Consider the following 111,909-nt stretch of genomic DNA (forward strand, 5'->3'; position numbering starts at 1 on the left):
GCGCCACGCCCCTGGTGACGGTTCTCGACGGTCACCCGCACACGCTGTCGTTCCTGGCCACGGTCAACAAGGTCGCGACGAGTGCCCTCGGCGTCACGCGGTTCGGCCAGTCCGGCTCACTCACCGACGTCTACCGCCACCACGGGATCGACGCCGACAGCATCGTGTCCGCCGCCCTCGACCTCACCACCTGAACCGGTCCGTCGCCCCGGGGCGCGCTGGTCAGTCCGCTCCTCGGTCCACCGGCTTCCCGGCGGCTCCCCCGGGGTCGCTATGGTGCCGGTCGGCCAGGGCGCTGATCCCCGCCGCGGCGGCGGTGGCCAGGTCGCTGACCATCGCGTCGTCGACGGGCAGGTTCAGGACGTACAGGGCGGACGCCAGGGAGCCGAGCAGCAGCAGGTGGGCCATCGCGGGGTCGACGGGCCCGGCCAGCTCGCCGCGGGCCACGGCCTGGTCGACGATGTCGGCGAAGGCGGCCTGTTCGGCGGCCAGGAAGGTGTCCTGGAACCGGGTGTCCAGTTCGGGGTTGACGGCGATCTCGCTGATCAGGGCCGGTGCCAGCTGTCGGGCCGCCGGGGTGGCCATGCGGACGTGGAACGCGCGGACCAACGCCAGCAGGTCCCCGTGCAAGGAGCCGGTGCGCACCGGTGGAGGCAGCTGCTGCTCGTGCACGGTGGCGACGAACGCCATCTCGGCCTTGGAGGCGTACCGGCGGTAGATCGCCGCCTTGCCCACCCCGGCGCGCGCCGCGACCTGGTCGACGGTCAGGGCCAGGTAGCCGACTTCGTCGATCAACTCACGCGTGGTCTGCAGGATCTTGTGATCCACGCGACTGTCCCGGGGGCGTCCACCCCGTTGCTTTCCCGCTGTCATGGCCCGATTATACGGAACGAGAGTATCGAAACGGCAGTATCGGAACTGTGGTTGCACCGACCCGCGCCACGCAGCGGCAACCGCGGTGGAGCCGCACCACGCGGCTTCGCGACGAGACGGGAGAACTCGGATGATCAAGTGGGCAGGCTGGATCATCACGTTCTGCGGAACGGCACACACGCTCGGCGCCCTGACGGTCGAGAAGGCCGCACGCCACGCCGGGACCTGGTTCAGCGGCGGACTGTGGGACGAGGACCTGGCCGACATGAGCCCGGCGGGCAGCGCGTACTGGCTGAGCCTGGACAGCTTCGGCATACCGCTCCTCCTCATCGGAGTGACGGTGCTGTGGCTGGACCGGCGCGGCATCACCCCGCCGACGTTCCTCGCCTGGACGCTGGGGGCCTGGACTCTCGTCGACGCCGTGATCCTCCCGTTCACGCCCTGGCCGCTCTTCGTGCTCGCCTGCGCCCTGCTGCTGATCGGGGCCCGCCGCGCCCGCCGCGACGACCCCACGCCCCGGACCGGGCTCCACGAGACGTACGGAACTCCCCAGCAGTGAGCGGGACGTCACTCGGCCTGCGCGTGCCCGGGCCGGGCGGGGGAGGGGCGGCCGCGTCCGGGGCGACCCGATCCGGCGACGACGCGTGCCTGGCGCGCACGTTGCCGCAGCTCCGTGGTGAGGGCAAGGCCGGCGTACGGAGGGTCGGCGGCCCGCGGGCTCTCCCGGGGGTCGGCCGGGGCGGCGCGGTCGAGAGCCTCGGCCAGGTCGTCCAGGAACACGCCCATGTCGAGGAGCGTGTCACGCAGCATCCGCATCCTCGTGGTCTGGCTGCCGAGTTGTCTGCGGGTGGCGAGCAGGCTCTCGAGTTCCTTCTCGGACACGGCGATCATGGGTTGGCCGTCCACGACGACCCGCCGCGGTGTGCTGCGCACCGATCCCCCCTTCATGCCTTGGTCGTGTCAGTGCTGTCCGACGGGCCGGGGCGCTCCTCGCGCCCCGGCCCTCCAGGTGTTCGGCTCAGGACTTGGGCAGTTCGCCCCGGACCGTGCGGGCCGCCGCGACCAGGTTCTCCAGGGAGGCGCGGGTCTCGGGCCAGCCGCGGGTCTTCAGGCCGCAGTCGGGGTTGACCCAGAGGCGTTCGGCGGGGATGGCCTCAAGTCCCTTGCGCAGCAGGGCCGCGGCCTCGTCCGTGCTCGGCACGCGCGGGGAGTGGATGTCGTAGACGCCGGGGCCCGCCTCCCGCGGGTAGCCGTGCTCGGCGAGTTCGCGGGCGACCTGCATGTGGGAGCGGGCGGCCTCCAGGCTGATGACGTCGGCGTCGAGGTCGTCGATGGCCTGGACGATGTCGCCGAACTCCGCGTAGCACATGTGCGTGTGGATCTGGGTGTCCGGCCGTACGCCGCTGGTGGTGAGCCGGAAGGACTCCGTCGCCCACGCCAGATAGGCCGGTCGGTCGGCGGCGCGCAGCGGCAGGGTCTCGCGCAGCGCGGGCTCGTCGACCTGGATCACCGAAGTCCCGGCGGCCTCCAGGTCGTTGACCTCGTCGCGCAGGGCGAGGGCCACCTGGCGGGCGGTGTCGCGAAGCGGCTGGTCGTCGCGGACGAAGGACCAGGCGAGCATCGTGACGGGGCCCGTGAGCATGCCCTTGACCGGGCGCTCGGTCAGGGAGTTGGCGTACGAGGTCCAGCGCACCGTCATCGGCTCGGGCCGGGAGATGTCGCCGGCCAGGACCGGCGGGCGCACATAGCGGGTGCCGTAGGACTGGACCCAGCCGTGCTGGGTGGCGAGGTAGCCGGTGAGCTGCTCGGCGAAGTACTGCACCATGTCGTTGCGTTCGGGCTCGCCGTGCACCAGGACGTCGATGCCGGTCTTCTCCTGGAAGGAGATGACCTCGCGGATCTCGTTCTCGATGCGCTGCTCGTACCCGGCGGTGTCGATGCGCCCGGCGCGCAGGTCGGCGCGGGCGGTGCGCAGCTCGGCTGTCTGCGGGAACGACCCGATGGTGGTCGTGGGAAGCAGGGGAAGGCCGAGGTGGGCGCGCTGGGCGGTCGCCCGGGTCGCGTACGGCGCGGAGCGGCGGCCGTCGGTGTCGGTGACGGCCGCGGCCCTGGCTCGGACGCCCGGGTCGTGGGTGATCGCGGAACCGGCGCGGGAGGCCAGGTCGGCGCGGTTGGCAGCGAGTTCGGCGGCGATGGTGTCGGTGCCCTGGGCGATGCCCTTGGCCAGGGTGACGATCTCCGTCGTCTTCTGCTGGGCGAACGCGAGCCAGCGCAGGATCTGTGGGTCGATGTCCCGCTCGGCCGCGGCGTCGATCGGCACGTGCAGCAGCGAGCAGGAGGCGGCGACGTCGACCCGGTCGGCGAGGCCCAGCAGGGTGCCGAGCGTGGCGAGGGACTTCTCCAGGTCGTTGATCCAGATGTTGCGGCCGTTGACGACACCGGCGACGAGACGCTTGCCGGGCAGTCCGCCCACCGCGGCGAGCGCGTCGAGGTTGGCGGCGGCCGCGTCGGTGAAGTCCAGGGCGAGGCCGTCGACCGGGGCCTTGGCCAGGACCGGCAGGGCGTCGCCGAGCCGGTCGAAGTAGGAGGCGACGAGGAGCTTCGGCCGGTCGGGGAGGGCCCCGAGGTCGCGGTAGGCGCGCGCGGCGGCGTTGAGGTCGGCCGGGGTGCGGTCCTGGACCAGGGCGGGCTCGTCGAGCTGCACCCACGCGGCGCCGGCCGCGCGCAGGTCGGCGAGGACCTCGGCGTACACGGGAAGCAGCCGGTCCAGGAGCGTCAGCGGCTCGAAGTCCGCGGCGACGCCCGGGGCGGGCTTGGCGAGCAGCAGGTAGGTGACCGGGCCGACGAGGACGGGCCGGGCGGCGAGCCCGAGGGCAAGGGCCTCCTTCAGCTCGGCGACCTGCTTGGTGGAGTCGGCCGTGAACACCGTGTCCGGACCCAACTCGGGCACGAGGTAGTGGTAGTTGGTGTCGAACCACTTGGTCATTTCCAGCGGCGCCACGTCCTGGGTGCCGCGGGCCATCGCGAAGTAGCCGTCGAGGGCGTCGGTGTCGACGGCGGAGCGGTGCCGCGGGGGGACGGCGCCGACCATGACACTGGTGTCCAGGACGTGGTCGTAGTACGAGAAGTCGCCGGTCGGCACCTCGTGGACACCGGCCGCCGCCAGGCGCTGCCAGGTGGAGCGGCGCAGTTCTTGCGCGGTCTGCCGGAGGGCGTCGGCGGTGACGCGGCCCTTCCAGTAGCCCTCGATGGCCTTCTTCAGTTCGCGGTTCTGGCCCTGGCGGGGGTAGCCGTACACGGTGGCCCGTGCTGCCGCGGCTGCGGACTTGGTGGTCACGGAGATCTCCTTCGCGAGATGAATCCCTGAGATCCCGGCGACGGGACGAGAGCGCGAAGGCAACGACGAACCGGACGGCCACGACCACGCGCGGCAAAGGCACGGTCGCTGGTCGCTCTGTCCGGTATGTACGCCGACCCGCCCTCGAGGTCACCGAGATATCCGCACCCGAATGGTTCGCGTGCGGACAGCGGGCAGGTCTTCGGACTCGCGGGCACGTCTCGTCGTACGAGACACCTAGTGGCCGTCGCTTCCCGGAGCCGTACGTCGGATCCAGTGCGTATGACGGCGGTCGTTCCCGCTCACCGCTGCGGGGCAGTCCCGGATTCCCACCGGGTTCCCTCTTACGACGCGCCTGCCTGGCGGGCAGGGCGAACCAGCTGCACGCGCCAGGTTAGAGGGTGTACGCCCTTCTGGGCAGCGGTGTTCACATTCCGGAACGTGAGATGAGACACGGGTGGGAGCCGTTTGGCTGTGCGCGCGAGGGGGGCGGGGGACAACCGACCGGTTGTTCCCCGCCCCCCTCGCACCTGCGGCCGGGCTCTCGGCCCGGCCGCGCGCCCTAGTGGAACTGCTCTTCCTCGGTGGAGCCGGACAGCGCGGTGGTGGAGGACGCCGGGTTGACGGCCGTGGACACGAGGTCGAAGTAGCCGGTGCCGACCTCGCGCTGGTGCTTGACGGCGGTGAAGCCGTGCTCCTGCGCGGCGAACTCCTTCTCCTGCAGGTCCACGTACGCGGTCATGCCGTGCTCGGCGTAGCCGCGGGCGAGGTCGAACATGCCGTGGTTGAGGGAGTGGAATCCGGCCAGGGTGATGAACTGGAACTTGTAGCCCATGGCGCCCAGTTCGCGCTGGAACTTGGCGATCTGGTCGTCGTCGAGCGCGGCCTTCCAGTTGAAGGACGGCGAGCAGTTGTAGGCCAGCATCTGGTCGGGGTGCTCGGCGTGGATGGCCTCGGCGAACTCGCGGGCCTGGGCGAGGTCGGGGGTGCCGGTCTCGACCCAGATGAGGTCGGCGTACGGGGCGTAGGCGAGGCCGCGGGCGATCACGGGGGCCATGCCGTTCTGGACGCGGTAGAAGCCCTCGGCCGTGCGCTCACCGGTGACGAACTCGGCGTCGCGCTCGTCGACGTCGCTGGTGAGGAGGTTGGCGGCGAGCGCGTCGGTGCGGGCGACGATCAGGGTCGGCACATCGGCGATGTCGGCCGCGAGGCGGGCCGCGTTGAGGGTGCGCACGTGCTGCGCGGTGGGGACGAGGACCTTGCCGCCGAGGTGCCCGCACTTCTTCTCCGAGGCGAGCTGGTCCTCGTAGTGGATGCCGGCCGCGCCCGCCGCGATCATCGCCTTGGTCAGCTCGAAGGCGTTCAACGGGCCGCCGAACCCGGCCTCGGCATCGGCCACGATCGGGGCCAGCCAGTCCACGGCGGAGTCGCCCTCGCTGGTGGCGATCTGGTCGGCGCGCAGCAGCGCGTTGTTGATCCGGCGGACCACCTGCGGCACGGAGTTGGCCGGGTAGAGCGACTGGTCGGGGTAGGTGTGCCCGGCCTGGTTGGCGTCGGCGGCCACCTGCCAGCCGGACAGGTAGATCGCCTGCAGCCCCGCCTTGACCTGCTGCACGGCCTGGCCGCCGGTCAGCGCGCCGAGGGCGTGGACGTAGTCGAGTTCGTGCAGTTGGCGCCACAGCCGTTCGGCGCCGCGCCGGGCCAGGGTGTGCTCCTCACGGACGCTGCCGGAGAGCCGCACGACGTCCGCGGCGCTGTAGGTGCGCTCGATCCCCTGCCACCGCGGGTCGGTCGCCCACCGCCGCGCCAGTTCCTCGGCCGTCGCCGTCGTCGTCCCTGCCTGTGCCATGACCGTCTCCCGGAGATTCGTGAACTGTGCGAACATCTGGCACTGAGTGCCTGGATAATCTGGGGTGCGGCCCACCGGGTCCGTGTGTGGACAGGTGAGCAATGCTGCCGAGTCGGGCGGAAGGGCCGGGATCTCCGACGTCAGGGCATGAGTTCGCGCCCCGGTTCCGCTCCGCCCGACGGAGTCCGGCGGGCCGCGGTTCGACTGTGACATCGGCACTCAGTGCCAGCAAGCGAGGAGAGATGCCAACTTCTGCGAATCTTCCGCGGTGGTTTTGCCAACTCTGTTAAGGCCAGCGGGCGGGGCTGCGTGACTACGATCGCGGGCATGCCCGACGGCAGGGGGCCCACGAACGGCCGAAGGGACGGCCGTGGGGGACCGGTTCGGTGGTCGTGGATGCCCGAGGGGGCGGGAGTCACGGATGCCCGTGGGGACGGGAGTCAGGGATGTGTGAGTCGGACGGGAGCCACGAGTGAGCAAGACGTACGCGGGAGCGCGGCTGCGGCGGCTGCGCGAGGAGCGCCGGATGAGCCAGGCCGACCTGGCCAGGACCCTCGCCATCTCGCCGAGCTATCTGAACCAGATGGAGCACGACTCCCGCCCGCTCACCGTGCCCGTACTGCTGCGCCTGACCGAGGCGTTCGGCGTCGACCCGGGCTTCTTCTCCGAGCGCGACACCAGCAGGCTGGTCGCCGACCTGCGGGACGCCCTCACCGGTGAGGTCTCCACGGGCCAGGTGTCCGCGACCGACCTCTGCGACCTCGCCTCCCGCATGCCCGCCGTGGCCACGCTCCTGGTGGACCTCGGCCGCCGCAACCAGCGCCTCACCGAGCAACTCGCCGAAGCGGCGGAGGGGCGGGGACCGGGACCGGTGGTGCAGCCGCGCTCCGCCCACGAGGAGATCCGGGAGTTCTTCTACCGGCGCCAGAACTACCTGCACGACATCGACCTCGCCGCCGAACAGTTCGCCGCGGAGATAGGCATCCGTCCCGGCGAGGTCGTCCGCGCCCTGTCCGCGCGGCTTGCCGAGCGCCACGGCGTGCGCCTCGCCGCGGACTCCGACGAGCGCTTGCACCACTACGACCCCGCCGCCCGCGTCCTGCACATCTCCGGCCGCCTGCGCCCCGGCCAGCAGGCGTTCCGCATGGCCACCCAGCTCGCGCTCCTCGAACACACCGACCAGGTCTCCGCCCTCGCCTCGGAGGACTTCGCGCAGGACTCCGCGGCCTGGCCGCTGGCCCGCATCGGCATCGCCAACTACTTCGCCGCCGCACTGATCCTGCCCTACCGCCGCTTCCACACGGCCGCCGAGGAGTTCCGCTACGACATCGAGCGGCTCTGCGACCACTTCGGACTCGGCTACGAGACGATCTGCCACCGCCTCAGCACCCTGCAGCGGCCCCGGCTGCGCGGTGTCCCGTTCTCCTTCGTGCGGGTCGACCGGGCGGGCAACATGTCCAAGCGCCAGTCCGCGACCGCGTTCCACTTCTCCCGCGCGGGCGGCACCTGCCCGCTGTGGAACGTCTACGAGGCGTTCGCCGCCCCCGGCCGCATCCACGTCCAGGTCGCCGCCATGCCCGACGGGCAGCGCTACCTGTGGACCGCCCGCGCCCTCACCCGGCACCGCGGCGGCTGGGGCGAACCCGGCAAGACCTTCGCCATCGGCCTCGGCTGCGAGATCCGCCACGCCTCCCGCCTCGTGTACTCCGACGGCCTCGACCTCGACAACACCTCGGCCGCCGTCCCCATCGGCATGGGCTGCCGCCTCTGCGAACGCACCGACTGCCCGCAGCGGGCCGTTCCCCCGCTGGACCGCCGCCTGGCGATCGACGAGAACAGCAGCACCTTCGTGCCCTACCCCGTGGAAGGGGCACGGGGCGACGCCGGCTGACGCCGGGGCGTCGCCGGACGTCTCGACCGAATACGGCACGTACGTCCGCCGGCCGGGGCCGACCGCGAGCAGGCCGCCCGCCGGGGCCGGGCCGCAGGGCTGCCGGACCCGGCCGGCGGACCGTGCCGACCAGCTCGGAACGCCGCTGCCCACGGGCCCGGTCACCACCGCGCTCGGCCCGCCGCCCCCTTGGCTAATCTGCACGGATGAGCACCGACCTGACCCTGCTGTCGCGGGTCGCCCACCACGGGCGGGAGGTCACCGCGCCCCGCGTCCGCGGCCTCCTCGCGCTCCTCGCGGGCGACCTGCGCACCGGCCGCAGCACCGAAGGTCTGGTGGCCGGGCTGTGGCCGGACGAGCTGCCGGAGCGGCCCGGGAAGGCGGTGCAGGTCCTCGTGTCCAGGGCGCGGGCCCAGCTCGGCGCCGACACCATCGCGAGCACGGCGACCGGCTACCGCCTCACGCTCACCGAGGACCAGGTCGATAGCTCCGCCCTGCTGCGGCACGCCACCACGAGCGCCGACCGGGCCAGGGCCGGGGACCACGCCGGATCCCTCGCCGCCGCCGACGCCGGGCTCGCGCTCTGGCCGGGCACCCCCGACACCGCGGGCGCCGTCGACGACACCAGCGACCCCGTGGCCGCGCTGCGCGCCGAGCGCGCCCCCGTCCGCGACGCGCTCGTCCGCGCCCGCGCCCTCGCGCTCGCCCGCCTCGGACGGCACACGGAGGCGGCCGGTCCGCTGGCCGCGGTCACCGCCGCCCAGCCGCGCGACGAGGAGGTGCTCGCCGAACTGCTGCGCGGCACGGCGGCGACCGCGGGCCCCGCCGCCGCGCTGACGCGCTACGAGGCCTACCGCCGCGACCTGCGCGACGACCTCGGCACGGAGCCCGGCGCCGGACTCAAGGCGGTGCAGCGGGAGTTGCTGCGCGGCGAGGCGCCGGTGGCCAGGCACGGCGTACCGCACGAGCCGAACCGACTCCTCGGCAGGGACGAGGACATCGCGGAGACCGAGCGGCTGTTGCGCACCTCCCGGGCCGTGACCGTCGTCGGCCCCGGCGGCCTCGGCAAGACCCGGCTCGCCCACGCGGTCAGCCGCCGCGCCGAACAGCGCGTGGTGTACTTCGTGCCGCTCACCGGCGTCACCGCGGACCACGACGTCGCCGCCGAGGTGGCCGCCGCGCTCGGCGCGGGCGAGGGGCGGCACGGCGCCGTCACCGGCCACGCCCACGTCGACCCCGTGCCCGGCATCCTCGGCGTGCTCGGCGGCGGGCCCGCCCTGCTGGTCCTCGACAACTGCGAACACGTCATCCGCGGTGCGGCCGACCTCGTGCGCGCCGACCCGCAGGTCACCGGCGTCGGCGGTGACGAGAGTGGAGAGGATCTTGACGGCGGTGGTCTTGCCCGCGCCGTTCGGGCCGAGCAGGGCGAAGACGGTGCCGCCCGGCACTGCGAGGTCGATGCCGTCGAGGACCGTCTTGTCCCCGTAGGTCTTGCGCAGCCCCTCGGCCGCGATGGCGAGGGAGCGCGATGTCGTGGTCGTCATGGAGCAGAGGCTGCGGCAGGCCGCATTCAGCGCGGTTTCAGAAGGGTTTCAGCGCCCTGGAACCGGGCCCGCGGACAGGCACCCGCACTCGCTGACAGCCCTACGCCAGGTCGGCCGGGCGCACCCGCAGCTTCTCGGCGATCCGGGCGAGCGCCTGCTGGTCGGCGGCGGTGAGCTGGTCGAGCACGAGCTGCCGCACCGAGCGGACGTGCACGGGGGCGGCGTCGACGACCACGTCGTACCCGGCGTCCGTCAAGGCGGCGATGGTGTAGCGGCCGTCGTCGGGGTCGGGCCACCGCTCCATCCAGCCACGCTTCTCGAACCGCTTGACGACGTTGGACAGCCGTGACAGGGAGCCGTTGGCGAGATAGGCCAGCTCGCTCATCCGCAGGCGGCGCTCGGGGGCCTCGGAGACATGGCTGAGCGTCAGGTACTCGAACAGGGTCAGGCCCGACTGTTGCTGCAACGGCGACTCGAGGCGCCCCGGAAGCAGGAGCACCAGCGAGACGAGGCCGGTCCAGGCCTCCTTCTCGGGGGCGGACAGCCAGAGCGCGTCGTCGGCGGCGACTTCGACGGCGTCCTTGCCGGGGTCCGGGTTCGCGCGGGTGGTCATGCCCGCACGATACCGAACGGTATTCACTTCAAGCGTGAAGTGAAAGTGTGATACTTTCACTTCACGCTTGAAGTGAATGGGAGGATCATCATGAGCAAGCCCGAGTTCTTCGCGACCCCCGGATACGGTGAGGCGATGCGCGCCGCCAGGCGCTACAGCCAGGCGGTCCGCGTCGGTGAGCGGGTCGAGATCTCAGGTCAGGGCGGCTGGGACGACGACCTGAACTTCCCGGAGGCCCTCGAGGACGAGATCGTCCAGGCCTTCGAGAACGTCGAGCGCACCCTCAATACGGCCGGGGCCACCTGGCGGGACGTCATCGCCGTGAACTCGTACCACATCCCCGAGTCGGCCGAGGAGGTCGGCGAGGCCACCACGCGCATCATGGTCGAGCAGTTCCGCAAGCGCATGGGCGACCGTGCGCCGATCTGGACCGAGCTGGGGGTCGCGGCGCTCGGGGCGCCGAAGATGCGGGTCGAGATCCAGGTCACCGCGATGGTCGGAGGCGCGACTGAGTAAAGAAGGCGCAAGATCGGACAGAAGTTACTTTTAGGTATGCCGTGACTTCCCGCGTGGTCAGCAGTAGAACTCGTTCTGATTCAGCCAAGAGTGAGGAAGGTCACATGAGTGATGCATCCTTGCGTGGCACGGCATCTGATGGTCTGTCACGTCGAAGATTCATTGTTGGAACGAGTTCTATTCTTGGTACTGCGGCGTTGGCCGCGCAGGCCCCTGCGGCGCGGGCGGTCGACGGCGCCGACGTCCCGGCCCTGGTGATCGGCACCGGGTACGGAGGCTCCGTCGCCGCCCTGCGGCTCGCCGAGGCGGGCGTCGACGTGCACATGCTGGAGATGGGTATGGCCTGGGACACCCCGGGGTCCGACGGCAAGATCTTCGCCAACACCACGAACCCGGACGTCCGTTCCTACTGGCTGCGCACCAAGACCAAGCAGCCGCTGAGCAACTTCCTCGGCTTCCCCATCGACCGGAACGTCCCGCGACACACCGGCATCCTGGACGCCGAGGAGTTCGGCGGCATCATCGTCTACCAGGGCCGCGGCGTGGGCGGCGGTTCGCTGGTCAACGGCGGCATGGCGGTCACGCCCCGGCGCGAGAACTTCGCCGCGGTCCTGCCCTCGGTCGACGCGGGGGAGATGTACGGCACGTACTACCCGCGCGCCAACGAGGGACTCGGCGTGAGCGTCATCGACCCGGCCTGGTTCGAGACGGCCGAGTGCTACACGTACGCCCGCGTCGGCCGCAAGCACGCGCAGCGCTCCGGCTTCCCGTTCGTGTTCGTTCCCGATGTGTACGACTGGGACTACATGAAGCGGGAGGCCGCGGGCACCGCCCCCAAGTCGGCGCTCGCGGGGGAGATCCTCTACGGCAACAACCACGGCAAGAAGTCCCTGCAGCAGACCTATCTCGCCCGGGCGCGGGCGACCGGACGCGTCACCATCTCCCCGCTGCACAAGGTCACTTCGGTGACCCCGGCGGCCGGGGGCGGCTACACGGTGACGGTCGACCAGATCAACACCACCGGAGACACCGTCACCACCAAGGCCATGACGGCCGGCAAGGTGTTCTTCGCCGCGGGCAGCGTCGGAACCAGCAAGCTCCTGGTGAAACTACGGGCCACCGGCGCGCTGGCGCACCTCAACGGCGAGGTCGGCAAGGGCTGGGGCGACAACGGCAACGTCATGTGCGGGCGCGCCAACCATCTGTGGGACCCCACCGGCAGCCTCCAGTCGGCCATTCCCACGGCGGGCATCGACAACTGGGCCGCGGGCGGGGCGTTCGCCGAGGTGGCGCCGCTGCCGACCGGGATCGAGACGTACGCCTCGTTCTACCTGTCGATCACCAGGAACCCCCATCGCGCCCAATTCACCTGGAACGCGGCGGCGGGCCGGGCGGAGCTCAACTGGCAGACCGCCTGGAAGCAGCCGTCCATCGACGCCGCCAGGACCATCTTCGACAAGATCAACGCCAAGGAGGGGACGATCTACCGCACTGACCTCTTCGGCGCGTACAAGATCTGGGGAGACCACCTCACGTACCACCCGCTCGGCGGCGCGGTCCTCGACAGGGCCACCGACAACTACGGCCGCCTGCGCGGCCATCCGGGTCTCTACGTCATCGACGGCGCCCTGATCCCCGGCAACACGAGCGTCAACCCGTTCGTCACCATCACGGCGCTCGCCGAACGCAACATCGAGAAGATCATCAGCGCTGATCTGTGAGCCGGGCTTGCGCGGCACCGACCGGCGCGGACGCGCTAGCGCCGCGCCACCGTGCAGTGCTTCTGCGCGTCCAGGCGCACTTTGCGGCCGGTGAACTCCTCCAGGACGGCGATGTTCTCCGGGGCGTAGTTCGTCGCGGTGATCTTGTCGGCGTCCTTGCTGCCCAGCTTGCCGGTGTACGGTGCGGACTTCTCCAGCCAGTAGGCCGTCCGCAGGAACTGGGTCAGGACCAGGTCGCGGAGGATCGGCTCGGCTTTGATCCTGGCCCAGTAGTCGGGGTGCTTGTCCTTGGCGACGCGCAGGTAGAGCAGCAGATACCGCAGGTTGGTGGCGGCGATGTCCCGGGCGTTGCCGGCGCCGACGCCCTTGATGAACTCCTGGAGCACCGTCACCGCGGGCAGCCCCGTGAGCCCGGCGTTCAGCTCCGCGAGCACTCCCTGGAGGCGGTAGGACCCCTGTTGCCTGTCCCGCAGGTAGATGTCGTCCATGGACGAGCTGAGCGAGTCCTTGATCAGCGGCAGGATCTCCTTGCGCGGGAAGCCGCCGTGCAGAGGCACCGTCAGCACCTGCTGGCCGGCGTTGATCCACGCCGCGCTGTGGACGTCCCACCGTGTCCGGGACGGGTCGAGGTCCCACATGTGGGTCTCCTCGTGGATCGCCACCATCATCGACTCGGCGAACCCGTCGAAGCTCCGCTTGTCGACGAACTGGTCCCAGTACTTGTCGTTGGCCTGGGCGATCGCCAGGGCCTCGCCGCTCGGCCAGCGCCGCTTGTACATGGCCTGGAGGGTCCGCATCCAGTTCGAGGAGGTGAAGGACGCCTTGAGGTCGCTCAGGTCGGCGTTCGGCTGCGACGGCTCGTCGTAGCAGTAGGGATCGGGGGAGCGGTGCTGCCCGGCCTCCCCGGAGGGGCCGGCCGGCGCCGGTCCTGAGGCGGCGACGGTGCCCGCGCTCAGGGCCAGGACGACGCAGGCCGTCAGCAGGCGGGCGGAGACTCTGCGGCTCACGAGAACCTCTTCTCCAAGCGAGCGTGTGTGGGGGGTGCCGCAAGCGACGGGAGCCGAGCTGCCCGTCGCCGCCCGTCGCTTGCGTCCGGACAGGACCGTAGGGCCGCGCGCGCCGCGCGCATACTGTCATGTACCCATAACATTCGCGTGGGGGTCCGGGATGGAGGGCCCCGACGTGGGCGTGTCCCGACGTGGTCGTCCCGCCGTGGGGATCGCGGTACGCGCCCATCGCCGTCCGTCGGCGGTCAGGTCCCGTCGGCCGCCCCGGACACGGTCACGCTGACCGGCGTGCCCGCCTCGACGGTGCGGCTGACCGTGCAGAGCCGGTCGTGCGAGGTCTTCACGGCGCGGGGGAGGATCGCGCGGGCCCGGTCTCCTGAAGGACCGTCCGGGAACGTGACGGTGAAGGCGACGTCGAGGTCCGACATCCGGTTGCCGCTCTCGTCCTCGACCTTGTTGCCGGTCACGGTGACGGTGAAGACGGTCGGATCCGTGTGGCGGCTCGTGGCGACCTCCACGTCCGCGGCGGTGCAGCCGCCGATCGCGGCGAGGAACAGCTCGACCGGCGTGAAGTCGGTGCCGGAGCCGGTGCCGAAGGTGATCGTGCCGCCGCGGGCGTTGGTCGCGGTGAACCGGCCGGGGCCGGACCGCTCGAGGGAGATGGAGCGCAGTGATGTGTCGGTCATGGCGACGACCGTAGCGTCACGCCCCACGAAACGGCCCACTTGCCGCGCCTCCTCGGCCCGCCCCGCGTCTCGTCGCCCCGCCCCGCGCCGTCGCCCCGCCCCGCGTCTCCGTCGGCCCGCCCGCCCCGCCTGGCCCCGCCTCCCTCCGCGGCTTGCTGCTCCTTCCGCATCGGCGTGCCGCGCCCTATCGGTGTGCCGGGCCCTTCTCAGCCCACGTGCAGCACCCGACAGCGATCGGGGCGCGCCGGGTCCCGGTCGACGACCTGGACCGGCGGCCAGGCCCACTGCCACACGCCGATGCCCGGCGTGCGCGAGAACCGGATCCGCCCGCGGGTGCCCTCGACCGCGACGAGCGGCCACGCCTCGGCGATCCGTGCCCGGTCCGGCCCGTGCGTGCGCAGCGCTTCGGCGAGGACGGCGATCGTGTCGTACCCCTCGAAGGCCACGAACGACGGCGCCTCGGCGAGGCGCTCACGAAGCACCGCCTCGACCCGGGCGCCGAGCGGGGGCAGGTGCTCGGGAAGGTAGCGCAGGAACGGCACCGCGGCGCCGTCGTCGCCCAGCGACGCCGCCCAGTCGGCGAGTTCCGGCTGCCCGGCCGGAGCCCCGATCAACAGGTCGGTGAGACGCGGGTCGTGGCGGACGGCCTTGACGATCGGCACGGCCGGATCGGGGTGGCCGACCAGCAGGAGCAGGGCTGTCGCGCCCGAGGCGGCGAGTGCGTCGCACAACTGCGGGGGCGTGAGCGCGCGCGAGTCGAGCTCGACCACGGCGCCGCCGCGCGGCGTGAGGTGGTCCCGCAGGATGCGGGTCCCCGACGCCCAGTACACGCTCGGATCCGCCGCCACGGCGATGCGGCTGTGGCCTGCGCCGAGCAGGAAGTCCCCGTAGATCCGCCACCCGTGCGACTGCGCCGGGGCCAGGCGCGCGACCCAGTCCGTCGGCTCCTCGGTGAGCGCGTCGAGAACCCCCGACGAGCAGAGGAAAGGCAGACCGACGGCGTCGGCCCGGGCGGCGGCGGTGCGTGCGACGACGCTGTGGTACTCGCCCGCCAACGCGGCCACGCCGAGGCGGGCCAGTTCGTCCACGGCCGCCTCGGCCCGCCCCGGATCGGCCGCGGTGTCCCGCACCACCAGCTCCAGCGGCCTACCGGCGATCCCGTCTGCCGCGTTGACCTCTTGTACGCCCAACTCGAGCCCGGCGAGCAGGTGCTGACCCGCCCCGACCCAGCCGGGCCGCGTCAGCGGGACGAGGGCGCCGATGCGGACGGCGGAGTCGTCGCCGCGCTGCGCTCCTTGCGGCGATGGTGGCGTTTCCGTACCTGGGTTCATACCTGGGCGTCTCCCGAGAGGCGATGCGGCCGGGGCGGCCGGACCACAGCGTGAACGTCATCGGCGCCGAGAGTAGTTGAGCACAGAACAGCCCATGTCGGCGGCCCGTCCCCCGGAGGGTTCACCGAGCCCGCGGACCGCCGACGCGGGCCCGGCTCAGCTCTGTTCCCGCTCCACCGGAAGCCACAGCTCCGCGTCGGCCTCGGACGTGTCCGGGGACATGCGGGTGCGCAGGATTTCCGGGCCGGGGCGGCTGCGGTAGGGGTTGGACGGGAACCACTGGGTGAACACGTCCCGCCACAGCTCCTGGATGGCCTCCGGAGCGGGTCCCCTGGTGGTGAACACCGCCCACGTGCCGGCGGGGACCGGCAGGACGGTGGTGCCGTCGGGGGCGGGCGCGGACGTGATGACCCCCTGGTAGTAGTCGAGTTCGGTGCCTTCGGCGCGGCTCGGGTCCAGGTCGTCGCAGACCGCGACGATGCCTTGCGGCTCCTGGTCCGAGAGCTTCTCCAGACGCTCCAGGGCCCCCGGGTCGATCCCGCGGACGAAGTCGATGATCGCCTGGTTCGGCCCCGAGTGCACGAGTGGCACCCGCGCCTTGAGGCCGACGACGCCGAACTCCGGCTTGTCCACGACGCGATAACGCATGCTGCTGCTCCCTTCGACGGTGAGACGGAAGGCCAACCGGGGCTGGGAGACGAGCGCCGCGCCGGTACGCCTGGCCTCGGCAGGGCCGACCCCGTGCATGGCGCGGAACGCCCGGGCGAACGCCTCGCCCGAGCCGTAGCCGTAGCGCACCGCGACGTCCAGCAGGGACTCACGTCCCGCCAGCACCTCGCCGCCGGCGACCGTGAGCCGACGCCGTCGTACGTACTCCGACAGCGGCATGCCCGCGAGCGCGGAGAACATCCGGCGCAGGTGGTACTCCGAGGTGGCCGCGATCCGCGCCAGCTCGGCCACGTCCACGTCCTGGTCGAGTCGCCCCTCGATGTGTTCCAGGCTCTGGTTGAGACGCTCCAGCACTTGCGGTCTCCTTCCTCTTTCGTGATCACCACGCTAGGCGGCGGACACCCGGCCCGACCCGACATCCTGTGCCCGATGGAGTCGGGTGCGCACACGGCTCGGCGCGGGTGCGGGGCGGCGGCCCGGGCGGGGTGCGCGGCCTCGGCGCCGCCGGTAGGTTCTCCGCGGTGACGTGGAAAGAGACGCAGGGCCTCGCATCGATGACCGACGCGGCACAGTTGTGCTGGACGGCGCTCGGGGACACGGATCGGAAGCCGGCCGTGGTCCTGCTCCACGGCGGTCCGGGGCTGCCGGACTATCTGGGCGACGTCGCTCCCCTGATCGCGGATCTCGCGCCCGTGTACCGGTACGACCAGCGCGGCGCGGGCCGGTCCCCGTGGCGGGGCGCCCACTCCCTCGCCCGGCACGTCGACGATCTGGCCGAGCTGCTCGACGCGTGGGACGTGCCGAGGGCCGTGCTCATCGGGCACTCCTACGGCGCCGATCTGGCGAGCCGGTTCTGTCTGAGGCATTCCGACCGGGTCGCCGCGGTCCTGCTGATGTGCGGGCCGTTCACCGGTGACTGGCGGACCGACTACCGAGCGGAGCGCCGCCGTCGCATGACCCTGGCCCAGCAGGAGCGGCGCCGCGCGTTGCAGGAGCTGCCGCACCGCACGGAGGAGCAGGAAGTCGAACTGCTGACGCTGTCCTGGTTCACCGACCACGCCGACCCCGTACGCGGATGGCAGTGGGCGGCCCAGGATGCCCGGCTGCGCCGCCCCGTCAACTGGTCCATGAACGACGAACTCGGCAGCGACGGACGCGCGGATCCCCTCGACGAGCACCTTGCCGATCTGCGTGCGTGCCTGCCCGAGCGGGCGGAACTCCTGGCCGGAGCCGGCGATCCCCGTCCGGTGTCGGCGCTGCAATCGCTCGCGCTCCGGCTCGACCTGCCCCTGACCCGGATCGAGGACGCCGGACACGAGCCCTGGCTGGAGCAGCCCGACGCCGTGCGCGCGCACCTTCGGCGATTCGTCCAGGGAGCCGTGGGCGCCTAGGTGCGCTCGGCCGTGCCGTTCCGGACGCTGACGTGGTCGACGCGCTACGCGACCAAGGGCCACGAGGACGGCCACGGCGGCCGCGTGGGCCGGCAGCCACAGCGTCGTGGTGAAGGACAGGCAGTCGGCGACGGCGGTGTGGCTGTGGACAGCCCGCGCGTCGGCCAGGGCGGCGGTGCCGCGGTCGGCGGGGGCCGCGAGGGCCGCTTCCGTCCGGGTGGTTCCGCGTGAACGCCGGGGGTGACGTCGTCGCCTCCGGCGGGCTGTGGCGGGTCGGCGTGCGCCACCCCGTACACGCCGACCGGCTGTGCGCGGTGGTGGACCTCAAGGGCGGCACGGTCGCCACGTCCGCCCGATACGAGCGCGGCGACCACATCATCGACGACCGCACCGGCCGCCCGGTCCGCGGCCTGCTCAGCCTGACCGTCGTGGCGCGTCGCTGACCGAAGCGGACGCCACCGCGACGGCGGCGTTCGCGATGGGAGTGGAGGACGCCGCCGAGCGCTGCGGCCTCGGCCGGTCCCGTGACGACGGGCAGCCAGCAGGCGTCGGCGGTGAGTTGGCACAGGAGCGCGTTGCGGGTGGCGCCGCCGACCAGGTGCGCGACGTCGACGGGATGGTCGGCGAGCCGCTGGGCCTCGGTGAGGGCACGGCGGTGGGCGAGGGCGCTGGTGGTGCGGCGCTCCAGCCTTCGCTGACGCTGCGACACCGCCCCCGCCTCGGCATCGCTGCCCACCCCGTCCCCGCACCCGCCTGGCGCCGAGGCACGGAGCTGGGGGTGAGGGAGGATCAGCACCGCATGGCCCTGCGGCCCCTTAGGCTGAATCGCTCTCGGATCCGGCCGGGTGCATCACGAGCAAAGGGGTGGGCATGGGGGAACTGGGCGGTGGGACCGCACTGGTGACGGGCGGCTCACGCGGGATCGGGCGCGCGGTGGCTCTGCGGCTCGCTGCCGAGGGGGCGCTGGTCGCGGTCCACTACGGCAGCAACGACGCGGCCGCTGCGAAGACCGTGGCGCGGATCGCCGAGGCCGGCGGCCGGGCGTTCGCGGTGCAGGCCCGCTTCGGCGAGAGCGGCGCAGTGGACCGGCTGTTCGACGGGCTCGCTGCCGGGTTCGCCGATCACGGTGCGGACGGCCTGGACATCCTGGTCAACAACGCGGGCATGCACTCGGTCAGTTCGATCGGACAGCTCACCGAGGAGGAGTTCGAGCGGCTGCTGGCAGTCAACGTGAGCACGCCCGTCTTCGTGGTCCAGCGGGCGCTGCCGCTGCTGCGGGACGGCGGGCGGATCGTCAACGTGGGCTCGGCGTCCACCCGGATCGCGGACCCCCACCAGATCGGTTACACCGTCACCAAGGCGGCGCTGGCTGCCCTCGGCCCGTCGCTCGCCAACGAACTCGGCCGCCGTGGGATCACCGTGAACACGGTCGAACCCGGAGTGGTACTGACCGACATGATCGCCCACTACGCCGAGGTTCCCGAGGCCGTGGCCGCACTCGAGTCCATCACCGCGCTCGGACGGATCGGCCGGCCGGAGGACGTCGCGGACGTGGTGGGCTTCCTCGCGGGACCGCAGGGGCGCTGGGTGACCGGCCAGACCATCGACGTGTCCGGCGGCACCTACCTCGGACCGATCACGCCCGGGTGACCCGCCGCGGGTCACCGGCCCTGGTCCTCATCCACGGCCGGGGGTGCGCCCGATCCGCGGCTGGGAGGGCGCCCGCCGCGACTTCGGCGTCCAGCCGCGCCAGCAGGCGTCCAGGAGTGGAGGCGTTCGGGGCGGCCCGGCTGAGCCCCAACCGGTGGTGCGCCTCAGGCGCCGCGCCGCCCGCGAAGCGGGCGGTCTGCGCAAGCGACCGCGCGCCACCGAGCACCGAGACCAGGCGCAGCCCCAGCAGTTCGCCGCGCCGGTAGCGGCGTCCTCGTACCCGGCGTGGATCGGGGAGACGGTCGAACACCTCGGCGGGCGTGCCCAGTTCAGAGGGGTCCGTGTGCGGACATGGCGCGGCGGCTGTGTCCTCGAAGGGGCGCGACAGGACGCTGATCAGGGAGGATTGCACGCGGACGCGGCTCCGGATCGATCTGCGGTCTCAGCAACTTTGATCACCTGGCGTCGCGCCCGTCGATCCACTCGGATGCGCCACCCCCTGGCCGACGGGCCCGTGTCGCCATGCGGCCCGTGGAGCAGTCCCGTGGGTGCGGTGTCCGCACCGGAAGAGCGGGGGAGGTCAGCTCTGGGCGGTGGGCCGTACGACGATCTCGTTCACGTCTACCGCGGCAGGCTGATCGATCGCGAAAGCGATGGCCCGGGCGATCGCGCCGGGCGGGATCGCGACGGGAACCCGAGGCACGCGGCCTGCTCGCCCGACTTCGGACGCTGGCCGCGCGCCATCCCGGCGACCCGCGGTACACCCGACTGATCGAGGAGCTGAACGAGGGCAGCCCGGAGGTGCGGGACTGGTGGCCCCGGTACGAGGTGCAGGCCCGGCAGAGCGGTCGGAAACGGCTACAGCATCCGCAACGGGGAGCGATCGTTTATGTGTACACCGCTTTTCACCTGGCCGAACAGCCGGAGCAGACGTTGGTGGTCTATCTCGACAGCAGTGAACTGCCCAACGGGGCTCAGCCGTGACCCGCCCCAGTTCGTCCCGGCCGGTGACCACGGCCGTCGTCGCCCTCGCCGACATGTGGAGCCGCTGAGGGATCGGCGTGAGGCCCCGACACGGGCCGGGCCCCACGATCACGCCGAAGACGAATCAGTTGAGCACCCGCAGCACAGTGCGCACCACTCCCGCCGCTCCCCGCGCCATCCACCCGACTATTCCTGTCTCCACCGCCAGTTCGGCGGCCGAAGGCGCGACCTCCGCGGCCGACTCCGAACGGCACCGCGAGCAGATACGGAGCCAACGGCGCTTGCGCGCGCCGCATGTGTTGCACATTGCCATGATCCCATTCTGCCCTGCCCTCCCGCATCGTCCCCAGGCGCCCATAGGCGCGCGAGGTGCAAGGTCGACACCCATGCTGTGAGGAATTCCCAAGACCCGCTGCTTTTCGAGCGGTTGGTCAGCATGCTGGTCGCACAGGCCCCAGGGTCCATTTCTGTTCGAACACCTCACCGGAAACGGCGATCGCCGCGCCGCGCCGCGCCGCTGGGCACCGCGGGTCTGCTGAAGGCGCAGGGACGGATCGGCACGTCTCCTGAAGGCGCAGACGGATCAGCCGGGGCGTGCGGGCCGCCGCGATTCGGAGCCCAGACCCCTCAGATGTAGCCCTCGCGCAGCGCGTACGCCACGGCGTGCGACCTGTTGCGCAGGTGGAGTCGCGTGGTCAGGCCGTGCATCACGTTCTTGACGGTGCGTTCGGAGTACGACAGCTTCGTCGCGATCTCGGAGGTGTCGAGGCCCTCGGCGACCAGGCGCACGACGTCCACCTCGCGGGGCGTGAGGCCGAGGGTGCTGCCGGACTGGGCGGCGCCGCCCCGGTGCAGCCGGCCCACCTGGCCTATGAGTCGGCCGAGGAGGTCCGGCGGCAGGTCGCCGCCGCCCTTGGCGGTGGTCAGGACGGCCTGCACCAGGCGGTGCGTGGTGGCTTCACGACGCCAGACGATGGCGCCCACACCGCACTCGATGACGTCGAGGAGCTCGTTCTCGCGGACCGTGCCGACGATGAGCACGGCACGCGTGCCCTCGGTGCGCACGGTCCGCCGCAGCCGGGCGAGCGCGGCCTCGTCGAGGACGTCCTCGACGAGTAACGCGACGGTGGCGGGGCCGGTGTCCTCGCACAGCTCGACCTCGGGGTGCCGCCGCAGCTGACTGAGGACTCCCTCGCGGCTGATCGGATCAGTGGCGGTGACGCTGACCCGGACCCGCGTCGACGTGGCCACGGAGGGCACGGCGGAAGCAGCGGGCGCGGAGGAAGCAGCGGGCGCGGAGGCCAAAGCGGGGGCGGGGGACGGCGGGGACACGGGCGGGACGGCGGACGTGGACGACACGGCGGACGCGGACGGGAGCGGCGCGGGCAAGGGACTTCCTCACTTCTACGACTACGACTGCGGCTTCGGCGGTGCGCCCGGGCGCCGCCGACACGGGGGATCGGCGGCGTCCGGAGTTCATGGGGTCAGGAGCAGGCCTTGTAGAAGTGCTTCCAGCCCTTGTCCGGCATGGACGGCGGCTCGGCCGGGGTTCCGACCTCGCCGTACTTCACCTGCTCCTCGTACCTGTACTTGCCCGGGCCGCTGCTGCGCTTCGACAGCCGCACCTGCCGGTCCCAGGACCCGTCACCGGAGTTGTTGAGGACCGCGATGTCCGGGTACGCGTCGTCGTTGTAGTTGGCGACCCGCAGCTGCTTGGCCTCGCCGTGGTCACCGATGTCGGAGTGCCGGGCCCGCGCGGAGCCCAGGTCGGTCCGCTTGAGTGGGCCGGGGCGGTACTGGGCGAGGCGCGCCTTCGCGGGGTCGTCGATGCCGGAAGGCTTGACGATGTTGACGACCATGTCCAGCTTGCCGTCCTTCTGGAAGTCGGCGACGGCGGCGGTCGCGACCTCGCCCGGCTTCGCGCCGAGCAGCTTGTTGACCGACTTCTTCGCGCCGAACGAGCCGCTCGCGGTGCCCCACTGGATCGTCATCCTGGTGCCGGTGTGACCGGGATTCGAGATCTTGTCCGGGCGGCCGTCACCGTCGAGGTCGCCCACCAGCGTCGTGGCACCCGCCAGACACGCGGCGGCCGCGGCCGCCTTGCCGGACTGTCCCGCACCGCCCGACGCCGACCCCGCGGCCGCACTGGCCTGGAAGCCGCCGACGGTCAGGGTGAGGGCGACGACCGCGACGGGCGCGGCGATCAAACGTGAGCACATACGCATCTACGAACTCCCATGTCGTCACTGCTGAGCCACGCCCACCCAGCCGGCTCCCAGGGCGCCGCACGCGGGGCCGGTCCCGGTGGGCGTGGTGAGCTCTTGGGCGAGCATGGAACGAGCCTGTCGGGTGATCCGCCCCAACCGCCAGGTAAATGGGGCAGTTCGGGACACTGGAACGGAGAAAGAGGCTCTGACCTGCGGGAACGTAAGGTGCCTGGAACGCGAGGGTGGGACGCCTGGGGCCCTCGGGGGCGGGGAGACGGGGTCCCGAGGGCCCTGCGGGCCGCGTCTAGTTGTGTGCGTAGGGCGTCTTCGCCGTCGCCTCGGATCCGGTCCCGGACTCGGTCTCGGAGTTGGCCCCGGACTCGGTCCCGGACCCGGTCTCGGACTCGGAGTTGGTCCCAGACCCAGACCCAGACCCGGCCCCGATCGCGGTCGACGGCGAGGGCACGGGCGCGGATGCGGGGCCTGCCTCGCTGAGGCCGTACCGCCCGTGGAACCTCCGCAGGAAGCCGGGCGCGTACCAGGCGGAGCGGCCGAGCAGCCGCATCGCGGCGGGGACGAGCACACCGCGTACGGCGACCGCGTCGATGAGGATGGCGAGGCCACTGCCCAGGCCGAACATCTGCATGAAGCTCAACTCGGCCGTGCCGAAGGCGAGGAAGCTCACGGCGAGCAGGCAGGCCGCCGCGCTGACGATGCGGCCGGTGTGCCCGAGGCCGTCCGTGACGGCGGTCTCGTTGTCGGCGCCCTGGTCGTGAAGCTCCTTGATGCGGCTGGTGACGAAGACCTCGTAGTCCATCGAGAGGCCGAAGGCGATGCAGAACATCAGCACGGTCATCGCCAGCTCCATGGGCTGGGCGGTGAAGCCGAGCAGACCGGAGAGGTTGCCGTCCTGGAAGATCCAGGTCATCACGCCGAGGGTCGCCCCCAGGCTGAGCGTGTTGAGGACCAGGGCCCGCAGCGGCTGCACGACGCTGCCGGTGAACAGGAACAGCAGGACGAAGGTGGTGAGCACGACCAGGCCGACGGCGACGGGGAGCAGGCCGCCGATGGAGTGCTTGGAGTCGACGAGTTCGGCGTCGACACCGCCCACGAGGGGGTCGGAACCGGCGGGCGGGGCGAGCGTCCGCACGTTCTTGACGAGGCTCTGGGCCGCGTCCGACTTCGGTTCCAGGTCGCTCACCACGTTGATCCGCTGGGCGTCGGCACGGCCGAGGGCCGCGTTGGCGGGGCTGTCGACCTCGGCCCGCCCGCCGGCGTACGTGCCCGTGCTGGTCTCGACGCGCGCGACACCGTCGAGAGCGGACAGCTCGGTCGCGTACGCCGCCAGCGGGGCCTTGGCCACGGGCCGGTCGATGACGATGTGCACGGCCGCGTCGTCGTTGCCGTCGAAGTTCGCCGCCAGGGCCGCGGAGACCTGGCGGCTCTTGGCGTCCTCGGGCAGCACCCGCTCGTCCGGCGTGCCGAAGGCGATGCCGAGCAGCGGGCTCGCCGCGAGCAGCAGGACCGCGAGGACGGGCAGCGCGGTGAGCGCGGGCCGGCGCATGACGGTGCGGGCAAGGCGCCCCCACAGCGGCGCCCGCCCGTCGGAGCGCCGCGCCTTCGGCCACGGCAGCTTCCCGCTGTTGACCCGGTGCCCCAGGGCCGCGAGCAGCGCGGGCATCACGAACAGGGAGCCGAGGGCCGCGATGGCGACGACACCGACCCCGGCGTAGCCGAACGAGCGCAGGAAGTACTGCGGGAACACCAGGAGCGCCGCGAGGGCGGCCGCCACGGTCGCGGCCGAGAACGCGACGGTGCGGCCCGCGGTGTGCACCGTCCTGCGGACGGCGTCGTCCACGCTGGCGCCCGCCGCGAGTTGCTCCCGGAAGCGGCTGATCATCAGCAGGGCGTAGTCGATGGCGAGGCCGAGGCCGAGGGCCGTGGTGAGGTTCGTGGCGGTGTTGGAGACGTCGGTGATGCCCCCGAGGATGCTGAGCTGGGCGAACGAGCCCGCGATGGCGAAGACGGCGATGGCGAGCGGCAGCAGGGCCGCGACCACACTGCCGAAGACGAACAGCAGCAGCACCAGGGTCAGCGGGATGGCGATGGCTTCGGCAAGCAGAAGATCGTCGACCACCTGGGTCGACATGTCGGCGCTGACCGCGGCGCCGCCCCCGGCGCGCACACTGAGCCCGTCCTTGTAAGGACCGCTGTAGTCGTCGATGACGCTCTTGGCGTTCTTCTCGAACTCTGTGGCATCACCCTTCACATGGGCGAGCACCATGGCCTCGCGACCGTCCTCGGACCGGAGCGTGGGGCTCTTGGTGTCCCAGTACGAGACCACGTTCTCCAGGTGCGCGTTCTTCCTGAGGTCGGCCACAAGGGCCCGGCCGTTGTCCCGGGCGGCCGGGGCGTCGATCCGGCCCTCGTCGGCGCGGACCAGCAGGAGCAGGTTCGTCTCGCCGCCGAACTTGTCCTCGATGACCTTCTCGGCCCGGGTGGACTCGGAAGCGGGGTCGTCGAAGCCGCCGCCCTTCAGTTTGGTGAACGCGCCGCTGCCGACGGCACCCATGAGGGCCACGGCCACGACGGCGATGACAAGGATCAGCCGGGAGCGGCGGATCGCCAGTTCGGCCAGGCGGTCAAACACGCGAGGTCTCCTTCGCATAGGTGCGGTGACGCCGACGAGAGTCGACAGAAGCCAACCAAAGAGCCCGAAGCGGGCCAGAGCTGAGAGGGAAGTGGGACGGGACGCCCCGCGCGGGCTCCCCGTCAGCGGCAGCGAGTGGCCTGATGTCCAACCCCTCGCGCCGCGAACGACGTTAGCGAGGACACAGAAAATTTGGCAGTGTTAGATTTTCCTCACACCTCGCACTGGTGTGCTACCCGCCGCGTGCCCCTCGTCGTACGGTCGCCCCATGTCCGCAGACACATCCCCGGTGGCCCCGCCCACGCTGCGCCAGCGACGCCGGGCCGCCGCCACCCAGGAGATCCTCGAAGCCGCCGAGCGCCACATCACCGAGCACGGTCCGCACGCCATGTCCCTGCGCGCGATAGCCCGCAGCCTCGGCATGACCGTGCAGGCGCTCTACCACTACTTCCCGAACCGGGACGCCCTCGTCACGGCGCTCATCGCCAAGGCTTACGACGACATGGCCGCCGCCGTGCAGGAAGCCGTCGACACCGCCGGTGACGACGCGGACCCGCCGCGCCTCGTCGTGGCGGCCGAGGGCTACCGCCGCTGGGCCATCGCCCACCCCGAGAGGTTCCAACTCCTCTACGGGGCACCCCTGCGCGACTACGCCGCACCCGCGGAGGGCCCCACCACCCAGGCCGTGCGCCGCATGAGCGCGATCTTCCAGGCCGCGATGTTCGACGGCTTCACCTGGGAGCAACTCGCTGCGGCCGACACCCCCGCGCTCTCGCCGTCACTCCAGGCCTTCCTGGGCCGCCTGCCTCCCGACGGCCTCGGCGACCTGCCGCCCCAGGCGGCCTCCCTCCTTCTGAGCGGCTGGGGGCACATGACCGGCCTCGTCCTTCTCGAAGTGTTCGGACACACGGCCTTCCTGGCCGACCACCAGGCAGAGGTCTTCCGGCTTTCCATGCGCAATCTGCTCGCCGACGTCCATCGCCGGATTCCGGCCGCGGGCGGGTCCAAGGGGCTTTCCGAGGGGAATTGACGGCCCGCTCCTCATGGTTCGCGCAACGCTCACTGGTATTCCTGCACGCATAAGGTCCGGTGATGGAATCGAGAAGTATGCGTGTGGGCGGTACGGATCGGTTCGGCGTCAGGGTTCTCGGACCGCATCGAGCTCTCTCGGCTGGGGATGAAGTGCGTTCCGCATTCAGAGTTCCGGCTATCGAGGGTGGCTGGGCCGACATCCGGCCCAGGAGCCTGCGCGGGGCGATGGCCGACCAGGGGGAGCGAATGCGGGCCTCGGCAGGTCACCTTGCCTGTATTTAACGGCACATGTCGCATCCTGGTGGCGGGCCAAGTCCTGCGTGCCTGGTCGCGCCCGACCTGCGGTCAGGCGGGCCGGGGCGCCGCGAAGGGGTAGGCGGCGAGGGCCGCGCGAACGGATGCGAGGGTGTCCCGGGCGTACTCCTGCGGGACCCGACGCGCAGGGCGTCGCGGGGCGTGGCGAAGCGGGCGACTGCCTCGTCATGGAGGGACAGCATCTTGCGCGCGTAGGCCGGCAACTCCTGGACCGCCGGGGCGAGTCCCAGATTCCGCCCGGTGGCGGCGAAGCCGCGATCGCGAGCCAGAGCCACGTCTACGCCAAGGTCTCGCACCGCCTGTGGCCGCGCCGGGGCCTCGGCCTCGTCGCCCTCGGCGCCTGGCTGACCCTCGCCCTCAGCCTGTGCCGGGCCTCGAGCGTTCCCCTGGCAGCCCTCTCGGTGGACCCGGACACGATGGAGCCCGTCACCCGGGTGCTCGGAGACATCGGCACACTCATCACCTGCATCACCTGCATCACCTGCATCGCCTGGCCCCTGCCGGGCTGGGGCCAGGCTCTGACCGCCCCGGGCCGTCGACTGCGCGCCCACCGCCAGCACCGACGGCTGCGCCCCCTGAACGACGCCCCGCACGCGTGCGCACCCACCATCGAACTCCCCTGCTGTGCGGACGGGTTCTGGCACGGTCTTGGCCGTCCTACATCGGGCGCAGCCCTCAGGTCGCAGCAGCCCTGGCCGCGAGCCGAGCGGCCGTCCAGTCCGGCGGACGGAGCGACGTCATGCGGTGGCGTCGAGCGGCGGGTGCTCGAGCACACGCGGCTTGTACTCGACCAGTTGGATGCGGCCGTCGAACGTGCGGTGCTCGGTCATCTCGAGGGCAACGTCCGGATAGCCGTCGTAGATGCGTTCCTCACCCGTGGCCCCGGTGATCACCGGGAACATGACGACCCGGAAACGGTCGACGAGTCCGGCCCTCAGCAGGGACCGGCACAGGGCGAGGCTGCCGATCGTGCTGAGGAGCCCCGAGCCGTTCGACTTCATCGCGCGGACCGCCTCGACGGCGTCTTCGCGGACGAGCGTGGAGTTCGCCCACGTCAGCGGCTCCTCGAGGGAGGAGGAGAACACCACCTTGGGAGCCTGCGTGAGCTCGTCGACGGACGCCTCTTCCTCGGGCCTGAACTCGTCCTGCCCGTCCGGGACCTCACCGCCGGCGAAGCCCGACATCAGGCGGTAGGTGTTCGCTCCCATCAGATAGGTGACCTCGGGCTGCTCACCGAGCCATGCGAGGTACTCCGGACCCTCGAGGCCCCAGAACCCGGGCCATCCCTTTCCCGACGCATGGCCGTCGAGGGAGGTGATGAAGTCGACGAGAAGCTCCGACATGGCGATGTCCTTTCCTAGGTGTCACAAGCTTGGACGGTCCGGGAGCCACGAACTCATCGGCCGCGCCGCGGCGCGCCGACGACTCACCGCCGTACGTGGTGTGCAGCGCCGCGGGCGGCTCGCTCTGGCTGATCGCCGTCGTCGTGGCGGTGTGGTGCGCGCTGATCGTGCTGCCCCGGCCACGGGGTGCCGGATCCCGTCGGGGGCAAGGCCGTCACGAACCTGCGGAACTGGAGCCTGACCCTGCTCGGTGTCGCGCTCACCGTCCAGGGCCGCGACGTGTACCTCGCTTCGATCGGCGCTTTCACCCTCGGCAACCGGAGCCTGGGGGAGGAACAGACGCCCCTCGCCGTCGCAGCGGCGTCCATGCTGCTCATCCTGACCCTGACCGGCGTCCGGATGGACGTGGGGACGTTCCGCAGCGAGCTTCTGCCCGGGCGCGGCAGGCTGCGCCTGCTGCCGGTGGTGTAGCAGACGCGCTACCTGTCCATCCAGGTCGCCCGGGTCCTCGCGCAGACCGCGGCCATCACGACGATCATGCAGTTCTTCGCGGACAACGGCGGTACGCCCTGGGTGTTCTCCGGCGTAAGCCCTTGAGCCCCGCATCTGCCCGGAGGCGATATGCGGCGACCGCGCGCGCCGGGCCCCGGGGCGCAGGAGGGGGTTTTAGGGCGGGCTCCTATGCTGGGCGCCCACAGGCGGTGGTGCTCGCGTCGACGGGCGGTGCCGGGCGGGCGTGGATGCCGGATGGGGGAGTGGCCGATGCCAGGGCCGAGCATGTCGCCGAGCGCGGCGTACAAGGGAGTTCCGGTGGGACGCCGTGCGGTGGTCCGCGGGGCGGCGCTCCTCGTGCCCGCCCTGGCAGGCGTCACCGCATGCGGGCCGCAGAAGGCGGAGCACCGCTCGGACAGCGAACTGCACGACCGGATCCACGACGTGGTCACCGCCGAGCTGCCGAAGGGGCCCGGCGTCACCGTCCTCGCCGCGAGCGGGTCCGGCATCGTGTACAGCGAGAGCTTCGGATTCGCCGACCGCGCGCGCGGCATCCGGTGCGGACGCGGCACGGTGTACGACATCGCCTCCAACACCAAGCAGTTCACCGCGGCTGCCGTCCTGAAGCTGGAGTCGGAAGGCCGCGTCCACGTACGCGACCACCTCGGCGACCTGCTGGCGGGACTTCCCCCGCACATACGGCCCCTGACGGTCCACCAGCTCCTCTCCCACACCTCGGGCCTGCCCGAGTTCCTTCCCGACCGCTACGGCGACGACTACGCACCCCTGTCCCGCGCGGAGATGCTCCAGGCCCTGAACCGCACGGAGCTGCGCTCCCGGCCGGGCCGCGCCTTCCACTACTCCAATCTGGGATACAGCCTGCTCACCGCGGTCATCGAGGAACGCTCGGGGCTGACGTACGAGCAGTTCCTCGCCGACCGCCTCTTCCGCCCTGCGGGCCTGGAGCACACCGGCTACGTCAGACCGAGGTGGGCGCGGCGCGACATCGCCGTCGAGTACGACGAGCGGGGCAAGCCCGCGGGCCGACCGAACGACCAGCCCTGGGCGCCCGACGGACCGCACTGGAACCTGCGGGGCAACGGCGGCATGCTCTCCACGGCGACAGACCTCTTGCGCTGGCACGTCGCCCTGAACGGCCACGAGGTCCTCTCCGCCGACGCGCGCCGCAAGATGTTCACCCCGCACGCGTCCGCGACCGAGGACGCCGAGGACGGACCCGCGTACGGCTACGGCTGGGCCCTGGAGCCCGGCACGGGCGAACACCGCATCGCCTGGCACACCGGGCAGAGCCAGGTCGGCGGCTCCTACTCGGAGATCGTCCGCTCCGTCGACGGGCGGGCCCTGGTGGTGATGGCCACCAACTACAGCACCAGAAAGGGGACATGGGGAATCGCCGATCTCGAACTGGCCCGCGGGATCGTCGACCTCGTCCTGGAGGACTGACCACAGCCACCAGGATCGTGAAGTCGGCTACGGAGCACGGGGGTTGGGGGAGGGCAGGTCAAGATCCACAGGGTTTCGGGTCTGTCCCGAAGAGCGGCACGTTCGAACTGGTGCCCAATGATGGTCGCAGCCGGGGCCCCGGTCCCTCGGCGGCATGCCCCGAGGTGCACGAGTCGCCGCGCGCGGGCCACCGTTTCCCTTGCCGGAGGGCGGAAGGGGAGCGTCCGGCATCGATGCCCGAAGGGGCAGGAGCGGACGGAGCGTGCCCGAGGCGGTGTGCCTCGTACCTCGCTGTGCGTGTAACAGGGATGTATTGGCGGGCGGTCGGGATGAACGCGGCTTCGAGTCGGGCGGCTCATGCAGGTCAGCAACGCCCGCTCGCACCGGCTCGTACGACTCGGAGCGAGCGGCCGACATCCCGACCGACACCGAGGAAGAAACGATGCGCGTTCACAAGCTCACCTTCGCCGCCCTGGCCGTTGCCGCGACCCTCTCGCTCTCGGCGTGCAACGACGGTGACGACTCGGCAGGGGACTCCCCGTCGGCCGAGTCCACCGCTTCGTCCTCGTCCGGCGGTTCGGGTTCGGGCGGCTCGGGCCAGGACGGCGGGAAGGACTCCGGCGGGAAGGGCTCGTCCGAGGAGGGCTCCGGCGGGCAGGGCGCGGCCACCGGCGGCGGCTCCGACACGAGCGCCAGGGTCGGCAAGTGCCGCACCGACGAGCTGGACATCTCCGCGTCGGACAGCACGGTCGACGGCGACACCGAGGGCACGGTCGCGGTGACGTTCAGGAACGGTGCCGGCAAGGACTGTTCCCTGACCGGATTCGCGGCGTCGACCTGAAGACCAGCGAGGGCGATCTCTCCGCGACCCGCACGGGCCGGTCAAGCCCGATGACGCTCAAGGACGGCGAGTCGGTGTCCTTCGGTGTCACCTACCCGGTCAACGACTCGGGCGGTTCCGGTGTCAGCGTCTCGGCGATCGTGGTGACGCCCCCCGGGGAGACGAAGTCGTTCTCGATGGAGTGGCCCGGCGCCTCGACCCTTCCGGTCACCGAGGGCGGCGGTTCCTCGGTGAAGGTCGGCCCGATGGGCGGCGCCGGTCAGGGCGGAGCGAACTGACCGGCTCGTCGAGCCGGGGGGGGCGTCAAGGCGGCGCGGGATGCCGGGAGGTGGGCGGGGCGCGGTGTATCGCGGGCGTATCGAAGAACGCGTACGCCGACGCACGGGTCTCCTGGCTGCCCTGAGGGCACGGACCGCGGTGGTCCGTGCCGAGGGCCTGGTGCCCCGGCTCCGGAAGGTGAGAGTGAAACGGAGCACGTCGTGCCGTATCGGAACGTTCGTCCGTCGCTGAGGGGGGCGGCCTTGCCGCCGGTGTCGCCCTGCTGATGGTGGCCCGGGCCGGGCCCGCCACCGCCGCCCCCGCGCGGGGCGGGAGCGTGCAGGCTCAAGGGGCCGCACGGCCACGGCTATCCCCCCCGACGCCGAGGGCGTGCCGCGTGACGTGGACCGTGCGACGCCAGCGTGACGGGCGGGGCCGGAGGGGCGGTCTCCACCAGCCCGGCGCCGTGGACCTCGACATCAGCAAGGCCATGGCGAGCGTCTTCTGCCCGACGTCCTCCTGGCTCCGCGAACCAGCTCGACGTGGCAACTCCACGACCGAGCCCTGCGAATCGACCCTGCGATCCGGCCCCGCGAACTCGGCACGTGGCGGTACCTCGTGGGCCCGACTGGCTGGTACCCGCATCCGCTTCCCGCTTCAATGGAGCAGGGGGCGGGCTCCGGGACCGCCAGTCGGGCAGTCGGCGGTCCGCCGCGGAGTGTGCCCCGCGCCATCCGCACCGCCCCGCGCACCACCGACGACCCGCAGCACCCGCCAAGGCCCCGCCGCACCCGCTCGCCTCGATCGGGGGAAACCACGTGAAGGCCATCGTGCAGGACGTCTACGGCTCGGCGGACACGCTCCACGTACGCGACGTCGAGCGTCCTTCCCCGGGCGAGGGCCAGGTGCTGGTACGCGTACACGCCGCGGGCGTCGGCCCGGACGTCCTGCACGTGATGACCGGACTGCCCCTGATGGCCCGCGCGTTCTTCGGGCTGCGCAGGCCGAGGAACCCCGTTCGGGGCTGGGACGGCGCCGGACGCGTCGAGTCGGTCGGCGCGAAGGTGACGGGCGTCGAACCCGGCGACGCGGTGTACGGGCACCTGGACGGCTCCTTCGCCGAGTACGCGCTCGCCAAGGCCGAGCGCATCGCGCCCAAGCCCGGGAACATCAACTTCGTGCAGGCCGCCGCCGTCCCGGTGTCGGCCGTCACCGCCTTGCAGGCGCTGCACGCCAAGGCGGGCCTGCGGGCCGGCCAGCGGGTCCTGGTCATCGGCGCCTCGGGCGGCGTCGGCAGCTTCGCCGTCCAGCTCGCCGTCGCCCACGGCGCGGAGGTCACCGGTGTCTGCGGGGGCCGCGCGGCCGCGTTCGTCCGCTCCCTCGGTGCCACGGCCGTCCTCGACCACACCCGCCAGGAGATCACCGAGACCCCGCACCGGTACGACGTCGTCGTCGACGCCGCAGGCAACCGCCCGCTGCCCCTGTTGCGCCGCGCCCTCACTCCCCACGGCACCCTCGTGCGCGTCGGCGGCGAGGGCGGAAGCCGCTGGTTCGGCGACACCGGGACCCAGCTGCGGATGGCCCTGCTGACCCGCTTCGCGCGGCACGACCTCCTCGGTCTGTGGACGGTCGTGCGCCGAGCGGACCTGGTGACCCTCACGTCGCTGATCGAGAGCGGCGCGATCACGCCGAGCGTCGACAGCGCCTACCCCCTGGCCGAGGCCCGGGCGGCCGTCCGCCGACTGGAGCGGGGCCATCCCCGGGGCAAGGTCGTCCTGACCGTGTCCCCCGGGGCCTGACCGGTGCGCCGGCCCTGACGCGGGCGGGAGCTCAGGCGAACGGGTCGCCCGCCACCCCGCTCAGACGGACCAGTCCGGGGCTGCCCTCGCCGCCGTTGTCGGTGACGCGCGCGTACAGCGTGTAGGCCGAGCCGGTCTCCTCGGCCCGGGCGCGCACCCACGTGAGGACTTCCTCCACGTCGGCGCCGGTCACCTCGTACTCGTCCGACGCCCCCGGCGACGCCTCCCAGAAGTACGCCCGGTAGGTCGCGTCGTCGTGCTCCCAGGTGGTGTCTCGCGGATCCACTGCTCGTACGTGCATGGGGCAACCGTATCGGCAGGGGCGCGCGGCCGGTCCGCCGACGTGGGACGGTCGCCCGCCGGCGGGGAGCCGAAGCCCTCGACGGCGGGCCGCTAGACCTTCGGATCCGCCTGCCTCTCCTCGGCGAGGAGCCCGAGCGGCACCTCGTCCAGGACTTCACCCCTCACCCAGGCCGAGGAGCGCAGCACGCCCTCGCGGACGAAGCCGTTGCGCTCGGCGGCGCGGAGCATCACGGCGTTGTCGGCCAGCGTCTCGATCCGCACCCGCCGCGGACCGCGCACGACGAAGCCGTAGTGGCAGAGGACCCTGACCGCGTCGGTGCCGTAGCCCTTGCCGCGCAGGGACGGCAGCAGGCCCACGCCGATGTGCGCGGAGCGGTTGTGGGTGTCGATGTCCCACAGCCACGCGCAGCCGGCCGGCGTGCCGCCGTCCAGCTCCACCACCGAGAACGCGGCGTACCGGTCCTGCTTGTCGTCCACGACGACCCTGGACTCCTTGGAGCCCGGCATGACCGGCCGCCACGGCCGGCCGTCGGACCGCGAGTGGTTCTCCACGTCGTCATGGAGCTCGGCCTGGAGAATCGGGATGTCGTCCTCATGGCGGGCCCTCAGCCCGACTTTGCCGCCCTTGAGCATGGGAGCTTCCTGTCCGGACGCGCCGTCCAGCTGCAAACGAATCAGCGGTCCGTCGCGGCCGGTGCGGTGGGCGGCGGTGCCACTGCGCTACGGCCGTACCGCCACCGCGTCGATCTCGAAGAGCATGCCCGGGAGCGCGAGCGCGGCGACGCCGCTGAGGGTCTGGGCGGGCAGCCGGTCGCCGAAGCGCGCGTGCAGCGCCTTGCCGAGGGCCTCCAGCTTCTCCTGGTCGTGGTCGACGATGAAGCTGCCGAGCCGGACCACGTGCTCGTAGCCGAGACCGACTCCCTCCAGCGCCGACTGGAGCCGGTCGAGGGCGAGTTCCACCTGCGTGGCGAAATCGCCGGGGACGGGGGCGCCGGTGCTGTCGGATGCGTACTGCCCGGCGATGAAGACGAGTTCGCCGGGCGCCGACACGGCGTGGCTGTAGCCGAAGGGGGTCGGGTCGTGGAGGGCGGCCGGGTTGGTGATGGTGCGGTGATCGTTCGTCATGTCCGGTCGAACACCCGTGCAGGTCGCTTCATTCCGGCCGCGTGCCAGGAGTCCCGGCACGACAGCGCTGACACCCGATGGCGCTGACATCCGGCAGGGCTGTCCGTGGGGGCTGCCGGATCCGAAGTGGGCGTGAATGCGCCCCGCCCCATGGACCTCGCCCGGGGGCATGGTGCACGGTGACTGTACTTTGACAACCGCGGGGTCATGATGAGTGGTGTTGTGGAGCGAGTTGAGGTCGCCCGGACGTTCGAGCGGTGCGAGGAATCGCGCCTTGTGGTCCGACGGGCGTTCGACCGGGCCCGTCACATGCAGGCGAAGGCCACGGAGATGCGGTTGCGGACCGAGCAGATGCGCTGGGACGGGCCCCCTGGGGCGGGCCTGCGGGGTCGTGTCACGGGGGAGCGGCGTCGTCGGGGTGGTAGCGGGCCTTGATGGGGGCGCGTTCGCCCTCGCGGACCTGCCCGAACCAGCCTGCTGGCCCTACGCCTTCCCGGCTGAGCCGCGCCCCGGCAGCCGCTCCGTGACCCGGTCGAACAGCTCGGTCAGCGGCTCCGCGACGTACCGGCCGAACTCGGTGAGGCCGTAGGTGACGTGTGGCGGAGTGGTCGGCTCGACCTCCCGCCGGAGCAGTCCGTCCTGGACCAGCGCGCGCAGCGTCTGGGCGAGCATCTTCTCGCTGATGCCCTGGATGCCGTCGCGCAGCTCGTAAAACCGGAGGTCCTTGCCCCGCAGGGATATCAGCACCCAGACGCCCCACCTGCTGGTCACGTGGTCGACCACGTCGCGCGCGGGGCAGTCGGTGTGAAACACGTCATAGCGAGTGCCCGGCTCGGCCTGTGTGGACTGCGCGCCTTCCTCCATGTCGGGAGCTTACCTCTGGGTATGTCCTTACGAAGAGTAAGCCCGGCTTCTAGCGTCAACTGCCGTACCGCACAACGGACTAGGAGCTCAACATGATCGTGGTGACCGGGGCTACCGGGAATGTGGGTCGGCCTTTGACGCAGGCGCTGGTGGAGGCGGGCGAGCAGGTGACGGCGGTGTCGCGGCACGCGACGGCGGTGGACGGCATCCGGCACGTGGTGGCCGACCTGGCCGAACCGGCGAGCCTCGCGCCCGTCCTTGACGGGGCGAAGGCGCTGTTCCTCCTCCTGTCCGGCAACCTGCACGCCCCCGACTCCCGCCCGGCCGACCTCGTCGACCTGGCCGTGGCCCGTGGGGTCCGCCGGGTCGTCCTGCTGTCCTCGCAGGGCGTGTCGACCAGGCCGCTCGGGCCCACCCGGGTCGCGATGCGCGCGCTGGAGGACGCGGTGCGCGCCTCCGGCCTTGACTGGGCCGTGGTGCGGCCGGGCGGCTTCGCCTCCAACGCCTTCGCCTGGGCGGAGTCCGTCCGCACGCGGGGCATGGTCGCCGCGCCCTTCGGTGACGTCGGGGTGCCGGTCGTCGACCCGGCGGACATCGGCGAGGTCGCGGCGGCCTGCCTCCTCGACGACCGGCACAACGGCGGGGTGTACGAGCTGACCGGGCCGGAGGTGATCTCGCCGCGTCGGCAGGCCGAGGCGATCGCCACCGCGCTCGGCTCGCCCGTGCGCTTCCACGAGCTGACCCGCGCCGAGGCGAAGGCTCAGATGACCCGGTTCGTACCGGCGGAACTCGCCGACGACACCCTCGACATCATCTCCGCCCCGAACCCGGACGAACTGCGGATCAGCCCGGACGTGCAGCGCGTCCTCGGCCGCGCCCCGCGCCCCTTCAGCGACTGGGTCGCCCGCAACGTCGCGGCTTTCCGCTGAGGGCGACGGCCGCCGGGGGGAAACTCCCCGGCCGCCGCTCCGGCCCGGCGTGCCGCTGGGCCGGAGCGGCGGGACCACCCGGCTCTGCCTCCCTCGGGGCGAGGCTCCGCTCAGATCTGCCCCCGGAACAACGCCGCACTCAGCACGTGGCCCGGTAGGACAGATCCGGCAGGTACGTCCGCCAGTCCCGCCGCGACAGGCCCGAACCCGCCCGCTCGCACACCGCGGCGACCAGAGATGCGGGGTCGAGCGAATACTTCTGCAAGGGCACGTGGGAACCGCCCGCATACAGCGTCCTGTCGTCGGCGCTGAAGGCCAGCGACGTGATCGTGTCGCCGGGCGTCGGCAGGGGCGAGCCGAGCGGCTGGCTGGAGGGGACGTCCCACAGCTGGAGGACGCCGGAGCGGGTGGCGACCGCGAGCGTGGCGTTGTCGTGGGAGAAGGCGAGCGCGGTGACCCCGTCGCCGTCGGCCGTGGGCGGAGCGTCGGAGTCCGCGGCGGTCAGGACGGCGCGGCGGGTGGTTCCGGTGCCGTTCCAGACGGTCACCCGGCCGTAGGCGTCGCCCGCGGCCAGGTACTGCCCGCCGGGGCTGAAGGCCAGTTCGCTGGTCAGGGTGCCGCTCAGTGACGTGCGCACGGTCCTGCCGGAGCGGGGGTCGGCGATGGCCTGCCAGGAGGCGACCCTCGCCGCGTCCCGTCGTACCGCGAGTGTCCCCGAGATGTCCTTGAGGGTCCTGACCTTCTCGGGACGGCCGCCGGAGCGCAGGTCCCACACCTCGGTGGTCTCCTGCATCGAGGTGCGGGCCAGGTACAGGCGGGAGCCGTCGGCGCTCAGCACGAGACCGTCCAGGCCGCTCCCGCCCATCTCGTCCGCTTCCAGTACGACCGACGCGTGCTCCCTGCCCTTTCGGACGTCCCAGACCGTGACACGCTCCCGCGTCGACGCACCGGGATCACCCAGCTGCCGTGCCCGCCCGTAGGCGAAGTACCGGCCGTCGGCGCTGAACGCCATGAGGTCGGAGCACTCCTCGGCCTGCTCGGGGTCGGTCATCTCGGCCGCACTCAGCTCCTGGGTTGCCACGTCATCAGGGTCCGCGGCCACGGGGCTGTCCTCGGAACCCCGCGGGCATGGCTCGACCTTCGGTTCGAAGACGGTCCGGCCGCTACGGGTGTCCACCAGCCGCAGCTCCTTGGCGCCCTTCGCGTGGCGGACGACGGCCTGAGTGCGGCCGTCCGCGGCCAACCGCCCCGGGGAGAAGTACTCCTTGCGCCAGGGCGCCTCGACCGCGGACCTGACGCTCAGCGAGTGCAGCACCGTCCTCGTCTCGTTGAAGTAGCGCACGGCTCCCGCGTCCAGGTCGAGTTCGAACCCCCAGAACGCGTCGCCGACGGTGGCCCGGCGCAACACCGGCGTGCCCGGCGCGGCCAGCCGCCACATCGCCACCCCGTCCGCCGTGGACGCCATCACGAACGTGTTGTCCTTGCTGAAACGGACGTCCTGCAGGCCTTTGCTCAGCACCCGTGGCGCCTCCCGGCCGCTGCGCAGATCCCAGCGGCGGATGTCACGGCCGGTGACACGTGCCAAGTGCCTGCTGTCCGGGGTGAAGACGAACGAGGCGCCGCGGCACTCGAACCGCTTCTTGTCCTTGGCCATCCAGGCTGGGCTGAGGCGGGAGCGCCGGGCGATGTCCCAGATCTCCAGCGGACCTTCCTCATCGCAGCGGGCCAGCAGGCGGTTGTCCGCGCTGAGCGCGAAGCTCTGCGACTTCTCAGAATGCCGCTGTCTCAAGGTCAGCACGGCACGGCCGGTGCGCACGTCGAAGACCTTGCTGGACGAGGCCTCGGGGCCCTCTGCTTCATCCGGACTGTCCCCGCTCTCCAGCTGATCCGCCCTCCCCGCGCCCGCCGGCGCATCCGCCCCGCCCGCGCCCCGAGGGCTGTCCGGCCCGCCCACGCCCCACGGCACCCCCATGTCATCGGGGCCGTCCGGCGGATCGGAGCCGTCCACGTCCCATACCGTCAGGGCCACACGCTTGCCGTCGGGGGAGAAGGTGACGTTCGGCCCGTTGGTCGCGGGCAGGCGGCTGCGCACACGTCCGGCGCGGACGTCCCACAGCACCGTGGACTCCAGCGTGCTCACGGCCAGCGTCCGGCCGTCCGGGCTCACCGTCACCTCCGGATCCTGCGCGGCCAGCTTGCCGAGCCCCGGATACGAGCGCGCTCTCGGCCGCAGCTCCCGCATGTCCCAGGTGCGCACACGCTTCGCGCCCACCCCCACCAGCGTCCGCCCGTCGGCGGTCAGCTCCGTCGCCACCGCTTCCGATTCGGCGCCGGGCCGGGAGAAGGACGACTCCTCCTTCTGCGCCATGGCGCCGAGGAGCGCCGCACGGGTCTCGGTGGACTCCGCGAGCCGCCAGGCGGCGACGCTCAGCCGCATCGCGGTGACCGGGTCGTGACCACGCATGGTGGCAGCGGCCGCGGCGATGCGGCGGGCCTCGGCCTCGACGTGCCGGCGCTCACTCGTACGGCTCTCCCGCCACGCCACCGCGCCCGCCACCACCGACAGCGCCACCAGCACGGCCAGCGCCCCCGACAGGACACGTCGACGCCGCCGCGCACGCGAACGGGCGCGGCGGCTCGCCGTGAGGAAGGACAGCTCCGGCCCGGTCAGGTCCGCGCACCCGTCCCCGTCGGCGGGGAAGTGCTCCGCCGCCGTGGTCAGCCGGGCGCCCCGGTACAACGCGCCCGGGTCGTGCGCCAGCTCCTCCCAGGTACGCGCCGCCTCCGTCAGGTGACGGTGGGCGCGCAGCCGGTCCCGGTGGGCGTCCACCCAGGCTCCCAGGCGGGGCCAGGATGTGATCAGCGCCTCGTGGGCGAGGTCGACGGTGTCGTCGTCGAGGGTGATGAGCCGGGCCCGGGCCAACAGGTCCACCACGGCGTCGACCTCGTCGCGGTCACCGAAGTCGAGTTCCGCGCGCGGGATCGGGCGCCGGGTGTCCTGCGCCCCCTCACCCGGGGCGATGAGGCGCAGCAGGATCAGCCGGGCCAGCTCCTTGCGGCCGTCCGAGAGCCGTGCGTGGACGTCCTCGGCGGTGCGGGCGATCGCGCCGTGCACGCCGCCCGTGTCCTCGTACCCCTGCAATGTCAGTGTCCGGCCGCGCCGTCGCCGCCAGGTCTCCCGCAGCGCGTGCGACAGCAGCGGCAGCGCCCCCGGCTCACTCCCGGCCTCCCGCACGAGGCGGGCGGTCAACTCACGTTCCACGATGAGCCCCGAGACCTGCGCGGGCTTCACGACCGCCTCCCGAAGCTCGGCGGCCGACATCGCCGTGACCAGCAGGCTCGCTTCCGACAACACGTCCGCCAGAGGCCGGTGTTCGGCGCAGCGGCCGTAGAAGTCGGCCCGCACACCGAGCACCACCCGCAGCCGGGTGCCAGGACTCCTCGCCGCCAGCAGCCCGTCGACGAACGCGGCCCGCTCCTGCGGATCCCGGCACAGCGTGAACACCTCCTCGAACTGATCCACGATCAGCCAGGTGTCACCGTCCCCCTCGGCGGGCGTGAGCACTGATGTGTGCGTACGCAAAGGATGCTGGCCCGGCGTGAGGATCCGCAGGGCCGCGGGACGCTCCGCCGCGTCGTCGACGCGCCGGAGCCGGGGTATCAGCCCCGCCCGCAGAAGCGACGACTTGCCGCTCCCGGAGGGGCCGAGGACGACGGTGAAACGGGACTCGCGCACACGCCGCACCAAGTCCTCGGTCAACCGCTCCCGCCCGAAGAACAGCCCCTCGTCACCGGGCTCGTAGCGCGTCAGACCCCGGTACGGCGACTGCCCGCCGCCGTCCTCGCCCTCGCCCAGCGACTCCTCGACCAGCTCCCGCGACACCTCGTGCCAGCGACGCTCCCACTCCTCGGAGTCGGCCCCGCAGGCTCGCGCGTACGCGACCACCACCGCCAGCGACGGCAGTCTGTCCCCCGCGGCCGCCTGCGAGAGCGCCGTCACCGAGTAGCCCACCTGCTGCGCCATCACCCGGTACGAGGGTGCCCCCGCCTCCTGCCGCACCTTGCGCAACCCCACCGCGAACCGGGCCACCGGCCCGTCCGCCGGATCGAGCGGCTTTTCCCGACGCCCCACCCACGCCCCCCGTATTCCGTTGATCAACCGTGCCAACCTACGAGCCGCCCGCCGCCTGCAGCAAGCAATGCGGCGGCTCCGCGCGGGTCGCGCGACGCCACCGGTCGGCCCCGCCGGGATTGTTCACCAGCACGGAAGCGGGGTGCTGAACAACGCCGCACCCTGTGAACTCTTCGTCATCAGCACGGCCAAGGCCCGCTTCGGCGCGGGGCCTGCCGCGCTGTCGATCCGCGGGTTCCGCAGGCCTCTGCGCGGAGGCCGGCCCGCGGCAGGGAGGGACGAGACATGACTGCATCGACGAAGGCCCGCACCCGCTGGCGCACGACGTTCACGAGCATCGGCGTCACCGGAGCGTTCGCGGGCCTCGTGCTCGGCGGCGCGTCGTCCGCCGGCGCGTCCGGCGCGGCATCGGACGACAAGACCGTCGGCGCGTCGGCCGCCGCCGCGCCGAGGGGCTTCCACGCCACCTCCAGCAGCACCAAGGCCAAGATCAGCGGGACGTACCAGTACTGGTACGCGGGCAAGGACGCAGGCGGCCGCGCCTTCTACGACGGCAAGTTCTCCGGTGCCACGGCCCAGGACCGCGCGCCGGGTGACGGCTACGAGGCCGTCCTGGCCCTCAAGTACGACGAGTTCAAGGGCGGCGGCTGGCGGACGGTCAAGAACCGTGTGGCCGTCGTCAACAGCACCAAGTCGTGGTCGTTCAAGGCCAAGGACAAGGTCACCGCGTACGCCTGCGACCGCAAGGTGGGCACGAAGAAGCTCCTGAACTGCAAGCCCTGGAGGTTCTGACCAGCGTCGCGCATGGGTCTTTGCTGTACAGGGGACAGCAAAGACCCATGCGCACCTCCGCCCCGAACGGGGACTGGCGCTGAGGCAGCACGATGAACGCCGTGCCCCGGGCCAGGTCGATGCTGGAGCGAGGCGGCGCCCCGTCGCTCTCGTCGTCCTGCACCAGCAGCTCCACCCGCCGCTGCTCCAACTCGACGGTCTTGTTTCCGTTCACGACTGCCGTGAACTCGTCGAAGGCCGTGTTCGACAGCGACCGCCCAGCGCGCCTGCGCAGCCACGGGATCAACCCCAGCCCCGTGAACCAGCGCCACACGCTCTCCACCAGGGCGAACAGGACGAGCTGACACACGAACGCCGGGAACGACAGAAGCCAGATCGTCACGGACGACCCCTGGCGTACGTCTTCCGGCAGGGATGCCTGCCTCCCTCGCGAGCAGCGCACCCGATCCGGAGCGTCCGTGACAGTGGCCGCCCGGCTTCCTCGACTGCCGTGACTGCCGTGACTGCTGTTTCGCCCGCCGCCGTTGGACTCGCCTCGCTGCTGGTCATGAGATCACTGTTCCGGATGTGCGGGGCGCAGGCATCGGACCAGCGAATGATCCGCTTCCCCCGCGCGGCGGAGGCTCCGCCGCAGACATCCCCCATGGCCGGATCCTGTCAGGACATGACCAGCACGCCACCACCGGTGACGCAGTTGACCAGCGAGTCTTACCCCGTGCCCCGGTCCGTGGGCACGAAGCCCGCATCACCTCGCACCGCACAAGGAATGTCGCCATGGCCCAGCGCGAGCCCCAGCCCGCCACCACCCCGCCACCATGCGGGCCGTGTCCCAGGGCCGGGCCGGAACCCCCGACGTCCTGTAGGTCGTCCGGACCGGGCGGCCGGAGCCGGGCCGGGGCGAGATCCTGGTCCGCGTACAAGCGGCGGGCGTGAACCCGGCCGACTGGAAGACCCGCGCGCGGGGGATGTTCGCCACCGGGGCGACGCCTCCCTTCACCCTCGGGTTCGACGTGGCAGGAGTCGTCGAGTCGGCGGGCCCGGGGGTGACGATCTTCCAGCCCGGCGACGAGGTGTTCGGGATGCCCCGCTTCCCGCACCCGGCGGGCGCCTACGCCGAGTACGTCACGGCACCCGCCCGGCACTTCGCGCCGCGCCCGCGCGGCCTGGACGCCGTTCAGGCGGGCGCCCTGCCGCTGGCCGCGCTCACCGCGTGGCAGGCCCTGGTCGACACCGCCCGGCTCCGGGCGGGACAGCGCGTACTGATCCATTCCGCGGCCGGTGGCGTCGGCCACCTGGCCGTACAGGTCGACACGGTGTTCCCGCTCGAACAGGCCGCCCAGGCGCACGCGTTGGGCGAGACGGGCCGCAGCACGGGAAAGATCGTCCTGGAGGTCGGGAGGTAGGAAGCAATCGGTGGGGGAGGGCCGGGGTCGACGCCTAGCATGAGCCCCATGCGTGAGTTCTTCACAGCTGAGCAACGGCGGTTGTCGTTCCTCGACTTCGGCGGTTCGGGTCTTCCGGTGCTGGCGTTCCACGGGAACTTCAACGAGGCGGCGGTGTTCGCCCCCCTGGCACGGGCGCTGGCGCCGCGGTGGCGAGTGATCGCACTGGACCAGCGCGGGCACGGCGAGTCCGATCGCGCCGAGAGCTACGGACGGGCCGACTTCGTCGCCGACATCGCGGCCTTCCACCGCCACCTGGGACTCGGCCCGGTGGCGATCCTCGGTCACTCCCTCGGCGGCGTGAACGCCTATCAGTACGCCGCCCGGCACACGGACCGGGTCACATCCCTCATCGTCGAGGACGTCGGCGCCGTGGTGGACATCGACCCGACGTACACGGCACGACTGCCGCGCAGGGCGCCGTCCCGCGAAGCGCTGGCTGAGGCCATCGGCTGGACGGCACCCTATTTCGAGTGCTCACTGCGCCAGTTCGACGACGGCTGGGGATACTCCTTCGGCATCGACGACACCGTGCTCACGCAGAAGGCCCTCACCGGCGATCACTGGAGCGACTGGGAGTCGGTGACCTGCCCGACCCTCCTGATCCGAGGAACGGACAGCGAGGTACTGACCCAGGACCACGCCCAGGAAATGATCGCCCGCCGGGCAGGCCGCGCACAGCTCGCCGAGATCCCCGCCGGACACGTCGTGCACCACGACGCTCCCGCCCAGTTCGCCGCCGCCGTACGCGCGTTCCTGTCTGCGCGGACCGCGGCGTAAAGCCGTTGTCGGCGCTCGGACGGCCCCTGTTATCGTGCGCCGATGCCAACGATCAAGAAGTTCCAAGTCACCTTCGACTGCGCGGAACCCGAGCGCCTGGCCCGTTTCTGGTGCGAGGTCTTGGGGTACGTCGTACCACCGCCACCGGAGGGCTTCGTCACCTGGGACGACTACTGGCAGTCCCGGCCCGCCGAGGAGCGGGACGCCTGGTTCGCGTGCAGCGACCCCTCGGGCGTGGGTCCGCGGCTCCACTTCCAGCGCGTCCCCGAAGGCAAGGCCGCCAAGAACCGGGTGCACCTCGATGTACGGGTCGGCACCGGACTCGTGGGGGAGGAGCGCCTCGCCGCCCTGGAGGCCGAACGCGCCCGACTGGTCCCGCTCGGCGCGGTCCATGTGCGCACGCTGTACGACGGCAACGACTCGTGCATCCCGATGCTGGACATCGAGGGCAACGAATTCTGCATCGACTGAGCTTGTCGCCGCCTCGTGGCCCCGCGGCCGCGCGGTCGAGCGGGCGGTACGGGCGGTACGGGCGGTACGGGCAGTGTGGATATCGTCGCTGACGTCGTGCGGGAACGCGGCGACGAGCGCGACCACCGCGCCACCACTGGCGGCCGACCCCGGATACGCGGCAGGCCGACCCTAGAGACCCAGCGGAGCGAGCACCGCGTCCACGACCTGCAACCGCCGCTCCCGCGACCAGTCCTCCGACGCCTCGAACCCGGTGAAGACCAGCCCACCGACGAGGACATCGACGACGTCCGCATCACAGGGGCTGCCGACCAGGTGCCGCACCACCCCGTCCCACCAGCGGTTGAACTCCTCGAGCTCGGCGCGCACGACCGGCTCGGTCGGCGCCCCGAGCACGATCGCCAGCCAGATCCGCTGCGCCTCGGCCCCGGTGCCGAGCACCGCCCACTCCACCAGCGCGCGCAGAGGGCGTTCACTGTCGGCCAGCAGTTCGGTGATCTGGACCCGCCGGGCCTCGATCTCGTGGCGCACGGCGATCCGGATCAACTCGTCCCGGCTGCTGACGTAGTGCGTGACCTGCGAGGTGGAAGCACCGACGGCCGCGGCGACGGCGCGGATCGTCGCCTCGCGGAAACCACGCTCGGCGGCGATCTTCAGGACCGCGGCACCGATGTCGCGACGGCGGGCTGCGTGATCGACCTGACGGGGCACCCGGCCACTGTTGCACGGCCCGCACCCTTCATGCAACGCTCGTTGTAAAACACTTGATGCAAAAAAGCGGGAGGGGTGGAGATGCCTGATGTCGCCGTGGTCGGTGCCGGGTACGCGGGGCTGTGTGCCGCACGCGGACTCCGTACGGCCGGACTCGACGTCGTCGTGCTGGAAGCAACCGACCGCGTCGGCGGCCGCACCCTCACCGCACGGCTCCCCGGCGGCTGGGCCATCGATCTCGGCGGTCAGTGGATCGCCCCCGCCCACACCCGGTTCACCGCCCTGGCCCGCGCCTACGACGCGGCCACCTTCACGGGCCACACGCAGGGCGACAACCTGCTCCTGACCAGGACCACGAGCCGCCGCTTCGCCGGACAACTCCCGCCGCTGCCCCCGCACGCGACCGCCGTCCTGGCGCCGGCGCTCTGGAAACTGGACCGCCTCAGCACCCGCGCACTCACCACCACCGAGGCGGAGCGCCTCGACTCGACCACCGTCGCCACGTGGTTGCGCCGCCGCCTGCCCGTGCCCCGGGCCCGCCGCCTCGCCGAAGCGGTCCTGGGCGCGGAGCTCTCGGTCGACGTCGCGAGCGTGTCCTTGCTCGCCCTGCTCACCGCCGTCCGCAGCACCGGCGGCGTCAGAGCCGGCGCGGAGGCCGAGACCGCAGGAGCCCTCTTCGTCGACGGCGCGGACGGCCCCGCCCGGTCCATCGCCGCCGAACTGGGCGACGCCGTCCGCCTCGACACCCCCGTGACCTCCCTCCACGACACCGGCGACGAAGTCCACGTCGCCGACATCCGAGCCGCCCGCGTGATCGTCGCCGTTCCGCCACCCCTGGCCGGCCGCATCCACTACACCCCGCCCATGCCCGCGCCCCGCGACCAGCTGACGCAGCGCATGCCGATGGGCGCGGCCCTCAAGACCTTCGCCGTGTACGACACCCCCTTCTGGCGCGCCGACGGCCTCTCCGGCCTCGCACTCGACCTCGACGGCCCCATGACCTTCGACGCCTCCCGCCCCGGCGGCCCCGGCCTGCTGTGCACCCTGGCCAACGGCCCCGCGGCCCACCACCTGACCCGCCTGCCCCCGCCCGAACGCAAGGCGACGATCATCGAGTCTCTCGTGCGCGGATACGGACCACGAGCGGCGCACCCCACCGACTGGCACGAGAAGGACTGGAGCGACGCCCCGCACTCCCGAGGCGGATCAACGCCTACTTCCCGCCGGGAGTCCTCACCACCGTCGGCTCCGCCCTGCGCACCCCCGTGGGCCGCATCCACTGGGCCGGCAGCGAGACCGCCACCCAGTGGTCCGGCTCCATCGAGGGCGCGATCCGCTCCGGCGAACGAGCCGCCGACGAAGTCCTCGCGGCGGAGCCGGCCTTCCAGGACCGCCTCAGGACACCGTGACCGCCGCACCAGCGCACCCGGAGCACGCGGAACCGTCCCGGCGCGTCCCGCGTGAAAGGCTCTTGTGCTGTCAGCTGGTGGTGGAGTGACGGGAGGGGACGGGATGAGAGCCCGTACGTGGATGAATGCGGCGGTATCGGCGTGCGTGGTCCTGGTGGCGAGTGCGTGCGGCCCCGAGGAGTCGCAGGGGGACGCGGACACGAAGCCGTCCCGGCCGTCCGCGTCCACCGGAGCGAAGGAGCCGTCGGTGACGCCCTCCGCGTCCGCCCCGGCCAAGAAGCCGTCGGCCACCCCGCCCGGCGACCGGCCCGCACCGAAGACGAAGCAGGGCGCGATCCGGCGGTACGAGCAGTACCTGCACGCCCTCGGCCGCGAGGACATCGACACGGTCTGCGAGGTCGCAGGGCCCGCCGCGAAGAAGGCGGAGGAGGAGGGCGTCGGCCCGTGCACGTCGACGTACGTCACCGTGTTCAAGATGATCTCCCCCGCGCAGAAGAAGGCCCTGAGGACGGCGACGGTCGACCCGCAGCGCGTCCTCGTACGCACGCCCGCGAAGATCGAGATGCCGGTCGCGGCGGTGAGGTCCACGGCCACCTTCTCCGAGAGCGACCTCGGCAGCTACACCCTGGAGTACCTCAAGAAGGACTGGTACATCACCGACTGAACCGACCGAACCGGCTGCTGACCGAACTGACTGAAGGGGCCGCGCTGGCTGAACCGACCGAACGCGACGCGCCGTACGCGACGACGCGCGGCGCCGGTCCGGAGTCACGCCGGGGCGGGCAGGTCGATGCGCGCGAGCTCCGCCGGGTCGACCACGGCGGTGATCTCGGTGATGCGGCTGCTGGCGACCGTGAGGATGAGGAGGAAGTCCGTGCGATCAACCTCGAGATCGCCCTGGCGAACTTCCTCAACCGCATCAACAGCACCCTCAAGGAACCGGCAGGTCAGCTCTGGACCTGACGGTGGCCTGTCGAGCCGGTGTCACATTCCGTGGGGCTGTCTCGTCGGATGGGCAGGGACGCACACGGTCCCGTGAACAGCCGCTCCGTTCCCGTGCGGGCGGACAGGCCTTGAAGTGGGGAGATGTTGGTGAAGGCTCGTATCGACTTCCATGGCAACGCCATCGGCGCCAAGCACGTGAAGTACCTCGCGTCGGCAGGGCAGGCGCTCCTGACGACGTCGCTGCCGAGGGCGACCATGGAGCTGATGGCGCTGCGGATCAGCCAGATCAACGGCTGTGGCTTCTGCGCCGACATGCACACCAAGGACGCCGCCCACGCCGGCGAGACTCCGGTCCGTCTCAACCTGGTCGCGACGTGGCGCGAGGCGACGGTCTTCTCCGAGGCCGAGCGTGCCGCGCTGGAACTCGCGGAGCAGGGCACCCGGATCGCCGACGCCGCAGGCGGTGTCAGCGACGAGGCCTGGGAGGAAGCGGCCAAGCACTACGACGAGGACCAACTCGTCGCCCTGGTATCGGCGATCACGCTCTTGAACGCCCTCAACCGCCTGAACGTGATCATTCGCCAGCCCGCGGGTGACTACCAGCCGGGCCAGTTCGGGTAACCGACAAGGCCCCCGGCTCCCTGCTGACAGGCGAGCCGGAACCAGTCATGGAGACAACGATGGCCGGACGCCCTCCCTCGGGCTCCGGCCATCGCCGTACGCAGAAATCCGGCGGGCCGCACGACCACCGGCGGCACCGGACCATGACAAGGGTGACGTGACGATCGCTGCTCGTCCGGGACGCCCTCGCGCATCTGCGGCAGGCGCTTGCCCTCGCTCCAGGCCGTGTCCGCTCCGAACAGCGGTGGAGGTCATCGGGTTCGACGGAGCGGATGTCCTTGTGCAGCCGGTGGCTGTCGAAGGGAAGGACAGCGAGATCGGCCGGATCCCTCGGCATGAGGCTTCGACGCGTCGAGTGGGCACCGCTCCGCACTCTTCGAGATGGGCCAGGAAAACAACGCTGAGGAGGTCGGACGTTGGAATGAAGGTCAGCTTCATCTCTTCGCGAGGGCACGCGAGTTCCCGACCTTGCGATCCTTCCTGCTCGCTTTGAAACCCGGACTGGTAGTCACCGGAACCGTTGCGGCGGTAGAGGACTTCGGGGTCTTCGTCACAGGGCCGAACACCAAGGTCGTTCCCGCGAAGACTGCGAAGCCCGGGCCGGAGAGCCATCGGTGTGCTGGGGGAGAGCCCGCTCGGTGATCCCTGGCCCCATGGGCAGAACCCGCCCGTCACCGTCCCGCACGTGCTTTTCGAGGAGCGTGAACGACTTCGGTGTGCCGCCCGGCTGCGGCTTGCCCTCCTTGTGGCCGACGACCTGGTATCCGGAGGCGAGGTAGTACGCGCTCAATCGGGAATTGCCCGCCAGGCAGTCCAGGCGTACGAGCGGTCGGCCGGCCTCGGCGACGCGACGTTCCGCGGCGCGCAGAAGGTGCCGCCCGGTCCCGGGCGGAACACGGCTGTGGTCCACCATCAGCCTGTGCACATAGCCGGCCGTCGGTGGCTGCGGCCCCCAGGCGGCCTCGTCCTCCCACCACAACTCCCAGGCGCCGACCGCACGGCCGGCCGCCTCCGCGAGCCACACCTCGCCGCTCTCCATGATCCGCCGGAAGTGGTCCTCGCCCAGTTCACCGGGCTGCCACTGACCGGTGATGCCCTGGGCGATCATCCACCGGGCGGCGTCGTCGCGCAGTCGCACGAGAGCAGCGAGGTCACAGTCGTCCGCGAGACGGAAACGTAGATCGTTCACGACGGGATCCTCGCACAGACGTCCAGCTCTGCCGCCCTCATGGCCGTTCGGGCTTGTGGGCGAGGAAGGTGGCGAAGGTCCGCTCAAACCCTTCGCGGGGTTCCTCGACCAGACGTGCTGTGAGGCCGAGCCCGGCCTGCTTCAGCAGCTCGGCAATCCGATCGGGCGGCAGCAGGTAGGACTCGTAGGTCACCGGATGGCCGCCGTACGCCTGCGTGGGACGCAGGTGCTGGTCGGGCCCGACGTGGCCGGCCAGCATCAGACAGCCGCCCGGCGCGAGAGCGCGGTGGAGCTCGCCGAACACCACGGGCAGCAGCGCCGGCGGGGTGTGGTGGGTGGAGTAGTACGCGAGGATGCCACCGAGCCGGTCGTCCTCGATCGGGAGCGAGGTCATCGAGCCGACGCTGAAGCCCCGATCCGGGTGGGCCCGACGGGCCAGCTCGACCATGCCGGGCGACAGGTCCATGCCGAACGCAGGCACGCCCCGCTCGGCGAGGTAGGCCGTGATTCTGCCGGGCCCGCATCCCAGGTCGGCGACGGGCCCGAGTCCGGCCGTCCGCACCACCTCCGCAAAGACGTTCAGCATCCCCCGGGACAGCGGATCCAGCTCCGCCGGAGGCTTGACCTGCTCGACGTAGGCGGAGGCGACGGTGTCGTACGACTCCTGGACAGCGGCGAGGTAGGAGAGATCAGGCATGCGGGCGACTCTAATGAGGACCCCGCAGTCTGACGACAGGCCGTGACAAGCCTCCTCCGCGCGAGAATCGACAAGCGCGCTGCTCGTACGACATCGGCAGCGACAGCCTCGCGAGCCCGGCCCACCGTTGGCCCCGCCTCGGCGGCCGCCGACGCGGGGCCGCGCACGAATTCCTGGGGGCGGCGGCCCCAAGCGCCTGAGCCGTCCATCACGCAAGCTCTCCCCGCATCCGGTGCTCGACAGGCAGCCGTTTCACCGACGTGGCCAGGCGGGCGAGCGTCAGCTCTTGACGGCCTCCGCGATCTGCTGAGCGGCCTGTTCGGGCGTGAGATACGTGGTGTCGACGACCTCCGCCTCCGCGTGCAGCCACGTGCGGGCGGCCTCGGCGTAGGGCTCGAGGTACTGCAGGCGGAACGGGGAGTCGGGGCCGAGAACGGTGTCGCCCGCGATGCGGGCGCGGAGGGTGTCCTGGTCTGCGTGGAGGACGAAGTGCCGCACGGGAATGGAGTGGTGGGCGAGGCCCGAGCTGATCTCGCGCCAGTACTCCTCGACCAGGACCGTCATGGGCATCACCAGCGTGCCGCCGGTGTAGTCGAGCACGTGACGGGCGGTTTCGACGACGAGCGGCCGCCACGGCGGCCAGTGCTGGAAGTTGTCCGTCGATGGCAGTCCGGGTGTGATGTCCATGAGGGTCTCGCCGACCTTCTCGGCGTCGAACACCCGTGAATCCGGGATCAGTTCCTGCACGAGCGCGCTGGTCGTCGTCTTGCCTGCGCCATGGGTTCCGTTGAGCCATACGATCATGGGCTCGACGCTACCGGCTGTGCGGGCCGAGGGAGCGGGCACTCCGGAGGCGTTTCACGGCCGGTATCTCGGATCAGGCCGGGGGAGCCTCTGCGGTGGGCTTCGCACCTTCGGGGGCGACGAGCCGACGTAACGCAAGCGACGCTGCTGCCGGCCGCCCGCGACGGCGGAGCTCGGGCGGCGCTGCTCCGCATGCGGAGGCTCAGCGTGGACGTGTGGGGCGCCGCGAGCACACAGGCAGTTCGTACGACCTCGCTGGTCTGGCGCCGAACGCCGCAGGGGTGCCGGATCGTCAGGGATCTCCCCGCAGGGACTCTCGACCACAGGTTGCCGGAGCACGTTCCCCGCTGACCTGTGTGCGCAGGTGCTTGAACACCGCGGATCGCAGGAACGGGTGGGGGTGAGATCTGCTGAGACCCAGACTTCATCGCGAAAAGGAGGAGCCCTCGGGGGGATTGGGGACTCCCCGGGGGTTCCGAAGCAGGAGTCAGACATCAACCCGCTGGCGGAGGAACAGCCGTGTGATCAGAGCCCGAAGTGCTCGCGCACCCAGGGTGATACCCAACCTCACGGACAGCTTGCGAATCCGCCCCCCGCCGAGCGGGAGCTCGTTCCAGTGCCACCATGTGCCCACCTCACCTCATCTTGCATATGGGCCGGGCCGCCAGAGGAGCCGGCGGCCCCCAAATCGAGCTTTGGGCCTCGACAACGGACCGGCCTGCCCAACTGATGAGGTAAGGCGCTTCCACGGCAGGCCCTGTCGCCCAACTCCACGAGCATGCACGTCACTTCACATCGGAACGCGGGCCGGGGCCGGCTCCCGGTGGCGGGCTTGGGGCGAATCCGGGCGCTGGCCCCGGGGGAGCTCATGCAAGGGGCAGGAGCGGCGCGCCCTGGCCCGACGGGTCATGTTCCCGGGCGCCCGCGTGCCACGGTGTCCGCGAGGCGGGTGGCGCCGTGAAGGAGGTGTTCCAGCGGACCGCGGCGGAAAAAGCGCGACCATGCGGTGGCGAGCAGCACAGCGGCGGTGATGAAGGCGGGGAGCAGGAACAGGGGCAGCCCGTCGAGGTCCTTGATGCCCAGGGCCCGGATCAGCACGATGTGCAGGACGTAGGCGGTCAGGGACATGGAGCCCACCGCGATCACGGGCCGGGCCCACGGTGTGAGGCGCGGCAGCCGGTCGAGGGCGGTGACGCAGGCGGTGAGCACGAGCAGGGCGATGCCGGTGTTGGCGATGACGGAGAGGGTGGTCTCGCTGTGCGGTGCGGCCACCCACAGCCAGGCGGTGCCCGAGGTCTCCGACACGCCGGCGACGTCGGACCACCACGACGCCATCACGGGGCCGTCCCAGGTGGCGTCCGCGGCGAGGGCTGCGGGTACGCCCGGCACCAGCTGCAGCGCGAGCTAGGAGCCGCCGTGGCCGACCACGGCGAGCGCGGCTCCGGTGACGGCGAGCCGCGCCCGTACGGCGCGGGAGGCGAGGTCGAGGCGGGCCACGGCCATGCCGGCGAGAAGGAACGACAGCCAGGCCAGGGCCGGGTAGCTGCCGGTGACGAACAGGTCCAGGAAGCCGCCGGTGTCGCTGATGCGGGCCAGGGGGTCGTGGGCGACGAGCGTTTCGCCCCAGGTGGTGTCGTCGAGGGAGCGCAGCAGGAGGTAGCGGACCTGGGGCAGGGTGATCGCGGTGGCCACGGCGAGGGCCGCCAGGGCGCGCGGGCGCAGTCGGTAGAGCGGCAGGAGCAGGGCGAAGAACAGTCCGTAGTAGGCCAGGATCACCTCGACCGGGGTGCCGGTCATCGTCAGCGCGGTGCCGAGGGCGAGGAGGACCACGGCACGTATCAGCACGTGCAGGACGGCCCGGCGGCCGGCGCGGCCGGTCCGTGGCGTGCTGCGGCCGGTGAGGAGGATGAGCGAGAAACCGGCGAGGAAGGCGAACAGGGCCGAGGAGCGGCCGTGGGACAGCTCCAGGAGGAAACCGATGACGCCCCCGGCGTCCTCGGGGGCGGGGCCGACGTGTGCGGCGTACATGCCGAAGACCGCCAGGCCGCGGGCGAGGTCCACGCCGAGCAGCCGGCCGGTCGTGGTGTGGCGGTCACGGTGGGCGAGGGCGGGCGCGTCGGTTGCCGGGGGAGCTGTCACGGACTGCCGTGGCTGCATCGTCATGCCATCAGGCTCGAAGAAGAGCAGGTCATCTCGTATCCGTCGAGGTGCTGCCGGACCCCTGCCACCTGGCGGGAACCAGCCCCCCCCAGTCGACGGGTGTGGCGGTGCCGCATGCGGCGCCGGGCCGGTGCGCGATTACGCTCCGTTCAGAACGACGCAGGGGCAGAGCGACACGTGCACAGATCAGAACGACGCAGGGGCAAGAGCGACCCGTGCGCAGATCAGAACGACGCAGGGGCAAGAGCGACCCGTGCGCAGAACGACGCACCCGCGCGACGACGGGCAGCGGGACGGGGCAGATGTGATCCGGGTAGTGGTGGTGGACGACGAGGCTCTGGTCCGCTCAGGCCTCGAGCTGATCCTCAGCGCGGCGAACGACACCGAGGTCGCCGCCACCGCGACCGGCGCTCAGGCCGTCCAGACCATCGCCCGGGTGCGGCCCGACGTCGTGCTGCTTGACATCCGCATGCCCGACACTGACGGTCTGACCGTGCTGCGGGAGCTACGGCTCTTCGATGTCCCGCCCGTCGTGGCCATGCTCACCACCTTCGACTCCGACGAGTACATCCTGACCGCGCTGCGCTCCGGCGCCGCAGGATTCATCCTCAAGGACACCGCACCCGACCAACTCGCCCAGCTGGTCCGCACGCTGGCCTGCGGGGGAGTGGTCCTCTCGCCCAAGGCGTCGTCCGCGCTCGTCGACGGCGCGCACGGCGCGGCCGAGGACGATCCGCAGGTGCGGCGGGTAGGCCTGCTGACCGACCGCGAACGCACGGTCCTCAAGCTCATCGCCGAGGGCCTGTCGAACGCCGACATCGCCGCCCGTCTGCACCTGAGCGCCGGCACCGTCAAGGACCACGCCAGCTCGATCCTGGGCAAGCTGCGGGTGTCGGGCCGCGTACAAGCGGCACTGCTCGCCCAACGCGCCGGCCTGCTCACTGCCGGGACCACCGAACGACAGCGCCCGCCCCACGACACTGCGCCACGGCCATGAGCCCCGCGGACGACAGGACGCCGTCGCGCGCCGACAGGGCCCGTCGGCTCTCCGTGACCTGGGCGACACCCGTGATCGTGCTGTTGGCGGTGGCCGACGTGTGGTGGAACGCCGAGGACACCGGGGCGTACGAGACCACGTGCGCCGCACTGGCCTGCGCGGCGCTGGCGCTGCGTCGCCGCTTCCCGCTGACGGTGTTCCTCACCGGGGTGCCCGCCACCTTGTTCCTCCCCCTCATGGTGGTGCCGTTCGCGAGCCTGTACGCCTTGGCGGCGACGTCCCGCAGCCGCCCGCTCCTCGCCGCGTGCGCGCTGATCTCGGCAACCGCCGACGCCGCTCCCTGGCCACTGGGCGTCTATGCCGACGACGGTGCGACCCGCACCCTCGTCGACTTCGCCTACCTCATCGCCACCGCTGCCGCCCCGGTCTTCCTCGGCCAGCTCGTCCAGGCCCGCCAGGACGCGGCGGAGCGCCTGCGCGAGGTGGAGGAGGCCCGGGACCACGAGCGGCAGCTGCACGCGCAGAACATGCTGGCCCGCGAGCGCGCCCAACTCGCCCGGGAGATGCACGACGTGGTGTCGCACCAGGTCAGCCTGATCGCCATCCAGGCCGGTGCCCTCCAGGTCAGCGCCACCGAGCCCAGGGCGAAGGCCGCGGCGCACACCATCCGGGAGCTGAGCGTGACCACTCTGGACGAGCTGCGGCACATGGTGCTGCTCCTGCGCATGTTCGGCGGCGACGCCTCCGAACTCGCCCCCCAGCCCACCCTGGCCGACCTGCGAAGGCTCGTGGACGGCAGCGGCGTGCACAGCACCCTCAGCGGCGAACTGCCGGCCGACCTCCCCGCTCCCGTGCAGCGCACCTTGTACCGCACGGTCCAGGAAGCCCTCACCAACGCCCGCAAACACGCCCCCGGCTCCCGCGTCACCGTTCAGCTGTGGCACGACAGGGACCACATCGGCGTCACCGTCACCAACACACCTCCCTCCCGGCCCGCCACCCCCTTGCCCGGCGCCCACCTCGGACTCATCGGGCTGCGCGAACGCGCCGACCTCCTGCACGGGCGCTTCGAGTCCGCCCCCACCACCGAGGGCGGATTCACCGTCCGCCTCACCCTCCCGTACGGCACGGATGCATGAGTCTCCGACCAGCACACGTCCCACCCGCACAGACGGCCTGCCGGACCGATCGGGCGATGCGGAGTTCGGCCGCCGCTCAGTAGCCGGGCGGGATCCGGTCCTGAGGCCCGTCGGCCGCCCCTGCCGCGCCGTCGTCCGTCCGAACCCGCTTGGCCACGGCCGGACCGGCCGAGTCCGAGACCAGCTCCGCGATGCGCAGCGTGCACTCCCACTGCGTCAGCTTGCCTGTGATGACTACCAGGTAGGTCTCCTGGTCAACGAAGCGGTACACACGTCGCCGCTTCTCGACGATCTTCTTGCTCGGTACGTACGTGCAGAGGGCTTCACGAAGTGCCTCCAACGCCTGGACCTTCGATTCCAGCCCCTGACAGAGGAACTCGGTCCTGTACACGTCGCTGGAGTACTGCACGATCACGGCCCACTTGCCCATACGCCCCCCCCTCGGCGGCGCTGCCAGTCAGCCACAGCTCAGCCTCCGGAGCAAGAGTGGGACAGGCGGCTGGGCGCGGCCGGGCCGTCATCGCGAGGACTTCGGTCCCGACTGCCTGAGCATCAGCGCTGGTGACGGAGAGGCCGGGCTTCGACAGCGTCGGCGGCCGCCGGGGCGTCACTGCCTTGCGGGCCAGCCTTGCATGGTGATGGGCCTTGATGTTGCACGGCAGTGGGCCGAGGGAGGCCGGATCCAGCGTCCTGCCCGGAAACCGGTTCGGACTGCTGCCGCGCGAGCTTGAACACCGCCACCGTCCCCACGTGATCGGTTCTGCGCTGCCCCTTCTACCGGCGGTGGGCGGTATTGGTTCCCGCCGAGTGCCCTAAGCAAGCAGTCACGTTGGGTGACTGCTTCGAGGTCGGCGTCAACGGGTCAGCTGTGCTGACGCCCAGGCCAGTAGGATCGGCGGCTGTTCGATGATGGTGGGGGCAAGGTATGGGCGCTGTTGGGGCTGGCTGCTCTTTGACCAGCGATGATGACGAGAGCGAATTCTGGGGACATGCCCAAGAGGCCACCGGGCTTTTCGTGCCACTGGGGGACGGATCACGGAGAGTTGAGTTGCTCGGGTGTTCGCCTCAAGGCGGCCTGCGAGTGTGTATTGACCGCATGGGCAGTAAGCGAGCGCTGGCCGGCAACGCCAATCTCGCGTTCTTGGACTCATCGGGCGCCAGCATGGGGCAGTACTTCGTCAACGACGTGACGCCAGAGGCCGTGCGGCCCTCGACGAGAGGGGCGGGCCTGGTCGATCTGACCGTGCGCCTGTGGTGCGACAACGCGCTTCCCCAGTCCGAATGGCCGTGGGAACTCATCCGCGCCGAACAGATGAACCGGACCGGGCTGTGGCATTTCCTCGGCCCGACTGGCCGCCGCGGTTGGCTGTCCGTGGCTCTGACGCGTCACAGCTTTCGATCCTTGCCGGATCGACCTTCCGGAGCCACGTTTCACCTGGACGGTGAGCACATCGTGGACGCGGACACCTTTTACTGCGCTCTTGGCGAGGCGGTGAACGGGCCAGGCGGCTATTTCGGGTGGAACCTTGACGCTCTGGATGACTGCCTGCGCGGCCGCTGGGGTGCCGAGTCACCCTTCACGCTGGAATGGCATTCCTCCAGCGTCGCTACGTCGTCCCTTCCTCAGCGCCACGGTCCGAGCAAAGAGGGTGTGTCGTTGTTCGAAGTCGTCCTGGAGCTTTTCCGTGATCACAGCATTGACGTCATCTTTCGCTGAGTAGGGCACCAGGCCAGCTATTCGGGGCTGGCCGGTGCCGAGTGCTTCTTCAGACGGCTGGCCACGTAGCTGGCTCGGTCGCCGCCGTTGACGTGATGCCATTCGTATGCGGTCTGGTCTGCGAGGCCGAGCAGATCAGCGACGAGTTTCCAGTGGATGGTGTCGACCATGGCGAGGATTGCGCCATTGCGTGCGAGTCGGGCTTCGGGAATGGCGTGTGCGGCCAGGCGCCGGGCGAGTGTGCTCGCCGAGAACGGTCCCGGTCGCTCATGATCGACCGGTCCTCGCAGTTGGCCAGAGCAGATACGGCCAGGTGCTTGGGAGCGAGCTGGTGGGCTGCGCCCCACGTCAGGAAACGCCGGATTTCGCCTTGCCGGACGCGGTGTGCGGCCACCCAGCGGTCCACCAGCGGCTGCAGGCAGGTGCCGAGCGAGCAATCGGCAATCTTTAGCGAGCGTTTAACTTGGCCACAGTCGATGCAGCTCCGCCGTCGACTGTCCCGCCAACACCGTTGGCATAGGGGGCGTCCAGCCTTGCGCGACACAATTCGGTTTCGCTGTCCGCAGGATGCACACGTTGTCGAGTCAGCAGGCACAACTCAGCTTTCGGCATCGAAGAAGTCCGGTGACAGCATCGGAGTATCCGGAAGAACCGGCCGCAGCCGAGTTACCGGTCCAGGCTCCGGCACTGCGGGTTCTTCCGGCGTGATCGGGACCACGAGTTCCTCGAATGTGCACTCCAGGATCTGATACAGAGCCACAAGCACACAGCTGGCCACCTCGGGTGGTTGATCCGCTTGGGGTGCCACGTACCGGAAGCAGACACGAATCCGCTGATCACCAGGGTCAATCCCGCTCGCGGCCCCCGGCTGATGGCGCTGCCATGCGAGCTGGTGTGGGCCACCACATGGTTGTCCGACGCGAACGAATGCCTCGCGCTGTGGCTGGGCTTGCCGGAACTGCCCGTCGTTGCCTGGCCCGAGCCGTCCGACGAAGGCGAGCAGGGCGGGGTCCACTGGAAGACCCGCGACCTCCTCCGCTGTGCAGCCAGACCGCTGACAGGTCCCAGCCGGTCACCTCGGCCTTGGCCAGCAGGGATCCGGCCAGGTCGGCCTCGCGGAGCCGGACGCCGCGCAGGTCGGCGCCCGGAAGACCGGCGTAGGACCAGCCGCCGCCGTCCACCGTCAGCGCACCCCGACTGCACGAGTCGAACTGTCGGCGCGGCTGCGGACCGCGCTCGCGCACTTTGACGCCGTGGTCCGCGGGGCCGCTGCGCTCGCCCTCGGCACACGGGATGCGGCCGACGCGATCCCGACGCTGATCGGGGATGATCGCGGCGGGCAGGAACGACACGGACGCGGCCGACGCGTCGAGCGTGCCGGCGAGCGACACCGCGCGGGCGGAGCCGATCGCGCCCGCGCTCGTCGAGCGCCTCGCCCGCGCCACCGCTGGGGCGTCCGCACGCGGACGCCTGCCCAGGCCTTCGCGGGCATCGCGGGAACCACGGCCGCACGGACCCTCGCGGCGCTGTCGCACCACGAGCACCGCGCCGTCGCGCTGACCGCGACGTACTTCCTGCGGCTGCGTGAGGCGCGGTGACGGCCCTCGCCGGAGCGCCGCGCGGGGCCCGCCCCGTGCGCGGCTCGCGGGAAAGCGGTCCCTTCGCCCTCTCCCAGGCATCCGGTGAAGCCGGACGGCGAATGCCCGCGGCCGGGGCACCTCGGTTCACCGCTCCTTCGGCCCAACGCCGTGCGGGGATTCGCCAGGAGGAGGGCGCGTGATGATCGCACTTTCCGCCGCCGCGACGCGGCCGATTCCCGGAAATACCACTCACGGGTACGTGTTCTCCCACGGGCGCCTCAACAGACACGGAAGTGGATACGCTTTGAGCGTCCTGGCTGGTGAACCGGCCTGAGACAGGCGCCATTCGGTCGTTCCGGGCGATGTCGAATCGAGGGGGCCGTCCGTGCTTCGCTGCTGCGCTCGGCGACTGAGCACCACCTTCGTGCTCGTCCTTGTGGCGATCGCCTGCACGTACTTCCTCGCCGCGCTGAGCCTGGACCCCCGGTCCAACTACGCCGACCGCAACCCGCCGCCGTCCCCGGCGGAGGTCGAGGCCGTCCTGAACGCCTACAACCTCAACCCCGACACCCCGGCCGTCGAACGGTTCGCGCGGTGGGTCCGGGGAGCCGTCCAGGGAGACCTGGGGCGCCAGGTGTCCGGCGCCGACGTGGGCCCGGAATTCCTGCGCCGGGCCATGACGAGCGTCCGACTCGTCCTGGTCGCCGCCGTCGTCGGTTCGGTCGGCGGAATCCTGCTCGGGGCCTGGAGCGCCACCCTGCGCGAGCGCCGGGGCGACCGGGCCCTGACCCTGGCCTCCTTCGCCGTCCTCTCCACTCCGGTCTTCGTCATCGCGCTCGCGCTGCAATTGGCGGCGAGGAACATCAACGAGGCGGTGGGAAGCAGCGTCCTCGAATACACCGGGGAGTACGCGCCGGAGGCGACGGGAACTTGGGACAGACTCCTCAGCAGAGCCCAGCACCTCGTGCTCCCCAGCCTCACGCTGATCGCGTTCCACATCGCGCTGTTCAGCCTCTACCAGCGCAACACGATGCTCGACGTGCTGCACGAGGATTTCGTGCGCACGGCCCGGGCCAAAGGACTCTCCCGGCGCACGGCCCTGCGCCGGCACGCGCTGCGCGTCGCGGTCCTCCCACTGCTGCCGCTGCTCACATACAACGCGGTGCTGACCCTCACCGGAGCCCTCTTCATCGAGAAGATCTTCGGCTGGCACGGGATGGGGGAATGGCTCGTCGACGCCGTGCTCGCCCAGGACGTGAACGTGGTGGCGGCGGTCGGGATCTTCACCGCGGCGCTGGTCCTCGCCGCCGCCCTGATCGCCGACGTCCTGCACCTCGCTCTCGATCCGAGGAGCAGGATCCCATGAGCACGCCCGACCCAGGGGCCCTGCTGAGAGAGGCCCGGGCGCGGACGCCCGGGTACGCGGACCGCCGCGCCGCGCGGGTCCTGACCGCGCTGCGGAAGCACCCGGCGGCAGTCGTCGGCACGATGCTGCTCCTCGCCCTCGCCGCACTGGCCTTCTGCGCGCCCCTGTTCCATCCCTGGGACCCCGACGATCTCGACGCCTCGGCCCTGCGCCGGCCCCCGAGCGGCAGCCACCCCCTCGGCACGGACGGCGCGGGAGCGGACCTCCTCGCCCTGGTCCTGCGCGGAACGCAGAGGTCCCTGACCGTCGGTCTGCTCACCGCGCTCCTCTCCACCGCGATCGCGATCGTCATCGGCACCGTCGCGGGCTACGCCGGGGGCTGGACGGACCGCGTGGCGCTCGGGGGCATCCACGTCTTCCTGGTACTGCCCGGGTTCCTCCTGGTCGCTGTCCTGTCGCCGGTCATCGAGGACACCACGTGGCTGCTGCTCGTGGTGTTCCTCTCGCTCTTCAGCTGGATGGTCAGCGCGCGTGCCGTACGCACCAGCACCCGGTCCCTGAAGCAGCGCGACTTCGTGCGGGCAGCCCGCCACCTCGGGCTGCCCGCACGGACGGTGATCCGCCGCCATGTGGTGCCCTCGCTGGCCTCCTTTCTGATCATCGATGCGACACTGCAGTTCGGCTCCGCCGTGATCGCCGAAGCGGGCCTCGCCTACCTGGGCCTCGGGGTGCGTCCCCCGGAGGTGTCCCTCGGGTCGCTCATCGCCTCGGGAACACCGAACGTGATGGCGTACCCCTGGCTCTTCTACGCCCCGGCGGGGTGTCTGCTGCTGCTGTGCCTGTCGTTGTTCCTGATCGGTGACGGCCTGCGCGACGCGCTCGCTCCGGAGGCCTCGGGGGCGCGGCTCACGCGAGGTCCGAAAGGGCGCGCCACAGCCGTGGGCGGCGGGCCCACGGTGAGGGAGCGGCCACGCGGGCACGTCCCGCCGGTACTGGAGGTGCGGGACCTTCATGTCCGCCTGCCGAGTCCCGGCGGGACCGTCCACGCGGTGCGGGGAGTCTCCTTCCACGTACGCCCCGGCGAAGTCCTGGCCCTCGTAGGCGAATCCGGAGCCGGTAAGTCGGTCACCGCGTCCGCTGTACTGGGCCTGCTCCCCGAGCACGCGGAAGTGCGCGGTTCCGTGCGCCTGCGCGGGCAGGAGCTCCTGTCCCTGGAAGAGAGCGGCCTGTGCCGGGTCCGCGGCAAGGACCTGTCCATCGTCTTCCAGCACTCGCTCTCCTCGCTGACTCCCGTGTACTCCGTCGGGTACCAGATCGCGGAGGCCCTGCGCGTCCACCAGCGGCTGTCGCGGGCGGCGGCGCGGCGGCGGGCCGTCGAACTCCTGGACACGGTCGGCATCCGCGAGCCCGCCCAGCGGGTCGACTCCTACCCGCACGAGCTCTCCGGCGGCATGCGCCAGCGCGTCGCCCTCGCCATGGCCCTCGCCAACGACCCCGCGGTCATCGTGGCCGACGAACCCACGACCGCGCTCGATGTGACCACGCAGGCCCAGATCCTGGACCTGATCGGCAAGGCGCGCACGGCCACGGGCGCGGCCGTCGTCATCATCACGCACGACCTGGCGGCGGTGGCGGGCCTGGCCGACCGCATCCACATCATGTACGCGGGACGCTTCGTCGAGGAAGGCCCCGTGGACGACGTCTACGAACGGCCCCGGATGCCCTACACCATCGGACTGCTCGGCGCGCTGCCCCGACTCGACGTCGACCAGGGCCCCCTGACGCCCATCGAGGGAAGCCCGCCCAACGCGCTGCTCGTGCCGCGGGGCTGCCCGTTCGTCCCGCGATGCGCGCTGGCCGTCGAGGCCTGTCGCGAGCAGGAGCCCCCTCTGGAGACACGGCACCGCGTCGGCCATCCGACGGCGTGTCTGCGCAGCGAGGAGACCGCGATACCGCGGCACCACGGTCCACCCGCCGCGAAGGCGCGCACGCGCCCCGCCGCGACGGGGGCCGAGGCGAGCCCGGAGCGGCCCACGCGCGCGCAGCGGCCCGTCGTCCTGCGGATGGACCGGGTGGTGCACCACTTCCCGGCCCGCCGATCCCCGCTGGGACAGCCCAGGACGGGCCTGGTGCGGGCGGTGGACGGCGTCAGCCTGGACGTCAGGCAGGGCGAGACGCTCGTCCTCGTCGGTGAGTCGGGAAGCGGCAAGACCACCCTGCTGAGCCGGGTCGTGGAGCCACCGCCGACGCACGGGCGCCACACGGGCGGCACGGTGCTGGTCGCCGGTCGGGACATCCGCCGTACCAAGCCAGGAAGAGGGCGACCGCCGTTCCGGGAAGCGCAGATGGTGTTCCAGGACCCCGTCGCGGCCCTTGACCCGCGCATGACCGTCGAGGACATCCTTACCGAGCCCCTGACGGCGTACGGCTGCGCGCGTGACGCGAGCACCCGCAGGGTCGCCGGGCTGCTCGACCTCGTCGGCCTCGGCCCGGAGCACCGCGACCGGTTCCCCGCACAGCTCTCCGGCGGTCAGGCCCAGCGGGTCTCCATCGCACGGGCGTTGGCCCCGCGGCCGCGGCTCCTGCTGCTGGACGAGCCCGTCGCCTCGCTCGACGTCTCCGCACGGGCGACCGTGCTCAACCTGCTGCGCCGCCTGAAGGCGGAGTTGGGGCTCAGCAGCCTCCTGGTCACCCACGACCTGGCCGTCGCGGCCTACCTCGCTGACCGTGTCGCGGTGATGCACCTCGGACGCGTCGTCGAGGACGGTGACGCCGCCACCGTGCTCGCCCGGCCCGGCCACCCCTACACCCAGGTCCTGCTCTCGGCGGTGCCCCGGCCCGAGCCCAGGCTGGAGCGGACCAGGGCCCGTCTTCCGCTGATCGACGAGCCACCGGGGCTCGCGGACGCCGGGTGCCACTTCCGGCCCCGCTGCCCCCGCCACGCCGACCTGACCGCCGAGCAGCAACGACGCTGCGCGACCGAAGACCCGATGCCCTCGGCGTGGGGAGAGGACCACACCGTGGCCTGTCACTTCGCGGGCCCTCACGAGGCCCGGGGCTGAGGGCCGCCAGCAGCAGCCGCCGACCTCCGGACAGCGCGCCCGGCCCGGAGCGGTGGAACCGAACGGCACGCGCACAGGAGGCGACGCCATGCACCCCGTCCGTAAGGTCCTCACCACGGTGGTCGCAGCCGCTGTCTGCGCCTCGCTGGGCACCGCGTGCTCGACCCAGGAGGACGAACCCTCGTCGAAGCCACCGGGCGCGAGTCAGGTCAACCCCGTGGACCGGGCCGGCCTGAAGAAGGGGGGCACGCTCAGCTGGCCGCTGACCGTGATCCAGGAGAACCTCAACATCCGCCATCTCGACGGCGGCCACGTCGACACGCGGCGCGTCATGGAGTCGATGATGCCCGTCATCATGAAGAGCGATGACCGCGGCCGGGTGGCACCGGACCCCGACTACCTCGCGTCCGCCGTGTCCCGCGTGCGATCCGGCCGACAGCAGGTCACGTACCGCATCAACAAGGAGGCACGCTGGAGCGACGGATCCCCGCTCACCTACCGGGACTTCGAGGCGAACTGGAGAGCGCAGAACGGCAGGGACGCGGCCTTCCACGCGGTGTCCCACACCGGCTACGAACTGATCACGAAGGTGTCCAGGGGAGCCGGGGGAGACCGGGAGGTCATCGTGGACTTCGCCAGGCCGTTCGGGGAGTGGCGCTCGCTGTTCACGCCGCTTTACCCGGCGTCCGTCATCCGCACCCCCCAGGGCTTCAACAACGGATACCGGGGCGGAGCGAAGGTCACGGCCGGGCCGTTCACGTTCGCCCACCGGGACGAGACCGCGAAGACGCTGACCGTGGTGCGTGACGACGCCTGGTGGGGGGACCGCCCGCTGCTCGACAAGATCGTGTTCCGGGCCCTCGACCCGGGCGCTCACGCCGGGGCCTTCGCCAATGGAGAGGCCGACTTCTTCGACGTCGGGGTGAAGGCGGCCGCGTACCGAGCCGCGCGGGACACGCCCCACGCGCAGATCCGCAGGGCCGGAAGCCCGACCCACCACCAGCTGACGATGAACGGGCAGAGCCCCTTGCTGAAGGACGCCCGTGTCCGGCGGGCGCTGGCGCGGGCCATCGACCGCCGGCGGATCACCCAGGTCGCGCTCCAGGGCGTCGCGGCCGACGCGCGCCCCCTCGGCAACCACTTCCTCCTTCCCCAACAGGACGGCTACCGCGACAACTCGGGTCAGGTCGGCACCTACGATCCCGCGGCGGCCCGCACGGCACTCGACGAGGCCGGGTGGCACCTCGACGGCAGCGTCCGCAAGAAGGCCGGGAAGGAACTCGCCCTCGATTACCTGGCCGTGAGCGGCAACGACGAGCTGCAGAACGAAGGGCGGGTCGTCCAGGCCATGCTCCGCGACGTGGGCGCGCGGGTGAAACTCACGTTCGTTCCGGAGAAGGCGCTCTTCGAACGGCACATCATCCCGGGGAAGTTCGACCTGACGGTCTTCAACTGGACCAAGAGGCCCTTCCCCGTGTCGGTCAGCCGCAGCATCTACGTGAAGCCCAAGGGGAAGGACATCCAGCTGAACTTCGCACGGACCGGGACGCCGCGGATCGACGCGCTGCTCGACGAGGCGGCGACCGCGACGGACCAGGGCGAGGCCCTCGACCTCATCAACCGGGCCGACCGCCTGATCTGGCGGGAGGCGGCCGCCATCCCCCTCTACCAGGAGCCGGGTGTCGTCGCCTCGCGACAAGACCTCGCCAACCTGGGCGCCCAGGGCTACGCCTCCGTCGTCTACCAGGACATCGGCTTCACCCGCTGACGGGCCGCGGTCACCGATAGAGGTTCTCGAACACGTCGCGGAACCGGGTCTGGACGACGTGGCGCGCGACCTTCATCGAGACGGTCAACTCCCCTTCGTCCAGCGTCAGGTCGCGCTCCAGGACCGTGAACGCCTGGGCGCGGTAGTACTCCTGCAAGGTGGCGTTCGCGCGGTCCAGCACCCGCGTCAGCTCGCCCAGCAGGACCGGCTCCCGCAGCAGGTGGGCCATGTCGGGGGGCAGGTGACGTTCGGCCGCCCACTTCCGGGCGTACCGTTCGTTGAGCGTCAGCAGGACCACCAGGTGCGGTTTGCCTTCCCCGTAGGCGACCGCCTGGGAGATCAGCGGATGCCTGCGCAGTTCGCTCTCGACGGGGTGGGGCGTCACCGCTACGCCGTGGGAGAGCTGGATCAGTTCCTTCTTGCGTCCGGTGAGCGTCAGGTATCCGTCCGCGTCGATCGTGCCGAGGTCCCCGGTGTGCAGCCAGCCGTCGCGGACGACACCGAACGCGTCCTCGTGGTAGCCCCAGTAGCCGTGGAAGACGTTGGCGCCGCGGATCAGGACCTCCCCGTCCGGCGCGATGGCGACGTCGACCCCGGGCAGGGGCCTGCCCACGGTCCCCAGCCGGTAGGCCTCGGGGGTGTTGGTGGTGGCCGCCCCCGCCGTCTCCGTCATGCCGTAGCACTCGACGAGGGGAACGCCGCAGCCCAGGAAGAAGGAGAGGACTTCCCGGGACACCGGAGCGCCCGATACCGTCACCCGTCGCAGCGCGCCCCCGAAGTGCTCGCGGACCTGGGCGAACAGGGACTTCTCCGTCGCGTCGAACCACTCTTGGAAGCGGGGCGGCAGGCATTCGCCGCGCCTGACGCGCTCGCGCGCGTCGAGGCCGGCCCGGGCCGCCTCCAGAATCAGGGCGGTGTCCTCCTCGGGCCAGGACGCGAGGATCGCGCTGTGGATCTGCTCCAGGGCCAGGGGCACGAGCGGCAGGATCTGCGGCCGGGCGGCGCGGATCTCGTCCACGAGGCTGTCGTCGGGGCCGCCGCGTCGGAAGACGAGCGTGTACCGCGACCACCAGGCCAGGACCTGCATCAGCATCGCGATGGTGTGCGGGCCCGTGACGACGAAGACGGTGCCGTTGGTGTGGTCCTCGGTGGCATCGGGGGCGCGCGGCGGCTTGGGGTGGGCCCGCAGGACGCTGACGTAGTTGCCGTGGCTGAGGGCGCAGCCCTTCTTGGGGCCCGTGGTGCCCGACGTGTAGATGATGACCAGCAGGTCGTCCGCGCGCACCGCGTCCGCGTGTCGGGCCAGGTCCGCCGCGCTGACCTCGACCCGTCCCCGGGCCCGGAGTTCGTCGAGGGTGAGCGTGCGCGCCCGATGGCCGACGGGGGCGGGGCGTTCGACGCGGGCAGGGGCCGGGCCCGGGCGCGCGGGGGCGGCCGGGGCGTCCATCAGCACGGCGTGGCGCAGGCGGGGCAGGCGGTCGCGCGCGGCTTCGACCTTCGCCAGCTGCTCCGCGTCCTCGCACACCACCACCCGGGCGTCGCAGTCGCCGAGGACGTGGACGATCTCCTCGGGCACCGTGGAGGGCAGCAGGGACACCACGACGAGGCCCGCCGTCGCGGCCGCGAGGAGCGTCGTCGTCCACTCGGGCCGCAGCCCGCTGAGCACCGCCACGCGATCGCCCGGAGCCAGCCCCAGCGCCAGCAGGCCGCGGGCCGTGCTCTCGCTCGTGTCCCAGGCCTCGGCATAGGTCATGTGGTGCCGCTCGCCGGTGGCGTCGCGCCAGCGCAGGGCCGGGGCCTTGGGCCACAGCTCCGCGTTGTGGCGGGCGAGGTGAGCCAGCGTCATCCCGCGCGCGGCCGGGGCGTCCCCGCCGTCCCCGCACGAGTCCTGGCCGCCCCGGGCGATCGGGGTGTTGGCGTGGAGGTTCATACCGCTCCTTCGTCGAGGTCGGCGTGGAGCAAGTAGCCCCGGTGCCGCAGGGTCCTGATCACCAGGCCGAGAGGGGCGAGGCGACGGCGCGTGCGTGAGACCCTCACGTCCAGGGCGTTGCGCCGACCGGTCTCGTCGTCCGGCCAGAGGCCCGCGGCCAGTACGTCCCGGCTGACCACCGACCCGTAGGACTCGATGAGGGGTCGGGCGATCGCCGCCTCGCCCGCCGCCAGCGGCAGGTGCCGCCCGGCGAAGCGCAGCACGTCGTGCGCGTCGATCACCGGTTTGCGCAAGGAGGCCCTGGCCCGCAAGGTGTCGCAGCGCACCCGTAGTTCCCGCTCGTCGACCGGCAGCCGGACCCAGTCCTCCAGCGGATCCAGGGTGGTCGGAGGCTCCTCACCGGGGAGCACCAGGAGAAGCCGGGGCGCCTTGCGCAGGCGCAGCTCGTCAACCACGGCGGCCTGCTCCGGCCAGCGCAGCGCCGGAATACCACCCGTCGTGCGGCTCAGGCCGCGGCGCCCGGCCGGGGCGGGCGCCGCGGTGTGAGGCGATCGCCCGGGCGGGGTGGCCGGCCGGCCGGGCCGTGGAGGGTGGGGGAGCGGTGCGGGGGTACGGATCATGGGTAGGTCTTCCTGTGCCGCTGGGGGACGTGTGCTCTTCGCGGGGGCGGATCGCCGGACGGGGTGTTCGTTCACGGTGGGGCTTCCACGGGGGTGTTCACGGCGGGGCGTTCACGGGGACGCTCGTGGCGCGGCGGTCACGGCGGGGGCGGCCGCCGTGAGGTGTCCACGGCGGGCGGAAGCCTGGCCTCGCGGCGCCCGGCCGTGCGGGGGCGCGCTGACGGCGTCAGGAGCCGGGGAAGTCCAGCGTGAACCAGGTGCTGGTCCCCTTCCGGGTCCTGCGGCAGCCCCAGGCCGAAGCCATCGCCTCCACCAGCAGCAGGCCCCGGCCGTTCTCGGCGAGCCCGTCCACGGGGGCGTCTGATCGCGCGGGGCAGCCGGAGACTGCGGGCGTGCCCGTGCTCCCCGCGTCGTCGACCGTGACGAGGAGCCACTCGTGCCCTTGGCGGACGCTGACCTCGACCGTCTCCGTGCCCTCCGCGCCCCGCGGCCTCTTCGGCGTGTGCTTGACGGCGTTGGACAGCAGTTCGCAGAACAGGAGCTCCACGGTGTCCGCCTGGTCGGCCCACCCCCACTCGATCAGGGAGCGGCGCACCCGGTGGCGGGCGCCGGGCACCGCGCCGACGACGGCGGGCAGCCTGAGCCGCAGGGCCCGGAAGCCCGTGGGCCGCCCCGTTCCCCGGCCGTCGGGGGCGGCCTCGGTGTGGCGTGCGGATGCCTCCGCGGCGGCCGCCGGGGGCGCCGAGCCGGGGGAGCGCCCGCCCCGCCTGTGCTCGGCCCGGGCGTCGGGTGCGGGCCTGGCCTCCGGTGCCCCGGTGCTGATGCTGCTGCTGACGTTGCCGACGTGGTCGACGAACGGAGTCATCTCTGCCTCCTCGGTTCCGCTGGGCCGAGTTGTGAGGGATCGCGCCTGTCGACATCCAGAGGACCGCGCGGATAGATAGGGGTTCAATGCGGGGCGTCACCTAAAGGACGGCGAGTGGCACGCATTCCGAGGGCGCTCGCGTACGGAGCCGTCAGGCGCCAGGGAGCGCGCGGCTGCTCGAATCCGCTTCCGTGCGCCCGGAATCGGGCCTCACGGGTGGGGCGCCGCTGGCTAAGCTGGACGTCTGACCAGTGGCCGGGCAGATGCGCCCGGCCACATCCTGCAGAGGACGAGAACCGGTGGTTCAGGCGGTGAGTTCCGCGGACGTCCCGTGGATGCGGAAGAACGGCTTCGCTCTGGTCGGCCGTGAGCGGGAGCTCGAAGACCTCGTCACGTTCCTGCGGAACCTGCCCTCCGTGGTCATGGTCGAGGGCGAGGCCGGCTCCGGGAAGTCACGCCTGGTCCGCGAAGCGGAACACCTCCTGACCACCTCCGGTACGCGGGTGGCGACGGGACTGTGCCACCCCCTGCGCGAGCCGTTCCCCTACGGCCCCGTCCTCGAAGCCCTCGGCAGGGTCGCCGAGCACCTCCCCGCCGACTGCCTCCTGCCTCCCGAGACCGCGACGCTGGCCACGTACCTGCCGGGCCTGGCCGCCCGGATCGACGACTCCCGGCAGCCGGCCACGGCCATGCCCGAGCGCCTCCGGCTGGTCCTCGGCATCCGGGCTGTCCTGCGGGCGGCCGGTCCCGTGGTGCTGGTCATCGAGGACATGCACTGGGCCGACGAGGCCACGCGTGAACTGCTGCTCCTCATCGCCCGGGAACCGCCGAGCGGCCTCGGCCTCGTCCTGACCTACCGGGCGGAGGACCTGCCGCCCGCCGAACCGGTGCTCGGCAGCGCCTACCGAAGGCCGATCGGCGTGGCGGGCGGCGAGATCCGGCTCCAGGCGCTGACCGCGGACGAGGTCACGGCCCTGGCGACGGGCGTCGTCGGACGCGTGGCAGGCCACTCCCTGGGGCGGGTGCTCTACCGGCGCAGCGCCGGACTCCCCTTGGTGGTGGAGGAGGACCTGCTCACGCTCTTGGACCGGCGCAGGCGGAGCGCCTCCCAAGGCCTCGAACAGGAGATGGAGTTCCTGGGCAGGTCCCCTGCGCCGCGCTCCCTGCGCGAAGCCGTCCACGAGCGGCTGGCCGAACTGCCCGAACCGGCCGCCCGCCTCGTGGAGGCGGCGGCCGTCCTCGCGGTCCCCGCGGCCCAGGACGTCCTCGCGCAGGTGGCCGGGCTCGAGGCCGAGCAGGCCACCGCCGCGCTCACCCAGGCCCTGCACCGCTCGCTCCTGCACGAGCCGGAGTCCGCGACCTACGCCTTCCGCCACGTGCTCGCGCAGCAGGCCGTGTACGGAGACCTGCCCGGCCCCAGACGCCTGAGCCTGCACCAGCGGGCCCACAGCGCCCTGCGCGGACAGCGGCAGCCCGCGCTCGTCCAGATCGCCCACCACTCCAAGGCGCTGGGGGACAAGGAGGCCTGGCTGCGCGAGGCGGAGGAGGCGGCCGGGGAAGCGGTCAGCGTGGGCGACGACGGCATCGCCTCGCAGCTCCTGCACGGCATCCTCGGTGAGAAGGGCGTGCTGCCGGAGGTGCGGTCACGCGTCGCCCTCGCCCTGTGCGACATCGCGCACAAGTTCACGCGCTTCGGGCACCACCTGGCCATCATGCGGCGGCTCGTGGACGACCCCACCCTCCCCGTCCAGACCCGCGGCCGGGTGCGGCTGACGCTCGCCGCGGTGCTCATGAACCACGCCGGCGACGTGGCCTCGTACCGCGAGTTGATGACGGCACTGGAAGAACTCGAGCCGTGGCCCGCGCTCGCGGCGTCCGGCATGCTCAGCGCGATCTTCTACGAGCGGACGCAGACACCCGCGGAGATCGACCGCTGGGTGGTCCGGGCCGAGGAGGCGCTCCGGGGCTGTGAGGACGAGGGCCGCCTCGCCGAACTCGAGTCCGCGAAGCTGTTCTTGATGGCGCGGAACGGCCACACCCGCCTCTGGGAGACGGTTGACGCCCTGCCGCGCTCCTGCACGCATCCCGAGGTGCGAAGACAGCGCCTCATCGGCCTGTACAACGTCGGGGCGAACTCCCTGAACCGGGGGGAGGACGGGCGCGCGGGAGCGCTCCTGCGCGAGGTGGCCCGGCTCACGGCCGACGGTGTCAACCCGTCCCTGGAGTGCTTCGCCCGGACGCAGCTGTTGCGATGGGACTGGTTCGCGGGCTCGTGGTCCCGTCTGGAGGAGGGCTTCGAGGAACTGAACACGTCCTGCCCCGACATGGCGATCGCCCAGCGGGAACAGGCCCTCGTCTGCGGCAGCGTGGCGGTGGCCAAGGGACAGTGGGGCACGGCGATGGAGCACCTGGACTTCGCCCGCCACGCCGGCCAGCGCATCGGCGGAACGGTGTGCGCGCTGCATTCGGCGGCCGCGACCGCCGAGGTCCATCTCGCCCGTGACGAGCCGGACAAGGCGTGGGACGTGCTCGAACCGGCGATCCGGCTGCTGCGCTCCGCCGGTCTCTGGTACAAGCCACTGGGAACGATCCAGGCGGCCGTCCGCGCGGGGCTGGCCACCGGCCGCTGTGAGGAGGCGCGGAGCCTGGTGGAGGAGGCCCTGGCGGCGCGGGTCGGCCACATCGCCCCGGCCGCCGACGCCGAACTCTGCGTCGCTCGCGGGGAACTGGAACAGGACAGCGATCCGAAGAGCGCGGCCCGGTGGTTCGAGGAGGCCCGCGACAAGTGGCGGACCATCGGCCGGCCCTACCCCGCGGCCCGGGCCGCCGAACTGCTCGCCCGGTGCCGCGGCGGTGCGGGTGCACCGCTGGAACCCGCCGCGCTCGACGAACCGCTCGCCACGTACAGCAGGCTGGGGGCCACCGCGGACGTCGCCCGGTGCCGCCACGCCTTGCGGCAGGCGGGTGTCAAACGCCCCGCCACCCCCGGGCGGCGCGGCTACGGCGAGGACCTCTCGCCGCGCGAGGTCGAGGTGGCCCGGCTGCTCGCCGAAGGCGCCAGCAACCGTGACATCGCCCAGGCGCTCTGCCTCTCGGTGCGCACGGTCGAGCATCACGTCGCCCGGACGCTGAAGAAGCTCCGGGTCGACACCCGCGCCGAGGTGTCCGTGGCCCTCGACGCCCACCTCGGCGACGGCCGGCCCGGCTGAGTCCCGGTCACCACGGCGGCCCGGCTCGCCGGAGCGGGCGGTGGGGACACGAAGCGGCCTCCGCCGGAGCCTTCTCCGGCAGAGGCCGCGCTCGATCCGTGCGCGCTACGCGCGGGCGTAGATCCGCTTGGCGTGCCACTCGCCGTCAACGAGCGTCGCCTCCACCCGCGCCTGGACGCCCACACGCATGGGGCCGTAGTACTCGGCGCCGTACCGGAGGCTGAAGCGCATCTGCCCCTGCGCCGTCGCGAGCTCCAGGTAGTCGTCCTTGAACGCGGTGATCTTGCCGGAGAACCACCTGACCTGGGCCTGGTTCACGGCCGTGCCGGCGGCCGGGGCGCTGACTGACGTCACCCGCGGGTGCTCGGCCGCGGCCGCCTGCGCCGTCGACGTGAAGGCCCCCAGGACGCCGACCAGTCCGATGACGACCGACGCGAGCTTGACCAGCATGTTCTGGGATCTCCTCATGACGCACTCCTTGATGTCGATTGATGTCGATTTCCCGACGCCCCGAAACATATCCTTCCGCTGTTTGAGGGGGGTGGTATGTTTCGCTCTCCTTTCGGTGTTCGGGAAATTCATTACCTGGCTGCTCGCCAGGTAATGGGAAAGCCCGGGATCCGCTTGCGCGGGTCCCGGGCTCCAGTGACGGCTCCGCACGGCGGCCCGCCGCACCGGCCTACCAGGTGGCGATCACCCGGGCGGTGTGGACACCGTCCTTGAGGGTGGCCGTGACGTCCGCCTGGGCGCCGACCGTCAGGCGGCCGATCCAGTAGGCGTCAGCGGTGATCAGCACGGTCACCACCGTGCCGCCCGTGGCGACCTTGACGTGGTCCTCCGCCACGGCCGTGAGCTTCCCCTGGAAGTGCACGTACTGACCCTGGGAAGCGGCGCTGGCGGCGGAGGCGGGCGCCGGAGCGGCCGCCTGCGCGGGACCCGCGACCGCGACGCCCACCGCGCCCACGAGAGCGGCGGCGACGAGGAAGCGGCTGACCTTGCTGGAGGTGTCGCGCATGGGTGTCCTTCTTTCTGTATTCATGAGGGGAATCGCGAAGGGGCTTTTCTTTTCGCCCCTCGGTCAGGTTAGTTATCGCCCATTGGTCCCGTGGAATTCTGTCCCGTACCTTGCGTCGGTGTCCGGAAGACAGAAGGCGTCGGGAATTCCGCGCGTCTCGCGGGCCGCGCGCGTTCACGGAGCGCGACGGACAGGCGAGCGGGAGAGACGACGGCTCAACAGGCAGCAGAGCAGCAGGACACCGATGGGCAGCGTCATCGTGGTGCGCCAGGCACTGAGGAACGTGTGCTGGAAGGCGGCGTCGGCGAAGTCGGTGAAGCGGGCGGTCTCGTACGGGGAAAGACCGGCGGGGGCCGGTGGCCGCGCGAGGCCGTCGCCGGCGCGGGACAGCAGGGAGTCGGTGAAGGGTGCGCGCAGCCGTGCGGGAAGGTCCTTCGCGGCGTCGTGGGCGTGCGCCGGTAGTTCGGCGGCCAGCCGCAGGCGCAGGAAGGAGCCGACGGCGACCCCGCCCAGGACGCCGCCGAGCTGGCGGGCGGTGTTGAGCACGCCGGACGCGCCGGACGCGAGGGCCGGGGCGACGTGGTGCAGGGCGAGGGCCGTGACGGGGGCGAGGGTGCAGCCGATGCCCGCGTCGGCGATCAGCATCGGAGGGAGCAGCTGCCAGGCGTTCATGCCGGGGCGGGCCCACAGGACGGTGAGGGCGAGCCCCGCCGCGTAGAGGAGCAGCCCGAAGGTGAGGAGCCGCCCGGTGCGCGCGCCCACGCTCCAGCGTCCCACCACGACGGCGACGACACCGACGGCCAGCGCCGAGGGAGCGGTGATCGTCGCGGCAGCGAGCGGCTCGTGCCCCAGGACGCTCTGGAGGTAGAGCAGCAGCGGCAGAACGGTGCCGAGCACGGCGAAGTGCACCCCGGCGCCGATGGCGGACGCCCCGGCGAACGCGGGAGCGCGGTACAGAGCCCGCGGCACCAAGGGCTCGCCGCGCGCCCGCCGTTGCTGCGCGACGAGGCAGACCAACAGGGCCACCCCCACACCCACCCAGGCCCCGGAGGCGGCCGACACCGCGCCGCCCGGGCGGCCGCACTCCAAGAGCCCATAGCAGAACGCGCCCAGGCCGGACGTCACCAAGAGCGTGCCGGTGACGTCCCAGCGATGCGGTACGCGCGGGCGGTGATCCGGGACGAACACGGCCGCGAGGACGAAGGCGACGGCGCCGACGGGCAGATGGGCCAGGAAGATCCACTCCCAGCCCGCGAGGGCGATCAGAGCGCCACCGGCCAGGGGGCCCGCCACGGCGGAGAGACCGATCACCCCGCCCCAGACGCCGAACGCCGCGCCGCGCCGGCGCGGTGGGAACAGCACCGTGATGAACGCGCTCGTCTGCGGCGTCAGCAGGGCGGCGCCCAGGCCCTGGACCACGCGCAGCGCGGTCAGCTCGTGGATGCTGTCGGACGTCGCGCACCCGGCGGCCGCGAGCGTGAAGACCGTCAGGCCGACCAAGTACAGCCGCTTGGGGCCGAAGCGGTCGCCCAGCCGCCCCGCCGTGATGAGCAGCGCGGCGTACGTCAGGACGTGGGCGTTCACCACCCACAGCGCCTCGGCGAGACCGGCGTCGAACTCGCTGATCATGACGGGGACGGCGGCGTTGACCATCGTCGTGTCCATGGTGATCGCGAAGAAGCCCACGCACAGCACGGCGAGGATCAGCCACGGCCGACGGGGAGACGCAGGGGGCATGGGTGCCACGATCCTTCGGAAGGGAGGCGGGAGCGTTGGTCGGGGCGTTCACCGGGCGCTGTAGCCGCCGTCGACGACGAGTTCGGCGCCGGTGACGTAGGAGGCGGCGGGCGAGGCGAGGAAGCCGACCGCGGCCGCCACTTCCTGCGGGCGGGCGACACGGCGCAGCGGCGTCGCGTCGATGGCCCGTTCCACGAACAGCGCCGGGGCGGTGCCGGTCATGGCCGTGGCGACCATGCCGGGGTAGACGGCGTTCACCCGGATCCCGCCGGGCGCGAGCTCGACGGCCGCGGCGGTCGTCATGGAGCGCACGGCGCCCTTGGCCGCGTGGTACGCGAACGAGGCGCCGGAGCCCACGAGCGCGTACACCGAGGCGACGTTGACGATCGCGCCGCCGCCCGCGGAGCGCAGGCACGGGGCGACGGCCTTCATGCCGAGGAACGTGCCCCGCTGGCAGACGCGGACCACGCGCACCCACTCCTGTTCGCCCGTGCCCTCCAGCGGCTGGTGCGCCAGCGCTCCGGCGTTGTTGACCAGCACGGTCAGTCGGCCGAAGCGGCGGCGGGCCAGCCGCGTCACGCGGTCCCACGCCTCGGGCTGGGTGACGTCGAGCGCGCAGCCCAGCGCCCGGCCGGGCCCGCCCGCCGTGTTGAGCTCCACCGCGGCCCGGTGGCAGGCGTCGCCGTCCAGGTCGGTCACCAGCACCCCCATGCCGTGCGCGAGGAAGTGCTCGGTGACGGCCCGGCCGATGCCGCCCAGCGCGCCCGTGACGAGGGCGACCTGGCTGCCCGCGGTCACCGCCCGCCCGCCTTCGGCACCGGCAGCCAGGCGAGCGCCGCCGCGTGGCCCCTGGCGTGCGTCAGGGAGACACGGGGGTGCGGCAGGGCCCGCGTCCCCAGGAGCTCCCCGAGGGCGCCGCCGAGCCGGATCACCGGTCCGCTGCCGGGCGCCCGGAGCACACCGACCGCCCGGCAGAACCCGGGGTCGGCCGCCACGTCCAGGAGCGACGCGACGGCGAGCTTGGCGGCCTTCCGCGCCGCCAGGTGCTCGTGCGCGCGGCGGAAGCCGCGGCTGAAGGAGATCTCCTCGGGGGTGAGCCAGTCGTGCCAGCACGCGGAGTCCGCGGCGGCGATCCGCTCGGGCGGGAGCAGGACGAGGGCGTGTGCCGCCATCACCGCACCGCCGTCTTCGCCGCCGGGCCGTCGTACGGCGCGAGCACGAGGGAGGCGTACGTGCCGCCCCAGTTGGCCGCCGTGACCAGACACGCCCTGCCGGCGTCGGCGCTCGTACGGAGGTAGGCGTCGACGGGCCCCGGCGTGGACGGCGACGACGGCGTGGAGGCTGACGGCGCGGGGACATCGGGGCTCCAGCCGCTGCGCACGGTCTCGATCGCGCACACCGCGGACATCATGGAGGTGGTGCTGTGCACGTGCCCGACGTACGGGCTGAGGTTGCTCAGCCTGACCTGCCCGGGTTGCCACACCCGGGTCACGGCGGCGGCCTCGGCGGTGTCGATGGCGGCCGTGCCGCGCGCGTCCCCGTACACGGTGCCGATGTCGTCGGCGGTCAGACCCGCGTGGTCGAGGGCGCGGGTGAAGCTCTCGGCCCAGGCCCGCCCGGAGGGGTCGTTCCCGGCGACGCGGTAGGCGTCGGAAGTCACCGCGTGGCCCTTGACCTCGGCGAGGATCGTCGCCCCGCGCTCCAGGGCGTGTTCCAGGGACTCCACGACGAGCGCGGCGCCGCCCGTGCCCAGCACGGTGCCGCCGGCCGGGGCGGTGTAGGGGCGGGGGGCGTCGTCGGAGAGCAGGCCCAGGCGGTCGAAGCCGCCGTGGAGCAGGGGGGTGAGCTCGTCGGCGCTGACCGCGAGCATGACGTCGGCCTCCCCGCGCCGCACGAGGTCGGCGGCGTAGCCCAGGCCGCTGAGGCCGGAGACGCAGCCGGTGGCCAGGGTCGACAGCGGGCCGCGGATCCGCAGGGCGAGGCAGGCGTGACCGGCCGCCGCGTTCATCACCGAGTTGGGGAAGAGGCGGGGGTTGACCCGGTGCGGGCCCACGGTGCCGATGGTCTCGCTGAGCTGGGCGACGGTCTGCATGGGCCCGCTGAAGGTGCCGAAGACCATGCCGACGCGTTCGGCGTTGGCCTTGCTGATGCGCAGACCGGCGTCGCCGACGGCGAGACGGCTGGCGGCGAGCGTGAGCAGGCCGATCTGGTCGAGGCGGCGCGCGTAGGCCGGGTCGACGTGACGTCGGCACGCGGCGCTGTCGAGCTCCGCGACCCGGCGGGTGCGGGACAGGGACACATCGGTGAGGCGGGCGTCCCCGACCGCGCTGGCACCCGCGCGCAGCGCGTCGAGGAAGTCCCGTCGGCCGCTGCCCAGCGCGGTGACGGGCCCCGCTCCGGTGATGACCACGCGGTGGTCGGGGACGTCCGCAGGAGGCACGGGACGACGGCCGAGGACGAGGGAGCAGTTGTTGCCGCCGAAGGCGAAGGAGTTGGAGACGACGACGTCCAGGAGGTGCGGGCGGGCGTGGTTGGCGACGATGTCGCGGGGGACGTCGGCGGGCTCGGTGACGTTGACGGTGGGCGGCAGGATCCCGTCGCGCAGCGCCAGGACGCAGATGGCCGCCTCCATGGCACCGGCGGCCCCGAGCATGTGGCCCACCTGGGACTTGGTGCTGCTCATGGGGGCCGGGGCCGCGGGCGAGAAGAGGTCGGCCACCGCCTTGGTCTCGGCCTTGTCGTTGGTCGGGGTGCCCGTGCCGTGACCGTTGACGTAGTCGACGTCCTCGGGGGCCAGGGAGGCCTGGGCGAGGCTGCGGCGCATGGCCCGGTAGGCGCCGTTGCCTGCCGGGTCGGGGGCCGTGGCGTGGTAGCCGTCGCTGGTGGTCGCGTAGCCGAGGACGTAGCCGAGGGTGGGGGCGCGGCGCTCCCGGGCGAGGGACTCCGCCTCCAGGACGAGGAAGGCGGCTCCCTCGCCGAGGCTGGTGCCGGTGCTGCGCGAGTACGGCGCACAGGGCTCGGTGTCCAGGGCGTTGAGGCTGTCGAACCCGGCGAGGGAGAGGATGTCGAGCACGTCCACACCACCGGCGATCATGACGTCCGCCCGGCCTTCGCGGATGGCGTCCACCGCGTACCCGATCGAGTTGGACCCGGCCGCGCAGGCGTTGGACAGCACCACCTTCGGTCCCCGGAGCCGGAAGGCCACGCTGATCGCGTCCGCCGAGGTGTACAGCGGATAGCTGGTGAGCTGGTGGCGCGCGCCCGCGGTGGGGCCGTCCCTGAGGATGTCCCAGTGGAACCGCTCTCCGTGTTCGAGGCCGCCGACGGAGGTGCCGACGGCCACACCCACCCGGTAGGCGTCGTGGTCGGCCAGGCGCAGGTCCGCGCCCTCGACGGCCTCGCTCACGGCGGCCAGCGCGAGGCGCGTGGCGCGGTCGGGCCGGATGCCGGTGCGGGGCACGTCGGCGGGCACCGACCGCACCTCGCCCGCGTAGCGGCAGCTGAGCGTGGAGACATCGAGGCGCTGGGCCTTGCCGATGCCGCTGGCGCCGCTCCGCACGGCCCGCCAGACCTGTTCCGCGCCCGTGCCGAGCGCGCAACTGATGCCGATTCCGGTGACGGCGACGCTCTCTTGGCGCCGTTGGCTGGGGCTCAAGGGTTTCTCCTGTTCGCTGCTGCCACTGACATGGGGATGAGGCTGTGTGCTGACGGGCTCAGTCGAGCGGGACGCCGAGACTGGTCGCCGTCAGGAAGGGCGCGGACACGGTGCGCACCGCCGCTCCGCTGCCCTCCAGGTGGAAGTCCTGGCCCGAGGCGGCCACGCCCTGGTCGACGGCGGCGGTACCGATGAAGCGGCCGAGTCGGGGGGACCACACGCAGTGCGTGACGGTTCCCACGGCGGCGTCCTCGACCGCGACGGCGGTGCCTCGGGCGGGCGCCGCCTCCAGGCCGGGACCGGCGATCCAGCACACGGGCGAGCGGTGCGCGTGGCGGCGCCGCCCGTCCAGGGCCTTCCGCCCGGTGTGGTCCAGATCGGGGTCGAGCATCCACTGCAGACCGATGTCGTACGGGGTGACCGGACCGCCGGTGTGCTCGCTCTCGTGGTTGGCGAAGCGGACTTCCATGCGGCAGATGTCGAGCGCTTCCCTGCCGCATTCCACGGCGCCCCGCGCGATGAGCTCGGCGCGCAGGGACGCCGCCTGGTCGGCGGGGACGAGGAACTTGTAGCCGTACTCGCCGGTGACGCCGGTTCGGGAGAGCATCACCGGCGTCTGGGCCCAGGTGACGGCGGTGCAGCTGCGGTAGGACAGCGAGGCGATGGGGAAGTCGAGGTACTGCTGCGCGATCTTGAAAGAGGTGGGGCCTTCGATGCCGAGCACCGTGAACCGGGTGCCGATGTCCTCGACGGTGACACCGGTACGGCCGTCGGCGGCCGCCAGCAGGTGGGCGGTGGCGGCGGGGGCCTGGTCCGGCCAGATCTCCAGGAGGTAGTCGGTGCCGCGGCAGTGGATGAGCGCTTCGGCGACGATGGTGCCGTCCTCGCGCAGGAGCAGCGACGAGGTGCTCTGGCCTTCGAGGAGGAAGTCGACGCCGCGCGTGCCGACCCGTCCCAGGAAGGCCGTGGCCTCGGGCCCGGTGACCGTCAGCAGGCCCGCGCCGTCGTAGTCGACGAGACCGGCGCCCTGGCGCAGGGCCGCGTACTCCTTGTCGGTGGTGGTGCGGTGAGTGGTCATGGTGTCGTCTCCAAAGGTGGCTCGACGGATGCTGGTGAGGGGAAGCACGGGGGAACGCCGGCAGGGGCGGCGAAGGTGGGGTGCGAAGGGGCGGGTGGGTGCGGAGGCCGTGTCACGGGGCGAGTTCGGTGACGGCCAGGCGCGCGGTCATCACCAGCTCCCGGCCCACCGAGGCCTGCCCCGTGACGGAGATCAGACCGCCGAAGCGGGGTCCGCTGTGCGCGCGTACGGTGATCTGGTCGCCGGGGAGCACGGGTTTGAGGAACTTGGCCTGGCGGATCTCGGCGAGGTAGCCGACCCGGTCGGCGACGTCCGCCACCAGTTCGCCCGTGGCCGAGCGGGCGGCGGCGCTGCCGTAGATGACGGCGGCCAGTTGGGCCACGCATTCCACCAGGAGGACTCCTGGATAGAGCATGCGGCCGGGGAAGTGGCCGGCCAGGACGGCGTCGGAGGCGGTGACGTTCTTGATGGCCTCCGCGCTCGTGCCGGGGTCGAGCGCTGTGACGCGGTCGAGGAGGAAGAAGGGGTAGCGGTGCGGCAGCAGCCTGGCGATGTCGTCGGCGCCGAGCACGGCCTCGGTGGGCGGCGCGGAGGGCTGAGTGGTCACGCGCGGGCGCCTTCGATGTGGTCGACCAGGCGGTTCAGCGACAGCAGGCTGTGGGTGTCGTCGTCGGTGACGGTCACGCCGAAGGTGTCCTCCACCGCCATGGCCAGCTCGAGGGTGTCGATGGAGTCGAGTTCCAGGCCGCGGCCGAACAGCGGCTGGTCGTCGCCGATGGAGTTCGGGTCGACGTTCAGCGCGAGGCGTTCGACCAGCAGGGCCTTGACCCGCGTGCACAGCTCCTGCCGCGCGGCCGCTCGGCGGGTCGCCTCGTGAAGTGTCATCACCATGGTGTTCTCCCTTGGGGGTTGCTGGGGTGTGGGCCGCGACGGGGAACCGTCGCGCGGGGAATGCTGGTGGAGTCGCGGGCTAACAGATGAGGCCGCCGTCGACGACGAGGGAGGAGCCGGTGACGTAGGCGGCCGCGTCGCTGAGGAGGAACCGGACGGCGGACGCCACCTCTTGGGGCCGTCCGATGCGGCCGAGCGGCACGTGCCGCAGGTTCTCCGCGAGGCGGTCCGTGGGGATCTTCCGGGTCATCGAGGTGTCGATGAAGCCGGGCACCACGCAGTTCACGCGGACGCCGTGGGGGCCGAGTTCCTTGGCGAGCGCCTGGGTCAGGGCCATGGTTCCGGCCTTGGCGGCGGCGTAGTTGGCCTGCCCCACCGGGGGGCGTACGGCGCTCGTCGAACTCACGGTCACGATGGCTCCCGCGCGGCGCCGCGCCATCAGGCGGGCCGCCGCACGCATGCACAGGAACGCGCCGGTGAGGTTGGTGTCGATGACCTTGCGCCACTTGGCTTCGCCCATCATGAGGGCGTAGCCGTCCTCGGTGATGCCCGCGTTGCTGACGAAGGCGTCGAGACGGCCGTGGTCGTTCCTGATGGAGCGGAACATGTCCTCGATGGCGGCCGTGTCGGAGATGTCGGCCCGCAGGAGCCGGGCCTCGGGTTGGATCTCCCGTACCTGGGCCAGCGCCTCCGCGGCCTGCTCGGGCTTCCCGCGGTGGTTCATCAGGACTGTGGCCCCGTCACGGGCCAGCTCCAGTGCCACGGCCAGGCCGATGCCCCGGGTGGCACCGGTGACCAGGGCGACGCGTCCTTGAAGTTCGCTCACGTCACTTGTTCCTTGCTTGAGAGGGCGTGGCGCTTGAGGAGGGTGCGGTGTTCGAAGGGGGTGAAGCGTCTGAAGGGGGTGGGGTGTTTGAGGAGGGCGCTGTGTGTGAGAGGCGAGCGGTGGTTGAGGAGAGAGCGGCGCTGGAGAGGGGAGCGGCGCACGGGCGGCCCGGCGCTCCGGGCGGCGCGAGCGTGTGGCGCGGCGCGTCCGCGGTCGTCAGGTGGCGTGCGGAGCGGGCCATCTCGCGGGCGAGGCCGTGCAGTACGCGCCCGGGCCCCGCTTCGATGTAGGTGTCCACGCCGAACGCGGTCAAGGTGTGCATGACGTCCTGCCAGCGCACGGGGGAGACGACCTGGGTCAGCAGGTCCTCGCGGTAGGCCTCGATGTCGGTGACCCGCAGCCCGGTGGTGCTGGAGACCAACGGGACGGCGGGCGGGGCGAGCGCGACGTCCGCGAGGTGCTCGACGAGGCGGTGCTGGGCGCTGTCCATCAGCGGCGAGTGGTAGGCCCCGCCGACGGGCAGCACCCGGGCCCGCAGGGCGCCCGCGGCGCTCGCGGCGGCGGCGACCCGCCCGACCGCGTCCCGGCTCCCGGCGACCACGGTCTGGCGCGGTGAGTTCCAGTTGGCCACGACCGCGACCCCGTCGGCGGTCGAGGCGTCGGCGCACAGCCCGCGCACGACCTCCGGTGCGAGGCCGACGATCGCGGCCATGCCGCCCGGGCGCGCGGCGGCCGCGTCCGCCATCGCCCGGCCGCGCCGTGCGACCAGGGACAGCGCGGTGTTCTCGTCGAGGCATCCGCTCGCCACCAGCGCGGTGTACTCGCCCAGGCTGTGCCCGGCGACCACAGAGGGCGTCCAGCCGCGTCGGCGCAGGTGTTCCAGCGCGGCCAAGGACCATGTCAGGACGAGGACTTGGGCCACCTCGGGGTCGGTGAGCGCCCTGGCGTCGGCGCGCTTCATCAGCGCGCGCACCGGAAGCCCGGTGGCGTCCTCGGCCCGGCACGCCAGGGCGTCGGTCCAGGGGCCCCACCGCTCCATCTCGTAACCCATGCCGGGGTACTGGCTTCCCTGTCCGGGGAAGACGAAGGCCACGGTGGGGCTCATGAGCGCGGCCCCGCGGCCTGGGCCGCCGTCCACGCCAGGGCCATGCCGGACTCGAGGCGCGTCGACGCCCCGACGACGTCGAGCCGTTCGGCGCGGGCCCAGTCGCCGAGGGGGCCGCCCAGGCGCACGTGCCAGGGCTCCTCTGCGTCCCCTTCGAGGGGGATGCCGACGTGGATGTCCGCGAGGCGCCCTGTGGCGGGCAGGCCACCGGCCGCCTTGACGACGCTCTCCTTCACGCCGAAGAGGTGACCGAGGACCTCTACGAAGGTCCGGTCCGCGCCGGCGAGGTGCTGTGCGGCGTGCCGTTCCCCTGGCGTGAAGTACCGCCGCGCGAGGCCCTCCCCGCCGCGTGCCAGGGCGAGTTCCCAGCGGCGCAGGTCCACCAGGTCCACACCCGCTGATTGAAAGGACGCCGGAATGCTCCCGGCTCCGTCTGGAATTCTCATTTCTTGGTCTCCGCCCGTTCGGAAGAGGCGAGTTCGGAGAAGGAATTGGTTTCCCCTACGGAAATGGCTCGGATCGCCTCCGGGGAACTCCTCCAGGCGGCATGAACTTAAAGTCGGCGTCGAATGCCTGTCAAAGGAGGCGTCATACGCGCGTCAGATTCCGGGCCGTCACGGGCCGGCCGCCGAAAGGTGCGCGCCAGCCGTGAAACGTAGCGGACACCTTCGGGATCCGCGCGGGACTTCTGGGCTTGTCTGGGAGCGGACGCAACAGCGCTGACCGCCGTGGGCCCGGAGCCCGGCGGCGGCTCAGGAGGAGATCGAGGAGACCATGCCACGTCTCGTGCAGTCGGCCACGAACATCATGCGCGACGTCAGCGTAGAGGCCACGGCCCGGGTCCGCTGGGGGGAGTGCGACCTGCAGGGTCACGCGTACTACGCCAGTTACATTCCCTGGTTCGACCTCGGGCGGGAAAAATTCGCCCTGGACGTCGGCGCCGACTACCGCAAGTACCAGATCGCCACGACCGATCTGTACGTCCGCTACCACCAGCCCGCCAAGTACCTTGACGAGCTCGTGATCAGGACGTGGGCGGCCGCGCCCGGCACCCTCACCTATTACTACGAGATCTACCGGAAGCAGGGCGGTCTGCTCGTCGCCGAGGCGCGCACCATCCACGCTTTCGTCGACGCGGAGCGCGGGGTGCTGACAAAAATCCCCGACGACATGCATCACGCTTTCGTGGAATTCCTGGAGAAATACCGCGAGCGCAAGCGGAACGCGGCCCCCGCCGGGGCACCGGACGCGCGCTCCCGGTCCGAGCGGGACATCGCCACGAGTTCATCCCGAGAGATTGGAGAGACGTCATGAAGCACGGTGCGCTCGACCGCCTGCGCGCGCGGCTGCTGGGCGAGGTCGTGGGCCCCGCGGACGCCGGTTACGACACCGTGCGCCGGGTCTACAACGCCATGATCGACAAGCGGCCCGCGGTCATCGCCCGGTGCCTGGGAACGGCGGACGTCGTCGCGGCGGTGCGCTTCGCCCGCGAGGAGGGGCTCCTCATCGCCGTGCGCGGCGGCGGCCACAGCGTCGCCGGGCACGGGATGTGCGACGACGGACTCGTCATCGATCTGTCCCTCATGCGGGGCGTCCACGTCGACCCCCAGCGCCGGACCGTACGCGTACAGGGCGGAGCGCTGCTCGCAGACGTGGACCGCGAGACGCAGCTGCACGGCCTGGCGATCCCGACCGGGCAGATGTCGGAGACCGGCATCGCCGGGCTCACCCTCAACGGCGGCGTCGGCATGATGCTCCACAAGTACGGCCTGACCTGTGACAACCTCCTGTCCGCCGACGTGGTCACCGTCGACGGCGGCCTGGTGACCGCCCGCGCCGACAGCCACCAGGAACTCTTCTGGGCGCTGCGCGGCGGCGGAGGCAATTTCGGCGTGGTGACCTCCTTCGAGTTCCAGGCGCACCCGGTCGGGCCGATGATGCTGGCGGGATTCCTCGCCCACCCCGTCGAACAGGCCGAGGAAGTCCTCACCTTTCTCAGGGACTTCAGCGCCACGAGCCCGTCGCACCTGAGCGCGGACGCGCTGTTCATCCACGCCCCCGAGGCGGACTTCGTGCCCGAGGAGTTCCAGGGCATGCCGATGGTGGCGCTGTTCGTGCGCTACTTCGGCCCCATGGAGGACGCGTGGGACACCGTACGGCCCCTGCGGGACTTCGGCAGTCCGCTGTACGACAGCCTCGGCCCGATGCCCCTGGTGGCCGTGCAGTCGATGCTGGACGCGTTCACCCCGGCGGGCAACCTGCACTACTGGACCAGTGAGTTCCTGCCCAGCTTCGACGCGGAGCAGATCGCGGCCGTCGCGGCCATCGGCGCCGACCTGCCGTCGTCGCTCACCACCATCAACGTCCACCCCTTCGACACGGCGGCCACGGCGGTCGCCGCGGACGCCACCGCCTTCGCGCACCGGGAGGACAGCTGGCTCATCCACGTGATCTGTCAGTGGAAGGACCCCGCCGACTCCGACCGCTGCCGGGCGTGGGTGAAGAAGGCGAGCGTTCAGCTCAAGGCCTTCAGCCACGGCAACACCTACCTCAACACCACATCCGAGGACGACGAGACGGACCGCGTGCGGGCCTTCTGGGACGAGCCGCGCCTGGCGCGCCTCGCCCGGGTCAAGGCGATGTACGACCCGGACAACCTGCTGCGGTTCAACCACAACATCACCCCGGCTCCCCCACGGACCCCGCGGTGAACCGCCCCCGCCGCGCTCCGCGGCACCACCGCCCGGTCCACGTGGTGATCATCGGGGCGGGCATCAGCGGCCTCGGCCTGGGCATGGCCCTCAAGCGGGCGGGCCACCACGACTTCACGATCCTGGAGCGGGCCGACGACATCGGCGGGGTGTGGCGCGACAACACCTACCCCGGCGCTGCCTGCGACATCCCCGCCCCCCTGTACTCCTACTCGTTCGCGCCGCACACCTGGACCCGGCGCTACGCCGGACAGCGGGAGATCCTTGACTACCTGCGCGGCTGCGCGGACGCGTACGACCTGAGCGACCATCTGCGCCTGGGCACCGAGGTCAGCGAGGCACGCTTCGACGAACCCACCCGCCGCTGGCACCTGCGCACGCGACAGGGCGACACCTACGAGGCGGACGTCCTGGTCCCGGCCTGCGGCCAGCTGAGCCACCCCTCCGCACCCCACCTGCCCGGCACCGAGCGCTTCACGGGACGGATCTTCCACTCGGCGCGCTGGGACCACGGCCTGGACCTGACCGGCCGCAGGGTCGCGGTGATCGGGACCGGCGCCAGCGCCCTGCAGATCGTGCCCGAGGTGGCGAAGCGAGCGGCGCACCTGACGGTGTTCCAACGCTCGGCGCCCTACGTGGTGCCCCGCTGGCAACGCGCCTACCGCCCCGGCGGCGGGCCCTTCGGCCGCGTCGGCGCCAAGGCGGCACGCCTGGGCTGGTGGCTGTTCAACGAGCTGACCGTGCCCGGCCTCACCCGAAGGTGGCGCACCCGCGGCTTCACGGCCTTCGGCTGCGCGGCCCAGCTGCGCCGGCAGGTCCACGACCCCGAGCTCCGCGAGCGCCTCACCCCCCGCGACGAAGTGGGCTGCAAGAGGATCGGCATCTCCAGCGACTACTACCCCGCCTTCAACGCACCCCACGTCGAACTGGTCACCGACCCCATCGCGGAACTCACCGAGACGACCGTCCGCACCGGGAGCGGCGGCGAGCACCCGGTCGACGTCATCATCCAGGCCACCGGCTTCGCGGCCACGGACTTCCTCGCGTCGCTGCACGTCACCGGGCGCCAGGGCCGCCCGCTGGCCCACCACTGGCACAGCGGCGCCAGGGCGTACCTGGGGATGACGGTGCCCGGCTTCCCCAACATGTTCCTCCTGTACGGACCGCACACCAACGTCGGTGCCGGCTCGGTCGTCTACATGGTCGAGAGCCAGATCCGCTACGTCCTGGACGCGCTGCGCGTCATCGGGCGCGGCACACGCCCGCTGCTCGACGTGCGCGCGGACGCCGAGGACACGTTCACCGCGGAGATGCGGCACCGCCTGAGGGCCACCGTCTGGTCGGCCTGCCGCAACTGGTACCGCGGCGGAAACGGCTCCGTCACCACCAACTGGCCCGGTCAGACGGCGGAGTACCGCCGCCGCACCCGCCGCGTGAACCTCGCGCACTACCAGCCGCGCGATCCCGCGGACCACCCGCGCGCACCACGGACGTCCGCCCGCTCGCGCACCCCCTGACGCCGTAGGAGAAGTCCCCATGTCCTTGCACCCGCAAGCCGAGGCGTTCCTGGAGCAGCTGGCCCGGCTGCGCATGCCTGCCTTCGAATCGGTCGACGTACCCACCATCCGGGAACTCATGGGCGGCCTGCGGCAGGCCCAAGGGGCGCCCGAGCCGATCACGTCGATCACCGACACCCAGGTGCCGGGCCCGGCGGGCAAGCTGCCGGTCCGCGTCTACCAGCCCTCCGCCCGCCCCGGCCCGCGCCCCCTCATGGTGTTCTTCCACGGCGGCGGCTGGGTCGCCGGGGACGTGGAGCTGGTGGACCGGCCGCTGCGGAAGCTGGCCAACGCCAGCGGCGCCGTCGTGGCCAGCGTGGAGTACCGGCGCGCCCCCGAGACACAGTTCCCCGGCCCCGCCGAGGACGCGTACGCCGCGATCGGCGCCCTGGCCGAGCGCGCGGAGGAACTCGGCGCCGATCCCGCACGCCTGGTGGTCGCGGGGGAGAGCGCGGGAGGAAACCTGGCGGCGGCCGCGTGCCTGATGTCCAGGGACCGCGGCGGGCCCGCGATCGCCGCGCAGCTGCTGATCTGCCCGAGCCTGGCCCCCGCCGCCGACTCGCCCTTCGCCTCCTACCGCCAGTACGCGACGGGCTACCTCAACACCCGTGCCGCCATGGCCCACTTCTGGGACCTCTACCTGCGCTCGCCCCAGGACAGGAGCCACCCCTACGCCGCCCCCCTGCTCGCTTCGGAGCACACGGGACTGCCGCCGGCGCTGATCCTGAGCGCGGAGTACGACCCGCTGCGGGACGAGGCGGCGGCGTACGGACAGCACCTGCGCACCAGCGGGGTGCCCAGCACCGTCCGGCGCTACGACGGCGTGCTGCACGTCTTCTTCCTGCTCTGCGAGTCGTCCGCCGCGGCCCGGGCACGAACCGACATCACCGCCTGGCTGCGGGCCCGCTTCCCCGCCGAGGACGCCCACCGCCACCGCACCGCCTGAACAGGAGCTCCACATGCCCGCACACGACCGCCTGTACATCAACGGCGCCTGGGTGCCCTCGCACGACACCGACCTGCTCACCGTCGTCGACCCCACGACCGAGCGGCCCCTCGCCACCGTGCCCGACGCCACCGCGCGCGACGTCGACGACGCCGTGTCCGCGGCGCGCGCCGCCGCCGACCGGTGGGCGGCCACCCCCGTGGGGGAACGCGCCGACCTGCTGCGCGCCGTCGCCGAGGAACTCGGCCGCCGCGCGGAGCCCCTGGCCCGCCTGGTCGCCCAGGACGTGGGCAGCCCGCTGTCCTTCGCCAGGGCCGTTCAGGTGCTGCTGCCGGTCAACAGCTTTCTCCAAGCCGCCCGCACGGCCGTGGCGTACCCCTTCGAGCGCGCGCAGGGCCCCTCGCGGATCCTGCGCGAGCCGTACGGAGTGGTCGCGGCCATCACCCCGTGGAACTACCCCGTCCACCAGGCCGCCGCGAAGATCGCGCCCGCGCTGGCGGCGGGCAACACCGTCGTCCTCAAGCCCAGTGAGGTCGCCCCCCTGAGCGTCTGGGAGCTGGCCGACGCCATCGCCACCGTCGGGCTGCCTCCCGGCGTGTTCAACCTCGTGTGCGGCAGCGGACCGCGCGCGGGCGAGGCGCTGGCCGCGCACCCGGGCGTCGACGTGGTCTCCTTCACCGGCTCCACGCACACCGGCCGCAGGATCGGCGCCCTGGCCGCGCGCACCGTCAAGAAGGTGACGCTGGAACTGGGCGGCAAGAGCCCCGCGGTCATGCTGGCCGACGCCGACCCCGCGCGCGTCGTCCCCGACGTCATGGCGTCGGCGTTCATGAACAACGGCCAGACGTGCTCGGCCCTGACCCGTCTGATCGTGCCGCGCCCCGCACTCGCCGACGTGGAGGAACTGGCCCGCCACACCGCCTTGGACTGGGTGCCCGGGGACCCGGGGGAGGAGCGGACCCGGCTGGGGCCGCTGGCCTCGGCCGCCCAACTCCAGCGCGTGCGGCGGCACATCACCCGCGCACGCGCCGACGGCGCCGCACTCGTCACCGGGGGCGAGGACCCGCCCGCCCACACGCCCCGGGGGTTCTTCGTGCGCCCCACCGTCCTGTCCCGCGTCGATCCGCGGATGGCCCTGCACCACGAGGAAGTGTTCGGCCCGGTCCTGGCCATCGAGGCGTACGACAGCGAGGAAGAGGCCCTGAACATCGCCAACGACACGGAGTACGGACTGGCCGCGGCCGTGTGGACGGGCGACGAACACCGCGCCCTCGCCCTGGCGCGCGCCCTGCGGGCCGGGCAGGTGCAGGTCAACGGGGCGCCCTTCGACCCCAACGCCCCCTTCGGCGGCTACAAGCAGTCAGGAAACGGCCGCGAGGGCGGGACCGCGGGCCTGGAGGAGTTCCTGGAGACCAAAGCCGTACAGATCTGACCCACCGCCCGTTCCCGCACGCCGTCCGCGTGCGCACCGGCCCGCGACACCGCATCGACCACGCCCGTCACACCCCTACGGGAAAGGCAGAGCCATGTACTACCGCACCCTGTTCAAGTCCAAGGTCCACCGCGCGACCGTCACCCAGGCCGACCTGCACTACGTCGGGTCGCTCACCCTCGACCGGGACCTGATGGACGCGGCCGACCTCCTGCCCGGAGAGAAGGTCGACATCGTCGACATCAACAACGGCAACCGCCTGTCCACCTACCTCATCGAAGGACGGCGCGGCTCCGGCGTCGTCGGCATCAACGGCGCGGCGGCCCGGCTGATCAGCCCCGGCGACCTCGTCATCGTCATCGCCTACGCCCACGTCCAGGACGCCGACGCGGCCCGCCTCGTGCCCAAGGTCGTGCACGTCGACCACGACAACAGGATCACCGCGCTGGGGTCCGACCCGGCCGAACCGGCACCCGGCAGCGACACCACCCGCGGCGACCACGTCTTCGTCGACTGACGGCCCCGCCCTTCCCACCCGGTACGAGTCCCGGCCCACCGCCGACTGACGAAAGGGCGAGCCCTCATGTGCGGCATCGCAGGCTGGATCGCGTTCGACGCCGACCTCAGCCACCAGGAAGAGACCATCAACGGGATGACGCGGTCGCTGCGCACCAGGGGACCCGACGCCTCGGGGACCTGGGTCGACGGGCACGCCGCCCTCGGACACCAGCGACTGGCGGTCATCGACCTCGCGGGCGGCGCGCAGCCCATGACCGCGCGGACGCCGGACGGGCCCGTGGCCATGACCTACAGCGGCGAGGTCTACAACTTCGTCGCCCTCCGGCAGCACCTGCGCGGCCGCGGGCACCCCTTCCGGACCGCCAGCGACACCGAAGTGGTCCTGCGGGCCTACCTGGAGTGGGGCGAAGGCCTCGTCGAACACCTGACGGGCATGTACGCCTTCGCGATCTGGGACGGGCGCACCGACCGCCTGCTGCTGGTCCGTGACCGCCTGGGCGTCAAACCCCTCTACTACTACCCCACGCCCGACGGGGTCCTGTTCGGCTCCGAACCCAAAGCCGTCCTCGCGCACCCCGAGGCCGAGGCCGCCGTCGACCACGACGGGCTGCGCGAGATCTTCCTCGGCGTGAAGACGCCGGGCGCGGCGGTCTGGCGCGGGATGAGGGAGCTGCGCCCCGGCTGCCTCGCGACGGCCGACCGCCGGGGCGTGCGGGAGCACACGTACTGGCGCCTGACCGCGAGGTCGCACACCGAGGACGCGGACGCGACCGCCGCGCACGTCGGGGAACTCCTCGGCGGCGCGGTGCGCGAGCAGCTCGTCGCGGACGTGCCCCGCTGCCTGCTCCTGTCGGGAGGGCTCGACTCGAGCGCGATCGCCGGGTTCGCGGCCGGGGCCCTGAACGGGCACGGCGAGCGCCTGCGCACCTTCTCCGTCGACTTCCAGGGACACGCCGACCACTTCACGCCCGACCACCACAACGTCAGCCCCGACGCACCCTACGTACAGGAGGTCGTCAAGCACCTCGGCACGGACCACGCCGACATCGTGCTGGACGCCGGTGACCTCGCGAGCCCGGAGGTGCGCCGGGCCGCCGTCCGCGCCCGTGACCTGCCCGTCGGCCGCGGCGACATGGACCACTCCTTGCTCCGGCTCTTCACCGCGATACGCGAGCACTCCACCGTGGCGCTGTCCGGGGAGGGCGCCGACGAGATGTTCGGCGGCTACTGGTGGTTCCACGACGCCGCCCTGCGCGCGGGCGCGGGCTTCCCCTGGCTGACGGCCGCCCTCGGCCGCGCGCGCCAGGAACGCGCCTTCCTGCCCCAGGACCTGGCCGACGTCCTCGACCTGCCGGGATACGCGGTGCACCGCTACCGCGAAGCCGTCCGCGAGACCCCGACGCTCGACGGCGAGGGCCCCGGCCAACGCCGTTCCCGCGAACTGCTCCACCTGCACATCACCCGCAGCCTCGGCGGCATGCTGGAGCGCAAGGACCGGCTCAGCATGGCCGTGGGACTGGAGGTGCGGGTGCCGTTCTGCGACCACCGCGTCGCGGAGTACGCCTTCAACATCCCCTGGTCCCTGCACGCGGCCCAGGGACGGGAGAAGAGCGTGCTGCGCGCCGCGGCGCGCCCCGTGGTGCCCCAGAGCGTGCTCCTGCGGCGCAAGAGCCCCTATCCGATGACCCGCGACGAGCGCTATGTGTCCGCGCTCCAGGAGCAGGTGCGCGGGGCCCTGGCCGAGCCCGGCCACCCGGTCTTCGCCCTGTTCGACCGTGCGGCGGCGGCTCGCGCCGGGCACGTCGCTCCCGCCGAGCACCCCAGGCCTCAGGCGCTCCGCGCCGCGCTGGAGAAGTTCCTCGACCTGCGCACGTGGATCGACCTCTACGGCCCGCGCCTGCGGATCTGACGCCACGACAAGGAGCGGATCGACAGCGTGGACCGGCCACGGCCGCGGACCCCGCTCGACGGCGGCATCGGTGTGGAGATGGCAGAGGGGTGCGCGGCAGAGCGGCAGGAGGGGCGGTGCTTGATGTGGGCCTAGAGGGATCCGGATGGTGTCCCTTGGCCGAGGGTGAAGGGGGCCTTGCTGGTGAGCGGCCTTGCTGGTGAAGGGGCCTTGAGAAGGGTCGTAGGTGCGGGCGCGCATGTGGGAGCCGAGCGCGTCGGGCAGAGTGGCGTCCTCGCCGTCGGCGGCCTGTCCGTACTGGCCTGCGTAGCCGAAGTCGTTGTTCGGCTGCGCGGCATCGAGGCCGGGGCCGCCCGTGCCGAAGACGCTGGTGTAGTTGCAGGGCCTGGCCTGACTTCCTGAGGCAGTGGTCAGGTCGGTGATGGAGCCAGCACCTCGCGGTGGCGGCGGGCCTCGCCGTCGTCGCGGCGCTGCCGCTTCTTGACGATCTGCGGCTCGAAGCTGCCGGCCGTGTCGCGGGGCACCCTCACCCCGACCGGGCCGACGTCGGTCAGCACGGTCTTCGCCCGCGTGCCGTTGCGGCTGTTGCGGTTGTTCTTCCCAGCCGGATCGTGCTTCTCATAGCCGAGGTGATCAGTGATCTCCCCTTCCAGGGCCGACTCCAGCACTCGCTTGGTCAGCATCTGCAACAGCCCACCCTCACCGGTCAGTTGCAGGCCCTCACTACGTGCCCGATCAACCAGCATCGCGACGAGCTCCTCGTCCGACGCGGCCGAGGGCATCGGCCCACTCCTCCACGTACTCGTGCTCCGTCGTCGTCTCGTTCACGTGGCGTCTCTTCCTTGATCAGCAGATCCGCCGTTGATTAGACACTCCTCCCGCCCGAAAGCGGGCCCTCACACACATCCAGCGCCCGCGCCTCGGCCGACTGATCCGGCCGAGGTCCCTGTCCTCGGAGACGGACCGGCCGGTGACCACGCCGTCCAACGGCTCCTGGACCACGCCACACCAGCCGACCTGCCCCCACGCAACGGAGAGGCACACCGTCGCCCTCGCTTCCCGCGTCCTGCGCGCGGAAGCCACCGGCGCCGGACGTGAACACTGGCCCCGCTGCTTCCCCCCAGCAGCAGCTCCGCGCCCCCTACCAGGACGTCCGCATTCAGGCTGGGACCGCCCGCCGCGTCGATGGGCATCGTGACCGAGTCCGCGTCCGTCTGGTCTGGGCCGGCACCGATCCCGCGGGCCAGGCTCAGGACGGACGAACCGCCCAGGTGCTCGTTGTACGCGGGCCGGCTGGTTGGCGAGCCACACGGTGATAGCCGTCCATGTCCGAGATGCGGTGGGAGCGGACGCGCGCTGGTGGCGTGGAGGAACTCGCAGTCCGTTCCGCTGGCCTGGCCTGCGGCAGAAGCCCCATCCAGTCGACCTTCGCACCTCGGCCTTGCTATCAATCCAACCTTCGGAAGGGCCCTCCCCGAAGACACCGTCCTGCGCCCGGGGAGTCCGCGTTGCCGGGCGGAGGTTCGCCCTGGCTCGGATCCGCAGGCGGCTTCTGCTTACCCATGCCCAGGTCTCCCTTCCGTGGGACAGCAAACGAGCCACGAGATCGTGCGCAGCGGCCCGGGCGACCCGACGCCAATCACGAGGCTTCCCGGGAACCCCGGGGTCAGCTTGATCGTTCTTCCGGGTGCGCGGTGTACGCCGGAGTGCGCCTCGCCGACACCCACGAGGAACGTGAAGGAGAGCGTGCATGGCCCTCACCCCCGTAGTACGACCCGCCACGGAACGGGACGTGCCCGGTGCCCTCCGGACACTCGCCCATGCCTTCGCCGACTATCCGTTCACCCGGCATGTCGTCGCGGCCGACGGGCACGACGAGCGGGTGCGCCGCTTCCAGGAGCTGTTCCTGACCCGGGTCGGCCTTCGGTACGGGCGGACATGGGTCACCGACGACGCGCGCGCCGTGGCGGTGTGGACCACGCCCGAGTTGGACCCGACGCCCGGATTCGCCGAAGTGGGGCCGTTGATCGAGGAGTTGGCGGGCGACCGCGCGCCGGCCTTCGCCGCAGCGCAGCGCGCCCTCGATCCGCACCGGCCCAGCGAGCCGGTGTGGTTCCTCGCGACCGTCGGCGTGGCCCCGGAAGCACAGGGCCAAGGGCTCGGGGGCGTGCTGGTCGAGGCCGGGCTCGAAGCGGCGGACCGCGCCGGGCACCCGGCATTCCTGGAGACCTCGAGCGAGCGGAACGTGAGGTTCTATGAACGCCTGGGCTTCACCGTGACCGCGGAGGTCGAGCTGCCCGACGACGGTCCCCGCACTTGGTGCATGCGCCGCGAGCCCAGGACGCAGGGCTGACCGTCTCCCGCGCCAGGCATCCTGAAGCTATGAGTGCCAGTACGTTCCCGAACACTCAGCTCTGCGAATTTGGATACTGCGTCATCGTCGCCAAGGGGATTTCCGCCGCTGCCCTTCTGGCCAGAGTGTCGGACGAGGAGGCGACCCCCATCCTCCTGAGCCGCGCAGAAGCTGACGCCATCCCGCAGATCGTGTTCGAGGAGGTGGCGAAGTCGGTGACCGGTGGCTTTCCCCGCCGCGCCCCAACTCACAAGCAACCCTCTCCTGCCCCATCCCTGCCAGGAGACGTGCGCATGGTGCGGTGAGCTGCCTGATCTGCCGGACGGCAGCCGAGTCTCTCCACAACCATTGCCGTGTGTTTCAGCGTCTGTTGTTCGTGTGCCTTCACACTCGTGGCAGGGCGTGATCCGGCAGTCCCTGCCGTGCGAGGACGTGCAGGATGTGCCCTGTCGCCGCCGCTCGCCCCGGGCAGCCGTGCTGCCGTCCGCACCAAGGAGACGCTCGTGCCAGAGTCCCCCTGCACCCTCGTCAGCCTGCCCCGGCCCGACGGCGCGCGCCTGGCTCTCTCCTTGCACGGGCCGAAGAACCCTGACCTGGTGATCGTCCTGGCCCACGGATGGCAGGCGACCTCTGCCATCTGGGACAAGACCGTGGAACAACTGAACCGCCCGTCCACCCTCATCGTGCGCTATGACCAGCGCGGTCACGGCCGCTCCACCACCGGCACCGCACGGCCAGCGATGTCCCTGCTGGCCGACGACATCCAGGCCGTCATCGCCGCCACCGCGCCCGGGGACATACCGGTCATCCTCGTCGGCCACTCCATGGGGGGCGCCGCGGTTCTCACGCTGGCCGCTTCCCACCCCCGCCTCTTTGGGGAGAAGGCAATCGCGGCTCTGCTCCTGGCCACCAGCGGCGGCGGCCTCGACCTCGCTGCCGCCGGATTTCCGCTGCGAACACGGCTGGTCGGCCTGCTGCGCCACGCCATGGCCAGCCTGTGCATTCACGCCCCCGGCGTGGCATTGCGCCTGCACAACCTCTGGCAGGCGCGGTTGAGCACACAGCCCCCCATGGATGTCGCCGGGCGGTGGTTCAAAGCACTGATGCGCCACGACGTCACCGAGCTGGGGGCCTTGCGGCGGATCCCGGTGCACATCCTGGTGGGGGAGGAGGACCCCACGGTTCCGCCCGTCCACTCACACCGCCTGGCCGAGCAGATCCCCACCGCTGAACTGCACGTCGTCCCACATGGCTGTCATCGTCTGCCCACCCGGCACTCGTCAGTCGTCGTCTCAGCGATCGAGCGAACCTGCTCCGACGCCTTCCAAGGGTCCGGCAGTCGACTGCCCGTGGACAAGACCGACGGTCCCGCGCCCGGGCTGGGCCCGGCCGCGGTCCCCGGCACGTCCTGACCGCTGCAACGGCCAGCGGCATCACCGACGTCAACGAACCGCCGCCCTCGCCGTCCCCCCCCCGCATCACCTGCCGCACCACCGCCTCCGGCACCCGGGTCCGAACCAAAGCCGTCGTGGTCACCCCCTCTCGATGCACCGAGTGACGCTAGATCCATGGCGGTAGATCCTCGCTCCACAACCAGGCTTCGACGGGGACAGCATTAGCACGCGTGCAGCCGAGATTCGCGAGGGTCTGATGGTCGCGTTCATGACTGAGCGGGAAGCGCGCGTCGGTTCGTCGAGCCCATCGGTGACGGCAGGGCTTGTGCGCGCCCTTCTGACCGGTCGGAGTGATTTTTTGGTCAGGCTGCTTCTGGTATCACGTAGCGACGGTCTCCGCCGCCCGCACGGACTGAGAGTCCATGATCGCCGGTGTCGGCTCCGCCGACCGTCCCTCGGCCTGCCCCGCCCGTCTGCGGAGCCGGTCGTGGAACTCCGCGATCAACCCCTGCTGACGCCGGCGGAAGAACGCATGGACCGCGCTCCAGGCCGGAAGGTCGACCGGCATCGCCCGCCATTCGCCACCCTGAGCTACCAAGAGGCCCTGCCTTCATGCCCGGACCACCAGAAGATCACCCGACTCAGAACCCCGTTCGAGTCACCAGGCTCCACGATCGGCACAACAACAAGCACTTGGAGATCGCACAGATAGATCAAGGGCGTCGGCCTGGCCGGGTTTGCCAACGGTGGCTGGTCCAGGCAGTTCGGAGTAGTCGGCGGACGATGATGATCGCGTTGGCGAGTGCGATGAAGGCGTCGATCACGCGAGTGTGGCGTTCTGTACAGATGGCGAGTTTACGGAAGCCGCGGTTGTGCCAGGAGTTAGCGCGTTCCACGACCCATCTGGCGCCAGCCTGCAGTGGGAACCCTTTCTTGCTGATCACGGCCCTGTAGCCCAACTTGTCAAGCAGGTTGCGACTCGTGCGGGAGTCGTAGCCGGCGTCCAGATGCACGGTGATCTGTTCAGGCAGATAGGAGCCCGAACCGGGAAATTTTCTCCAGCGTGGGGCGCAACAGCACGGAATCGTGCCGGTTCGCCGGAGCGACCACACAGCCCAGCGGGATCCCGGTCCCGTCGCTCAGGAGGGAGCGTTTCGTGCCCTGCTTCCCGCGGTCCACCGGCGACTTCCCGGCGATCTCGCCCCCGCAGGGTGCCTTGGTGATGCATCCATCCACTGCGAGATCTTCCAAGGCGAGGCCGACGACCCGGTCGTAGGCGTCCAGGCACAGCTGTTCCAGCTCCTCGAACACTCCAGCAGCTATCCACTCGTCGCGTCGGTTGCGGATCGTGGTTGCCGAGCAGGAGGAGTCCGCGACCTTCGCATAGGCGACACCGAACACGAGCACTTGGATGAGCTTGTCGAACACCAGCCGGTCCGCGATTCGTGGCCGGTGACATCCCCAGGGATGCGACACGTTGCGGGCCGGCAGCAACGTCGAGAACTGCTCCCAGATCGGGTCAATGACAGAGAACGGCAGCGCAGGCACAACAGCGGCTCGAGTCTCAGGCGGCCTGGTCGAGTCTTGCGGTGAAGAAGCCGCTCAGCTTCTCCACGACGGGGCCGAGGTACTACTCCTTGTCGTAGAGGTCGACATGGCTCGCGCCCTCACCCTCCGGACCTGGCGAGCTCGGCGCCTTCCTCAAGGCCCGCCGTGCCCAGCTGAGCCCGCACGAAGTCGGCCTGCCCGAGACCGACAGTCACCGCAAAGTCGCGGGGCTGCGCTGAGAGGAAGTCGCCCACCTCGCCGCGATCAGTGTCGACTACTACACGCGACTGGAGCAGGGCCGGGTCCAGGCATCAGCATCCATGCTCGCCACTCTTGCACGTGCGCTGCGCCTTGATGATGACCAGCAGACCTATCTCTTCGAGATCGCGGGCAAGACCGACGCCAGACCGCGTCGCCGGCGTGCCGCCCAACGCGTGCGTCCAGCCGCCCGCCGCCTGCTCGAACAGCTCACCGAGACCCCCCACCCTCGTTCTCGGCAAACGCATGGACCTCCTCGCTTGGAACCACGCCGCCACCGCGCTCTCCACCGACTTCGCCCGCATCCCCGCCGCACGGCGCAACTACGTGTACCTGATGTTCACCGACCCCGCCTTCCGCGGCATGCACCTCGACTGGGAACACGACGCCCGTGACGCGGTCGCAGCCCTCCGCATGGAAGCAGCCAAAGGCCCCGATGACCCCGCCCTCGCCCAACTCGTGGGCGAACTCTCCGTACAAGACACTGACTTCCGCACCTGGTGGGCCGAACACCACGTCAACTCCGCCAGCTACGGCACCAAGCACTACCGGCACCCCGCCGTCGGCGACTTCACCCTCGACTGCGACACCTGGGACAGCCCCGACGGCTCCGGCCAACGCCTCATGATCCTCACCGCAGAACCCGGATCGACATCGCACGACGCGCTACGCATCCTCATCTCCTGGGCACCTGCCAGCCAAGCAGCACCAGGCAGCGCCGTCCCACCCGGTGATACGAACCGCTGACACCCGCACACCTGACGAACAGAACTTGATCAACGCCGGAAGCCCGACACCCCCTCACCTATCCGCGCGATCTCTAAGCATGTCCGGACGGAGATTCGGACTCTCTGGTTGTGTGATCGGAGCGGGATTTTTGAGTGACATGTCGCACGTAATGGACGCTATGAATACAGTTGATCTTGCCCTCAATTAATGCGTAACGTACTTCCAAGCGGAATACGACCAACCGCTTTTGAAAGCTAAATCAGGGGAACGACGTTGAACAATGGTGGCACGCGCAGCAAGATAGTGCTTACAGCACTCTGCGTCAGTTTCGGCCCGATGCTGGCCCTTGCTCCAGCAGTACAGGCAGACAGTGACCCCGCTAGTGCAGTGGAGGTTCCCGCGAAGTCGGCGAACGCCTCGGACACCGACCCCACACCGAAGGTGGGGGGAACAACGAGGATCACGCTGAATGCGGCGAGCGCAGGTGCGCGCAAGAGAACGATTCGCGCCTACTGCAATATCACGGTGGACGCCCCCCACTGGTCAAAGAAGGGCAAAAGCGTCATCTATAAGACCCGCGCCCAGTGCTACGGCAACATCCCCTCAGTCCAGTTGAAGGTCACATCCAAGCTGATGCGCGCCGGTGCGCCGAAGCCGCTTGTCGCCGCGACCGCGAAGGAAACGCAGACGGTGAGGACCGGTGGCGGCAAGGCGACGTTCTACGCTCCTGTCCCCCACGGCAAGAAGGTGAAGTATGCTGCGCGGTTCTGGGGGCAGAGCACCGCACAGATCGTCTCGCCTATCACTGGCACCAAGACGCAAGTTGTCAGCAAGGCCGCTGATGCAAAGCCCAGGTAAATAGATTCGGATGAGGATGCACCGCAATGGCCAGTGACTGGGAAGTCGACGTACAGCTACTGCTGGACGTCACCGACGACGAGTGGGCACGGCTCCGGGAAGGAATGGCCGAGGCGATGGAGAAGGAACCGCAGTACGAAATCGTGCCGACCGCCACATCCAACAGTCCGACCGGCGCCTTCTTTTCCGTCGGCGCCACCGTGCAGATCTCGGCTGAAACCCCCGGCGAAGCAGCGGACATCGCGGTCGCCGTGACACGCCAGGCCATCCGGACTGCTGGAGGTGGCGCTGATCGCGGTGTAGCGGAGGTCAACATTCGACAAGGCGACATCGATCCCCGGCTTTTGGGCCGGTAGGCTGGCACATCATCCTCCGAGAAGCCTCGCGACCATGTTGCGAGGCTTCTCGGTTCTTCACCGCAATGTTCACGGCCATCCCCGGCGTCGCGCTCGCAGCGTCGGCCACGGTGTCGATGAGCGCGAGCGTCTCCTCGCGCACGTCGTCCGGCATCGCGGACAGCGCCTCGTCGGCTGCCCTCGTGAGCTCCACCCTCGCCATGCCGCCCCCTTCGTGATCGCAGGAGCAGCACGGTAGAGCCGACGTACAGGGAACGAGTGCGCCTGTGGACAACCAGGTCAGCGGACCCTCGTGATCGCCACCGTCGCGTGGCGTGTCGTGCCCGCCTCGACCTCGACCACCAGCTTGGCCCCGGTCGTCGTGTACGCCTCCCCATCGTCCGTCCGCCCCGCAGCTCCTTGTGCAGCTTGGGCACCTTGGTGAAGCGGCCGGTGTGGTGGGCGCTGGCGACCGCGCCGGAACGTGAGCGGCAGGGCGAGCCGGGGGCCGCCTTGCACTTGGGGCACGGATGGCGCTTAACGCTGACGGGGGTGTGAGTTGAGGTGTTGTGGGTGGTGTGTGCTGGGGTGTTGTAGATCGGGTGAGAACCGGTGGGGGTGGTCTTTGCCGGGGTGTTGGGTGGGCTGGCCTGTGGGTGTTGCAGGTTCGTTGAAAGCTGCTCCGGTTGTTGCACTTACCTTCTGCGTCTAATGGCGCTGTTCGTGTTTTTGCAGGTCAAGGGGTGGTGTGCCTGGTCAGTGTGGTGTGGGGTCGATTTCGGGCCGGGGTGGTGGGGCGGTGGTGTTGTTCGGCGAGATGGTCCAGGCGCACAGCATCCAGTGACGCCTTGGAGATGCGTTCGGTGCCGTCGAGGATGCTTGTGATTGCTGCTTGGCGGATGAGGCGGGTGAGGCTGCCGATGCGGCCCGCGGCGCGCTGGTGGAGGTATGCGGAAGATCCGCTGTCCGGTGAGGAGTTCGCCGCGGCGCCCGCACTCCTCGTAGAAGGCCTCCAGCAGGACGAGCTTGCGTTCCCACCCAGCGTTTCAGGGCGCGCCGTCCCTCACCCGCCTGACCCCGAGCCCGTCCAGCACGCGGGCGACTTCACGTTCCTCGTCCCGGGCGCCCCAGGAGGGCCTGCGGCATTCGCTGAGCAGTCTCCCGATCCGCACCTCCTGCCCGTCGACGTTGATGGTCTCCTCCACGGCGGGCAGGAAGTGCCCGTACCGGTGCGCGTACTCCCGCGCTGCCTCGACCAGGAGCTGCCGGGCGGAGGCCCGCGGTTCCCACACGAATCCGTATTCGCCGAGCAGGGCGGCCAGGTCCCCAGGCACCCGCCGCGGTCGCCCCTGCCAGACCTCCAGTCCCTCGTCGGGGCCGTGTTCGGCGATCAGGGCGCGGAGGTCGTCGCGGTCGCGGCGCCACTGCCGCCGTGCCCGCTCCAGCTCCCACCCCAGCCGGACCACCACAACCTCTGGCCCCACAGCCCGCTCCTGCTCTGCCGGCTTTCGCCCCTGCTCCTCTACCTGTCCGTCCGCCTGCCCCTGTCCTTCACCCCGGCCATGGCCGGGCTCGAGTTGCCGTTCCTTCGCCCGCTTCCGTCTTCCCGCGTGCTCCGGCTCCTGCCCTTCCACGACCGCGTGCTCCTGCTCCTCATCCTTCTTCTTGAGCAGGGGGATGCGGGTGCAGTCGAGGGGGAGGGTTTCGTGCCAGTCCACGGGCACCCGCAGGTGCCCGTGGCGCTGGTGGTAGGTGGTGATGGCACGCATGAGGCGTTCGGTATCAGCGGTGGCGGGGTCGGACAACACGGTGATCTTCAGCCAGTCCGCGACCACGGCTGCGGACCGCTGGCGGGTGAGGGTCCGCATCTGCTGGAGCTCACGGGCGCGTTCCTCGGCCCGCCAGCACGCCTCCTTGGACGGCTGGACGGCTGGACGGCTGGACGCGGTGGGGGCCGAGGCTGGTGCTGCGCCCCGCGCGCTCCAGCCGCTGCACGGCCTCCTCCGGCTCATCTTCGCCTTCGCCGGTGGCGTGGTCGGGTTCGTAGGACTCCAGCGCGCGCAGCATGTTGATCACTGGCCCCCAGTCCGGCCCGACCAGCGTGCCGTCCGCAGGCCGTGCCAGGTGGAGCACGAGCACGATGATCGACGCGATCTTGTCCGGGTTCTCCCAGTCGTAGCGCACGGCACGCCCCGCGATCTGCAAGAGGTCGCCCTGCGCCGTGCGGGGGTCGACCAGGGCGACGGTGTCGACGGCCGGGACGTCCACGCCTTCACTCAGTAGGTGTTTTTGATCCCTGGCCGTGAGCTGCGTATACCTGGATGATCTGGGGTGTGGGGGCTGGTGGGACGGCTCGGCGGTACTGCCGGGAGTGTGGTGATCCGCTGCCGCAGGCGATGGCGGCGGAGGCGGTGTTTTGCTCGGGTCGTTGCAGGTCACGGCGGTGGCGGAGGCTTGATCGGACCCGTCAGCGGGTGGCCGCGATGCAGCGGGGAGAGCAGGCTGAGTGCCCGGTGTGCGGGCGGTCGTGGACGGTGGGTGTGGAGCGGTCGAGGGCGGCGGTGTACTGCTCGGACCGTTGCCGGGTACGGGCCTGCCGTCAGCGGCGGGCGTCACGGAACGGCGTTACGGAAACGCCGTAGCCGAACGCCTCGCACACACCTTGAACACCCCTGGATTTACACGGTAGTTGGGAGCGAAAGGCGTGCGCTTCGAGCGCCCCTGGTTCACGCTCTGCCCCGGCGTGTCGCGCGCGCCACGGTGGACGGTGAACGGGGCCGGCGCCCCTTTGACCGGTCACGTCCTGGTGACCGGGCCGGACCCGGGCGAGGGCGGTGGTCAACATGACCGACGTGGCCGACCGGATCGGGAACGTCACCCGGCAGCGTTACGAACAGCTCGTCACCCAGGCCAAGGAACTGATCGCGCAGATCGCCCGCTCGCAGTTCGCGCTGGGAGACATGGCGTTGGAGATCGAGCCGATGAGGTCGGTGGGCGGGTCGATGCCGAACGGCACGGACGACCTGTTCACCGTGACGGAGTCGTTGCAGATGTTCGCGGACGACATCGGCGTCGAACGCCGGACGGTGGAGGACTGGCGCTACACCGCTAACCGCTGGCCGGAGAAGCGCCGCAAGGAGGGCGTTTCGTTCACCGTTCACCGCATCCTGGCGTCGGTGGCGGACGAGGACGAGCGGTGGGCGGCGATCGAGGACGCGCCGTTCAACCCGCGCACGGGAGCCAGGCAGTGGACGCCGGACGGCGCGAAGCGGGTCGTCGGCCAGCGGGTCGACCGGCCGGTGACGGTGGATGAGAAGGTCCAGGCCGTGGCCGATCTGACCCGGGACGACGAGGTCGCAGCCCAGGTCGCCACCGACCTACTGAAGCGGCCGGCGGTCACCGAGCACGTCACCCCGGCCGAAAAGGTCCGGGTCGTCACGGAGCTGACCAGGGACGACAGCGTCGCGCAGGAGGTCACCACCAGTCTGCTGCGCCGTCCGGCCGTCGCCCGCAAGACGATGCGGGACGACACCACCCGGATGCTTGTCAACCGCGCCCAGTTCGACAACTCCAACGAGACCCGGGACCGGATCCGGGAGCGCACTCCGGCCGTCCGCGCGATCGAGCACACCATCGAGTACCTCGACCTGGTCGGCTCCTGCCACGGCTTCGTGGCCACCCTCGGCCGCCTGGTCCCACAGCTGCGCGGGCAGGAGTTCACCGAGGACGAGCGCGAGACCGTGTGCCGACAGATCGGGCGGGTCCGCGCCGCGGCGGACTGGCTCGAAGGAGCCCTCAACAACGGCGAGTTCACTCTGGACGAGCAGCTGGTCCAACTGCTCAAAGGCGAGTAGGTCATGCCGCGACGCCGGGAGGCCCGGCCCCTGGCCGAGCACTACGGCGACCTGGTCCGCGTCGCCCTGATGGAAGCACGCCCCGCCGGTCTGCACACCTACCAGCTCATGGCCGCCACCCGTCTGACCCGCTCGCAGGTCGGCCGCGGCATCCGGCACGTCCGTGACGTCGTCGCCGCGGAGAACCTGACGCCGATCACCTGGACCCGCCGGGACGGGTTCATGTTCTCCGACGATCCCGCGGACTGGATCGAGTACGACAAGCGGCAGTTCCGGCAGATCCTCGGCCGCCTCACCCGGGTGATCACGGGCACGCTCGATCCGCACCTGGCCCGCTACCCCGACGACGAATGGGCCCAGCTCGCCACCGCACAGCTCACCGGGGTGCGCGCCACCCTCGCCCAGCTCTCCAAATAGCCCCCGTCGCCGATCACCCTGTCGAGCCCGCCATGCCCGCTGCCGCCCGTCGCGGCCGCTACCCGTCCGACACCTCGGTCGCCGAATGGGCCCTTCTCGAACCGCTGCTGCCGGTCCCGGCCTGCCGGACCAAGACCGGCGGGCACCCGGAGAAGTGGCCGCGGCGGGAGGTCGTCGACGGCATCCGCTACATCGTCGACAACGGCGCGAAATGGCGGGCCCTGCCTGCGGATTTCCCGCCGTGGGAGACGGTTTACGGGTTCTGTGCGCCGTGAGGCGCTTTGTTGTATCCCCGACTCAATCGGGAGGAATTTGGAGGGATATTCCTGGGTCGCCTGACTTACCTGGAGGCGAAAGCCGAAAGGGACCACAGCATGTCAGGAACGCGGCGGCCGTCTGGAGGTGTCCGGGACGGAGACCCGCAAGACCCGCACGATATGGCCAAGGCTGGATTGCTTGAAGCCCAATCTCCAGCGGCACAAGTAAAAACTCATCGGAACGACACCTGAAACCGATGCTCTCGCCTTACCGGGCTCTGAATTAGCGGGCCGGGCAACCTCCAAGGTGAGAGGCGTCGCCCAGTGAGGGCGGTCAAGGGGATGAGTGGGCGGCCTACGTCGTGCTCGATACGTACAGCGAAGACGTACCACGGGATCGCCTACGGGGCGCGAGCCCTACGGCGACGGAGTGCCCGTATTAGTCGCAGGAGTGACGACCTGCCAGGGAGACCGGGAAAGCCGGTCACAGGGCGAAGGGGCACAGGTGAACTCGACGTCCGGCGACGGGAGGTATGCGTAATGCAGAGCGCCGAAACAGTGCTGGGCGTCATCCGGGAACGCGGCAAGCAAGGGTTGCCGCTGGAGAGGATCTACCGGCAACTGTTCAACCCTCAGTTGTTCCTCATGGCCTACGGGCGCATCTACCGGAACTCCGGTGCGATGACACCCGGGACCACCGGGGAAACCGCGGACGGCATGTCTCTGGTGAAAATCGACACGATCATCGGCGCCCTGCGCTCCGAGTCGTATCGGTGGACGCCTGTCAAGCGGGTCTACATCGACAAGAAAGGAAGCTCAAAGAAGGAGCGCCCGCTCGGCCTGCCAACATGGTCGGACAAACTCGTCGCCGAGGTAGTGCGTCTCCTTCTGGAGGCTTACTACGACGTTCAGTTCTCCAACCGATCCCACGGATTCCGCCCCACGAAGGGCTGTCACACCGCGTTACAGGACGTGGTGAGGTACTGGACCGGAACACGATGGTTCATCGAGGGCGACATCTCCGACTGCTTCGGCAGCCTGGACCACGAGGTGATGCTCGCGATCCTCGGAGATTCCATCCACGATGGCCGTTTCCTGAGGCTGATCGGGACCATGCTCAAGGCCGGATACCTGGAGGACTGGCGATGGAACGCCACGCTCAGCGGGGCACCGCAGGGCGGAGTGGCCTCGCCAATCCTGTCGAACATCTACCTCGATCGGCTCGATCGATTCGTTGAACAGCAGCTGCTGCCGGAATACAACCGGGGCAAGCTACGACGGCATCACCCTGAGTACCACCGGATTGAGAGCCGGGAGTACTGGGCCAGGCGACGCGGAGACCGCAGTGCAGTGCGGCAACTACGGTTGCAGAAGCGGAATTTGCCGAGCGCTGACCCTTACGACCCCGGCTATCGACGCCTTCGGTATGTCAGATATGCCGATGACTGGCTCCTCGGGTTCGCCGGGCCCAAACACGAGGCCGAAGAGATCAAGGAACGGATCAGAGCGTTCTTGAGGAATCAACTCCGGCTGGAACTCTCTGAATCCAAGACCTTGATCACGCATGCCACCAGCCAGGCGGCACACTTCCTCGGCTACGAGGTGAAAGCCCAGCGATGCGACACGAAGCTAACCGGGCCGCGACGATCCGCCAGCGGCATCATCGGGCTGTTCGTGCCACGCGAGGTGATCCGACAGCGCAGTGCTACCTACATGAGCGGTGGGAAACCGGATCAGCGAGGTGTACTTCTCCACGACAGCGACTTCTCGATCGTGGCGACATACCAAGCCGAGTACCGGGGACTCGTTCAGTACTATCTCCTCGCCCAGGACGTATGGCGCATGAACCGCCTTCGGTGGGTCATGGAAACGTCCATGCTCAAGACCCTTGCGGCGAAGCACAAGTCGACCGTGACGAAGATGGCCCGCAAGTACAAGGCGACCATCGACTCACCGGACGGCCCACGAAAGTGCTTCGAGGTCATGGTCGAGCGCGGTGGCGAGAGGAAGCCACTGGTTGCCCGCTTCGGCGGCATCCCGCTCAAACGGAAACGCACGGCGGAACTGGTCGACGTCAGGCCCTGGACCCCGAACCAGTTCAGCAGCAACGAACTGGTGAAACGGCTCTTGGCAGACACGTGCGAGATCTGCGATTCCACCAAGGATGTGGAAGTCCACCACATCCGGAAACTCGCTGACCTCAACCGAGACGACCGACCTGCCCGCCCGACGTGGGTTCGCATCATGGCCATGCGACGGCGAAAGACCCTGGTGGTCTGCCGGGCCTGTCATGTCGCTATCCATGCGGGACGGGCGAACTTCTCCTACCGGAAACGCTCACTGGAGAGCGGTGTGCTGGGAAACTAGCCCGCACCGTTCGGGAAGGGGCCGTCGAAAAAGGACCCGAACCACGGGCACCTCGTCGGCGGCCTACTTCACTCTGGAGGTGGAACCGGGCCGGGGTCGTCACCTACATCCGTGACCAGCTCCGCCGGAGAATCCGTACCGGCAAGGGACGTTGCCCCCATCCCGTGACCTTGATCGTGGACTCCCAGTCGGTCAAGGGAGCCTCCACCGTCGGCCGCAACAGCCGGGGATACGACGCCGCGAAGAAGATCAACGGCCGCAAACGACATATCACCGTGGACACACTCGGCCTACCGGTGATGATCACGGTGACGCCCGCCGACATCCAGGACCGCGACGCCGCCCGCGACGTGTTCTGGCGGCTGCGCCTCACCCAGCCGCAGATCACCCAGGTCTGGGCCGACCGCGGCTACGCCGGCGACCTCGTGGACTGGGCCCGCGAACGCCTCTGGCTCTCCCTGCGCATCGTCTCCCGACCCAAAGGCACCAAGGGCTTCGTTGTGCTGCCCCGCCGTTGGAAAGTAGAGCGCACGATCGGCTGGTGCATGAACGCCCGCCGCAACGCACGCGACTACGAGTGCGACATGAAAGCCACTTCTGTCAAGTGGCGGGAGGAAAGGAGAGAGGGAACCCGCCCCGATAGTGACCAGATTCGGTTCCCGACTCCGGGTGCGATGGCGGTAACGCCGTGGTGCTGAGCCGGAGTACAAGGTCCAAGGAAACTGCGGGCCACCGCAGTACACAGACCAGGGAAAGTCCAGAAGGGTGAGATACCGCGAACCCTCGTATGCACGGCCCGTAACGCGTACGTCGCAGTGGCAAGCAATCGGCGACGACAAGGCTGGACGCTGAGAGGCGTCACGTGCTTCGGATATTCGTAAGTCCGGAGGCGGTCACCACGGCCTCGGGCTATAGAGGGCACCCTCCCTGGACGCGACTTGAGGAAGTGGAACATGGAAACCCCGTAGCGGTCCGGAAACGGTAAGCCGACGGTAACGAAGGCCCAACTCCGCTGCGGGAACAGGATGACCCGAGAAGCGAATGCCGCTGGAGCGAAAGCTCATGGGAAACGCCAGAGACCGGAACTCTCCGCCGCTGGCCATAACCAGGCGGATACCGGGCATTGCCCGGACCCGAAAGGGAGCCCACGCGGGTCAGGTGGGCCTTTGAAGAGACCGCGAGCACAACCCGAACCACGGTACAAGTTAGACAAGGGGGGAAGAACGTGGGAGCGAATCTCAGGAACGACCCCGCCCGGAACGGAGCCGTGGACGATGCCGCCGCTTGGCATGAGGTCGACTGGGCCAAGGTGGATGGCGAAGTAAGGAGACTGCGTCAACGAATCTTCAAGGCGGCACAGCAAGGGGACCTAAAGAAGGTCCGCAACCTCCAGAAGCTCATGTTGCGCTCGCACTCCAACACGCTGCAAAGCGTGCGAAGGGTGACGCAGCAGAGTTCTGGCAGGAGGAGCTCCGGCGTGGACCGAGAGAGGGCTCTCACTCCATTGGAGAGAGGACGTCTGACTCGTCATATTGATGCCGAGTCAGGTCTCAGGGCCAAGCCGGTGAAACGTGTGTACATCCCCAAGGCGAACGGGAAGAAGCGGCCGCTCGGCATCCCGGTGATCAAGGACCGCGTCCACCAGGCGCGGGTCAAGAACGCTCTGGAACCCGAGTGGGAAGCCAGGTTCGACGGCAGGAGTTACGGCTTCCGCCCCGGACGTGGATGCCAGGACGCGATGGAGACGATCCACAGTGTCACCGCGAAGCGAAAGGCGCGGCGCCTGTGGGTTCTCGACGCGGATCTGGCATCCGCCTTCGACCGCATCAACCACGATCACCTGATGTCAGTCATCGGACAGTTCCCCGCTAGGAAACTTGTCCATGCCTGGCTCAAGGCCGGAGTGATGGAGGACGGGCGATTTTCTCGGACCGAGGAAGGAACCCCGCAGGGTGGAGTAGTTAGCCCCCTGCTGCTGAACATCGCTCTCCACGGGATGGAGAAGGCAGCCGGAGTCCGGACTGAATCCTTCAGGGATGGAGTCCAGAGGTCCGTCATGGGAACTCCGGTACTGGTCAGGTATGCCGATGACTTCGTTGTGCTCTGCCACACGAAGGAAGAAGCGGTGAGGATCCGGGACGAACTGGCGGATTGGATGCTCCCCAGAGGGCTCACCTTCAACGAGGAAAAGACCCGGGTGGTTCACCTCGACGAAGGTTTTGACTTCTTAGGTTTCCACTTCCGCCGGTATCGCGATGGGAAGGTCTTCGCTCGGCCGAGCCAGGATGCCGTGCGGAGGGTCCGAGGGAAGATCAGGGAAACCGTCCGATCCAGGAGAGGTGCACCGGCCAAGGCGCTAATTGCCGAGCTGGGCCCTCTCGTCAAGGGATGGTCCACCTACTACCGCGGGTCCTGCGCATCCGAAACCTTCAGCAGTCTGGACCGGTACATGTTCATCATCCTGTGGAGGTGGGCAGTCCGGGAACACCAGAATCAAGGCCGTGTATGGATCCGCAGGCACTATTGGGGTCAGTACCGGCCTAGGAGTAAGGACACGTGGGTATTTGGCTCCGGCCAGTACTATCTCCACAAGTTCAAATGGACGCGCATCATCCGGCACGTGGCGGTTCGATCCAATGCTTCAAAGGACGACCCTGCGATGCAGGACTACTGGCAACAGAGGATCAGGAAAAGGAAGTTGCCGTCGACCGAACGCAGGCTTGTCCTGACGCTGGCCGCACGACAACGTGGCCTCTGTGCCGGATGCGGTCTGGACCTGATCGAGGGAGCCGAGTATCAACCAGATGACGTTCACGACTGGGTGAACTGGTTCTCGGCATCCTCGCGTGCGCTCAACGTGCACCACGTCGTCTACCGGCGTGCGGGTGGCTCCGACGAGATGAAGAACTTGGAACTCCGACACACAGCCTGCCACCAGCAGCATCACGCTGGTGATCACCGGAGAGAGCTGTGCCAGCCCTCGCGGCCTGCTTGAGCCGTGTGCGTCGAGAGACGCTCGCACGGTTCTGAGGGGGCGGGGACGCAGCAATGTGTCCCCGCTACCCGACACGGCTGCCACAGCACTCCGAAGCCCACCTGAACTGGGCACTCATCACCATGATGACCAGGCGCCTCACCCGCAAAAACACCCGCACCAGCCAGTGGACCAGGAATCCTTCGGCGACCCGCTGACCTGTGGTGTTCCCCAAGACATGCGTTCTCGTCACTCATCAGCGTCGAGAGCGTGGCGCGCTGCAACGCGGAACTCAGCGAGTGCCTTTGCGAAGTCAGGATGAATCTCGTCCAGGGTCCTCTCACGCCTGGGCTCGGTAACGTCCTGAGCAGCGCGGATTATCTCCCAGGAGAGCCTGATAGTTGGGTGAAGAGCCTCAACGAGACGTTCGGGACCTTCGAGTCCAACCAGTTGCGCGGCCTGAAGCAGATCTGATCGTGCCCGAGACGCCGCAGAAAGGACCTCGGCGCGTTCGTCGCTGGTGAGTTCATCCCTCAATCTCCCGGTGTTCCAGGACATGGTGCGCCCAGCCGATATGACACCGATGTAAGCATCTCGGCGCGCTTCACGCCGCCACTGCTTATGAGTGGCGCTTGCATGGAAACGGGTCTGCCATCGCACGGCCCACGCGGTCGCCAGGGCCGTGAGGGCGGCGCCTCCCACACCGATTCCAGCTCCAAGGACTGCCGCTACTCCTGGGTCCACATAGAGAGTATGTCGACACAGAGGCGCAGAGGGGCCCACTGCACCGGGTTGAAAAACACCTACTCAGCAGCCGCACGGAACAGACCACGGCCAAGTCCACCGGCCGCCCCCGAAGATCCGTGCCCGCCGCCAGCGCCTTCAGGACCCGCTGCCGCTCCCGGGCCGGGGTGCCTTCGTGCAAGGCCACCGCCCACACCCGCCGCGGCGCCGACGTCCCCTGACCGTGCAGGACCCGTGCGAGCTGGGGCAGTGATGCCGCGGCCGCTCGGGCTCCGGCCACGGTGGAGTGGTAGGCCAGCAGCCGCCTGGCACCCCACGCGTCCCGCGGCCCGCAGCACCGCTCCCAGCGACGCCGTGAGTAGCTCCGCCCGCACTCCCGCGTCCGCCCGCCCCCGCGCCGCGACGAGCTCGCGCAGCCGCGCTTCGTCAGCCGGTGGCGGGCGGGCACGAGGTGCTGCTCGTTGACGCGACCCCAGACCTGGGAGGTTTCGGTGTGGTGGGACTCGTCGTACACCAGCAGGTCCCACTCCGGCAGCGGCCGCGCCCCGTCCCGCTCCATACTCAGCCGGTGCCCGGCGATCAGCGAGTTCTCCACGCTCGCGTACGTCGCCAACACCGTGAACCGGCCGCCCTGGGCGGCACAGGCGTTCGCGTGCCACACCACCACCCGTGGATCCGTCGACACCCGCCCCCCCCGGCTCGCCCGCCAAGGCGGCACCCCGTGGGGAGTACACCGCGATCACCGGCCCGCTACGCCCGGCCGCGCGCAGGACGTGGTGGGTCTGCTCGAGGAGCGTCCGTGTGGGTACGACCGTCAGCAGCGACCCCTGCCCGGCGACCAGGTCCGCGACGCGCGCGGCCACCCGCGTCTTGCCCAGCCCGGGCGCCATGTGCAGCTGGGCCCGGAACCGCGGACGGCGAGCCCTGGGGGAGGGGGTGTAGATCCGCATGATGGCAGTGACCGCGTCGTCCTGGTGGGCGTAGAACGCGGAGAGCTCGGCCTCCGACCGGACGTCCGCATCCACCTTCACGATCAGCTCCTGGGGGTGCTCTGCAGGGGTGCCAGTGGATCAGCCGAACACCCAACCAACTTCCTCCTGTGACAACCTAGGGCCTGTCTCTTGGATCGGTCCGTGAGATCGTCGTGCTCGTGATCGAGTCTTGGGTGATCAATGACGACAGCCCTGTCCCTGTGTCGTCGGCGGAGGTGGTGGAGGCTCTTCGGTCGAAGATCGACAGCGGCCGGCTTGAGACGTGGCTGACCAGTTCGTCAGGACGGTTGCTGGCCTTCGTGACGAATGCCCAGCGAGCGATGGTGGTGCTGCTTGAAGGCGAGGGAGATCCCGGCGAGCATGCCGTGGACCCCGGAACTGCGGGGTCGAGCGACGGGTTCGTCCTCTCCAACGGGCAGGGCGACGAGTATCCGGATGAGGACACCGTCCCCATCCGTGAGGCATTCAGGCTCGTGGAGCACATCGTTGGCATGGGCTCTTGGCCTGCGGACGCACGTTGGGTGGTCGATCGCTGAGCGGGCTATCGCCGTGCCCAGATGAGGATCGCGGCGAGGTGGAGTGCGGCCTGGTAGGCGATGGCGAGCTTGTCGGTCCGCATGGCCAGGCCGCGCCATTGCTTGAGCCGGTTGATGCAGCGTTCGACTGAGTTGCGCTGCTTGTATGCCTCGGCGTCGAAGGCGGGCGGTCGGCCTCCGGTACTGCCTCGCCGCAGCCGGTGGCCGATCTGGTCGGAGGGCTGGGGGATGACAGCGCGGATTCCGCGTTGGCGGAAGTGACTTCGGATCGCGCGGGATGAGTACGCGCGGTCCGCGAGGACGGCATCGGGGCGGGTCCTCGGTCGTCCAGGGCCGCTTCGCGGAACGCGGACGGCGGCCATGACGGTCTCGAAGGCCGGGGCGTCGCCCGCCTGGCCTGCGGTGACGCGGAGGGCAAGGGGCCGTGCACGGGCGTCACTGGCGAGATGGACCTTCGTGCTCAGGCCGCCGCGGGAGCGTCCGAGCGCGTGGTCGTCGGGTTCGGCCCGGCCTGGCACCCCTTTTTCCTGGGGCCGGCGGAATGCTGGTGAGCCCGGCAGACGGTGGAGTCCACCGACACGGTCCAGCCGATGTCGTCAGCGTCGTCGGCTGCTGCCAGGACCGCGGCAAGGATGCGTTCCCAGGTGCCGTCCGCGGCCCACCTGAGCAGCCGTTTGTGGGCGGTCTGGAACGAGCCGAGCTCGTCGGGCAGGTCCCGCCAGGGCGAGCAGGTGCGGTACTTCCACGCGATGGCCTCCAGGGTTCGGCGGTGATCGGCCCACCGCCGACCGCGGGCCGGATCGGCCGGCATCAACGGCTCGATCCGGTCCCACATCGCATCAGTGATCACTAACCGGACGGACACATCCGATCAACTGACCAATCGGTCAAAGAGACAGGCTCTAAAGCCTGTTGCAGAAGGCTGTGTTCGGACAGGTCAGGGCCGGTTCTGTGGTGGTTCTGATCACGTTGCCAGGGCGAGGTTGTGCATGTGGGCGACGGCTCGGACAGCGTGGTGGAGGCCATGGCCCCGTTGCCGGCAGTCGCGGAGGATCTTGTAGTTCTTCATCGCGGCGAAGGTGTGCTCGATGCGGGCGCGGACTCTGCGGTGTTCGGCGTTGTCGGCCTCCTCGCCCGAAAGGAGCGGCCGTCGCTGGCGTTTGCGGTGCGGGACGATCAGGCCGGTGTTCACATAGGCGCCGTCGCCCAGCACGGTGACGCCGTCGCAGTGCCGGGCCAGCCCAGAACTCCGCCAGACCTGCGCATCGGCCTTGTTGCCCGGGGCCGGCCGGGCGGTGGCCACCACCAGGCGGGTGTCGGCATCAATGATGACCTGCACGTTCGCCGAGAACCTGTAGTTGCGCGAGGAAGCGGCAACAGTGCGGTCGCGGACCGGAATGAGCGTGCCGTCCACGATCCACAGCCGGTCCACCGCATCCGAGGGACGGGTGACGGGCTCCACCGTCAGCAGCGGACCGAGCTTCTGGATCACCCGGCAGACCGTCGCGGGCGAAACGCCGAAGAGCGGCGCCATCTGCCGCATTGTCAGATTCGTGCGGTAGTACACCGCCACCAGCAGCACCCGCTCATCCAACGGCAGACACCACGGGCGCCCCATCCCGGTACCGTTGCCGCCCCGTTCACGAACCACCTTCAGCAGCCGCTGGAAAGCACCCATCCGCAGCCCAGTGAACGTCTCCACCCACAACGCCTCAGCCCTCAACACCCCGGCCATACTGAGAAAATGCCCAGTTCGCAGCCTTCTGCAACAGGCTTTAGACCGCCACGCCGGGCGCCGTCTCCCGGATGCGGGACACCCCTTCCCGGCCTAGCGAGCAACCGAACGCACACCCCAATCGCCACCCCAAGAATTCCGACGAAAAAGAAGCCCGCGAGAAAGCCGTCAACTCACTGCACAGCAACGGGAATTACGGTAGTGTGTAACCAAGCGATTATGGTGACGAGAGGAGGGGAAAGTGCCGGAAAGGACGAACGAGTTCGGCAAATACGGCGCCCACGGCATCAAGGGCCACGAGGCTGTCGCCCGGCAGCTCGACCGACTCGCTGGATTCATCGCCACCCCCATTACCGCGCGCCGTGGCCTGATGGCCCGTCTGCACTACCTCACCCGCACCCCCCACGCCCGCGAAGCAGCCCGCGCGGCCGGCCTGACCGTCACCGACCGGACCCTGAAGGCATGGCTGGCCGGCAAGCGCAGCCCCTCCAAGCAGAACCTGCAGCACATCGAGACGGCCTACCGCACGGTCCGCCGTCGTAACGTGGCCCGGTACCTGACCAGTCGTCTCAACCGCGAAGGCCGCGGCACCCGGGTGGAGTTCCACCCCCTCAACCAGTCCCGTGTCAGCCGCCCCCGCCAGCGGGTCGTGGACTTCCGCACCCTCAACGTCCGCCACTGGGACCGCATCGTCGATGCCTGGAGCACCGGTAACGACGCGGCCCTGGACGACGCGTGGGTGAATGACGCGGTGGTCGACCTGGGCTCACAATGGGGACAGTACGAGAACGTCACCAATATCGGGTTCGCAGCATGACACTAAATTCGATATCTCAGTCCCGGGATGTCGAATTCCAAACCTGAAAGAGCATCAGCGATCCCATAAGCGGAGGAGAGCCGAAAAACCGGCAGCCCCACCCGCCCTCGTAGCCAGCTCCAGGAATTCGCGGAGCGAATTCCGTGCCGAATCGCGGAGCGATTCGGCTGCCGGGCAACGGAGTTGACCGGCCGTCAGCCCGGAGGGGCTGACCGAGCAGCGCGGAGCGCTGCTCCCTTCCGCCGCGTAGCGGCGGCGCGTCGTGTCTGCG

General features: G+C 70.9%; 95 protein-coding genes, 18 pseudogenes and 1 riboswitch (1 of these 114 only partly in view). Of the genes and pseudogenes, 57 read left to right on the forward strand and 56 right to left on the reverse strand.

What is annotated here, in order from left to right:
* Positions 1–194, forward strand: the end of a protein-coding gene (locus tag QUY26_RS39010; RefSeq protein ID WP_289955212.1) for a transketolase-like TK C-terminal-containing protein. It extends 2,131 nt beyond the left edge of the window; only the last 194 of its 2,325 coding nucleotides appear in the window; its start codon lies off the left edge, out of view; it ends in the stop codon at positions 192–194.
* Positions 195–222: 28 nt separating this feature from the next.
* Here the strand turns inward: QUY26_RS39010 and QUY26_RS39015 are convergent, their stop codons facing one another.
* Complete coding sequence (locus QUY26_RS39015; protein ID WP_289955213.1) at positions 223–828, reverse strand: TetR/AcrR family transcriptional regulator; 606 nt, start codon at positions 826–828, stop codon at positions 223–225.
* A gap of 175 nt (positions 829–1,003) precedes the next feature.
* On the opposite strand from QUY26_RS39015, the gene QUY26_RS39020 reads away from it, so the two are divergent.
* Entirely contained in the window at positions 1,004–1,432 is a 429-nt protein-coding gene (locus QUY26_RS39020) for a DUF6463 family protein (protein ID WP_289955214.1), read from the forward strand.
* 8 nt (positions 1,433–1,440) lie between these two features.
* On the opposite strand, the gene QUY26_RS39025 is transcribed toward QUY26_RS39020, so the two are convergent.
* The 3 genes from QUY26_RS39025 to aceA all read right to left on the reverse strand — a co-directional run bounded on the left by QUY26_RS39025 (position 1,441) and on the right by aceA (position 6,059).
* On the reverse strand, positions 1,441–1,806 hold the full coding sequence (locus QUY26_RS39025) for a hypothetical protein (RefSeq protein WP_289955215.1): 366 nt from the start codon (positions 1,804–1,806) through the stop codon (positions 1,441–1,443).
* 85 nt (positions 1,807–1,891) lie between these two features.
* The gene (gene metE / locus QUY26_RS39030) at positions 1,892–4,210 is read right to left on the reverse strand and encodes a 5-methyltetrahydropteroyltriglutamate--homocysteine S-methyltransferase (RefSeq protein ID WP_289955216.1); all 2,319 of its coding nucleotides are present in this window, start codon (positions 4,208–4,210) and stop codon (positions 1,892–1,894) included.
* A gap of 176 nt (positions 4,211–4,386) precedes the next feature.
* Positions 4,387–4,606, reverse strand: a riboswitch (cobalamin riboswitch).
* Between the two features lie 166 nt (positions 4,607–4,772).
* On the reverse strand, positions 4,773–6,059 hold the full coding sequence (gene aceA, locus QUY26_RS39035) for an isocitrate lyase (RefSeq protein ID WP_289955217.1): 1,287 nt from the start codon (positions 6,057–6,059) through the stop codon (positions 4,773–4,775).
* 472 nt (positions 6,060–6,531) lie between these two features.
* On the opposite strand from aceA, the gene QUY26_RS39040 reads away from it, so the two are divergent.
* The gene (locus QUY26_RS39040) at positions 6,532–7,950 is read left to right on the forward strand and encodes a short-chain fatty acyl-CoA regulator family protein (protein WP_289955218.1); all 1,419 of its coding nucleotides are present in this window, start codon (positions 6,532–6,534) and stop codon (positions 7,948–7,950) included.
* Positions 7,951–8,156: 206 nt separating this feature from the next.
* A pseudogene (locus QUY26_RS39045) lies at positions 8,157–9,287 on the forward strand (BTAD domain-containing putative transcriptional regulator); the annotation flags it as partial.
* Here the strand turns inward: QUY26_RS39045 and QUY26_RS39050 are convergent.
* Together QUY26_RS39050 and QUY26_RS39055 are read right to left on the reverse strand one after the other, a co-directional pair.
* Positions 9,240–9,494 (reverse strand): annotated as a pseudogene (locus QUY26_RS39050) (ATP-binding cassette domain-containing protein); the annotation flags it as partial. The pseudogenes QUY26_RS39045 and QUY26_RS39050 sit on opposite strands and share 48 nt — an antisense overlap.
* A 100-nt stretch (positions 9,495–9,594) precedes the next feature.
* Positions 9,595–10,107: a MarR family winged helix-turn-helix transcriptional regulator gene (locus tag QUY26_RS39055; protein ID WP_289955219.1), complete on the reverse strand. Its 513-nt coding sequence runs from the start codon at positions 10,105–10,107 to the stop codon at positions 9,595–9,597.
* Between the two features lie 90 nt (positions 10,108–10,197).
* On the opposite strand from QUY26_RS39055, the gene QUY26_RS39060 reads away from it, so the two are divergent.
* Both QUY26_RS39060 and QUY26_RS39065 read left to right on the forward strand, forming a co-directional pair.
* Positions 10,198–10,623: a Rid family hydrolase gene (locus tag QUY26_RS39060; RefSeq protein WP_289955220.1), complete on the forward strand. Its 426-nt coding sequence runs from the start codon at positions 10,198–10,200 to the stop codon at positions 10,621–10,623.
* A 104-nt stretch (positions 10,624–10,727) separates the two neighbouring features.
* Positions 10,728–12,344, forward strand: a complete 1,617-nt coding sequence (locus QUY26_RS39065; protein WP_289955221.1) for a GMC oxidoreductase — start codon at positions 10,728–10,730, stop codon at positions 12,342–12,344.
* Positions 12,345–12,379: 35 nt separating this feature from the next.
* Here QUY26_RS39065 and QUY26_RS39070 read toward each other — a convergent pair whose 3' ends face one another.
* The 4 genes from QUY26_RS39070 to QUY26_RS39085 all read right to left on the reverse strand — a co-directional run bounded on the left by QUY26_RS39070 (position 12,380) and on the right by QUY26_RS39085 (position 16,391).
* Positions 12,380–13,351, reverse strand: coding sequence for a hypothetical protein (locus tag QUY26_RS39070; RefSeq protein ID WP_289955222.1), 972 nt, complete (start codon positions 13,349–13,351; stop codon positions 12,380–12,382).
* Positions 13,352–13,596: 245 nt separating this feature from the next.
* Positions 13,597–14,037, reverse strand: a complete 441-nt coding sequence (locus QUY26_RS39075; RefSeq protein ID WP_289955223.1) for an OsmC family protein — start codon at positions 14,035–14,037, stop codon at positions 13,597–13,599.
* Between the two features lie 206 nt (positions 14,038–14,243).
* The gene (locus tag QUY26_RS39080; protein WP_289955224.1) at positions 14,244–15,368 is read right to left on the reverse strand and encodes an ABC transporter substrate-binding protein; all 1,125 of its coding nucleotides are present in this window, start codon (positions 15,366–15,368) and stop codon (positions 14,244–14,246) included.
* Between the two features lie 156 nt (positions 15,369–15,524).
* Positions 15,525–16,391, reverse strand: a complete 867-nt coding sequence (locus QUY26_RS39085; RefSeq protein ID WP_289955225.1) for an AraC family transcriptional regulator — start codon at positions 16,389–16,391, stop codon at positions 15,525–15,527.
* Between the two features lie 167 nt (positions 16,392–16,558).
* On the opposite strand from QUY26_RS39085, the gene QUY26_RS39090 reads away from it, so the two are divergent.
* The 3 genes and pseudogenes from QUY26_RS39090 to QUY26_RS39100 all read left to right on the forward strand — a co-directional run.
* Entirely contained in the window at positions 16,559–17,428 is an 870-nt protein-coding gene (locus QUY26_RS39090; RefSeq protein WP_289955227.1) for an alpha/beta fold hydrolase, read from the forward strand.
* Between the two features lie 12 nt (positions 17,429–17,440).
* Entirely contained in the window at positions 17,441–17,659 is a 219-nt protein-coding gene (locus QUY26_RS39095; RefSeq protein WP_289956446.1) for a hypothetical protein, read from the forward strand.
* Positions 17,650–17,933, forward strand: a pseudogene (locus tag QUY26_RS39100) (FAD:protein FMN transferase); the annotation flags it as partial. The gene QUY26_RS39095 and the pseudogene QUY26_RS39100, both read left to right, overlap by 10 nt.
* Here the strand turns inward: QUY26_RS39100 and QUY26_RS39105 are convergent.
* Positions 17,886–18,095, reverse strand: a pseudogene (locus QUY26_RS39105) (FGGY-family carbohydrate kinase); the annotation flags it as partial. The pseudogenes QUY26_RS39100 and QUY26_RS39105 sit on opposite strands and share 48 nt — an antisense overlap.
* A 203-nt stretch (positions 18,096–18,298) precedes the next feature.
* Here QUY26_RS39105 and QUY26_RS39110 point away from each other — a divergent pair.
* The gene (locus QUY26_RS39110; RefSeq protein WP_289955229.1) at positions 18,299–19,078 is read left to right on the forward strand and encodes an SDR family oxidoreductase; all 780 of its coding nucleotides are present in this window, start codon (positions 18,299–18,301) and stop codon (positions 19,076–19,078) included.
* Here the strand turns inward: QUY26_RS39110 and QUY26_RS39115 are convergent.
* Together QUY26_RS39115 and QUY26_RS39120 are read right to left on the reverse strand one after the other, a co-directional pair.
* A complete protein-coding gene (locus QUY26_RS39115; protein ID WP_289955230.1) occupies positions 19,065–19,490 on the reverse strand; it encodes a transposase family protein in 426 nt (141 codons plus the stop codon). The genes QUY26_RS39110 and QUY26_RS39115 overlap by 14 nt on opposite strands.
* Positions 19,491–19,658: 168 nt before the next feature.
* Positions 19,659–19,775: pseudogene (locus QUY26_RS39120) on the reverse strand (oxidoreductase); the annotation flags it as partial.
* Between QUY26_RS39120 and QUY26_RS39125 the strand changes: the two are divergent.
* A pseudogene (locus QUY26_RS39125) lies at positions 19,769–20,062 on the forward strand (MmyB family transcriptional regulator); the annotation flags it as partial. The pseudogenes QUY26_RS39120 and QUY26_RS39125 sit on opposite strands and share 7 nt — an antisense overlap.
* A 627-nt stretch (positions 20,063–20,689) precedes the next feature.
* Here the strand turns inward: QUY26_RS39125 and QUY26_RS39130 are convergent.
* From QUY26_RS39130 to QUY26_RS39140, 3 genes are all read right to left on the reverse strand, one after another.
* Positions 20,690–21,322 carry a helix-turn-helix transcriptional regulator gene (locus tag QUY26_RS39130; protein WP_289956389.1) on the reverse strand — a complete coding sequence of 211 codons (633 nt, stop codon included), beginning with the start codon at positions 21,320–21,322 and terminating at the stop codon, positions 20,690–20,692.
* A 224-nt stretch (positions 21,323–21,546) separates the two neighbouring features.
* Entirely contained in the window at positions 21,547–22,269 is a 723-nt protein-coding gene (locus tag QUY26_RS39135) for an FG-GAP repeat domain-containing protein (RefSeq protein ID WP_289955231.1), read from the reverse strand.
* A gap of 304 nt (positions 22,270–22,573) precedes the next feature.
* A complete protein-coding gene (locus QUY26_RS39140) occupies positions 22,574–24,919 on the reverse strand; it encodes an MMPL family transporter (RefSeq protein WP_289955232.1) in 2,346 nt (781 codons plus the stop codon).
* 268 nt (positions 24,920–25,187) lie between these two features.
* Between QUY26_RS39140 and QUY26_RS39145 the strand changes: the two genes are divergently transcribed.
* Positions 25,188–25,949, forward strand: a complete 762-nt coding sequence (locus tag QUY26_RS39145) for a TetR/AcrR family transcriptional regulator (RefSeq protein WP_289955233.1) — start codon at positions 25,188–25,190, stop codon at positions 25,947–25,949.
* A gap of 1,054 nt (positions 25,950–27,003) precedes the next feature.
* Here QUY26_RS39145 and QUY26_RS39150 read toward each other — a convergent pair.
* Entirely contained in the window at positions 27,004–27,609 is a 606-nt protein-coding gene (locus tag QUY26_RS39150) for a dihydrofolate reductase family protein (RefSeq protein WP_289955234.1), read from the reverse strand.
* 279 nt (positions 27,610–27,888) lie between these two features.
* Between QUY26_RS39150 and QUY26_RS39155 the strand changes: the two are divergent.
* The 4 genes and pseudogenes from QUY26_RS39155 to QUY26_RS39170 all read left to right on the forward strand — a co-directional run bounded on the left by QUY26_RS39155 (position 27,889) and on the right by QUY26_RS39170 (position 32,463).
* Positions 27,889–28,206: pseudogene (locus QUY26_RS39155) on the forward strand (DUF6185 family protein).
* A 213-nt stretch (positions 28,207–28,419) separates the two neighbouring features.
* Positions 28,420–29,565, forward strand: coding sequence for a serine hydrolase domain-containing protein (locus tag QUY26_RS39160; protein ID WP_289955236.1), 1,146 nt, complete (start codon positions 28,420–28,422; stop codon positions 29,563–29,565).
* Positions 29,566–30,007: 442 nt separating this feature from the next.
* A pseudogene (locus tag QUY26_RS39165) lies at positions 30,008–30,684 on the forward strand (DUF4232 domain-containing protein).
* A 798-nt stretch (positions 30,685–31,482) separates the two neighbouring features.
* Positions 31,483–32,463, forward strand: a complete 981-nt coding sequence (locus tag QUY26_RS39170; protein ID WP_289955237.1) for an NAD(P)-dependent alcohol dehydrogenase — start codon at positions 31,483–31,485, stop codon at positions 32,461–32,463.
* Positions 32,464–32,494: 31 nt separating this feature from the next.
* On the opposite strand, the gene QUY26_RS39175 is transcribed toward QUY26_RS39170, so the two are convergent.
* From QUY26_RS39175 to QUY26_RS39190, 4 genes are all read right to left on the reverse strand, one after another.
* Complete coding sequence (locus tag QUY26_RS39175; protein WP_289955238.1) at positions 32,495–32,764, reverse strand: hypothetical protein; 270 nt, start codon at positions 32,762–32,764, stop codon at positions 32,495–32,497.
* Positions 32,765–32,856: 92 nt separating this feature from the next.
* Positions 32,857–33,399 carry a GNAT family N-acetyltransferase gene (locus QUY26_RS39180; protein WP_289955239.1) on the reverse strand — a complete coding sequence of 181 codons (543 nt, stop codon included), beginning with the start codon at positions 33,397–33,399 and terminating at the stop codon, positions 32,857–32,859.
* An 87-nt stretch (positions 33,400–33,486) separates the two neighbouring features.
* Positions 33,487–33,891, reverse strand: a complete 405-nt coding sequence (locus tag QUY26_RS39185; protein WP_289955240.1) for a RidA family protein — start codon at positions 33,889–33,891, stop codon at positions 33,487–33,489.
* Between the two features lie 483 nt (positions 33,892–34,374).
* Positions 34,375–34,755: a winged helix-turn-helix transcriptional regulator gene (locus QUY26_RS39190; RefSeq protein ID WP_289955242.1), complete on the reverse strand. Its 381-nt coding sequence runs from the start codon at positions 34,753–34,755 to the stop codon at positions 34,375–34,377.
* A 92-nt stretch (positions 34,756–34,847) separates the two neighbouring features.
* On the opposite strand from QUY26_RS39190, the gene QUY26_RS39195 reads away from it, so the two are divergent.
* Positions 34,848–35,684, forward strand: coding sequence for an SDR family oxidoreductase (locus QUY26_RS39195; RefSeq protein WP_289955244.1), 837 nt, complete (start codon positions 34,848–34,850; stop codon positions 35,682–35,684).
* Positions 35,685–35,823: 139 nt separating this feature from the next.
* Here the strand turns inward: QUY26_RS39195 and QUY26_RS39200 are convergent, their stop codons facing one another.
* A complete protein-coding gene (locus QUY26_RS39200) occupies positions 35,824–39,816 on the reverse strand; it encodes an nSTAND1 domain-containing NTPase (protein WP_289955245.1) in 3,993 nt (1,330 codons plus the stop codon).
* 285 nt (positions 39,817–40,101) lie between these two features.
* Between QUY26_RS39200 and QUY26_RS39205 the strand changes: the two genes are divergently transcribed.
* Positions 40,102–40,608 carry a hypothetical protein gene (locus QUY26_RS39205; protein WP_289955248.1) on the forward strand — a complete coding sequence of 169 codons (507 nt, stop codon included), beginning with the start codon at positions 40,102–40,104 and terminating at the stop codon, positions 40,606–40,608.
* On the opposite strand, the gene QUY26_RS41050 is transcribed toward QUY26_RS39205, so the two are convergent.
* Positions 40,538–40,783, reverse strand: coding sequence for a DUF6191 domain-containing protein (locus QUY26_RS41050; RefSeq protein ID WP_354670772.1), 246 nt, complete (start codon positions 40,781–40,783; stop codon positions 40,538–40,540). The genes QUY26_RS39205 and QUY26_RS41050 overlap by 71 nt on opposite strands.
* Here QUY26_RS41050 and QUY26_RS39210 point away from each other — a divergent pair.
* The 4 genes and pseudogenes from QUY26_RS39210 (at position 40,701) to QUY26_RS39225 (ending at position 43,301) form a co-directional block, all read left to right on the forward strand.
* Positions 40,701–40,952, forward strand: a complete 252-nt coding sequence (locus QUY26_RS39210; RefSeq protein ID WP_289955250.1) for a hypothetical protein — start codon at positions 40,701–40,703, stop codon at positions 40,950–40,952. The genes QUY26_RS41050 and QUY26_RS39210 overlap by 83 nt on opposite strands.
* A gap of 471 nt (positions 40,953–41,423) precedes the next feature.
* A pseudogene (locus QUY26_RS39215) lies at positions 41,424–42,005 on the forward strand (alcohol dehydrogenase catalytic domain-containing protein); the annotation flags it as partial.
* A 54-nt stretch (positions 42,006–42,059) separates the two neighbouring features.
* Positions 42,060–42,830, forward strand: a complete 771-nt coding sequence (locus tag QUY26_RS39220) for an alpha/beta fold hydrolase (RefSeq protein WP_354670741.1) — start codon at positions 42,060–42,062, stop codon at positions 42,828–42,830.
* Positions 42,831–42,872: 42 nt separating this feature from the next.
* Entirely contained in the window at positions 42,873–43,301 is a 429-nt protein-coding gene (locus QUY26_RS39225) for a VOC family protein (protein WP_289955252.1), read from the forward strand.
* 171 nt (positions 43,302–43,472) lie between these two features.
* On the opposite strand, the gene QUY26_RS39230 is transcribed toward QUY26_RS39225, so the two are convergent.
* The gene (locus QUY26_RS39230; RefSeq protein ID WP_289955253.1) at positions 43,473–44,012 is read right to left on the reverse strand and encodes a TetR/AcrR family transcriptional regulator; all 540 of its coding nucleotides are present in this window, start codon (positions 44,010–44,012) and stop codon (positions 43,473–43,475) included.
* A gap of 81 nt (positions 44,013–44,093) precedes the next feature.
* On the opposite strand from QUY26_RS39230, the pseudogene QUY26_RS39235 reads away from it, so the two are divergent.
* The 4 genes and pseudogenes from QUY26_RS39235 to QUY26_RS39245 form a co-directional block, all read left to right on the forward strand.
* Positions 44,094–45,173 (forward strand): annotated as a pseudogene (locus QUY26_RS39235) (flavin monoamine oxidase family protein); the annotation flags it as partial.
* 104 nt (positions 45,174–45,277) lie between these two features.
* The gene (locus tag QUY26_RS41055; RefSeq protein ID WP_354670773.1) at positions 45,278–45,421 is read left to right on the forward strand and encodes an FAD-dependent oxidoreductase; all 144 of its coding nucleotides are present in this window, start codon (positions 45,278–45,280) and stop codon (positions 45,419–45,421) included.
* Positions 45,422–45,524: 103 nt separating this feature from the next.
* Entirely contained in the window at positions 45,525–46,085 is a 561-nt protein-coding gene (locus QUY26_RS39240) for a hypothetical protein (protein WP_289955257.1), read from the forward strand.
* Between the two features lie 428 nt (positions 46,086–46,513).
* The gene (locus tag QUY26_RS39245) at positions 46,514–46,987 is read left to right on the forward strand and encodes a carboxymuconolactone decarboxylase family protein (RefSeq protein WP_289955258.1); all 474 of its coding nucleotides are present in this window, start codon (positions 46,514–46,516) and stop codon (positions 46,985–46,987) included.
* 550 nt (positions 46,988–47,537) lie between these two features.
* On the opposite strand, the gene QUY26_RS39250 is transcribed toward QUY26_RS39245, so the two are convergent.
* The 5 genes from QUY26_RS39250 to QUY26_RS41065 form a co-directional block, all read right to left on the reverse strand.
* Positions 47,538–48,176, reverse strand: coding sequence for a GNAT family N-acetyltransferase (locus tag QUY26_RS39250; RefSeq protein WP_289955259.1), 639 nt, complete (start codon positions 48,174–48,176; stop codon positions 47,538–47,540).
* 37 nt (positions 48,177–48,213) lie between these two features.
* Entirely contained in the window at positions 48,214–48,873 is a 660-nt protein-coding gene (locus tag QUY26_RS39255) for a class I SAM-dependent methyltransferase (RefSeq protein WP_289955261.1), read from the reverse strand.
* A gap of 279 nt (positions 48,874–49,152) precedes the next feature.
* Entirely contained in the window at positions 49,153–49,677 is a 525-nt protein-coding gene (locus QUY26_RS39260) for an AAA family ATPase (RefSeq protein WP_289955263.1), read from the reverse strand.
* 906 nt (positions 49,678–50,583) lie between these two features.
* Complete coding sequence (locus QUY26_RS41060) at positions 50,584–51,066, reverse strand: DUF418 domain-containing protein (protein WP_354670742.1); 483 nt, start codon at positions 51,064–51,066, stop codon at positions 50,584–50,586.
* 15 nt (positions 51,067–51,081) lie between these two features.
* A complete protein-coding gene (locus QUY26_RS41065; RefSeq protein ID WP_354670743.1) occupies positions 51,082–51,840 on the reverse strand; it encodes a heparan-alpha-glucosaminide N-acetyltransferase domain-containing protein in 759 nt (252 codons plus the stop codon).
* A 301-nt stretch (positions 51,841–52,141) separates the two neighbouring features.
* Between QUY26_RS41065 and QUY26_RS39270 the strand changes: the two genes are divergently transcribed.
* A complete protein-coding gene (locus QUY26_RS39270; protein ID WP_289956390.1) occupies positions 52,142–52,834 on the forward strand; it encodes a response regulator in 693 nt (230 codons plus the stop codon).
* Positions 52,831–53,973: a sensor histidine kinase gene (locus QUY26_RS39275; protein WP_289955265.1), complete on the forward strand. Its 1,143-nt coding sequence runs from the start codon at positions 52,831–52,833 to the stop codon at positions 53,971–53,973. The genes QUY26_RS39270 and QUY26_RS39275 overlap by 4 nt, the downstream gene beginning before the upstream one ends.
* 76 nt (positions 53,974–54,049) lie before the next feature.
* Here the strand turns inward: QUY26_RS39275 and QUY26_RS39280 are convergent, their stop codons facing one another.
* On the reverse strand, positions 54,050–54,403 hold the full coding sequence (locus tag QUY26_RS39280) for a hypothetical protein (RefSeq protein WP_289955267.1): 354 nt from the start codon (positions 54,401–54,403) through the stop codon (positions 54,050–54,052).
* A gap of 666 nt (positions 54,404–55,069) precedes the next feature.
* Between QUY26_RS39280 and QUY26_RS39285 the strand changes: the two genes are divergently transcribed.
* On the forward strand, positions 55,070–55,690 hold the full coding sequence (locus QUY26_RS39285; protein WP_289955269.1) for a barstar family protein: 621 nt from the start codon (positions 55,070–55,072) through the stop codon (positions 55,688–55,690).
* A gap of 17 nt (positions 55,691–55,707) precedes the next feature.
* On the opposite strand, the gene QUY26_RS39290 is transcribed toward QUY26_RS39285, so the two are convergent.
* The gene (locus QUY26_RS39290; protein WP_289955270.1) at positions 55,708–55,860 is read right to left on the reverse strand and encodes a hypothetical protein; all 153 of its coding nucleotides are present in this window, start codon (positions 55,858–55,860) and stop codon (positions 55,708–55,710) included.
* Positions 55,861–56,501: 641 nt separating this feature from the next.
* Between QUY26_RS39290 and QUY26_RS39295 the strand changes: the two are divergent.
* From QUY26_RS39295 to QUY26_RS39315, 5 genes and pseudogenes are all read left to right on the forward strand, one after another.
* Positions 56,502–56,738, forward strand: a pseudogene (locus QUY26_RS39295) (HAD domain-containing protein); the annotation flags it as partial.
* Positions 56,739–56,943: 205 nt separating this feature from the next.
* On the forward strand, positions 56,944–57,288 hold the full coding sequence (locus QUY26_RS39300; protein WP_436840470.1) for a hypothetical protein: 345 nt from the start codon (positions 56,944–56,946) through the stop codon (positions 57,286–57,288).
* Between the two features lie 406 nt (positions 57,289–57,694).
* The gene (locus QUY26_RS39305) at positions 57,695–58,636 is read left to right on the forward strand and encodes an ABC transporter permease (protein WP_289955272.1); all 942 of its coding nucleotides are present in this window, start codon (positions 57,695–57,697) and stop codon (positions 58,634–58,636) included.
* A complete protein-coding gene (locus QUY26_RS39310) occupies positions 58,633–61,698 on the forward strand; it encodes a dipeptide ABC transporter ATP-binding protein (RefSeq protein WP_289955274.1) in 3,066 nt (1,021 codons plus the stop codon). The genes QUY26_RS39305 and QUY26_RS39310 overlap by 4 nt, the downstream gene beginning before the upstream one ends.
* 88 nt (positions 61,699–61,786) lie before the next feature.
* The gene (locus QUY26_RS39315; protein ID WP_289955278.1) at positions 61,787–63,466 is read left to right on the forward strand and encodes an ABC transporter family substrate-binding protein; all 1,680 of its coding nucleotides are present in this window, start codon (positions 61,787–61,789) and stop codon (positions 63,464–63,466) included.
* 10 nt (positions 63,467–63,476) lie between these two features.
* Here the strand turns inward: QUY26_RS39315 and QUY26_RS39320 are convergent, their stop codons facing one another.
* The 3 genes from QUY26_RS39320 to QUY26_RS39330 form a co-directional block, all read right to left on the reverse strand.
* On the reverse strand, positions 63,477–65,396 hold the full coding sequence (locus QUY26_RS39320; protein ID WP_289955280.1) for an AMP-dependent synthetase/ligase: 1,920 nt from the start codon (positions 65,394–65,396) through the stop codon (positions 63,477–63,479).
* A complete protein-coding gene (locus QUY26_RS39325) occupies positions 65,393–65,851 on the reverse strand; it encodes a helix-turn-helix domain-containing protein (RefSeq protein WP_289955281.1) in 459 nt (152 codons plus the stop codon). Before QUY26_RS39325 ends, QUY26_RS39320 begins: the two co-directional genes overlap by 4 nt.
* 391 nt (positions 65,852–66,242) lie before the next feature.
* Positions 66,243–66,881, reverse strand: coding sequence for an ATP-binding protein (locus QUY26_RS39330; RefSeq protein ID WP_289955284.1), 639 nt, complete (start codon positions 66,879–66,881; stop codon positions 66,243–66,245).
* A 311-nt stretch (positions 66,882–67,192) separates the two neighbouring features.
* Here QUY26_RS39330 and QUY26_RS39335 point away from each other — a divergent pair, with 311 nt between their 5' ends.
* Complete coding sequence (locus QUY26_RS39335; protein WP_289955285.1) at positions 67,193–70,090, forward strand: ATP-binding protein; 2,898 nt, start codon at positions 67,193–67,195, stop codon at positions 70,088–70,090.
* A gap of 105 nt (positions 70,091–70,195) precedes the next feature.
* Here the strand turns inward: QUY26_RS39335 and QUY26_RS39340 are convergent, their stop codons facing one another.
* The 12 genes from QUY26_RS39340 to QUY26_RS39395 form a co-directional block, all read right to left on the reverse strand.
* A complete protein-coding gene (locus QUY26_RS39340; RefSeq protein ID WP_289955288.1) occupies positions 70,196–70,558 on the reverse strand; it encodes a hypothetical protein in 363 nt (120 codons plus the stop codon).
* Positions 70,559–70,769: 211 nt separating this feature from the next.
* Positions 70,770–71,105 (reverse strand): hypothetical protein, encoded by a 336-nt coding sequence (locus QUY26_RS39345; protein WP_289955290.1) that lies wholly within the window; start codon positions 71,103–71,105, stop codon positions 70,770–70,772.
* 174 nt (positions 71,106–71,279) lie between these two features.
* Complete coding sequence (locus QUY26_RS39350) at positions 71,280–72,842, reverse strand: DHA2 family efflux MFS transporter permease subunit (RefSeq protein WP_289955293.1); 1,563 nt, start codon at positions 72,840–72,842, stop codon at positions 71,280–71,282.
* A 48-nt stretch (positions 72,843–72,890) separates the two neighbouring features.
* A complete protein-coding gene (locus tag QUY26_RS39355) occupies positions 72,891–73,640 on the reverse strand; it encodes an SDR family NAD(P)-dependent oxidoreductase (RefSeq protein WP_289955295.1) in 750 nt (249 codons plus the stop codon).
* On the reverse strand, positions 73,637–74,014 hold the full coding sequence (locus tag QUY26_RS39360) for a hypothetical protein (RefSeq protein WP_289955298.1): 378 nt from the start codon (positions 74,012–74,014) through the stop codon (positions 73,637–73,639). The genes QUY26_RS39355 and QUY26_RS39360 overlap by 4 nt, the downstream gene beginning before the upstream one ends.
* A complete protein-coding gene (locus QUY26_RS39365; RefSeq protein ID WP_289955300.1) occupies positions 74,014–76,497 on the reverse strand; it encodes a beta-ketoacyl-[acyl-carrier-protein] synthase family protein in 2,484 nt (827 codons plus the stop codon). Before QUY26_RS39365 ends, QUY26_RS39360 begins: the two co-directional genes overlap by 1 nt.
* Positions 76,498–76,555: 58 nt before the next feature.
* Positions 76,556–77,575, reverse strand: a complete 1,020-nt coding sequence (locus QUY26_RS39370) for a glycine cleavage T C-terminal barrel domain-containing protein (protein WP_289955301.1) — start codon at positions 77,573–77,575, stop codon at positions 76,556–76,558.
* Between the two features lie 112 nt (positions 77,576–77,687).
* Positions 77,688–78,182, reverse strand: coding sequence for a 3-hydroxyacyl-ACP dehydratase FabZ (gene fabZ / locus QUY26_RS39375; RefSeq protein WP_289955302.1), 495 nt, complete (start codon positions 78,180–78,182; stop codon positions 77,688–77,690).
* A complete protein-coding gene (locus tag QUY26_RS39380; protein ID WP_289955304.1) occupies positions 78,179–78,466 on the reverse strand; it encodes an acyl carrier protein in 288 nt (95 codons plus the stop codon). The genes fabZ and QUY26_RS39380 overlap by 4 nt, the downstream gene beginning before the upstream one ends.
* A 79-nt stretch (positions 78,467–78,545) precedes the next feature.
* Entirely contained in the window at positions 78,546–79,292 is a 747-nt protein-coding gene (fabG, locus tag QUY26_RS39385; protein ID WP_289955307.1) for a 3-oxoacyl-ACP reductase FabG, read from the reverse strand.
* Position 79,293: 1 nt separating this feature from the next.
* Positions 79,294–80,397, reverse strand: a complete 1,104-nt coding sequence (locus tag QUY26_RS39390; RefSeq protein WP_289955310.1) for an ACP S-malonyltransferase — start codon at positions 80,395–80,397, stop codon at positions 79,294–79,296.
* Positions 80,394–80,789 (reverse strand): 4'-phosphopantetheinyl transferase superfamily protein, encoded by a 396-nt coding sequence (locus tag QUY26_RS39395; protein ID WP_289955312.1) that lies wholly within the window; start codon positions 80,787–80,789, stop codon positions 80,394–80,396. Before QUY26_RS39395 ends, QUY26_RS39390 begins: the two co-directional genes overlap by 4 nt.
* 382 nt (positions 80,790–81,171) lie before the next feature.
* Here QUY26_RS39395 and QUY26_RS39400 point away from each other — a divergent pair, with 382 nt between their 5' ends.
* The 7 genes from QUY26_RS39400 (at position 81,172) to asnB (ending at position 89,470) form a co-directional block, all read left to right on the forward strand.
* Positions 81,172–81,711 carry an acyl-CoA thioesterase gene (locus tag QUY26_RS39400; protein WP_289955315.1) on the forward strand — a complete coding sequence of 180 codons (540 nt, stop codon included), beginning with the start codon at positions 81,172–81,174 and terminating at the stop codon, positions 81,709–81,711.
* Positions 81,708–83,108 carry an FAD-binding oxidoreductase gene (locus tag QUY26_RS39405; RefSeq protein ID WP_289955316.1) on the forward strand — a complete coding sequence of 467 codons (1,401 nt, stop codon included), beginning with the start codon at positions 81,708–81,710 and terminating at the stop codon, positions 83,106–83,108. The genes QUY26_RS39400 and QUY26_RS39405 overlap by 4 nt, the downstream gene beginning before the upstream one ends.
* The gene (locus QUY26_RS39410; RefSeq protein ID WP_289955318.1) at positions 83,105–84,625 is read left to right on the forward strand and encodes a flavin-containing monooxygenase; all 1,521 of its coding nucleotides are present in this window, start codon (positions 83,105–83,107) and stop codon (positions 84,623–84,625) included. Before QUY26_RS39405 ends, QUY26_RS39410 begins: the two co-directional genes overlap by 4 nt.
* 19 nt (positions 84,626–84,644) lie before the next feature.
* A complete protein-coding gene (locus QUY26_RS39415) occupies positions 84,645–85,610 on the forward strand; it encodes an alpha/beta hydrolase (RefSeq protein ID WP_289955322.1) in 966 nt (321 codons plus the stop codon).
* Between the two features lie 13 nt (positions 85,611–85,623).
* Positions 85,624–87,042 carry an aldehyde dehydrogenase family protein gene (locus tag QUY26_RS39420; protein WP_289955324.1) on the forward strand — a complete coding sequence of 473 codons (1,419 nt, stop codon included), beginning with the start codon at positions 85,624–85,626 and terminating at the stop codon, positions 87,040–87,042.
* Between the two features lie 94 nt (positions 87,043–87,136).
* Positions 87,137–87,559: an aspartate 1-decarboxylase gene (gene panD / locus QUY26_RS39425; protein ID WP_289955326.1), complete on the forward strand. Its 423-nt coding sequence runs from the start codon at positions 87,137–87,139 to the stop codon at positions 87,557–87,559.
* Between the two features lie 66 nt (positions 87,560–87,625).
* Positions 87,626–89,470, forward strand: a complete 1,845-nt coding sequence (gene asnB, locus QUY26_RS39430) for an asparagine synthase (glutamine-hydrolyzing) (RefSeq protein ID WP_289955328.1) — start codon at positions 87,626–87,628, stop codon at positions 89,468–89,470.
* 455 nt (positions 89,471–89,925) lie between these two features.
* Here the strand turns inward: asnB and QUY26_RS39435 are convergent.
* Positions 89,926–90,268: pseudogene (locus QUY26_RS39435) on the reverse strand (transposase); the annotation flags it as partial.
* 952 nt (positions 90,269–91,220) lie between these two features.
* Here QUY26_RS39435 and QUY26_RS39440 point away from each other — a divergent pair.
* From QUY26_RS39440 to QUY26_RS39450, 3 genes are all read left to right on the forward strand, one after another.
* Complete coding sequence (locus QUY26_RS39440; RefSeq protein WP_289955331.1) at positions 91,221–91,823, forward strand: GNAT family N-acetyltransferase; 603 nt, start codon at positions 91,221–91,223, stop codon at positions 91,821–91,823.
* Positions 91,824–91,852: 29 nt separating this feature from the next.
* Positions 91,853–92,128 (forward strand): hypothetical protein, encoded by a 276-nt coding sequence (locus tag QUY26_RS39445; protein ID WP_289955332.1) that lies wholly within the window; start codon positions 91,853–91,855, stop codon positions 92,126–92,128.
* Between the two features lie 198 nt (positions 92,129–92,326).
* Positions 92,327–93,235, forward strand: a complete 909-nt coding sequence (locus tag QUY26_RS39450) for an alpha/beta fold hydrolase (RefSeq protein WP_289955334.1) — start codon at positions 92,327–92,329, stop codon at positions 93,233–93,235.
* A 695-nt stretch (positions 93,236–93,930) separates the two neighbouring features.
* Here QUY26_RS39450 and QUY26_RS39455 read toward each other — a convergent pair.
* Positions 93,931–94,765 (reverse strand): annotated as a pseudogene (locus tag QUY26_RS39455) (IS5 family transposase).
* 173 nt (positions 94,766–94,938) lie between these two features.
* On the opposite strand from QUY26_RS39455, the pseudogene QUY26_RS39460 reads away from it, so the two are divergent.
* From QUY26_RS39460 to QUY26_RS39475, 4 genes and pseudogenes are all read left to right on the forward strand, one after another.
* A pseudogene (locus tag QUY26_RS39460) lies at positions 94,939–95,770 on the forward strand (helix-turn-helix domain-containing protein).
* 369 nt (positions 95,771–96,139) lie between these two features.
* The gene (locus tag QUY26_RS39465) at positions 96,140–96,610 is read left to right on the forward strand and encodes a hypothetical protein (RefSeq protein WP_289955336.1); all 471 of its coding nucleotides are present in this window, start codon (positions 96,140–96,142) and stop codon (positions 96,608–96,610) included.
* A 26-nt stretch (positions 96,611–96,636) separates the two neighbouring features.
* Positions 96,637–96,966 carry a hypothetical protein gene (locus tag QUY26_RS39470; RefSeq protein WP_289955339.1) on the forward strand — a complete coding sequence of 110 codons (330 nt, stop codon included), beginning with the start codon at positions 96,637–96,639 and terminating at the stop codon, positions 96,964–96,966.
* 65 nt (positions 96,967–97,031) lie between these two features.
* Positions 97,032–97,184 carry a hypothetical protein gene (locus QUY26_RS39475; RefSeq protein ID WP_289955340.1) on the forward strand — a complete coding sequence of 51 codons (153 nt, stop codon included), beginning with the start codon at positions 97,032–97,034 and terminating at the stop codon, positions 97,182–97,184.
* A gap of 189 nt (positions 97,185–97,373) precedes the next feature.
* Here QUY26_RS39475 and QUY26_RS41270 read toward each other — a convergent pair.
* From QUY26_RS41270 to QUY26_RS39490, 4 genes and pseudogenes are all read right to left on the reverse strand, one after another.
* A pseudogene (locus QUY26_RS41270) lies at positions 97,374–97,640 on the reverse strand (zinc finger domain-containing protein); the annotation flags it as partial.
* Positions 97,641–97,681: 41 nt separating this feature from the next.
* Positions 97,682–97,897 (reverse strand): annotated as a pseudogene (locus QUY26_RS39480) (hypothetical protein); the annotation flags it as partial.
* Between the two features lie 94 nt (positions 97,898–97,991).
* Positions 97,992–98,813, reverse strand: coding sequence for a hypothetical protein (locus QUY26_RS39485; protein WP_289943030.1), 822 nt, complete (start codon positions 98,811–98,813; stop codon positions 97,992–97,994).
* A 10-nt stretch (positions 98,814–98,823) separates the two neighbouring features.
* Complete coding sequence (locus QUY26_RS39490; RefSeq protein ID WP_289943029.1) at positions 98,824–99,213, reverse strand: hypothetical protein; 390 nt, start codon at positions 99,211–99,213, stop codon at positions 98,824–98,826.
* Between the two features lie 575 nt (positions 99,214–99,788).
* On the opposite strand from QUY26_RS39490, the gene QUY26_RS39495 reads away from it, so the two are divergent.
* The 6 genes and pseudogenes from QUY26_RS39495 to ltrA all read left to right on the forward strand — a co-directional run bounded on the left by QUY26_RS39495 (position 99,789) and on the right by ltrA (position 106,835).
* Positions 99,789–100,799: a DUF6192 family protein gene (locus tag QUY26_RS39495; protein ID WP_289955342.1), complete on the forward strand. Its 1,011-nt coding sequence runs from the start codon at positions 99,789–99,791 to the stop codon at positions 100,797–100,799.
* Between the two features lie 3 nt (positions 100,800–100,802).
* Positions 100,803–101,216: a hypothetical protein gene (locus QUY26_RS39500; RefSeq protein ID WP_229882432.1), complete on the forward strand. Its 414-nt coding sequence runs from the start codon at positions 100,803–100,805 to the stop codon at positions 101,214–101,216.
* Positions 101,217–101,248: 32 nt separating this feature from the next.
* A pseudogene (locus QUY26_RS39505) lies at positions 101,249–101,485 on the forward strand (transposase); the annotation flags it as partial.
* Between the two features lie 528 nt (positions 101,486–102,013).
* Positions 102,014–103,840, forward strand: a complete 1,827-nt coding sequence (locus QUY26_RS39510) for a reverse transcriptase/maturase family protein (protein WP_289943026.1) — start codon at positions 102,014–102,016, stop codon at positions 103,838–103,840.
* 77 nt (positions 103,841–103,917) lie between these two features.
* Positions 103,918–104,418 (forward strand): annotated as a pseudogene (locus QUY26_RS39515) (transposase); the annotation flags it as partial.
* A 647-nt stretch (positions 104,419–105,065) separates the two neighbouring features.
* Positions 105,066–106,835: a group II intron reverse transcriptase/maturase gene (gene ltrA, locus QUY26_RS39520; RefSeq protein ID WP_289943025.1), complete on the forward strand. Its 1,770-nt coding sequence runs from the start codon at positions 105,066–105,068 to the stop codon at positions 106,833–106,835.
* Between the two features lie 228 nt (positions 106,836–107,063).
* Here the strand turns inward: ltrA and QUY26_RS39525 are convergent, their stop codons facing one another.
* Both QUY26_RS39525 and QUY26_RS41070 read right to left on the reverse strand, forming a co-directional pair.
* Entirely contained in the window at positions 107,064–107,372 is a 309-nt protein-coding gene (locus tag QUY26_RS39525; protein WP_289943024.1) for a hypothetical protein, read from the reverse strand.
* 245 nt (positions 107,373–107,617) lie between these two features.
* Positions 107,618–108,589: a DEAD/DEAH box helicase family protein gene (locus tag QUY26_RS41070; RefSeq protein WP_354670744.1), complete on the reverse strand. Its 972-nt coding sequence runs from the start codon at positions 108,587–108,589 to the stop codon at positions 107,618–107,620.
* A gap of 113 nt (positions 108,590–108,702) precedes the next feature.
* On the opposite strand from QUY26_RS41070, the gene QUY26_RS39530 reads away from it, so the two are divergent.
* On the forward strand, positions 108,703–109,086 hold the full coding sequence (locus QUY26_RS39530) for a hypothetical protein (RefSeq protein ID WP_289943023.1): 384 nt from the start codon (positions 108,703–108,705) through the stop codon (positions 109,084–109,086).
* A gap of 5 nt (positions 109,087–109,091) precedes the next feature.
* Here the strand turns inward: QUY26_RS39530 and QUY26_RS39535 are convergent.
* A protein-coding gene (locus QUY26_RS39535; protein WP_436840471.1) for an IS5 family transposase occupies positions 109,092–109,921 on the reverse strand; the annotation gives its coding sequence in 2 pieces (ribosomal slippage) (positions 109,092–109,592 and positions 109,595–109,921; 828 coding nt in all).
* 129 nt (positions 109,922–110,050) lie between these two features.
* On the reverse strand, positions 110,051–110,821 hold the full coding sequence (locus tag QUY26_RS39540) for a transposase family protein (RefSeq protein WP_289943021.1): 771 nt from the start codon (positions 110,819–110,821) through the stop codon (positions 110,051–110,053).
* Positions 110,822–111,062: 241 nt separating this feature from the next.
* Here QUY26_RS39540 and QUY26_RS39545 point away from each other — a divergent pair, with 241 nt between their 5' ends.
* The gene (locus tag QUY26_RS39545; protein WP_289955344.1) at positions 111,063–111,638 is read left to right on the forward strand and encodes a transcriptional regulator; all 576 of its coding nucleotides are present in this window, start codon (positions 111,063–111,065) and stop codon (positions 111,636–111,638) included.
* Positions 111,639–111,909 lie beyond the last annotated feature (271 nt).

It is taken from the genome of Streptomyces flavofungini, from assembly GCF_030388665.1.
Lineage (GTDB): Bacteria > Actinomycetota > Actinomycetes > Streptomycetales > Streptomycetaceae > Streptomyces > Streptomyces flavofungini_A.

Coding starts and splice junctions, on each gene's coding strand:
- QUY26_RS39020 (WP_289955214.1), top strand. CDS start 1,004: ATGATCAAGTGGGCAGGCTGGATCATCACGTTCTGCGGAACGGCACAC.
- aceA (WP_289955217.1), bottom strand. CDS start 6,059: ATGGCACAGGCAGGGACGACGACGGCGACGGCCGAGGAACTGGCGCGG.
- QUY26_RS39055 (WP_289955219.1), bottom strand. CDS start 10,107: ATGACCACCCGCGCGAACCCGGACCCCGGCAAGGACGCCGTCGAAGTC.
- QUY26_RS39060 (WP_289955220.1), top strand. CDS start 10,198: ATGAGCAAGCCCGAGTTCTTCGCGACCCCCGGATACGGTGAGGCGATG.
- QUY26_RS39065 (WP_289955221.1), top strand. CDS start 10,728: ATGAGTGATGCATCCTTGCGTGGCACGGCATCTGATGGTCTGTCACGT.
- QUY26_RS39075 (WP_289955223.1), bottom strand. CDS start 14,037: ATGACCGACACATCACTGCGCTCCATCTCCCTCGAGCGGTCCGGCCCC.
- QUY26_RS39080 (WP_289955224.1), bottom strand. CDS start 15,368: ATGAACCCAGGTACGGAAACGCCACCATCGCCGCAAGGAGCGCAGCGC.
- QUY26_RS39110 (WP_289955229.1), top strand. CDS start 18,299: ATGGGGGAACTGGGCGGTGGGACCGCACTGGTGACGGGCGGCTCACGC.
- QUY26_RS39145 (WP_289955233.1), top strand. CDS start 25,188: ATGTCCGCAGACACATCCCCGGTGGCCCCGCCCACGCTGCGCCAGCGA.
- QUY26_RS39150 (WP_289955234.1), bottom strand. CDS start 27,609: ATGTCGGAGCTTCTCGTCGACTTCATCACCTCCCTCGACGGCCATGCG.
- QUY26_RS39175 (WP_289955238.1), bottom strand. CDS start 32,764: ATGCACGTACGAGCAGTGGATCCGCGAGACACCACCTGGGAGCACGAC.
- QUY26_RS39180 (WP_289955239.1), bottom strand. CDS start 33,399: ATGCTCAAGGGCGGCAAAGTCGGGCTGAGGGCCCGCCATGAGGACGAC.
- QUY26_RS39185 (WP_289955240.1), bottom strand. CDS start 33,891: ATGACGAACGATCACCGCACCATCACCAACCCGGCCGCCCTCCACGAC.
- QUY26_RS39190 (WP_289955242.1), bottom strand. CDS start 34,755: ATGGAGGAAGGCGCGCAGTCCACACAGGCCGAGCCGGGCACTCGCTAT.
- QUY26_RS39195 (WP_289955244.1), top strand. CDS start 34,848: ATGATCGTGGTGACCGGGGCTACCGGGAATGTGGGTCGGCCTTTGACG.
- QUY26_RS39205 (WP_289955248.1), top strand. CDS start 40,102: ATGACTGCATCGACGAAGGCCCGCACCCGCTGGCGCACGACGTTCACG.
- QUY26_RS39210 (WP_289955250.1), top strand. CDS start 40,701: ATGAACGCCGTGCCCCGGGCCAGGTCGATGCTGGAGCGAGGCGGCGCC.
- QUY26_RS39220 (WP_354670741.1), top strand. CDS start 42,060: ATGCGTGAGTTCTTCACAGCTGAGCAACGGCGGTTGTCGTTCCTCGAC.
- QUY26_RS39225 (WP_289955252.1), top strand. CDS start 42,873: ATGCCAACGATCAAGAAGTTCCAAGTCACCTTCGACTGCGCGGAACCC.
- QUY26_RS39240 (WP_289955257.1), top strand. CDS start 45,525: ATGAGAGCCCGTACGTGGATGAATGCGGCGGTATCGGCGTGCGTGGTC.
- QUY26_RS39255 (WP_289955261.1), bottom strand. CDS start 48,873: ATGCCTGATCTCTCCTACCTCGCCGCTGTCCAGGAGTCGTACGACACC.
- QUY26_RS39260 (WP_289955263.1), bottom strand. CDS start 49,677: ATGATCGTATGGCTCAACGGAACCCATGGCGCAGGCAAGACGACGACC.
- QUY26_RS41065 (WP_354670743.1), bottom strand. CDS start 51,840: ATGACGATGCAGCCACGGCAGTCCGTGACAGCTCCCCCGGCAACCGAC.
- QUY26_RS39275 (WP_289955265.1), top strand. CDS start 52,831: ATGAGCCCCGCGGACGACAGGACGCCGTCGCGCGCCGACAGGGCCCGT.
- QUY26_RS39280 (WP_289955267.1), bottom strand. CDS start 54,403: ATGGGCAAGTGGGCCGTGATCGTGCAGTACTCCAGCGACGTGTACAGG.
- QUY26_RS39285 (WP_289955269.1), top strand. CDS start 55,070: ATGGGCAGTAAGCGAGCGCTGGCCGGCAACGCCAATCTCGCGTTCTTG.
- QUY26_RS39290 (WP_289955270.1), bottom strand. CDS start 55,860: ATGGTCGACACCATCCACTGGAAACTCGTCGCTGATCTGCTCGGCCTC.
- QUY26_RS39310 (WP_289955274.1), top strand. CDS start 58,633: ATGAGCACGCCCGACCCAGGGGCCCTGCTGAGAGAGGCCCGGGCGCGG.
- QUY26_RS39315 (WP_289955278.1), top strand. CDS start 61,787: ATGCACCCCGTCCGTAAGGTCCTCACCACGGTGGTCGCAGCCGCTGTC.
- QUY26_RS39320 (WP_289955280.1), bottom strand. CDS start 65,396: ATGAACCTCCACGCCAACACCCCGATCGCCCGGGGCGGCCAGGACTCG.
- QUY26_RS39330 (WP_289955284.1), bottom strand. CDS start 66,881: ATGACTCCGTTCGTCGACCACGTCGGCAACGTCAGCAGCAGCATCAGC.
- QUY26_RS39340 (WP_289955288.1), bottom strand. CDS start 70,558: ATGAGGAGATCCCAGAACATGCTGGTCAAGCTCGCGTCGGTCGTCATC.
- QUY26_RS39345 (WP_289955290.1), bottom strand. CDS start 71,105: ATGCGCGACACCTCCAGCAAGGTCAGCCGCTTCCTCGTCGCCGCCGCT.
- QUY26_RS39350 (WP_289955293.1), bottom strand. CDS start 72,842: ATGCCCCCTGCGTCTCCCCGTCGGCCGTGGCTGATCCTCGCCGTGCTG.
- QUY26_RS39360 (WP_289955298.1), bottom strand. CDS start 74,014: ATGGCGGCACACGCCCTCGTCCTGCTCCCGCCCGAGCGGATCGCCGCC.
- QUY26_RS39370 (WP_289955301.1), bottom strand. CDS start 77,575: ATGACCACTCACCGCACCACCACCGACAAGGAGTACGCGGCCCTGCGC.
- QUY26_RS39380 (WP_289955304.1), bottom strand. CDS start 78,466: ATGGTGATGACACTTCACGAGGCGACCCGCCGAGCGGCCGCGCGGCAG.
- QUY26_RS39390 (WP_289955310.1), bottom strand. CDS start 80,397: ATGAGCCCCACCGTGGCCTTCGTCTTCCCCGGACAGGGAAGCCAGTAC.
- QUY26_RS39400 (WP_289955315.1), top strand. CDS start 81,172: ATGCCACGTCTCGTGCAGTCGGCCACGAACATCATGCGCGACGTCAGC.
- QUY26_RS39405 (WP_289955316.1), top strand. CDS start 81,708: ATGAAGCACGGTGCGCTCGACCGCCTGCGCGCGCGGCTGCTGGGCGAG.
- QUY26_RS39415 (WP_289955322.1), top strand. CDS start 84,645: ATGTCCTTGCACCCGCAAGCCGAGGCGTTCCTGGAGCAGCTGGCCCGG.
- QUY26_RS39420 (WP_289955324.1), top strand. CDS start 85,624: ATGCCCGCACACGACCGCCTGTACATCAACGGCGCCTGGGTGCCCTCG.
- panD (WP_289955326.1), top strand. CDS start 87,137: ATGTACTACCGCACCCTGTTCAAGTCCAAGGTCCACCGCGCGACCGTC.
- asnB (WP_289955328.1), top strand. CDS start 87,626: ATGTGCGGCATCGCAGGCTGGATCGCGTTCGACGCCGACCTCAGCCAC.
- QUY26_RS39440 (WP_289955331.1), top strand. CDS start 91,221: ATGGCCCTCACCCCCGTAGTACGACCCGCCACGGAACGGGACGTGCCC.
- QUY26_RS39445 (WP_289955332.1), top strand. CDS start 91,853: ATGAGTGCCAGTACGTTCCCGAACACTCAGCTCTGCGAATTTGGATAC.
- QUY26_RS39470 (WP_289955339.1), top strand. CDS start 96,637: ATGGCCAGTGACTGGGAAGTCGACGTACAGCTACTGCTGGACGTCACC.
- QUY26_RS39475 (WP_289955340.1), top strand. CDS start 97,032: ATGTTCACGGCCATCCCCGGCGTCGCGCTCGCAGCGTCGGCCACGGTG.
- QUY26_RS39485 (WP_289943030.1), bottom strand. CDS start 98,813: ATGCGGACCCTCACCCGCCAGCGGTCCGCAGCCGTGGTCGCGGACTGG.
- QUY26_RS39495 (WP_289955342.1), top strand. CDS start 99,789: ATGACCGACGTGGCCGACCGGATCGGGAACGTCACCCGGCAGCGTTAC.
- QUY26_RS39500 (WP_229882432.1), top strand. CDS start 100,803: ATGCCGCGACGCCGGGAGGCCCGGCCCCTGGCCGAGCACTACGGCGAC.
- QUY26_RS39510 (WP_289943026.1), top strand. CDS start 102,014: ATGCAGAGCGCCGAAACAGTGCTGGGCGTCATCCGGGAACGCGGCAAG.
- QUY26_RS39525 (WP_289943024.1), bottom strand. CDS start 107,372: ATGTCCTGGAACACCGGGAGATTGAGGGATGAACTCACCAGCGACGAA.
- QUY26_RS39540 (WP_289943021.1), bottom strand. CDS start 110,821: ATGGCCGGGGTGTTGAGGGCTGAGGCGTTGTGGGTGGAGACGTTCACT.